The 112,889-nt window shown below is 62.7% G+C and carries 103 protein-coding genes and 4 pseudogenes (1 of these 107 running past the window's edge); 54 read left to right on the top strand and 53 right to left on the bottom strand.

What is annotated here, in order from left to right; all coding sequences use genetic code 11:
• Both AC0L28_RS13830 and AC0L28_RS13825 read right to left on the bottom strand, forming a co-directional pair.
• Window positions 1-1,360, bottom strand: the start of a protein-coding gene (locus tag AC0L28_RS13830; protein ID WP_287342806.1) for an AAA family ATPase. Its footprint begins 2,048 nt before the window's first position; only the first 1,360 of its 3,408 coding nucleotides appear in the window; its start codon is at window positions 1,358-1,360; the stop codon falls past the left edge of the window.
• Window positions 1,361-1,759: 399 nt separating this feature from the next.
• The gene (locus tag AC0L28_RS13825; protein ID WP_287285307.1) at window positions 1,760-2,332 is read right to left on the bottom strand and encodes a DUF4893 domain-containing protein; all 573 of its coding nucleotides are present in this window, start codon (window positions 2,330-2,332) and stop codon (window positions 1,760-1,762) included.
• Window positions 2,333-2,455: 123 nt separating this feature from the next.
• Between AC0L28_RS13825 and AC0L28_RS13820 the strand changes: the two genes are divergently transcribed.
• Window positions 2,456-3,379: an NAD-dependent epimerase/dehydratase family protein gene (locus AC0L28_RS13820; protein ID WP_287247282.1), complete on the top strand. Its 924-nt coding sequence runs from the start codon at window positions 2,456-2,458 to the stop codon at window positions 3,377-3,379.
• A 4-nt stretch (window positions 3,380-3,383) separates the two neighbouring features.
• Here AC0L28_RS13820 and AC0L28_RS13815 read toward each other — a convergent pair whose 3' ends face one another.
• Entirely contained in the window at window positions 3,384-4,013 is a 630-nt protein-coding gene (locus AC0L28_RS13815; RefSeq protein ID WP_287291045.1) for a DUF1638 domain-containing protein, read from the bottom strand.
• A 64-nt stretch (window positions 4,014-4,077) separates the two neighbouring features.
• Between AC0L28_RS13815 and AC0L28_RS13810 the strand changes: the two genes are divergently transcribed.
• Both AC0L28_RS13810 and AC0L28_RS13805 read left to right on the top strand, forming a co-directional pair.
• Window positions 4,078-4,218: an entericidin A/B family lipoprotein gene (locus AC0L28_RS13810; protein WP_036263015.1), complete on the top strand. Its 141-nt coding sequence runs from the start codon at window positions 4,078-4,080 to the stop codon at window positions 4,216-4,218.
• Window positions 4,219-4,492: 274 nt separating this feature from the next.
• Window positions 4,493-4,702 carry a hypothetical protein gene (locus AC0L28_RS13805; RefSeq protein WP_287285310.1) on the top strand — a complete coding sequence of 70 codons (210 nt, stop codon included), beginning with the start codon at window positions 4,493-4,495 and terminating at the stop codon, window positions 4,700-4,702.
• A gap of 129 nt (window positions 4,703-4,831) precedes the next feature.
• On the opposite strand, the gene AC0L28_RS13800 is transcribed toward AC0L28_RS13805, so the two are convergent.
• Window positions 4,832-5,530, bottom strand: a complete 699-nt coding sequence (locus tag AC0L28_RS13800; RefSeq protein WP_095494578.1) for a corrinoid protein — start codon at window positions 5,528-5,530, stop codon at window positions 4,832-4,834.
• Window positions 5,531-5,801: 271 nt separating this feature from the next.
• Between AC0L28_RS13800 and AC0L28_RS13795 the strand changes: the two genes are divergently transcribed.
• The 4 genes from AC0L28_RS13795 to AC0L28_RS13780 all read left to right on the top strand — a co-directional run bounded on the left by AC0L28_RS13795 (window position 5,802) and on the right by AC0L28_RS13780 (window position 10,980).
• Window positions 5,802-7,376: a trimethylamine methyltransferase family protein gene (locus AC0L28_RS13795; protein WP_473478055.1), complete on the top strand. Its 1,575-nt coding sequence runs from the start codon at window positions 5,802-5,804 to the stop codon at window positions 7,374-7,376.
• A gap of 107 nt (window positions 7,377-7,483) precedes the next feature.
• Window positions 7,484-8,155 carry a 4Fe-4S dicluster domain-containing protein gene (locus AC0L28_RS13790; RefSeq protein WP_287180786.1) on the top strand — a complete coding sequence of 224 codons (672 nt, stop codon included), beginning with the start codon at window positions 7,484-7,486 and terminating at the stop codon, window positions 8,153-8,155.
• Window positions 8,156-8,272: 117 nt separating this feature from the next.
• Entirely contained in the window at window positions 8,273-8,833 is a 561-nt protein-coding gene (locus AC0L28_RS13785; RefSeq protein WP_473478054.1) for an RNA polymerase sigma factor, read from the top strand.
• Between the two features lie 2 nt (window positions 8,834-8,835).
• A complete protein-coding gene (locus tag AC0L28_RS13780) occupies window positions 8,836-10,980 on the top strand; it encodes a vWA domain-containing protein (RefSeq protein ID WP_473478052.1) in 2,145 nt (714 codons plus the stop codon).
• Between the two features lie 108 nt (window positions 10,981-11,088).
• On the opposite strand, the gene bmt is transcribed toward AC0L28_RS13780, so the two are convergent.
• Window positions 11,089-12,105: a betaine--homocysteine S-methyltransferase gene (gene bmt / locus AC0L28_RS13775; RefSeq protein WP_473478050.1), complete on the bottom strand. Its 1,017-nt coding sequence runs from the start codon at window positions 12,103-12,105 to the stop codon at window positions 11,089-11,091.
• Between the two features lie 83 nt (window positions 12,106-12,188).
• Entirely contained in the window at window positions 12,189-13,031 is an 843-nt protein-coding gene (locus AC0L28_RS13770; protein ID WP_027154489.1) for a helix-turn-helix domain-containing protein, read from the bottom strand.
• Between the two features lie 228 nt (window positions 13,032-13,259).
• Here AC0L28_RS13770 and AC0L28_RS13765 point away from each other — a divergent pair, with 228 nt between their 5' ends.
• Window positions 13,260-14,270 carry a fatty acid desaturase gene (locus tag AC0L28_RS13765; RefSeq protein ID WP_473478049.1) on the top strand — a complete coding sequence of 337 codons (1,011 nt, stop codon included), beginning with the start codon at window positions 13,260-13,262 and terminating at the stop codon, window positions 14,268-14,270.
• Window positions 14,271-14,355: 85 nt separating this feature from the next.
• Window positions 14,356-15,156: a phosphate/phosphite/phosphonate ABC transporter substrate-binding protein gene (locus tag AC0L28_RS13760; protein WP_473478248.1), complete on the top strand. Its 801-nt coding sequence runs from the start codon at window positions 14,356-14,358 to the stop codon at window positions 15,154-15,156.
• Between the two features lie 3 nt (window positions 15,157-15,159).
• On the opposite strand, the gene AC0L28_RS13755 is transcribed toward AC0L28_RS13760, so the two are convergent.
• The 4 genes from AC0L28_RS13755 to AC0L28_RS13740 form a co-directional block, all read right to left on the bottom strand.
• The gene (locus tag AC0L28_RS13755; protein WP_473478047.1) at window positions 15,160-16,527 is read right to left on the bottom strand and encodes a M24 family metallopeptidase; all 1,368 of its coding nucleotides are present in this window, start codon (window positions 16,525-16,527) and stop codon (window positions 15,160-15,162) included.
• A gap of 69 nt (window positions 16,528-16,596) precedes the next feature.
• Entirely contained in the window at window positions 16,597-19,182 is a 2,586-nt protein-coding gene (locus AC0L28_RS13750) for a GcvT family protein (RefSeq protein ID WP_287230228.1), read from the bottom strand.
• Complete coding sequence (locus tag AC0L28_RS13745; protein WP_473478044.1) at window positions 19,179-19,664, bottom strand: endonuclease domain-containing protein; 486 nt, start codon at window positions 19,662-19,664, stop codon at window positions 19,179-19,181. The genes AC0L28_RS13750 and AC0L28_RS13745 overlap by 4 nt, the downstream gene beginning before the upstream one ends.
• Before the next feature lie 140 nt (window positions 19,665-19,804).
• Window positions 19,805-21,382: a trimethylamine methyltransferase family protein gene (locus AC0L28_RS13740; RefSeq protein ID WP_473478042.1), complete on the bottom strand. Its 1,578-nt coding sequence runs from the start codon at window positions 21,380-21,382 to the stop codon at window positions 19,805-19,807.
• A gap of 228 nt (window positions 21,383-21,610) precedes the next feature.
• Here AC0L28_RS13740 and AC0L28_RS13735 point away from each other — a divergent pair, with 228 nt between their 5' ends.
• Both AC0L28_RS13735 and AC0L28_RS13730 read left to right on the top strand, forming a co-directional pair.
• Window positions 21,611-23,479, top strand: a complete 1,869-nt coding sequence (locus AC0L28_RS13735) for a phospholipase D-like domain-containing protein (RefSeq protein ID WP_128173836.1) — start codon at window positions 21,611-21,613, stop codon at window positions 23,477-23,479.
• Between the two features lie 124 nt (window positions 23,480-23,603).
• Window positions 23,604-24,764 carry an MFS transporter gene (locus AC0L28_RS13730; protein WP_128173835.1) on the top strand — a complete coding sequence of 387 codons (1,161 nt, stop codon included), beginning with the start codon at window positions 23,604-23,606 and terminating at the stop codon, window positions 24,762-24,764.
• On the opposite strand, the gene AC0L28_RS13725 is transcribed toward AC0L28_RS13730, so the two are convergent.
• A complete protein-coding gene (locus tag AC0L28_RS13725; RefSeq protein ID WP_128173834.1) occupies window positions 24,761-25,318 on the bottom strand; it encodes a hypothetical protein in 558 nt (185 codons plus the stop codon). The two genes, AC0L28_RS13730 and AC0L28_RS13725, sit on opposite strands and share 4 nt — an antisense overlap.
• Before the next feature lie 140 nt (window positions 25,319-25,458).
• Here AC0L28_RS13725 and AC0L28_RS13720 point away from each other — a divergent pair, with 140 nt between their 5' ends.
• The 3 genes from AC0L28_RS13720 (at window position 25,459) to AC0L28_RS13710 (ending at window position 29,145) form a co-directional block, all read left to right on the top strand.
• Window positions 25,459-27,528 carry a prolyl oligopeptidase family serine peptidase gene (locus AC0L28_RS13720; protein ID WP_287175810.1) on the top strand — a complete coding sequence of 690 codons (2,070 nt, stop codon included), beginning with the start codon at window positions 25,459-25,461 and terminating at the stop codon, window positions 27,526-27,528.
• A gap of 54 nt (window positions 27,529-27,582) precedes the next feature.
• A complete protein-coding gene (locus AC0L28_RS13715; RefSeq protein WP_287066439.1) occupies window positions 27,583-27,696 on the top strand; it encodes a capsid protein in 114 nt (37 codons plus the stop codon).
• 69 nt (window positions 27,697-27,765) lie between these two features.
• The gene (locus AC0L28_RS13710; RefSeq protein WP_128173832.1) at window positions 27,766-29,145 is read left to right on the top strand and encodes an aspartate aminotransferase family protein; all 1,380 of its coding nucleotides are present in this window, start codon (window positions 27,766-27,768) and stop codon (window positions 29,143-29,145) included.
• Between the two features lie 107 nt (window positions 29,146-29,252).
• On the opposite strand, the gene AC0L28_RS13705 is transcribed toward AC0L28_RS13710, so the two are convergent.
• Window positions 29,253-31,277 carry an ABC transporter ATP-binding protein/permease gene (locus AC0L28_RS13705; RefSeq protein ID WP_128173907.1) on the bottom strand — a complete coding sequence of 675 codons (2,025 nt, stop codon included), beginning with the start codon at window positions 31,275-31,277 and terminating at the stop codon, window positions 29,253-29,255.
• Window positions 31,278-31,624: 347 nt separating this feature from the next.
• On the opposite strand from AC0L28_RS13705, the gene AC0L28_RS13700 reads away from it, so the two are divergent.
• Window positions 31,625-32,500: an SMP-30/gluconolactonase/LRE family protein gene (locus AC0L28_RS13700; protein WP_473478037.1), complete on the top strand. Its 876-nt coding sequence runs from the start codon at window positions 31,625-31,627 to the stop codon at window positions 32,498-32,500.
• Window positions 32,501-32,914: 414 nt separating this feature from the next.
• On the opposite strand, the gene mmsB is transcribed toward AC0L28_RS13700, so the two are convergent.
• Both mmsB and AC0L28_RS13690 read right to left on the bottom strand, forming a co-directional pair.
• Entirely contained in the window at window positions 32,915-33,799 is an 885-nt protein-coding gene (mmsB, locus tag AC0L28_RS13695) for a 3-hydroxyisobutyrate dehydrogenase (protein WP_128173830.1), read from the bottom strand.
• A 279-nt stretch (window positions 33,800-34,078) separates the two neighbouring features.
• The gene (locus tag AC0L28_RS13690) at window positions 34,079-35,248 is read right to left on the bottom strand and encodes an isobutyryl-CoA dehydrogenase (protein ID WP_128176808.1); all 1,170 of its coding nucleotides are present in this window, start codon (window positions 35,246-35,248) and stop codon (window positions 34,079-34,081) included.
• A gap of 151 nt (window positions 35,249-35,399) precedes the next feature.
• Between AC0L28_RS13690 and AC0L28_RS13685 the strand changes: the two genes are divergently transcribed.
• A complete protein-coding gene (locus AC0L28_RS13685; RefSeq protein ID WP_473478035.1) occupies window positions 35,400-36,014 on the top strand; it encodes a dimethylsulfonioproprionate lyase family protein in 615 nt (204 codons plus the stop codon).
• On the top strand, window positions 36,014-37,486 hold the full coding sequence (locus AC0L28_RS13680; RefSeq protein ID WP_128176804.1) for a cobyric acid synthase: 1,473 nt from the start codon (window positions 36,014-36,016) through the stop codon (window positions 37,484-37,486). Before AC0L28_RS13685 ends, AC0L28_RS13680 begins: the two co-directional genes overlap by 1 nt.
• Here AC0L28_RS13680 and AC0L28_RS13675 read toward each other — a convergent pair.
• From AC0L28_RS13675 to AC0L28_RS13665, 3 genes are all read right to left on the bottom strand, one after another.
• On the bottom strand, window positions 37,483-37,905 hold the full coding sequence (locus AC0L28_RS13675) for a VOC family protein (protein ID WP_473478032.1): 423 nt from the start codon (window positions 37,903-37,905) through the stop codon (window positions 37,483-37,485). The two genes, AC0L28_RS13680 and AC0L28_RS13675, sit on opposite strands and share 4 nt — an antisense overlap.
• Window positions 37,906-37,989: 84 nt before the next feature.
• Window positions 37,990-38,823, bottom strand: coding sequence for a helix-turn-helix domain-containing protein (locus AC0L28_RS13670; RefSeq protein ID WP_473478030.1), 834 nt, complete (start codon window positions 38,821-38,823; stop codon window positions 37,990-37,992).
• A gap of 100 nt (window positions 38,824-38,923) precedes the next feature.
• Window positions 38,924-39,094, bottom strand: a complete 171-nt coding sequence (locus AC0L28_RS13665; protein ID WP_023798964.1) for a hypothetical protein — start codon at window positions 39,092-39,094, stop codon at window positions 38,924-38,926.
• Window positions 39,095-39,510: 416 nt separating this feature from the next.
• Between AC0L28_RS13665 and AC0L28_RS13660 the strand changes: the two genes are divergently transcribed.
• Window positions 39,511-39,942 (top strand): TerB family tellurite resistance protein, encoded by a 432-nt coding sequence (locus tag AC0L28_RS13660; protein ID WP_473478027.1) that lies wholly within the window; start codon window positions 39,511-39,513, stop codon window positions 39,940-39,942.
• A gap of 22 nt (window positions 39,943-39,964) precedes the next feature.
• On the opposite strand, the gene AC0L28_RS13655 is transcribed toward AC0L28_RS13660, so the two are convergent.
• From AC0L28_RS13655 to AC0L28_RS13635, 5 genes are all read right to left on the bottom strand, one after another.
• Window positions 39,965-41,650: an ABC transporter ATP-binding protein gene (locus AC0L28_RS13655; RefSeq protein ID WP_473478024.1), complete on the bottom strand. Its 1,686-nt coding sequence runs from the start codon at window positions 41,648-41,650 to the stop codon at window positions 39,965-39,967.
• Complete coding sequence (locus AC0L28_RS13650) at window positions 41,647-42,516, bottom strand: ABC transporter permease (protein WP_473478023.1); 870 nt, start codon at window positions 42,514-42,516, stop codon at window positions 41,647-41,649. Before AC0L28_RS13650 ends, AC0L28_RS13655 begins: the two co-directional genes overlap by 4 nt.
• Window positions 42,513-43,460, bottom strand: coding sequence for an ABC transporter permease (locus AC0L28_RS13645; RefSeq protein ID WP_473478021.1), 948 nt, complete (start codon window positions 43,458-43,460; stop codon window positions 42,513-42,515). The genes AC0L28_RS13650 and AC0L28_RS13645 overlap by 4 nt, the downstream gene beginning before the upstream one ends.
• Before the next feature lie 436 nt (window positions 43,461-43,896).
• Window positions 43,897-45,375: an ABC transporter substrate-binding protein gene (locus AC0L28_RS13640; RefSeq protein ID WP_473478019.1), complete on the bottom strand. Its 1,479-nt coding sequence runs from the start codon at window positions 45,373-45,375 to the stop codon at window positions 43,897-43,899.
• A 130-nt stretch (window positions 45,376-45,505) separates the two neighbouring features.
• The gene (locus AC0L28_RS13635) at window positions 45,506-46,786 is read right to left on the bottom strand and encodes an acetylornithine deacetylase/succinyl-diaminopimelate desuccinylase family protein (protein WP_473478017.1); all 1,281 of its coding nucleotides are present in this window, start codon (window positions 46,784-46,786) and stop codon (window positions 45,506-45,508) included.
• Window positions 46,787-47,015: 229 nt separating this feature from the next.
• Between AC0L28_RS13635 and AC0L28_RS13630 the strand changes: the two genes are divergently transcribed.
• Window positions 47,016-47,444: a L,D-transpeptidase gene (locus AC0L28_RS13630; RefSeq protein WP_023802989.1), complete on the top strand. Its 429-nt coding sequence runs from the start codon at window positions 47,016-47,018 to the stop codon at window positions 47,442-47,444.
• Here the strand turns inward: AC0L28_RS13630 and AC0L28_RS13625 are convergent.
• Together AC0L28_RS13625 and AC0L28_RS13620 are read right to left on the bottom strand one after the other, a co-directional pair.
• The gene (locus AC0L28_RS13625; RefSeq protein WP_353842760.1) at window positions 47,441-47,923 is read right to left on the bottom strand and encodes a hypothetical protein; all 483 of its coding nucleotides are present in this window, start codon (window positions 47,921-47,923) and stop codon (window positions 47,441-47,443) included. The genes AC0L28_RS13630 and AC0L28_RS13625 overlap by 4 nt on opposite strands.
• A gap of 183 nt (window positions 47,924-48,106) precedes the next feature.
• Window positions 48,107-49,510: a selenium-binding protein SBP56-related protein gene (locus AC0L28_RS13620; RefSeq protein WP_128176814.1), complete on the bottom strand. Its 1,404-nt coding sequence runs from the start codon at window positions 49,508-49,510 to the stop codon at window positions 48,107-48,109.
• Between the two features lie 246 nt (window positions 49,511-49,756).
• Between AC0L28_RS13620 and AC0L28_RS13615 the strand changes: the two genes are divergently transcribed.
• From AC0L28_RS13615 to AC0L28_RS13605, 3 genes are all read left to right on the top strand, one after another.
• Window positions 49,757-50,839, top strand: a complete 1,083-nt coding sequence (locus AC0L28_RS13615; protein WP_023802986.1) for a substrate-binding domain-containing protein — start codon at window positions 49,757-49,759, stop codon at window positions 50,837-50,839.
• A gap of 83 nt (window positions 50,840-50,922) precedes the next feature.
• Complete coding sequence (locus AC0L28_RS13610) at window positions 50,923-53,178, top strand: ABC transporter permease (protein ID WP_473478015.1); 2,256 nt, start codon at window positions 50,923-50,925, stop codon at window positions 53,176-53,178.
• Entirely contained in the window at window positions 53,171-53,953 is a 783-nt protein-coding gene (locus AC0L28_RS13605; protein WP_023802984.1) for an ATP-binding cassette domain-containing protein, read from the top strand. The genes AC0L28_RS13610 and AC0L28_RS13605 overlap by 8 nt, the downstream gene beginning before the upstream one ends.
• A gap of 147 nt (window positions 53,954-54,100) precedes the next feature.
• Here the strand turns inward: AC0L28_RS13605 and AC0L28_RS13600 are convergent, their stop codons facing one another.
• Together AC0L28_RS13600 and AC0L28_RS13595 are read right to left on the bottom strand one after the other, a co-directional pair.
• On the bottom strand, window positions 54,101-54,298 hold the full coding sequence (locus AC0L28_RS13600) for a LysR substrate-binding domain-containing protein (protein WP_287257832.1): 198 nt from the start codon (window positions 54,296-54,298) through the stop codon (window positions 54,101-54,103).
• Between the two features lie 103 nt (window positions 54,299-54,401).
• A pseudogene (locus AC0L28_RS13595) lies at window positions 54,402-55,250 on the bottom strand (MFS transporter); the annotation flags it as partial.
• Between the two features lie 2 nt (window positions 55,251-55,252).
• On the opposite strand from AC0L28_RS13595, the pseudogene AC0L28_RS13590 reads away from it, so the two are divergent.
• Window positions 55,253-55,477, top strand: a pseudogene (locus AC0L28_RS13590) (LysR substrate-binding domain-containing protein); the annotation flags it as partial.
• A 154-nt stretch (window positions 55,478-55,631) separates the two neighbouring features.
• Here the strand turns inward: AC0L28_RS13590 and AC0L28_RS13585 are convergent.
• Entirely contained in the window at window positions 55,632-56,234 is a 603-nt protein-coding gene (locus AC0L28_RS13585) for an SDR family NAD(P)-dependent oxidoreductase (RefSeq protein ID WP_473478013.1), read from the bottom strand.
• A 120-nt stretch (window positions 56,235-56,354) separates the two neighbouring features.
• On the opposite strand from AC0L28_RS13585, the gene AC0L28_RS13580 reads away from it, so the two are divergent.
• On the top strand, window positions 56,355-56,978 hold the full coding sequence (locus AC0L28_RS13580; protein WP_236377152.1) for a TetR/AcrR family transcriptional regulator: 624 nt from the start codon (window positions 56,355-56,357) through the stop codon (window positions 56,976-56,978).
• Window positions 56,979-57,107: 129 nt separating this feature from the next.
• Here the strand turns inward: AC0L28_RS13580 and AC0L28_RS13575 are convergent, their stop codons facing one another.
• The 5 genes from AC0L28_RS13575 to AC0L28_RS13555 are packed head-to-tail and all read right to left on the bottom strand — an operon-like array spanning window position 57,108 to window position 62,019.
• Window positions 57,108-58,103 carry a lipid A biosynthesis lauroyl acyltransferase gene (locus AC0L28_RS13575; RefSeq protein WP_473478010.1) on the bottom strand — a complete coding sequence of 332 codons (996 nt, stop codon included), beginning with the start codon at window positions 58,101-58,103 and terminating at the stop codon, window positions 57,108-57,110.
• 38 nt (window positions 58,104-58,141) lie between these two features.
• Window positions 58,142-59,170 carry a zinc-binding dehydrogenase gene (locus tag AC0L28_RS13570; protein WP_287257840.1) on the bottom strand — a complete coding sequence of 343 codons (1,029 nt, stop codon included), beginning with the start codon at window positions 59,168-59,170 and terminating at the stop codon, window positions 58,142-58,144.
• Between the two features lie 35 nt (window positions 59,171-59,205).
• Entirely contained in the window at window positions 59,206-60,477 is a 1,272-nt protein-coding gene (locus AC0L28_RS13565) for a beta-ketoacyl-ACP synthase (protein WP_287257841.1), read from the bottom strand.
• Between the two features lie 19 nt (window positions 60,478-60,496).
• A complete protein-coding gene (locus AC0L28_RS13560) occupies window positions 60,497-61,684 on the bottom strand; it encodes a beta-ketoacyl-ACP synthase (protein WP_287257842.1) in 1,188 nt (395 codons plus the stop codon).
• Window positions 61,685-61,737: 53 nt separating this feature from the next.
• Window positions 61,738-62,019 (bottom strand): acyl carrier protein, encoded by a 282-nt coding sequence (locus AC0L28_RS13555; RefSeq protein WP_023802974.1) that lies wholly within the window; start codon window positions 62,017-62,019, stop codon window positions 61,738-61,740.
• 216 nt (window positions 62,020-62,235) lie between these two features.
• On the opposite strand from AC0L28_RS13555, the gene AC0L28_RS13550 reads away from it, so the two are divergent.
• Entirely contained in the window at window positions 62,236-62,505 is a 270-nt protein-coding gene (locus AC0L28_RS13550) for a hypothetical protein (protein ID WP_287257844.1), read from the top strand.
• Window positions 62,489-62,932 (top strand): hypothetical protein, encoded by a 444-nt coding sequence (locus AC0L28_RS13545; RefSeq protein ID WP_287257845.1) that lies wholly within the window; start codon window positions 62,489-62,491, stop codon window positions 62,930-62,932. Before AC0L28_RS13550 ends, AC0L28_RS13545 begins: the two co-directional genes overlap by 17 nt.
• Window positions 62,933-62,981: 49 nt before the next feature.
• Here AC0L28_RS13545 and AC0L28_RS13540 read toward each other — a convergent pair whose 3' ends face one another.
• Entirely contained in the window at window positions 62,982-63,167 is a 186-nt protein-coding gene (locus AC0L28_RS13540) for a class I SAM-dependent methyltransferase (RefSeq protein WP_473478007.1), read from the bottom strand.
• A 125-nt stretch (window positions 63,168-63,292) separates the two neighbouring features.
• The gene (locus AC0L28_RS13535; RefSeq protein WP_287257846.1) at window positions 63,293-64,273 is read right to left on the bottom strand and encodes an asparaginase; all 981 of its coding nucleotides are present in this window, start codon (window positions 64,271-64,273) and stop codon (window positions 63,293-63,295) included.
• Window positions 64,274-64,700: 427 nt separating this feature from the next.
• Here AC0L28_RS13535 and AC0L28_RS13530 point away from each other — a divergent pair, with 427 nt between their 5' ends.
• The 3 genes from AC0L28_RS13530 (at window position 64,701) to AC0L28_RS13520 (ending at window position 66,891) form a co-directional block, all read left to right on the top strand.
• Window positions 64,701-65,351, top strand: a complete 651-nt coding sequence (locus tag AC0L28_RS13530) for a pyridoxamine 5'-phosphate oxidase family protein (protein WP_287257848.1) — start codon at window positions 64,701-64,703, stop codon at window positions 65,349-65,351.
• A 65-nt stretch (window positions 65,352-65,416) separates the two neighbouring features.
• Complete coding sequence (locus AC0L28_RS13525; RefSeq protein ID WP_473478005.1) at window positions 65,417-65,722, top strand: cupin domain-containing protein; 306 nt, start codon at window positions 65,417-65,419, stop codon at window positions 65,720-65,722.
• A 194-nt stretch (window positions 65,723-65,916) separates the two neighbouring features.
• Window positions 65,917-66,891, top strand: coding sequence for a DUF2332 domain-containing protein (locus tag AC0L28_RS13520; RefSeq protein ID WP_287257851.1), 975 nt, complete (start codon window positions 65,917-65,919; stop codon window positions 66,889-66,891).
• A 358-nt stretch (window positions 66,892-67,249) separates the two neighbouring features.
• On the opposite strand, the gene AC0L28_RS13515 is transcribed toward AC0L28_RS13520, so the two are convergent.
• Window positions 67,250-67,798: a histidine phosphatase family protein gene (locus tag AC0L28_RS13515; protein WP_023802971.1), complete on the bottom strand. Its 549-nt coding sequence runs from the start codon at window positions 67,796-67,798 to the stop codon at window positions 67,250-67,252.
• Between the two features lie 167 nt (window positions 67,799-67,965).
• Between AC0L28_RS13515 and AC0L28_RS13510 the strand changes: the two genes are divergently transcribed.
• From AC0L28_RS13510 to AC0L28_RS13475, 8 genes are all read left to right on the top strand, one after another.
• Complete coding sequence (locus tag AC0L28_RS13510) at window positions 67,966-68,913, top strand: AEC family transporter (protein ID WP_287257853.1); 948 nt, start codon at window positions 67,966-67,968, stop codon at window positions 68,911-68,913.
• 318 nt (window positions 68,914-69,231) lie between these two features.
• Complete coding sequence (locus AC0L28_RS13505; RefSeq protein WP_128246872.1) at window positions 69,232-70,689, top strand: NAD-dependent succinate-semialdehyde dehydrogenase; 1,458 nt, start codon at window positions 69,232-69,234, stop codon at window positions 70,687-70,689.
• Window positions 70,690-70,769: 80 nt separating this feature from the next.
• Window positions 70,770-71,801: an aldose epimerase family protein gene (locus AC0L28_RS13500; protein WP_473478002.1), complete on the top strand. Its 1,032-nt coding sequence runs from the start codon at window positions 70,770-70,772 to the stop codon at window positions 71,799-71,801.
• Between the two features lie 190 nt (window positions 71,802-71,991).
• Window positions 71,992-73,092 (top strand): branched-chain amino acid ABC transporter substrate-binding protein, encoded by a 1,101-nt coding sequence (locus tag AC0L28_RS13495; protein WP_287175315.1) that lies wholly within the window; start codon window positions 71,992-71,994, stop codon window positions 73,090-73,092.
• Window positions 73,093-73,175: 83 nt separating this feature from the next.
• The gene (locus AC0L28_RS13490) at window positions 73,176-75,644 is read left to right on the top strand and encodes an adenylate/guanylate cyclase domain-containing protein (protein ID WP_473478000.1); all 2,469 of its coding nucleotides are present in this window, start codon (window positions 73,176-73,178) and stop codon (window positions 75,642-75,644) included.
• Window positions 75,583-76,008: an aldose epimerase family protein gene (locus tag AC0L28_RS13485; protein ID WP_287257856.1), complete on the top strand. Its 426-nt coding sequence runs from the start codon at window positions 75,583-75,585 to the stop codon at window positions 76,006-76,008. Before AC0L28_RS13490 ends, AC0L28_RS13485 begins: the two co-directional genes overlap by 62 nt.
• Before the next feature lie 116 nt (window positions 76,009-76,124).
• A complete protein-coding gene (locus tag AC0L28_RS13480) occupies window positions 76,125-76,697 on the top strand; it encodes a histidine phosphatase family protein (protein ID WP_091598202.1) in 573 nt (190 codons plus the stop codon).
• Window positions 76,698-76,806: 109 nt separating this feature from the next.
• The gene (locus AC0L28_RS13475; protein WP_023803562.1) at window positions 76,807-77,577 is read left to right on the top strand and encodes an inositol monophosphatase family protein; all 771 of its coding nucleotides are present in this window, start codon (window positions 76,807-76,809) and stop codon (window positions 77,575-77,577) included.
• Here AC0L28_RS13475 and AC0L28_RS13470 read toward each other — a convergent pair.
• Genes AC0L28_RS13470 through AC0L28_RS13460 form a run of 3 tightly spaced genes read right to left on the bottom strand, consistent with a single transcriptional unit; the run spans window position 77,567 to window position 81,914 of the window.
• On the bottom strand, window positions 77,567-78,643 hold the full coding sequence (locus AC0L28_RS13470) for an ABC transporter ATP-binding protein (protein WP_287257857.1): 1,077 nt from the start codon (window positions 78,641-78,643) through the stop codon (window positions 77,567-77,569). The two genes, AC0L28_RS13475 and AC0L28_RS13470, sit on opposite strands and share 11 nt — an antisense overlap.
• Window positions 78,643-80,925 carry an ABC transporter permease gene (locus tag AC0L28_RS13465; protein ID WP_287257859.1) on the bottom strand — a complete coding sequence of 761 codons (2,283 nt, stop codon included), beginning with the start codon at window positions 80,923-80,925 and terminating at the stop codon, window positions 78,643-78,645. The genes AC0L28_RS13470 and AC0L28_RS13465 overlap by 1 nt, the downstream gene beginning before the upstream one ends.
• 2 nt (window positions 80,926-80,927) lie before the next feature.
• Complete coding sequence (locus AC0L28_RS13460) at window positions 80,928-81,914, bottom strand: ABC transporter substrate-binding protein (protein WP_441338737.1); 987 nt, start codon at window positions 81,912-81,914, stop codon at window positions 80,928-80,930.
• A 480-nt stretch (window positions 81,915-82,394) separates the two neighbouring features.
• Between AC0L28_RS13460 and AC0L28_RS13455 the strand changes: the two genes are divergently transcribed.
• Window positions 82,395-83,183 (top strand): DUF899 domain-containing protein, encoded by a 789-nt coding sequence (locus AC0L28_RS13455; RefSeq protein WP_287257862.1) that lies wholly within the window; start codon window positions 82,395-82,397, stop codon window positions 83,181-83,183.
• Window positions 83,184-83,355: 172 nt separating this feature from the next.
• Here the strand turns inward: AC0L28_RS13455 and AC0L28_RS13450 are convergent, their stop codons facing one another.
• The 7 genes from AC0L28_RS13450 to AC0L28_RS13420 form a co-directional block, all read right to left on the bottom strand.
• A complete protein-coding gene (locus tag AC0L28_RS13450) occupies window positions 83,356-84,000 on the bottom strand; it encodes an SCO family protein (protein ID WP_287257864.1) in 645 nt (214 codons plus the stop codon).
• Window positions 83,997-84,542 (bottom strand): TlpA family protein disulfide reductase, encoded by a 546-nt coding sequence (locus AC0L28_RS13445; RefSeq protein ID WP_287257866.1) that lies wholly within the window; start codon window positions 84,540-84,542, stop codon window positions 83,997-83,999. The genes AC0L28_RS13450 and AC0L28_RS13445 overlap by 4 nt, the downstream gene beginning before the upstream one ends.
• Window positions 84,539-84,988, bottom strand: coding sequence for a c-type cytochrome (locus tag AC0L28_RS13440; protein ID WP_023803570.1), 450 nt, complete (start codon window positions 84,986-84,988; stop codon window positions 84,539-84,541). Before AC0L28_RS13440 ends, AC0L28_RS13445 begins: the two co-directional genes overlap by 4 nt.
• Complete coding sequence (locus AC0L28_RS13435) at window positions 84,985-85,119, bottom strand: hypothetical protein (RefSeq protein WP_023803571.1); 135 nt, start codon at window positions 85,117-85,119, stop codon at window positions 84,985-84,987. The genes AC0L28_RS13440 and AC0L28_RS13435 overlap by 4 nt, the downstream gene beginning before the upstream one ends.
• Window positions 85,120-85,154: 35 nt before the next feature.
• A complete protein-coding gene (locus AC0L28_RS13430) occupies window positions 85,155-85,595 on the bottom strand; it encodes a DUF411 domain-containing protein (RefSeq protein WP_023803572.1) in 441 nt (146 codons plus the stop codon).
• 25 nt (window positions 85,596-85,620) lie between these two features.
• Window positions 85,621-87,102, bottom strand: coding sequence for a multicopper oxidase family protein (locus AC0L28_RS13425; protein ID WP_128166791.1), 1,482 nt, complete (start codon window positions 87,100-87,102; stop codon window positions 85,621-85,623).
• Between the two features lie 90 nt (window positions 87,103-87,192).
• A complete protein-coding gene (locus AC0L28_RS13420; RefSeq protein ID WP_473477993.1) occupies window positions 87,193-87,528 on the bottom strand; it encodes a hypothetical protein in 336 nt (111 codons plus the stop codon).
• A 270-nt stretch (window positions 87,529-87,798) separates the two neighbouring features.
• Between AC0L28_RS13420 and AC0L28_RS13415 the strand changes: the two genes are divergently transcribed.
• From AC0L28_RS13415 to AC0L28_RS13405, 3 genes and pseudogenes are all read left to right on the top strand, one after another.
• The gene (locus AC0L28_RS13415) at window positions 87,799-87,969 is read left to right on the top strand and encodes a hypothetical protein (protein ID WP_473477990.1); all 171 of its coding nucleotides are present in this window, start codon (window positions 87,799-87,801) and stop codon (window positions 87,967-87,969) included.
• Window positions 87,970-88,270: 301 nt separating this feature from the next.
• Window positions 88,271-88,573, top strand: coding sequence for a hypothetical protein (locus AC0L28_RS13410; protein WP_473478245.1), 303 nt, complete (start codon window positions 88,271-88,273; stop codon window positions 88,571-88,573).
• A gap of 331 nt (window positions 88,574-88,904) precedes the next feature.
• A pseudogene (locus tag AC0L28_RS13405) lies at window positions 88,905-89,060 on the top strand (DUF899 domain-containing protein); the annotation flags it as partial.
• Window positions 89,061-89,132: 72 nt separating this feature from the next.
• On the opposite strand, the gene AC0L28_RS13400 reads toward AC0L28_RS13405, so the two are convergent.
• The gene (locus AC0L28_RS13400) at window positions 89,133-91,154 is read right to left on the bottom strand and encodes a putative bifunctional diguanylate cyclase/phosphodiesterase (RefSeq protein WP_128167248.1); all 2,022 of its coding nucleotides are present in this window, start codon (window positions 91,152-91,154) and stop codon (window positions 89,133-89,135) included.
• A 286-nt stretch (window positions 91,155-91,440) separates the two neighbouring features.
• Here AC0L28_RS13400 and AC0L28_RS13395 point away from each other — a divergent pair, with 286 nt between their 5' ends.
• Window positions 91,441-92,475 (top strand): class I SAM-dependent methyltransferase, encoded by a 1,035-nt coding sequence (locus AC0L28_RS13395; RefSeq protein WP_473477987.1) that lies wholly within the window; start codon window positions 91,441-91,443, stop codon window positions 92,473-92,475.
• A gap of 39 nt (window positions 92,476-92,514) precedes the next feature.
• On the opposite strand, the gene AC0L28_RS13390 is transcribed toward AC0L28_RS13395, so the two are convergent.
• Window positions 92,515-93,435: a sugar kinase gene (locus tag AC0L28_RS13390; RefSeq protein WP_473477985.1), complete on the bottom strand. Its 921-nt coding sequence runs from the start codon at window positions 93,433-93,435 to the stop codon at window positions 92,515-92,517.
• Window positions 93,436-93,645: 210 nt separating this feature from the next.
• Between AC0L28_RS13390 and AC0L28_RS13385 the strand changes: the two genes are divergently transcribed.
• The 3 genes from AC0L28_RS13385 (at window position 93,646) to AC0L28_RS13375 (ending at window position 96,187) form a co-directional block, all read left to right on the top strand.
• Entirely contained in the window at window positions 93,646-94,095 is a 450-nt protein-coding gene (locus AC0L28_RS13385; protein ID WP_023803581.1) for a FixH family protein, read from the top strand.
• Window positions 94,096-94,108: 13 nt separating this feature from the next.
• A complete protein-coding gene (locus AC0L28_RS13380; protein WP_473477984.1) occupies window positions 94,109-95,311 on the top strand; it encodes a cytochrome-c peroxidase in 1,203 nt (400 codons plus the stop codon).
• A gap of 144 nt (window positions 95,312-95,455) precedes the next feature.
• Window positions 95,456-96,187, top strand: a complete 732-nt coding sequence (locus tag AC0L28_RS13375; RefSeq protein ID WP_473477982.1) for a cysteine hydrolase family protein — start codon at window positions 95,456-95,458, stop codon at window positions 96,185-96,187.
• A 21-nt stretch (window positions 96,188-96,208) separates the two neighbouring features.
• Here AC0L28_RS13375 and AC0L28_RS13370 read toward each other — a convergent pair whose 3' ends face one another.
• On the bottom strand, window positions 96,209-96,661 hold the full coding sequence (locus AC0L28_RS13370) for an Lrp/AsnC family transcriptional regulator (protein ID WP_473477980.1): 453 nt from the start codon (window positions 96,659-96,661) through the stop codon (window positions 96,209-96,211).
• A 162-nt stretch (window positions 96,662-96,823) separates the two neighbouring features.
• Between AC0L28_RS13370 and putA the strand changes: the two genes are divergently transcribed.
• A complete protein-coding gene (putA, locus tag AC0L28_RS13365; RefSeq protein WP_473477977.1) occupies window positions 96,824-100,435 on the top strand; it encodes a bifunctional proline dehydrogenase/L-glutamate gamma-semialdehyde dehydrogenase PutA in 3,612 nt (1,203 codons plus the stop codon).
• A gap of 290 nt (window positions 100,436-100,725) precedes the next feature.
• Here putA and hmuQ read toward each other — a convergent pair whose 3' ends face one another.
• From hmuQ to AC0L28_RS13345, 4 genes are all read right to left on the bottom strand, one after another.
• Window positions 100,726-101,040, bottom strand: coding sequence for a heme-degrading protein HmuQ (gene hmuQ / locus AC0L28_RS13360; RefSeq protein ID WP_023803585.1), 315 nt, complete (start codon window positions 101,038-101,040; stop codon window positions 100,726-100,728).
• Window positions 101,041-101,108: 68 nt separating this feature from the next.
• Complete coding sequence (locus AC0L28_RS13355; RefSeq protein ID WP_473477975.1) at window positions 101,109-102,140, bottom strand: energy transducer TonB family protein; 1,032 nt, start codon at window positions 102,138-102,140, stop codon at window positions 101,109-101,111.
• Window positions 102,141-102,191: 51 nt separating this feature from the next.
• A complete protein-coding gene (locus tag AC0L28_RS13350; RefSeq protein WP_287213083.1) occupies window positions 102,192-102,635 on the bottom strand; it encodes a hypothetical protein in 444 nt (147 codons plus the stop codon).
• 5 nt (window positions 102,636-102,640) lie between these two features.
• A complete protein-coding gene (locus tag AC0L28_RS13345) occupies window positions 102,641-104,881 on the bottom strand; it encodes a TonB-dependent hemoglobin/transferrin/lactoferrin family receptor (RefSeq protein WP_473477972.1) in 2,241 nt (746 codons plus the stop codon).
• Between the two features lie 206 nt (window positions 104,882-105,087).
• On the opposite strand from AC0L28_RS13345, the gene hemP reads away from it, so the two are divergent.
• From hemP to AC0L28_RS13320, 5 genes and pseudogenes are all read left to right on the top strand, one after another.
• On the top strand, window positions 105,088-105,324 hold the full coding sequence (gene hemP, locus AC0L28_RS13340) for a hemin uptake protein HemP (RefSeq protein ID WP_473477969.1): 237 nt from the start codon (window positions 105,088-105,090) through the stop codon (window positions 105,322-105,324).
• An 11-nt stretch (window positions 105,325-105,335) separates the two neighbouring features.
• Window positions 105,336-106,415, top strand: a complete 1,080-nt coding sequence (locus AC0L28_RS13335; RefSeq protein ID WP_473477966.1) for a hemin-degrading factor — start codon at window positions 105,336-105,338, stop codon at window positions 106,413-106,415.
• Window positions 106,416-106,462: 47 nt separating this feature from the next.
• Window positions 106,463-107,328, top strand: a pseudogene (locus AC0L28_RS13330) (heme/hemin ABC transporter substrate-binding protein).
• A gap of 11 nt (window positions 107,329-107,339) precedes the next feature.
• Window positions 107,340-108,440 carry a FecCD family ABC transporter permease gene (locus AC0L28_RS13325; RefSeq protein WP_473477963.1) on the top strand — a complete coding sequence of 367 codons (1,101 nt, stop codon included), beginning with the start codon at window positions 107,340-107,342 and terminating at the stop codon, window positions 108,438-108,440.
• 60 nt (window positions 108,441-108,500) lie between these two features.
• Window positions 108,501-109,289, top strand: a complete 789-nt coding sequence (locus AC0L28_RS13320; protein WP_473477960.1) for a heme ABC transporter ATP-binding protein — start codon at window positions 108,501-108,503, stop codon at window positions 109,287-109,289.
• A gap of 264 nt (window positions 109,290-109,553) precedes the next feature.
• Here AC0L28_RS13320 and rirA read toward each other — a convergent pair whose 3' ends face one another.
• Entirely contained in the window at window positions 109,554-110,015 is a 462-nt protein-coding gene (rirA, locus tag AC0L28_RS13315; RefSeq protein WP_023803595.1) for an iron-responsive transcriptional regulator RirA, read from the bottom strand.
• A gap of 198 nt (window positions 110,016-110,213) precedes the next feature.
• Between rirA and AC0L28_RS13310 the strand changes: the two genes are divergently transcribed.
• The 3 genes from AC0L28_RS13310 to AC0L28_RS13300 all read left to right on the top strand — a co-directional run bounded on the left by AC0L28_RS13310 (window position 110,214) and on the right by AC0L28_RS13300 (window position 112,764).
• Window positions 110,214-111,509, top strand: coding sequence for a DUF445 domain-containing protein (locus AC0L28_RS13310; protein ID WP_473477957.1), 1,296 nt, complete (start codon window positions 110,214-110,216; stop codon window positions 111,507-111,509).
• 95 nt (window positions 111,510-111,604) lie between these two features.
• Complete coding sequence (locus AC0L28_RS13305) at window positions 111,605-112,033, top strand: phasin family protein (protein ID WP_023803597.1); 429 nt, start codon at window positions 111,605-111,607, stop codon at window positions 112,031-112,033.
• A gap of 230 nt (window positions 112,034-112,263) precedes the next feature.
• Window positions 112,264-112,764 (top strand): MaoC family dehydratase, encoded by a 501-nt coding sequence (locus tag AC0L28_RS13300; protein ID WP_027156157.1) that lies wholly within the window; start codon window positions 112,264-112,266, stop codon window positions 112,762-112,764.
• Window positions 112,765-112,889 lie beyond the last annotated feature (125 nt).

Raw genomic sequence — 112,889 nt, 5'->3', positions numbered from 1 at the left:
CGATCCAATGCACATCCTCGTATACGGCCAACACAGGCTTCTGCCTGGCTAGGCCGGCGAGCTGCTCGACCAAGATTTCCAGCGTGCGTTGCTTGATGCGCTGTGGCGGCAGATCGATTGGCGGGTAGCGTGTTTCGGTTGGGATCGCAAGCAGAGCGGCCAATACTTGCGCCGCCTCCCGGTCCTGCTCGCCGCCCCGAGCGAGCAGAGTTTCAAGTTTATCGAGCTTCATCTCGGCGGTGTCATCACGGTCGAAATGCGCCGCCCGCTCCAAAAGTCCGACCACCGGATAAAGCGCACTGTTGGTGTGGTACGGCGAGCAGTAATTGCTGAGCGGGATGTACGATTCGTTGGCCAAGTGCTCGCGCAAGGCGCGCACAATGCGCGACTTGCCAATCCCCGGCTCCCCGGAGAGGAGGATCACCTGTCCTTCACCTTCCTCCGCCCGCGACCAGCGTTCCAGAAGCAGAGCCAGCTCCTGCTCGCGGCCAACGAGCTTCGTCAGCGCGCCGGTGTGGAATGCCTCGAAGCGGCTTTCGGCCCGGCCCTCGCCTCTGACGGAATAGGCTTTCAAGGCCGTCTCGAAGCCCTTCAGAACCTGTGGTCCCAGATCCTCCAACTCGAACAGATCGCCCAGCAGATGTCTTGTGCTCTCGGCGACAATTACGCTGCCCGGCCGGGCCAAGTCCTGCAGTCGCGAGGCCAAGGTCGGCGTCTCGCCGACCACCGCCCGCTCGCGCGCTTCCTTGTCGCCGACAAGCTCACCGACCACCACGAGACCCGTCGCGATCCCCACCCGGCCCGCAAGCGGCTTGCCATCCGGCGCCCGCAGTTGCGCCACTGAACTGGCAACCGCCAAGCCTGCGCGCACCGCCCGCTCGGCATCATCTTCATGCGCTCGTGGCCAGCCGAAATATGCCAGCACACCATCGCCCATGAATTTCGCAATGTGTCCCTCGAAGCGGGTAATCTCGCCTGCGCAACAATTCTGGTAGCCTCGGATGATCTCACTCATCTCCTCGGGATCGACCCGAGCCGAAATCGCGGTGGAGCCGACCAGATCAGCGAACATCACGGTCAGTTGCCGCCGCTCGGCACCGGTTGGGGACGCCGGTGCCGACGCAAGTTCGGCGACTTGAGTCAAGGCTTTGACACCTTCAGCTGAGATTGCAGAGGAACTTTCCCGCAGCTCGGCAATAGCCTCCAGAAGCTTCCGGCGGTGCCCTACCGAACTGACGCCGATGTCCTTGAGATCCTCGGCCGTCAGCCGCAGGAGCACTTCGGCCTCGACGTTGTTCTCACGAAAGGCCGTGCCGTATTGCTGCAGCCCTAAGCTGCGCAGCCACTCCTCAATGTCCATGTCCCACTTCCGCGGTGGAGACGCCGGAGGGCTCCTTCGGCAACAGTCCGGCAGTCTTACACAACTGGGGTCCTATGCAACGTCATGGAAGTTGTGGCCGACGGGCTTCTAGCGGCCGGCGTGTTAGCGAGGTAGGCGGATCAACCGTCCGGTCTTTGAACCCTGCCGAATTTCAGATCGCTGGAACGAACGGCAGATCCCCACAGCTGTCCTTAAACCACGCCCGCGCCAAGGTCGCGAAAGGGTCACGACGTTCCCTTGACCTCTCATCAGGGATGGTCCGCAAGGGGTCGTCTCGCGTCCTTCTACGTGTGTACCAAGCGTCAGGACTTCACCACTAGCGCGTGGGTTCGCTTGGACCGCCGGGTTAACCCTGTGATCGGCCTCAGGACAGCGGGCTCAGCGCCTGAGCTCAAGGATGTCGAGCTTCGATTCGTGATAGGGGGCCGGGAACTCGATGCGCCATTCGTTGGCGCTGTTGCGAAAGGCATAGCCGACCTGGTCGCTTTGCGGGCCGCTGCCATAGGGTTTTGCGGGATCGTTGTTGACAAAGAAGGAGCCGAGATAGATCGCGCGCTTTTCGCCGTCGTCGAAGAAACGGCCCTTGGTGCGTTGCGAACCGGTGCGTTTTTCCAGCATCCAGCCCGAACCATCGTCGCTCACCTTGCACTTGAACCAGCCATAGATGACGAGCGGGCTCAGTCCGCCGGCCTTGATGGTGCGGCACTGCCAGCTGCCGGCCAGGTCCTTGCCGGAAAACGCGACCAGCGGCTTTGCCAGCAAGGCGTCGAGCTGCTTGACCTCGGCGTCGTCGCCGGCCCTGGCTTCATCAAGGGCTGCCTTGCGCGTCTCGTCATATTTGTCGAGCCGCACCTTGTCGGCGGGCGTGATCAGCTTCTGCACCTCGCCATCGGCGAGCGCGGGCAGGGCGAAGCAGAAAACGCCTGCGGCAATCAGGAGGCGAGCGATCATCGGTGCGTTTCCCGGTCGACGGCTGGAACAGCGTGTTTTCTCGTTTGGCATCCAACTTACCGGTTCGCGGCGGCCTGTCATCCGTGCTTAACAGCGGTCAGCTTAAAACTCGTGGTTTTGCCGATGCGGATCTTGCTTACGGGGTCGTCAGGCTGGCTGGGCAGCGCGCTCGCGCCGCGCCTGCGGGCCCTTGGCCATGACGTCATCGGGCTGGATCCGGTCCCGTCGGCGCAAACGCAAATGATCGGCTCGGTCGCCGACCGTGATCTGGTGATGCGGACGGTCGGGGAAAACCGCATCGAGGCGATCGTCCACAGCGGCGCGCTGCACAAGCCTGACATCGAACACCAACGTAATGAGGATTTCATCGAGACGAATGTGCGCGGCACCCTGAACCTGCTCGACGCGGCGGTGTTATCAGGCGTTCAGCGCTTCGTCTTCACGTCGACGACCTCGCTGATGATCTCGAAAGCCATACGCGCCGGCCTCACCGGCGGTGCGCGCAAGGCCGCCTGGCTGACGGAAGACATGGCGCCCGAGCCGCGCAACATCTACGGCGTAACCAAGCTTTCGGCCGAACATCTTTGCCGCCTCTATCACATCCAGTCCGGACTGCCGGTGATCGTGCTGCGCACCGCCCGGTTCTTTCCCGAGGCAGACGACATGGCGCATGCGATCGAGCAGTCGGACGCCAACACCAAGGCCAATGAGCTGTTGTTCCGCCGACTGACCGTGGAAGATGCGGCCGAGGCCCATGTCGCGGCGCTGGAGAAGGCGCCGCGACTGGGCTTCGATATCTTCATCGTCTCGGCGCCCACGCCGTTCCGGCCTGATGATTGCGAGGCATTGATCGCTGACGCGCCGCCCGTCGTCGCCCGCTATTTTCCGGAATTTCCGGCGCTCTACGCGCGAAAGGGCTGGACGATGTTTCCCTCGATCGACCGTGTCTATGACGCCTCGCGGGCGCGGGACAGGCTGGGCTTCGTCTGCAAGACGAGCTTTGCCGCTGTGCTCGCCGGGCTAGCAGCGGAAGAAGGAGCGGCCTGAACGGTCAGCCGTGTCCGGCGGCGCTGGCCAGCTCCTTCGTCAGGTCGCCATAGCCGGTCGAGCGGCGCTCATAGGCGAGGCCGAGCATTTCCGCGGCCTTCTCCGCTACCTTGTCGAGTTCCGGATCGTCAGTCTGGGCGATGTAGACCAGCTTCTGGTAATTGCCGAAATAGTCCTTGATGAGCTCCGGATGCCGATCGAGGCCGAGCGGCTTCATGAAGAAGGCATCGAACTGCCGGCACAGGAAATCGGTCATGTAGAACGACATCATGTCGTCGTCGGCGATTTTCGCATAGGCTTCCATGCCCTGGTAGAAGGCAAAGCAATGCGGACCGGCCATGCGCTCGACCCCATGCTTCTCGCAGACGCGGTCGAGCAGGCCGCCGGTGCCGCAATCGGCATAGCCGACGAAAATATTGGTGTAGCCGTCCGCCTTGGCCTTCTCGATTGCCTTGTCCATGGCCGGCGCGATGCGGTCCGGGTAGAAATGGAACTCCGCCGGCAGGCAGGTCAGGTCGAGATGGTCGAGCCCCAGCTGCTCCTTAACGGCCAGAACTTCGCGCGCAATCATCCCGCAGGCGATGACAAGCAGCCTGTCACCTTGATCGGGTTGTAGTTTTCGCGCAATGCTCATGGAACCAGTCTAACCGATTTTCGTTGCTATCCCACGAATCTATCTGTTGAGGGAGATACCATTCATGAAACCGCTACGCATTGCGCCGATCGCCATCCTCGCTTGCGCCCTGGCTCTTTCGGCCTGCGCCAACACCGTCCGCGGTGTCGGCAGGGATGTCAAATCGACAGCCAACGCGGTCGAGGATACGGTCCAAAATCCCTGATCCCGCGGATATCAACAAGGCGCACCGCTGTCGAGGAACTTCAAGCGATGCGCGTTAAGCCCTTGTAATATATGGGAGCAACAAAGCCGCGCCGCAAGGCGTGGTTCGTTCTGTTGTCCATGCGAGTTCGCGGAGATGGGCCGAAGCGCAGGCTTGGGTGTCCACCTCTCCGCAATTCCCTATCGTCACGGCAGGCACAAAAAGTTGACTTTTCCAATGCGGGACATGCCGGTAGTCTTTCCCTGTACCTCAACAACGAAGCTAGGAGCATAGAATGAAGACCGCTCTCTTGGTTGTCGCCGCTCTGGGCCTATCGGTATCCGGCGCCGCAGCGGAATGTGTCGGCCACAACAAAACGACGGCTTCCGTAGATCAGCAAACCAAAGCTGCAAGCGTAGATCAGCAAACCACAGTCGCAAGCGTCGCGAATACAACCGCCGACACGCCGATCCTGAAAAAGGAAGAGGCGAAAGAGTCTGAATAGGCACTTCAAGCCGTTACGCGGGTCGCTGTTGCTTGTTGAAGTCTTGACATGCCGGCGCTACGCGGCGCCTCGTCTGCAAGAGCATAAGTACGGGCTTCGTACTTATGCTCTTGTGTTCTCCTCGTCAGTTCAGGCCGAAGCGCGGACGTTGTGCTTGCGCTTCATAAAATCCTTGGCGGTCTCGACTGCCACGGCTGCGTCGCGGCAATAGGCGTCGGCGCCGACGGCCTTGCCGAATTCCTCGTTGAGCGGGGCACCGCCGACCAGCACGACGTAGTCGTCGCGGATGCCCTTTTCCTTCATCGTGTCGATCACGACCTTCATGTAGGGCATGGTCGTCGTCAGCAGCGCCGACATGCCGATGATGTCGGGCTGGTGCTGTTCGATGGCGTCGAGATATTTTTCCACCGCATTGTTGATGCCGAGGTCGATGACGTCGAAGCCGGCGCCCTCCATCATCATGCCGACAAGGTTCTTGCCGATGTCGTGGATGTCGCCCTTGACGGTGCCGATCACCATCTTGCCCTGCTTCGGCGCGCCGGTGGCGACAAGCAGCGGACGCAGGATGAACATGCCCGCCTTCATCGCGTTGGCCGACAACAGCACTTCCGGCACGAACAGGATGCCGTCGCGGAAATCCTCGCCGACGATGCGCATGCCTTCGACCAGTGCCTCGGTCAGCACCTTGTAAGGCGCCCAGCCGCGCTCGAGCAGGATGTTGGTGCCTTCCTCGATCTCTTCCTTCAGCCCGTCATAAAGGTCATCGTGCATCTGCTGGACGAGTTCGTCGTCGGAAAGCTCGGAAAGGATGATCTCGTCGTCGGCCATTTTTAATCCAGCTCCTTGCCGCACAGATGCAATTGCGGGGCCTCAAATATCACGTCAATACCTAACCCGCTACAGGCTTGCGTCCATAGCTGATTTGCGACTTCCCGCAAAAGGAAAGCGACTGCAAATCTATTGGAATTCTTGTCGATTTTGCGACAGGCGTTGGCGCTGGCGGGCCGTTTCGAATAGGGTGCATGATTACGATCCGGCCAGAAGCCGCGATATGCGGCCATAATAATTGTGCCAGAACAAAAGTCAGGGAAGAACGATCATGAGTGAGAACGCGCCGGTCGACCAGGAAGCGTCAAACGCGCGGCGCGGGCGCGCCGCCAGTGGTGGTGCCGCTGCCCGGCGGGCGGCGCGGTCGGGTGGCGGCCCCGGCACCCAACTCACCTACATCAAGCGCAAGATCAACGTCTATGAGGTGCTGGACGAGGAAGGGCTGACGCTGATCGAGAAGAACACCGACACGGTGCTCGAAGAGATCGGCATCATCTTTCGCGACGACGCCGAGGCGCTGCAGCTGTGGAAAGAGGCCGGCGCCGACGTCAAAGGCGAGCGCGTGCACTTTCCCAAGGGGCTCTGCCGCTCACTTCTGAAGACGGCGCCGTCCGTCTATACCCAGCATGCCCGCAACGCCGAACGTTCGGTGCAGATCGGCGGCAACGCCACGGTCTTCGCACCGGTCTACGGCCCGCCCTTCGTGCGCGACCTCGACGGCGTCAGGCGCTATGCGACGATCGAGGATTTCCGGAATTTCGTGAAGCTCGCCTATATGGCGCCGTCGATCCACCATTCGGGCGGCACGGTGTGCGAGCCGGTCGACGTGCCGGTCAACAAGCGCCATCTCGACATGATCTACAGCCACATCAAATATTCGGACAAGCCGTTCATGGGCTCGGTCACCGCGCCGGAGCGCGCCGAAGACACGGTGGCGATGGCCAAGATCGTGTTCGGCGACGATTTCGTCGAGAACAACACGGTGCTGACCAGCCTGATCAACGCCAATTCGCCGATGGTGTTCGACGAGACCATGCTGGGGGCGCTGAAAGTCTATTCGCGCCACAACCAGGCCTGTATCGTCACGCCGTTCATCCTCGCCGGCGCGATGAGCCCGGTGACGGTCGCCGGCACGCTGACCCAGGTCCTGGCCGAAGTGCTGGCTGGCGCGTCGTTCACGCAGCTGATCCGGCCGGGCGCACCGGTGCTGTTCGGCACCTTCGCCTCGTCGATCTCGATGCAGTCGGGCGCGCCGACCTTCGGCACGCCGGAGCCGTCACTGGTTTCCTATGGCGCAGCGCAGCTCGCGCGCCGGCTTGGCCTGCCGTTCCGCACCGGCGGCTCGCTGTGCGCCTCGAAAATCCCGGACGCGCAGGCGGCCTATGAGAGCGCCAACACGCTGAACTCGACGATCCTCGCCGGCACCAATTTCGTGCTGCATTCGGCCGGCTGGCTCGAGGGCGGGCTCGCTTCCTGCTACGAAAAATTCATGATGGACATCGACCAGCTCGGCATGACGCAGAAGTTCTCCGAAGGCGTCGACCTGTCGGAGAACGGCCAGGCGATGGATGCCATCCGCCAGGTCGGCCCGGGCAGCCACTATCTCGGCTGTGACCACACCCAGGCCAATTTCCAGACGGCATTCTACCGTTCCAGCATCGCCGACAACAATTCCTACGAGCAGTGGCTGGCCGAAGGCGAAAAGTCGGCACCGCAGCGCGCCAACGAACTCGCTCGCCGCTGGCTGGAAAGCTACGAGGCGCCGCATCTCGATCAGGGCATCGACGATGGGCTGAAGGACTTCATCGGCAGCAAGAAGGCGTCGATGGCCGACGCCTTCACCTGAAAGGAGCCCGAGTCAGGCGGGGCTAAAGTCGCCAACATCATCCACAAGGAAGTCTGGCGGAGCGCCTTCTCCGAGCCGGACAGCAAGGGATGATCCTTGAGCGCAGCATGGTCGAAGATATAGCGGCGGCGCTTTCCGCCCACGGCCTCATCCTGCGCGGCGGCTTCAATTTTGCAGGCGGTGAGGAAACACCCTCCGGTCTCTCCGGCGCTGCCGCCAGATCCGTCCTGCTGGTGGGGCAGGCGGGCGCCGCGCCGTGGCCGCATTTTCTGCGCTGGCGGGAAGGCCAATCGCAAACTGTTGCGGATCCGCTCGATGCATGGTCGCGCGAAGTGATCGGCGCAGTGGCGAAGAAATTCGGCGCGCGCGCCGTGTCGCCGTCCGACACGCCTTATCTGCCGTTCCAGCAATGGGCGATGCAGGCGGAGGGTCTGAAACCGTCGCCCCTCGGCATTCTCATGCATCCGCAATACGGGCTCTGGCACGCCTATCGCGGCGCGCTGCTGTTCGAGGACGCGATTGCGTTTGGGGAAACTCGCGAAGTGGTTCACCTTTGCGATGCATGTGTCGACAAACCTTGCCTGAAATCCTGTCCGGTCGATGCCTATTCTGCGGATGGTTTTGCGCACAAGACCTGTCTGGCGCATGTGCGTGGGCACAACGGCGCGCCATGCCGAACCGGCGGTTGTCTCGACCGCAACGCCTGTCCTTACGGCGCGGCCTATCGCTATCCGCCACAGGTTCAAGCCTTCCACATGGCCGCGTTCGCGGGCCTGTAGCATCGCCAAATGCCGCACGAAACTTGAACACCGTAATTGCGACCCCGACCGCCCTGCAAAAAAATCATTCCATCATCCCCAAGGAATCGCCATTAGCCTTCGTCCAACAGGCAAATGATGGCGATGATGCTGGATGAAAGCGAAGCCTCCGACGCCGAACTGATCGGTCGTGCGAAGGGCGGTGACAGGGGGGCTTTCGGCACATTGCTCGAAAGGCACTATGACTTCGTCTATCGCGCCGCCTATCGCTGGTGCGGGAAAAAGGCCGATGCCGAGGATATCGCCCAGGAAGTCTGCGTCCGGCTCGGCCGGGCGATCCGCGACTATCATGGCAGCGGCGCGTTCACCACCTGGCTCTACACGATGACGCTGAACGCGGCACGCGACATGATGCGCAAGACCGTCCGCGAGGCGATCAAGACCGAAGCCTACGGGGCTTACGAGCTGATCTCGGGAGAGGCCCCGGCCGAGCCCGAAGATCCAGCCGAGGCGCTTTGGGCGGCGGTGCGGATGCTGCCGGACAAGCAGCGCGACGCGGTGCTGCTCGTCTATGGCGAAGGGCTGAGCCACGCACTCGCTTCCGAGGCGATGGGCATCTCGGAGACGACGGTTTCCTGGCACATCCATGAAGCGAAGAAACGGTTGAAGGCGTTGATGCTTTCAGCCGGGGAAGTGTGATCATGGTCGACGACAACGAACTCACCAGGCTGCGCGACATCGCAGCACCGGCACCCGGTACCGCGGCGAAGGCGCGTGCCTTCGAGGCCGCCATGCGGGCTTACGACCTGGACGAAAAAACTTCACCTGCCGCCCAAGGAACGGCGAAAGGGCTTCGTCTCACAGAGCGAGCACAAAAGCTCTGGAGCGAAATCATGCAAAAGAAACTCTTCGCCACCCCGGCCATTGCCGGGCTCGTCGCCCTGCCGATCGCCGGATACGCCACGATCTATATGCTGCAGGAGCAGCCGTTCTATTCCGGTGGGGACGAGAAGATCGCTGAAACGCTGGCCGATAAACCAGCGGCCAAAGCGCCGGCTCCGGTGAGGCCGCTCACCGTAGCCGAGGCCGACAAGCGGATGAAAGCCGATGCCGACGCCGAAAACCGCGTCGCAGCCGAGGCGCTTGTCGCGCCGGCATCGCCGCCGAAGCCACAATCGGCTGCCGGCGGCCTGGCGCAGCAGGACGCTCTGGCCCGCAATGCGGCGCCCGAGCCGGCACCTGCGACGAAAGGCGAGTTCGCAAGGGATGGTGGAACTGCGCCGTCTGGCAGAGTGATGATGTCCATGTCTCCTCCGAAAGCCGACGGAGCCACGCAGGCTGGCCGCATGCCAGGCGCCGAATCCAAGCTGATGGTACAGCCGCAGGCCATGCCGGCCGACCAGATGCTGCCGGAGCAAAACCGCGACCGCATCGAGGATTTCAAGAGCAATCCGGTGCGTGCAGCACTTGAGGACCCGGTCTCGACCTTCTCGATGGATGTCGACACGGCCTCCTATTCCTTCGTGCGGCGTTCGCTCAGGGACGGTGTCGTGCCGCAGGCCGACACGGTCCGCGTCGAGGAGATGATCAACTACTTCCCCTATGACTGGAAAGGACCGGACGTTGCCTCGACGCCGTTCAACTCGACGGTCAGCGTCATGCCGACGCCGTGGAACCAGCACACCAGGCTGATGCATGTCGCCATCAAGGGTTTCGACGCCAAGCCAGCCGAGCAGCCCAAGGCCAATCTGGTCTTCCTGATCGACGTGTCGGGCTCGATGAACGAGCAGGACAAGCTGCCGCTCCTGCAGTCCGCCTTCCGGCTTCTGGTCAACAAATTGAAGCCCGACGACACCGTCTCGATCGTCACCTATGCGGGCGATGCCGGCACCGTCCTGGAGCCGACGAAGGTTTCGGAGAAGGATAAGATCCTCAATGCCATCGACACGTTGGCGCCCGGCGGCAGCACGGCCGGCGAGGCGGGTATCAGGCAAGCTTATCGGCTGGCGCAGAAATCCTTCGTCAACGACGGCATCAATCGCGTGATGCTGGCGACGGACGGCGACTTCAATGTCGGCCAGACCGACGACGACGATCTGAAGCGGTTGATCGAAAAGGAGCGCGAGACCGGGGTGTTCCTGTCGGTGTTCGGTTTCGGCCGCGGCAACCTGAACGATCAGATGATGCAGGCCATCGCCCAGAACGGCAACGGCACCGCCGCCTATATCGACACTTTGGCCGAGGCCGAGAAGGTGCTGGTCGAGGATGCGTCCTCGACGCTGTTCACCATCGCCAAGGACGTGAAGATCCAGGTCGAGTTCAACCCGCAAAAAGTCTCGGAATACCGGCTGATTGGCTATGAGACCCGCGCATTGAACCGCGAGGATTTCAACAACGACCGTGTCGATGCCGGCGAGATCGGTTCGGGGCATTCGGTTACCGCGATCTACGAGATCACGCCGAAGGACAGTGGCGGCGAGAAGATCGATCCGCTGCGCTACGGCCAGGCTGCAGTGAACAATGGCGGCGTCGCCAATGCCGACGAATATGCCTTCGTCAAGATCCGCTACAAGTTGCCGAACGAGGATGCCTCGAAGCTGATCACCACGCCGGTGACATCGGCCAACGAAGTGGCTGGTTTCGACCAGGCCAGCATCGACCAGCGATTCTCCGTTGCCGTCGCAGCTTTTGGCCAGAAGCTGCGCGACGAGGATGCGACCGCGAAGTTCGGCTACGACAAGATCATCGAGATTGCCACTGCCGCCCGTGGAGCCGACCCGTTCGGGTACCGGTCCGAGTTCCTCTCGCTGGTGCGCCTTGCCTCGGCGCTCGGCGGTAACCGGTAGTGGGTGTGACGGCCGGTTTTCCTCAGATGGGATCGTTCTGATACGGAAAACCACCGATGGGCGGTGAGGGAGGCCGGCAGGGAAACCTTGCCGGCCTTTTCAATTGCGTCAGGCGCGGCTGCGCCGGCGCTCGCGGCGGGCTTCGCTGGTCTCGACGGTGTTGACCGTCGCCTGCTTGTTGCGCATCGGGCCGATGCGCTCGACGATTTTTTCGACGGTCGGGCGACCCGACCTTGTGTGCGCATCGAGTGCCTTGCGCATGGCGGCGAGGTGGGCGAACGAGGTGCCGCAGCAGCCGCCGACGATCTTTGCGCCGGCATCGACGGCCAGCCTGACATAGTCGGCCATCAGCTCGGGCGTGCCGGAATAGTGGATTTCGGCGCCGCGAAATTCCGGAATGCCGCAATTGCCCTTGACGATCACCGTCGCCTCCGGCTTCGCCTCGGTCATGTCGAGCAGTGAAGCGAGGATGTCGGAGGCGCCGACGCCGCAATTGGCGCCGACACCGAGCGGCGCCTGCGACAAGCCATCGGCGACGCCGTGGATGTCCTTCGGCAACAGCCCCATCATTGTGCGGCCGGCGGTGTCGAAGGAGCCGGTATAGGTATAGGGCAGGCCGACGCGGATCGCGGCTTCGGCTGCGGCACGGATTTCGTCCGGCGCCGACATGGTCTCGATCCAGGCGACTTCGGCGCCGCCGGCCTTCAGGCCCTCTATCTGTTCGGCAAAGGCGTCGACCGCCTCGTCATAGGTCATGGAGCCGAGCGGCACCAGCAGCTCGCCGGTCGGGCCGACCGAGCCGGCGACGATGACCTTGCGGCCGGCCTTATCGGCGACGGCGCGGGCGATCTCGGCGGCGCGCTTGTTCAGCGCGTAAACCCGGTCCTGCGCATGGTGCAGCTTCAGCCGGTGGCGGGTGCCGCCGAAGGAGTTGGTCAGGATGATGTCGGCGCCGGCATCGACGAAGTTCTGGTGCAGACTGGTGATGGTGTCCGGCGCCGTCTCGTTCAGCAACTCTGGAGCCTCGCCGGCCTCCAGCCCCATGGCGAACAGATTGGTGCCGGTGGCGCCATCGGCGAGCAGAACGCCCTTTTCGGCAAGCAAAGCGTCGATTGGATTGGTCATTGGAAATCACGCCTTCCGGGATTCTTTGTCGGGATATAAAGAAATCTTTATATGACGTCAATGTCGGTGCAGGAAGCAAGCCGTCAAAATCGCATTTCCGCCAGCCTTTGGGTGAAGCTGGCTGCTTCGTGCGCATTGATGTCGGCGGCGCGGATCAGATTGTCGAAATGGCTGGTCAGCTTGCGGACCGGCTGGGTCGCGTTCAGCACCAGATACATGTCGCCGACATAGATGGCGGCGCGATAAGGCCCGAAGATGGTGTAGGGGATCGAATACCGCATCCGTCCGTCATAGAGAAACAGGCGGAAGGTGGGATAAAGGTCGTCGAGCAGCGTCGCCATATGAAGAAGCTGCTGGTGGCGGGCGGCCTCAGGGAAACGGTCCCAGACGCCCAGGCCGCGCGCAAAGATCTCCAGCGTATGGCGCGGCATGCAGACTTCCATGTCGGTTTCCGGCCGCCGGTTGTAGTCGATGCGGTACTGCGTCTCGCCGGCCTGGGCCTCACGGCTCTTGTTGGCGATACCGGCCTCGTAGTCGACGAGCGCTTCGGTGCGCAGAAGATCGGGAATGCCGGCCGGCACGTAACGGATTTTCGTGCCCGCGGCCTCGGCATGCCATCTGGCCAGCAGCGTGCGGTCGAAGCCGTCAGGCGCTTCCTCGATCTCCAGGCTCTCGCGGATTTCACCGGTGAGGCCTTCGTCCTGGCTTAGGCCGAGCAGCCAGTCGAGCGACACTTTGAATTCGGCGGCGATGTTGAGCAGCGTTTCGGCGCGGGGAAGGCGTGTCGAGGCGCCGGACAGCAGCTGCGAAAGCGCCGAGCGGTCGATGCCCACCGCAGTCGCGAAAGCGGACTGGTTCAGATCGGATCGTGTCAGGAGCATTTTCAGGCGCTCCCGAAACACCGTTGACAGGTCGCGTTTGTCCATATCGTCATTCCGGCCATTGGGAGAAAAAAAATTCGCCGAACCCGCCGACCTGGCACTTTGGGCGTAAATGAATCCTCAAGCCTGTTTACAATAGATAACACATGCAGCTGAAAATGCGCAATCGCAACATCTTGTGCGCTTTGTCGCGTTGCAGCATCACGACGCTCCTGACACAATGCTGTCAGGAATCAAAACGGTTCCGGCGACTGGAAGGGCAGTGGTCGATCCATGACAAGCAGGAATAACAGGCGGCGCAATGCACCGGCCATCGAATGGCCGACGGTCTTCCTCGCGTTTTTCTGCTACGGCACCTGGCTTGCAGCCGGCCTGTTCCTGTGGCCGTCCTATCCGCTGCTGGCGCTCGTCGTCCTGGCCTTGATGGCGGCGCTGCAATCCTCGCTGGCGCATGAAGTCCTGCACGGCCATCCGACCCGCAATGCGCAGATCAACGAAGCTTTCGTCTTCCTGCCGATTGGTCTCGTCTGGCCGTTCCGGCGGTTCAAGACCATTCATCTGCGCCATCATGCCGACGAACGGCTGACCGATCCGCTTGACGATCCTGAAAGCTACTACAAGGCGCTATGGCACCATAACGAATTGCCGCCGACGATGAAGTTCCTGCTGACGATCAACAACACCATGATCGGCCGGCTCATTCTCGGCCCGTGGCTGTCGTGCACCGGCTTCTTCATCGACGATGCCAGGCAGATGCTTGCCGGCGACAAGGTGATCCGCAAGGCATGGCTGCTGCACGCCATCGGCCTCGCCGTGGTGCTGTCGGTCGTGCAGTTGGGCTTCGGCATCCCGCTATGGCTCTACATCCTGGTGCCGGTGTGGCTGGGCCAGTCGCTGATCTCGATCCGCACCTTCGCCGAGCATCAGTGGTCGGAGCATCCGGAAGGCCGTACGGTGATCGTCGAGCGTTCGCCGCTGTCGTTCCTGTTCCTCAACAACAATCTGCATTTCGTTCATCACAAGAGCCCGACGGTGGCCTGGTACCGGCTGCCGAAGCTGTTTCGCGAGCGCCGTGACGAGTGGCTGCGAATGAACAATGGCTATGCCTATCCGAACTATTTCGCGCTGCTCAGGGCATATGCCTTCAAGGCCAAGGAGCCGATCGTCCACCCGGTGCTGCGGCGCACGCCGGAACCGGGCCGGGCGTTCAAGCCGCGCGTCAGGGCGCGCAGCCTCAATGGGCTTGGCAGTGCGCCGGTACCGGCCGAGCCGCCGAAAGAATGAATTTTTGGGTATTGCCGGCAGCGATGCTCAGGTGCGCGTCAATGGCCTCGTCAATTTTTCTCAGCGTAACGATCAAAGTCCCGGCATGAGCGATTTCGTTGCCGGCTTGCCGATGTACGACTGGTCTGAAATGCGGAGCGAGGTCGACGCCCAATGGGCGCGGCTGCGCGATGCCTTCCGGCAAAAAGGCATTGACGCGCCGCAGACCGTCGCTCGCGTCAATGCCGATCTGCGGCCTGTGGAAGGCGGCATCCGCGACGCCGCCGGAAAGGTCATGGCGCCCGATCCGGCGACGCTGCCGCCGGACGAGTTGGATTTTTTCGGCCTCTGGCTGCATCCGGCGCTGCTGTTCGCACAGACCTGCTGGGGCCCGATGGAACTCGGGCTGGCGACGCATGTTCAACTGGTCGGCCAGCCGCGTTACGACGCGTTCGAGGGCGGGCAGGGTGAATTTTATTCGAGCGCGCTGGTGATGCGTGCAGGTGAAGCGCCAACGGTTGGCTCACCGTCCGACGGCAGCCCGCTCATCCCGCTCGATGTCCTGCGTGGCAAGCATTTTACCTTCAACAGCCTCGATTCCATGTCGGGCATTATCGCGCCGACGCGTGACCTGGAGGCGCTGGGCGAAAGCCTGGACATCTTCTCCGAGCGCAGCGAAAGCGGTGGCCACCGCGCCTCGATCGTCGCCATTGCCGAGGGCAAGGCCGATGTCGCGGCCATCGACTGCCAGAGCTGGGCCAATGCGCGGCGCTTCGAGCCGGCAGCGGAAGCGGTCACAGTCGTCGGCTGGACAAGGCGGCGCAAGGGCCTGCCGTTCATCACTGCCAGAACGACACCGGAAAAGATCGTGGAGGCGCTGCGCGAGGCGGTCGCGGCGACCGCATAAAAATCAGTCGCCGAGCAGCCGCTCGTCGAGCGGATAGGTCGAAAGCTGCTCGTTGCCGGTTTCGGTGATCAGGATCTGCTCTTCGATCTTGACGCCCTCGCGTCCGCCAAGCCGGCCGATATAGCTCTCGACGCAAAGCACCATGCCCGACACAAGCACGCCGTCGGGCGTGTCTTCGGTCCAGTCGATGGAATGCGGCAGCGTCGGGTATTCGTCGGCCAGGCCGACACCGTGATAGAGCACGCCGTAACGCGTCGGGAAACAATCTCCGGGCGGCACCGCCGAGCGTTCGACAAGATCGCGGAACGATGTGCCCGGCTGCATCAGGCCGATGTTGTGGGCGATCTGGTCGGCGGCGATGCGAAACAGCTCGCGTTGCTCGTTGGACGGCTCGGTGTCGCCGCAGAGCCAGGTGCGCGACAGGTCGGCGCAGAAACCGTAAGGGCCGATCAAATCGGTATCGAAAGCGACGAGGTCGCCGGCTGCGATCGTTCGCGACGAGCATTCCTGGAACCAGGGATTGGTGCGCGGGCCGGACGTCAAGAGCCGGGTTTCGACCCATTCGCCGCCACGCGCAATGTTGCCGCGATGGAGTTCGGCCCACAATTCGTTTTCGGAAATCCCTGGCCTCAAAGCTGCTTCCATCTCGCCCATCGCCGCCTCGCAGGCGACGATCGACCGGCGCATGGCCAGGATTTCGTCGGGCGATTTGATCAGGCGTGCGTTTTCCATCAGCGCTTCGCCATTGGCGATCGAGATGCCGAGGCGGGCGAGCGCTTCGACGCCCTCGGGATTGATGTGATCGACGGCGATGCGACTGACACCGCCGCCATGCTGCTTGACCAGATCGGCAATCCCGGCGGCCCAGCGGCGGACTTTTTGCTCGGTGAGGTCGCCGCTGTAGAGATACATCCACGACACTGCCGGCCGAACCTCGTCGACGACGCCGGAGTGGTCGGAAAGGTGCTCGCAGGAAAAATAGTCGAACAGCACCACCGGACCTTCGGTGGCAACGAAACAATGTCTTGTCGGATTGTGCGCGACCCAGAGCTGCATATTGGTCGAGTCGGTCGCATAGCGGATGTTGATCGGATCGTAGAGCAAGGCTCCCGCATAGCCGCGGCGCTTCAGCTCGGCGCGGATGCGGTCGAGCCGGTATTGGCGCATGGCGGGCAGGTCGGGAGCAGCAATGCCGGCGGCGTGCCACTCGGCTTCCGCCAGTGCGCCGTAGCCGAGCACATGCTGGTTGAGTTCAGCGGCCTTCTGCCGCGACTTCAGGCGCAACGCATCGATCGAGCCTGCTTCGCCCGGCTCGAACGGCGCGATCCTGCGATGACGACCGAACCGTCGCTCGACGCTCGGATCGCTCATTTTCCCATCCTCCCGATATCAATCGGCCGCGCGGGTCAGGCCCGAGGGCGGGCCTTGGGTCCAATGCTTTCAGGCTCGCATCTTCTCGCCGCTCGGGTCGAAAGGCGGCTCGACATTGATGCGGGCTGGTCGTCGGCTTCCGAGGATCTCGATCTCGAACAGTCCGGCGCTCTCGTCCGCGGCCAAGGCCGCTGGTACATAGCCTTGCGCCATCGATTTCTTGATATAATGGGCATAGCCGCCGGAGGTGACCCAGCCGACCACGCGCCAGTCGCCGTCGACGATGCCGCGCACGGCCGAAGCGCCTTCAGCGGCCCTCGAGCCGCGCACTTCCTTGCCGTCCGCGTCGAAGCGCGGCGCGCCATAGCCGTGCGGCTTTTCCACCGTGCCGTAGTCCTTGCCGCCGACCTTGGCCCAGATTGGTTCGTCGCCCATCACGTCGGCGTCCGCGACATCGACGATGAAGGAGACACGGCGCAGTTTTGGCCCTTCTGCCTGCTCCCTGGCTGCCGCGTCGCGTCCGATGAAGTCGTTCTTCTCCAGCTTGACGAAGCGGTCCATCGCTCCCTCGAACGGCCCGTAGATCGGGCGCAGTTCGCGGAACCAGGTCGGAAAATTCTTTTCCAGGCGCATCGAGAGCAGGGCGCGCATGCCGAAATCGACCAGGCCAAACTCTTCGCCGGCATCCTTGATCGCCTTGTAGACCAGACGCTGGTAGGCCGGCGCCATCCAGATTTCGTAGCCGAGGTCACCGGTATAGGTAATGCGATTGACCATGCAGGGCGCGCCACCGACCGCCATCTCGCGGAAATCCATGAAGCGGAAGGCCTTGGTCGAGATGTCGACATCAACCAGTTTCTGCAGAAGGTCGCGTGATTTCGGCCCGGCGATCGACAAGCCGACCAGCGTCTGGTCGAAGCGGTGAATGCGGACCTGTGACGTCCCTGGACCATCCTTCGGCAGGTGGTTCTCGAACCAGCGCATATGATACTTCTGCGCCGCCGACGAGCTCCAGATCATGAAGCGCTCTTCGCCCGCCTTGGCGATGGTGAAATCGCCGATCAACCTGCCGAACTCGTTCAGCATCGGCGTCAGCACAATGCGGCCGGTCTTCGGCATGCGGTTGGTCATCAGCCGGTTGAGGAAATCTTCCGATCCCGGCCCGGAGACTTCGTATTTGGCGAAGTTGGCGATCTCGGTAACGCCGACCTTCTCGCGGGTGGCGCGCACTTCCTCGCCGATCGGCCCGAAATCGTTGGAGCGATGGAAGGAAACGATGTCCTTCGGCTCGGTGCCTTTCGGTGCGAACCAGAGTGGGGTTTCGAGGCCCCAGCTATCGCCCATGACGGCGTTGTTGGCCAGCATCGTGTCGTAAAGCGGGGTTGTCTGGGCCGGGCGTGCCGCCGGCAGTTCCTCGTTGGGAAAGCGGATGGAAAAACGGCGCGAATAGTTTTCGCGCACCTTGGCATTGGTATAGCGCAGCGTCGCCCATTCGCCGAAGCGCGCGACGTCCATGCCCCAGACGTCGAAGCCGGGATCGCCATGGACCATCCAGTTCGACAGCGCCAGCCCGACGCCGCCGCCCTGCGAGAAACCGGCCATGACGGCGCAGGCGCACCAGAAATTGGTCAGGCCCTGCACCGGGCCGACGAGCGGATTGCCGTCGAGCGCGAAGGTGAAGGGACCGTTGATGATCTGCTTGATGCCGGCCTTCTCGATGCCGGGAAAATGCTTGAAGCCGATTTCCAGCGACGGCGCGATGCGGTCGATGTCGGGCTGCAGCAGCTCATGGCCGAAATCCCACGGCGTGTTGACCGGAGACCACGGCTTGCAGGCTTTTTCATAGGTGCCGAGCAGGATGCCGTTGCGTTCCTGGCGGGTGTAGATCTCGCCCTTGAAGTCCATAACGCCGATCATCTCGCGGCCGGTCGACTTGTTGAATTCCTCGACCTCCGGCATCGGCTCGGTCAAAAGGTACATATGCTCCATGGCCAGCAGCGGCAGCTCGACGCCGACCATGCGGCCGATCTCGCGCGCCCACAGGCCGCCGCAGTTGACGACGTGCTCGGCCTTGACCGTGCCTTGCTCGGTAACGACGTTCCAGGTGCCGTCGACCTCCTGCGTCAGCTCGACGACGCGGTTGCGCAGCACGATCTCGGCGCCGAGCTTCCTGGCGGCCTTGGCGTAGGCGTGGGTGGTGCCGGAAGGATCGAGATGGCCTTCGACCGGATCCCACATGGCGCCGACGAAATTGGTCTCGTCCATCAGCGGGAACATCGCCTTGGCCTCTGACGGCGTGATCAGCTCGGTGTCCATGCCGAGATAGCGGCCTTTGGCGTGGGCAAGGCGCAGGAAGTCCATGCGCTCGGGCGTGTCGGCCATCATCACGCCGCCGGTCAGGTGCAGCGAGCAGGACTGGCCTGAAAGCTCTTCGATCTCCCTGTAGAGCTGCACCGTATAGGCCTGCAGCTTGGCGACATTGGGATCGCCATTGAGCGTATGGAAGCCGCCCGCCGCATGCCAGGACGAACCGGAGGTGAGCTCCGAACGCTCGATCAGCATGATGTCGGTCCAGCCCGCCTTGGCCAGATGGTAAAGCACCGAGCAGCCGACGACGCCGCCACCGATGACAACCGCTTTTGCATGAGATTTCATGAAGATAGTTCCGTTTTTGAAGAGATTGAATCGAGTGGGCGGGGCGTGAAAACAAAGCGGAGGTCGGATACAGCGATGTTCTCGGCCAGCCTGCCATCAAGCGCGGCAAGGATGGTTTCACAGACGGAAGTACGATGTTTCAGGACGTCATGGTTCCAAAGACGCAGAATCGAATAGCCTTGGGCGCGCATGAATTCGTCGCGGCGGCGGTCATAGGAACTGCCGGCGTGTTGGTGTCCATCGACTTCAACGACAAGCCATTTCTCGCGGCAAACGAAGTCTGCAAAAAAGGAGCCGATGGAAAACTGACGCGTAAAGCGATAGCCGCCAAGCTTGCGCGCCTTTAGTTCAAGCCAAAGCAATGCTTCCGCCTGATTGCCTGCTTGCCTGAGTTTTCGTGCTCGCTGGGTTGTACCTGTTTTGCGGCGACTGCGGGTCTTGGCAATGGCGTCCCCCACTCCGTCGCTGCTTCGCAGCGCCACCTCTCCCCCCTCCGGAGGGAGAGGAAGGGCGTCATCTGGAACAATCTCGCGCCATTCCTCTACCCCGTCGATCGGGGGAGAGGTGTCGAGCGGAGCTCGACGGAGTGGGAGTCGCCTGTTCATCAAATCAATGCAGATGATCAAAAATCAGTCGGCGCGCCGCCTTCGGACCGACGTTTGTCGACGAAGGCGTCGAGCTCCTCGCGGATAGCCGGGTCCATGTAGGGCTCTTCATAGGAGGCCAGCCGCTCCTTCCACACCCGATTGGCTTTTTCGATAGCTGTCGGCGATCCGGCTTCTGCCCAGGTCTCGAAATTGCGCCAGTCGGAGATGATAGGCGAATAGAAGGCGGTCTTGTAGCGGTCCTGGGTATGCTGGGTGCCGAAGAAATGGCCGCCGGGACCGACATCGCGGATGGCGTCGATAGCCAGTGCTTCCTCCGAAAGGTCGAGCGGGGTCAAAAATTCGGCCACCATCTGCAGCAGATCGATGTCCAGGATGGTCTTCTCGTAGGAGCAGCGCAGGCCGCCTTCCAGCCAGCCGGCCGCATGCATCATCAGATTGCCGCCGCCCTGGATGGCGCCCCACAGCGAGAACACGCTTTCATAGGCGGCCTGTGCGTCGACCGTGTTGGCGGCGCAGGTGTTGGAAGTGCGGTAGGGGATGTTGTAGCGGCGGGCGAGTTGACCGCCGACCAATTGCGCCTTCATGTATTCCGGCGTGCCGAAGGCCGGCGCGCCGGACTTCATGTCGACGTTGGAGGTGAAGCCGCCATAGCCGACGGGCGCGCCCTTGCGCACCATCTGAGCGAAGGCAATGCCGGACAGCGCTTCGGCATTCTGCTGCACCAGCGCGCCGGCGATGGTCACCGGCGCCATGGCGCCCGACAGGGTGAACGGCGTCACGATGACGACCTGGCCCTTGCTCGACATCTGGATGATGCCTTCCATCATCGGCACGTCGAGCTTGAGCGGCGAATTGGTGTTGATGATGGTGAACACCGACGGCTGTTCGAGAAGCTGTTCGTCGCTGATGCCGCGCGCGATCCTGGTGATCTCGATGCCGTCAACATTGCGCTCCTTGCCGAGCGAGTAGATGTGGAACACCTTGTCGGTGAGCACGCTCAGATCGCGGATGCATTCGAGGTGGCGGACGGAGGGATGGATATCGATCGGCTCGACCGGATAGCCGCCGGTGCAGTTCAGGATGTTGTGCATCTGCGCAAGCTTGAGGAAGTTGCGGTAGTCCTGCTGGTTGCCGGGGCGGCGGCCGCGGTCGATGTCGGAACAATTGGGCGCCGACGCCGTCATCGAGATGATCAGGTTGTCGCTGCCGAAGCGGACATTGTGCGCCGGATTGCGGGCATGGATGGTGAATTCCGACGGGCAGTGCGAAACCAGCTCGAGGATCATGTCGCTGTCGAAGCGCACCCGCTCACTGCCTTCGCGGACATCCGCGCCATGCGCCTTCATGATGCGCCTTGCCTCGTCGTGCAGCACGTCGACGCCGATTTCCCTGAGAACGCGCAGCGAGGCGAGGTGGATCGATTCCAGTTCGTCGTCGGAGACCAGCCTGGTCGGCGTCAGCGGGATTTTCAGCTGACGGAAAGGCGGCTGCTCGAATGCCGCCGCTGCGCCGGCGCGCTTGCCCGCGCGGCCGCCGCGACGGGCGCGGTCGTTTGTCAATGCCGGTTCGGCGGGATGAAGGGCGGCGGTCATGATAGTCCTCGTACGCTGCGACGGTGCGGCGGCATAATGGACCGACCGCCGTCCCGCCATTGCGGAGGCGGCGACCACTAGGACGAGGGAAGCGACATGGACGTTCGCCAGCCGGACGCACCAGGGCGAATCCAGATCTGTGCCCGAACTGTGAAACATGTCACGTTGCGATCACGTCATATTGAGCAAGTACATTGAATACAAACCGTCCTGAGGGAGACTATTTCTGTGTCGGATGTTGTCAGTGTGCGTGCAGCGACCAACAACGAAGTCGCTTTCATTGCCTGGGATATTGACGGAATGATCGACGGCTGTCTCGGCTTCGAGATCGTCCGTATCTATCCCGGCACCGGCGAGGAACGCTGTCTGGCGTCCTGGGTGCCTTTCCGGGGGCAACGCAACAAGGACTGGATTCCGCAGGATACCGGCGTCTGGCCGGTGCAGAAGACATTCTGGCGCGATCTTACGGTGCGGCGGCGCCGCGACAGCGTCGAAATCAGGCCGGATGGCGAATTGGTCGCCTACCGGGTGCGTCCGGTCGGCGACATGCGGCCCGGCCTCGATCCAGTGCCGGTGCGCCCCGAGAAAGCCTATAGCGGAGCGGCTCGGCCGCTCGGCTATCTCGGACAAGGCGCCGTCAGCCCGACCATCTTCCTGGGATCGATGTTCGGCAAGGCGCGGCTCGCCTTCACCAACGGTGTGCTCTCGACGCAATGGCTGTCGCGCGCGCTGGAAGACGCCGGCATCAAGGTCGGGCAGCGCGACAAGATCAGGGCCGAGCTTCAGCGTCCCGGCAGCAAGATCCGCGCCTATCTTCATGGCGAGGTTCCGGATGTGCTCACCAGCCTGATGAAACGGGCCAAGGCCGAGGGCGGCACTGTCAGGCTTGCCCTCTACGAGCTTGGCGATGACGAGTTGTGCGACGCGATCATCGACGCCAAGGATGTCGTCGACGTCATTCTTTCGAATTCGGGCAGGGATGAACAAACGAAGGCGTGGGACGCGGGCAACGCGCCCTTCAGAAAGCGGCTGCGCGACGCCGGCGTCGTGCTGACCGATCGTCTGTTCAACAACAACCATATCGGCCATAACAAGTTTGCCGTCTACCGCGACGCCCAGGGCAATCCGCAAGCGGTCATGACCGGCAGCACCAATTGGACGTCGACGGGCATTTGCGGACAGTCCAACAACGCCTTCATCCGCGACGACCCTGCCATAGCCGAAGTGTTCGATGCCTATTGGGAACGGATGAAGGCCGACGTGTTCCCGCCGCCGGCGAGCGATAGCGCCGCCGGACGTGTTGCGCAGAAGCAAGGCAGGCCGTTTCGCCTGAAGAACCGCACACCGAACCATGTCGATGGGACGACCATCTGGTTCTCGCCAAACGATCCCGACCGCAGCAAAAAGGACATCTCGGTGCGGCCTGTCGATCTCGAAGATGTTTTCGCACGAATCAAGGCGGCGAAGCAGGCGGTGCTCTTTCTCGTGTTCAATCCGTCGCGGCTTGGCAACAATTCGGTCATCGATCAGGCGGTCGCGGCGGCGACGGCGAATCCAAAGCTGATTGTGCAAGGCGCAATCAGCGATCACACCGCCATGCCCAACTATATTGCTCCGACCCGGGATCCAGTCACCAACAAATCGAACAAGGACGGCAAATCGCCATTCGTCTTTCCGGAGAAGGTCTGGGAGGCGCCGAACGTCTCCATCGTCAGGGCGGCCAACCTGACCGGGGCCTCCGTTGCGCGGGATTTCCAGGCGGAAGTGCTGACCGTCGGCCATGCGATCGTGCACGACAAGATCGTGATCATCGATCCGATGGCCGACAATGCGACCGTCATCGCCGGCAGCCACAACCTTGGCTACAAGGCGTCCTATGAAAACGACGAGAACATGGTGATCGTCGAAGGCGACAAGACGTTCGCTGCGGCCTTTGCGGTGCATATGCTCGACGTGTTCGACCACTACAAGTTCCGCGCCTGGCGTAGAACGATTGGAGAAGGACCGTCGGACAATGACGGGCTCTCCATCGACGACAAGTGGCTGAAGCCTTACGCGGAGGGCAAGAAGGGGGCGATTGCCCGGTATTTTCCGTAGTGGCCTGAATGGCGCCGCGGAGTCCTTAACAAGGCATGCTCTGGCTGGCGCAAGCGGTTCCTGCCGCCGGTGCTTCCCGGCACGCCGCCGAAACGCTAATCGTGCAGGTTTCGTGGTGCGGATCATGGACCGGGCGGAACAGAACAGCGACGAGACAATGCAGTGGGCGGCGATCACCGGCGTGATCGCCACCGTTTCGGTGTTCGCTATCGCGCAAGGGCTGAGCTACCCGCTGCTGAGCTTCATCCTGCAGCGCCAGGGCGTCTCGCCGGCCATGATCGGCCTGTCGGCGGCAATGACGCCGGTCGGCTTTATCGTCTCGTCGCCGCTCATCCCGGCGCTGGCGCGCCGGTTCGGGGCAGGGCGCACGGCGCTGACCTGCGCGGCCCTTTCCGCCATCATGCTGGCGCTGATCGGCTGGACGCAAAATGTCTATCTCTGGTTTCCACTGCGCTTCCTGATCGGCGTGGTGACCAATCCGCTCTATGTGCTGAGCGAGATCTGGGTGATCGCGCTGGCGCCTCCGGCGCGCCGTGGTCGCGTGATGGGAATCTATTCCACAGTCATTTCGGCCGGTTTCGCGGCCGGCCCGCTGTGCCTGCTTGCCGTCGGCACCGAAGGATGGCCGCCGTTTCTCGTTGGCATCGCCGCATTCGTCTTTTGCGGCGCCTGCCTGGCGCTGGTGCTGGGACGGCTGCCAAAGGTCGATGAAGCCGGGCACCAGGTTTCGGTGATGGGGTTCATGCCGATGGCATGGCTGCTGCTGTCGGCGGTGGTGGTGGCCGCCGGTTTCGAACAGGGGGTGTTGGCACTGCTGCCGGTCTACGGAGCGCATTATGGCATCGCGGAGGCGCGCATGTCGGCGCTGCTGTCGATGATGATCGCCGGCAACATCGCCATGCAGGTGCCGCTCGGCCTGCTGGCGGAACGGCTGACGGCGCGTCTGGTGCGATTTATCTGTGTATCGCTAACGGTGCTTGGATGCGTGCTGTTGCCGGTTCTCATCGAGACGCCGCTGATCTGGCCGTGCGTGTTTGTCTGGGGTGCGGTTTCCTACGGCATCTACACGATGTCGATCATCGAGCTTGGCGAGCGGTTCACCGGCTCGGCACTGGTCGCCGGCAACGCCGCCTTCTCGCTAATGTGGGGCGTCGGCGGCATCGCCGTGCCGCCGCTGGCGGGCGGCGCCATGGATATTCTCGGCGCGGACGGCCTGCCGATCACGCTTGGCGCCATTTGTCTGGCGTTGGCGGTCACAACCGTATTGCGGGGGCGAGCGGTCTAATACAATGGCGGGATGCCTTCATTTCCTTGCCATCTGGAAATCGCCCATAAATCACATTCGGCATGGTGTTCAGAGGGATGCATCCTGCGTAGAAGGTCTCGAATTTCAACGGCACGATCAAAATCGGGTATCAATCCAACATCGGACAGTTCCGTGTTTGCAAACACGTCAGGAAATCCTCCGCAGTTGGTCAGAGCGCTTATGGAGACGTCTTGATCCAACAAGTCGTAGCCCAGGAAGGTAAATCCGTTCCAGTCGAGTGAACGCACGTCAAGCGATGGTCTTCGGATCACATTAAGGACATTCAAGTCGCCCGGATCGGCCAACTCCGAAAGGAGGAAGTCCAGATCCACAAAGAAATCGAGCATGTAGTCCTCGTTAACAATATGGGGCCAGTAGCTGTCCTTTACCTGTCCCAGCGCGACCGGCCCGAGCATTCCATCGAGTGAGACGACCTCGCTTAATTGGGTGAGGCCGGACCAGTTTATGTACATAGTCCACGCAGTGCCGCTGAAGGGACCGAACTTCTCTTTGGCAATGTACAGATGTTGCATGGATTCCCTCGTGGCCTGCGGGCGGCAGGCGGCCCCATCTTAGGAGGCCAACAGCGCAATGGCTCCTTTTGCGTTCCAAGTTGAATACCGATAGTGGCAAGACGACGTTGCCGAGCCTTGACGAATTTATCGGAGACCACATGACCAGTTCGAACACAAAGACGCGTCCCAATTCGGCGACTGAGGATCCCTTTCTCTGGCTGGAGGACAGAACGGGCAAGGAAACGCTCGACTGGGTTCACCGTCAGAACGAGATCACGGTCGCCGAGTTGCAGGGCGATCCATCCTACCAGACCTGCTTCCAAACCGCACTGGACCTGATGACGGCCGAAGACAACATTGCCGTCGGGTCTGCGCTCAACGGCCACGTCTATAATTTCTGGCAGGACAAGACCAACGTGCTCGGCCTCTGGCGGCGCACTCCGGTCGCTTCCTACAAGACCGAGAAGCCGGAATGGGACACGATCATCGACTTCGACAGTCTGTCAGCCAAAGAGGGTGTGAAATGGGTGTTCAGCGGCGCCAGCCGGCTTTACCCCGATTTCAGCCGCTGCCTGCTCAGCCTGTCGCCGGATGGCGGCGACGCCAGCGAAATGCGCGAATTCGACATCGACAGCAAGTCCTTTGTCGAGGGCGGCTTTCGTGCTCCTGCATCGAAGTCGGGCTTCAACTGGCTGGACAAGGACACGGTCATCGTCTCGGCTGCTTTCGAAGAAGACGAAAAAACCCAGTCCGGTTATCCGCGCGTGGTCAAGCTTTGGCAGCGCGGCACCAGGCTGGAGGATGCGACGCCGATTTTCGAGGCGCAGAAGCAGGATCTCGCCGCCGGCGGTTCCCTCGAATTCGACGGCGACAAGCGTCATCTTCTGCTGACCCGGACGCTCGATTTTTTTGCCTCGCACAGTTTTCTGCGTCTGCCCTCCGGTGAAAACAGGCGCATCCCGTTGCCGGACGACGTGACCGACGCGGTGCTGTTCAGGGATCAGTTCGTCTTTGGAGTGCGCAGCCCGTGGACGGCGCCGGACGGCACGCTGTGCAAGCCTGATGGCCTCTATTCGCTGGACTTCGCGCGCTGGATCGAGACCAATGTGCTCGGACCTGTCGAGACCGTGCACGAGCCGGCGGATCGTGTCTCGATTGCCGGGATTGCCCGCACGCGGAACCGGTTGTTCATCAATCTGATGGACAATGTGCGCGGCAAGGTCGTCGCCTGCGATCGCAGCGGCAACGGCTGGTCGCTGCAGCCGGTGGCGCTGCCCGAAAACGGCAGTGTCGGCATCAGCCACGCCGAGCGGTTCGGCTCCAGCGTGTCCTTCTCCTTCACCGATTTCCTGACGCCGAGCTCGATCATCTGGTCGGACGACAATGCAGCGATGCTGACAACCGTGAAATCGCAGCCGGCGCGTTTCGATGCATCGTCCCTGGTCTCGGAACAGTTCGAGGCACGCTCGAAGGACGGCACCAAAATCCCTTATTTCGTCGTCAGGCGGCGCGACCAGGACGGGCCGGTGCCGACGCTGCTTTACGGCTATGGCGGCTTCGAAGTGCCGCTGCTGCCCGGCTATGCCGGCGTGCGCGGCCGGCTGTGGCTGGAAAAGGGCAATGCCTATGTGCAGGCCAATATACGCGGCGGTGGCGAGTTCGGTCCGAACTGGCATCAGGCCGCGCTCAAGGCCAATCGCCAGAACGCCTTCGACGATTTCGCCGCGGTCGCGCAAGACCTGGTGGAACGAGGCATCGCCACGCCGGCGACGCTTGGCATCCAGGGCGGCTCGAATGGCGGCTTGCTGACCGGCGTTTCGCTGACCCAGCATCCCGAGCTTTTCGGTGCGGTGATCATCGATGTGCCGCTGCTCGACATGCTGCGCTACACCGAGCTGCCGCCCGGCGCATCCTGGATGGCCGAGTATGGCGATCCGGCGAAGCCGGAAGAGGCCGCGTCGCTGGCGGCTTACTCGCCTTATCAGCATGTCGAGCCCGATGCCGCCTATCCGCCGGTGCTGCTGACGACATCGACGGCCGACGACCGCGTCCATCCCGGCCATGCGCGCAAGATGGCGGCGCGGCTGCAGGCTGCCGGCCACGCGAAGACGCTGTTTTTCGAGGAGACCGAGGGCGGCCATGGCGGGCGCGGCGATCGCCGGCCGCAAGCGGCACAGGCGGCGATGAAGTATGTCTTCCTGCAACGGGCGCTGGCCGGAACGGCTTGAACGGAACGGCTTGAACTGAGCGCATCAGACCGCCTAAGATGCTGCATGGGTCGGATGAAGGCATCATGCGCGTTTGGGGTGGCGGTGACGCCGTCGCCGCGCACGCTTCGCGCCGAGCTTTTGCGGCTTTGCGCCCGCATCGGCTATTCGCCGCCCGCCTTCCTCTGACGAATCCGCCCCCGCTGCAATTGCCGGATTGTCTGCAATTGCCGGATTGGTTCAAGAGGAAGATCAGACATGACCTATCAGAATTATTCGCTGAAGCAGCTTCAGCAGATCGATGCTGCGCATCACCTTCATCCGTTTACCGACCACAAGGAGATGCGCGAGGCCGGCTCACGCATCATCACCCACGCCAACGGGCCGTTCATCTACGATTCCGAAGGCACGGAAATCCTCGACGGCATGGCTGGGCTGTGGTGCGTCAACATCGGTTATGGCCGCGATGAGCTGGCCGACGCCGCTTACGCCCAGATGAAGGAACTGCCCTACTACAATTCCTTCTTCAAATGCTCGACCCCGACACCGGTGCTGCTGGCCAAAAAGCTGGCGGAACTGGCGCCGAAGCACGTCAACCAGGTGTTCTTCGGCTCGTCCGGTTCGGAGGCCAACGACACGGCGCTGCGCCTCGTGCGCCACTATTGGGCATTGGAAGGCAAGCCGGAGAAGAACCGCATCATCTCGCGCAAGAGCGCCTATCACGGCTCGACCATCGCCGGCACGTCGCTGGGCGGCATGGAGCCGATGCACAAGCAGCTCAACGGCGCGGTTCCCAACATCGTCCATGTGATGATGCCTTATGCCTATGAGCTGGCTCTGCCCGGCGAAAGCGACCATGATTTCGGCCTGCGCGCGGCCAAGGCCGTCGAGGATGCCATTCTCGAAGCCGGCGCCGACAAGGTCGCCGCCTTCATCGGCGAGCCGGTGATGGGAGCAGGCGGCGTGAAGATACCGCCGATGAGCTATTGGCCGGAAGTGCAGCGCATCTGCCGCAAATACGATATCCTGCTGATGCTGGACGAGGTCATCACCGGCTATGGCCGCACCGGCGAGTGGTTCGCAGCTCAGACCTTCGACATCGAGCCCGATACCATCACCACCGCCAAGGCGCTGACCTCCGGTTATCAGCCGCTGTCGGCACTGCTGGTCGGTGACCGCATCGCCGCGACGCTGGTCGAGAAGGGCGGCGAGTTCAATCACGGCTATACTTATGCCGGCCACCCCGTGGCCTGCGCCGTGGCGCTGAAGAACCTCGAGATCATCGAGCGGGAAGGTTTGGTCGATCGGGTCAAGAACGACACCGGACCCTATTTCGCCAAGGCGCTGCAGGAGCGCGTCGGCGGGCACAATCTGGTCGGCGAGGTGCGCTCGATCGGGCTGATGGCGGCGATCGAGATCGTCAGCGACAAGGCGACCAAGGAGCGCTTCCTGCCGGCCGGGAGCGCGGCCGTGACCGTCCGCGACCACGCAGTTGCCCAGGGCATGATGCTGCGCGCCACCGGCGATACGATGATCTTGTCGCCGCCGCTGATCTGGACGCGCGAGACGATCGACATGGCCTGCGGCCGCATCGCCAAGGCGCTTGACCTGGCGCAGGCGGATTTACGCAAGCGGTGAGATAAAACGGCGCCGGGCGTTCTGCAACCGGACGCCCGGCGTTTGAATGCCGGACTCTGCCAGCCGGAAAAGCCGCTCACCAAGAGCCGAGGCCCGATCGGCGGATTTCACTTTTTTGTCTCGGGCAGCGCCGCTTTGCTCAAGGCAGTGCTGCGCTTCGGTACGGCGCGCCGGCGCCGCATAAATCGATCAAGCAAGTTCCGTCTTCTCTTGCGCTGGACAAGATCGATATCGCTGACAAGCTTTGCGCCGCCCTCGCGCCGCTCCAATGTGATCTTGCGGCTATGAAAGGCTTCCAGCTCGGCGCGATGCGCTACGCTTACGATGGTGACCTTCGGCAATTCGTGAACGATCATCTCCATCATCTTGTCCTGGCTCTTTTCATCGAGTGCTGACGTTGCTTCATCCAGCACGATGATATCGGGGCTGTGCAGCAGAAGACGCGCGAAGGCGAGCCGCTGCTTTTCGCCACCCGACAAGGTCTGGTCCCATGGCGCGTCGTCCTCGATCTTGTCATTCAGATAATCGAGCCCGACCTTGTCGAGGGCAGCCTTGATCTCGTCCAGCGTCCAGCGATCGGCGGCGCCTGGATAGGCGACTGCGCGGCGAAGCGTCCCGGTGGGGACATAGGGCCGTTGCGGCAACATGAACAGCCGTCTGTCGGCGTGGATGTTGACGCTGCCGCCGCCCCACGGCCACAGACCTGCGACGGCCCGCACCAGCGTACTCTTGCCTGAGCCGGATTCGCCGGCGACGAGCACCCGCTCGCCTGATTCGATCACGACCTTGGTTTCCTTGACCACGGCGGTGCCGTCGTCGAGCGACACGGAGAGATTGTTCAGGCTGAGCATCGCATCGCCTGCAGCTTCGCCGCGCTTTATACGTCCGAGCGTGTTGCTCTGCTCCGCGCGCTCGAGCCCGTCGAGCGACATCATCAGCGAGGCGATGCGCCGTGCACAGGCGTTCCAATTGGCGAGACGGGGGTAGTTGTCGACCAGCCATCCGAACGCGCCCTGCACAATGGCAAAGGCAGAGGCAGCCTGCATGACCTGTCCGAGTGTCATGCCGCCTTCGAGAAACTTTGGAGCGCAAAGCAAAACCGGCACGACAGGCGCAAACAGACTCGCCCCCTGCGATACCAGCGCTGTGCGCATGTGCTGACCTGTAAGGAGCGCCCATTGCCTGAGCACATAGGCGAACGTCTTGTCGATGCCGCTACGCTCTTCCTCCTCGCCGCCGAGCAATGCGATACTCTCGCCGTTTTCCCGCACGCGGGTCAGCGTGTAGCGGAATTCGGCTTCCGCCTGATTTTTTTCCTCGGAGAGGTGGACGAAATGGCGGCCAATGACCGCCATCGAGGTGGATGTGATCGCGGCATAGAGCACCGCGGTGATGACGAGAAAGCCGGGAATGGTCACTGTCGAACCTGCGATCGTCAGAGTCAGGGCCCCGCCGATCGTCCAGAGCACCACGATGAAGGTCGAGGCCGACAGAAACGCGTTGATGACACCGGCGATGAAGTCGACCGGCGATTCGGTGGCAATCCGCAAATCCTCCGTGATGCGTGCTTCAGGGTTCTGGTGGTCGCCGCCGACGAGGTTCAACTGAAAGTAGCGGCCGCTTGCAAGCCACCGCGCGATGACCGCGTTGGTGAGCCAGGAACGCCAGCGGCGCTGCATCGTCATGCGAAGGAAGACCTGTGCAACGACAAGGCTTCCGCTGCCGAGCACGAGCGGCACGAAAACGGCGCTCAGGACATAGACGGTGCGCGCATTGCGTTGCTCAAGGGCATCGAAAATTGCGCGATTCCAGACATTGATCCCATACTGGAAGCCGACATTGATGACGATCAGGAGCAATAACCCGATCGTGTACGGCCAAGCCCGCCTATCGCCTCCGCGGCCCCAGTAACCGCGCGCGCTGATCCAGAAACGCCTCAGCAAGTATCTCTTGCGCGCCTGCTCGGCCTCCTCAGGGGTCAGCTCCGGATCGGGTTCGACGAACTCCAGCGGCGGCGGGGCCGCGCCGGCGATCTCAGACGCGGCTTCGACAGTCGATTGCTTCTCCTGGCGCGACTTCTCGCCATCGCGCGATTTGGAGACGGATTTCGGCTTGGATTTAGCCCCGGACATACCGGCGATAACGGCTTGGAAATCAGAAGGTTTCAATGATGTCCGCTCAAGCCGCTTGATCTCCACGTCGGCGCGGATGCGGTCGGCTTCGTTTCCTGGCGTCTTCCTTGATCTGCTGCCGCTTCGCGAGCGTGTCGACAATCTTTCGTCCGCAGTGCGGCTTCCAACGACAGTGGTGTTGGAACTGCCATTCATCTGGGGAATTGTATTGCTGGCTAAGCATAAGCCGCTTGGCACATAGGCTTGTCAGAGCAATCGAAGCGTCAACTGTAAGTTTTGTAAGATCGACAACGCAATTTGTAGTTGCGTTTTACATAAACGCGTCAAAATAACATAGGGAGGCTATCATGATTAGGCTGCAGACAGTTCTATTTTCTATTCTGCTACTAGGAGTGACAGGGTTGCCGGCGACGGCGGAGGAGGTCTGGTCGCTTGACGGCTTCAAGGCCCCAGAGAGCGTCCTCTTCGATGCAAAGCGGAACGTCTTCTACGTCTCCAACATTGTCGGCGAGCCCGCCGGCAAGGATGGGGTTGGATACCTTTCGAAAGTTTCGCCTGACGGAAAATTGCAGGCAGCCGAATGGGTGACCGGCTTTAATGCGCCCAAGGGATTGGTGATAAAAGGCGATACGCTTTTCGTCACCGACATCGATCGGCTCATGGCTGTCGACGTCGAGAGCGGTCAGATCACTGGAACGTGGCCTGCAGAAGGCGCTCAATTCCTCAATGATCCCGCTGTCGACGAGGCGGGTCGGGTCTTTGCTTCCGACATGCTGGCGAACAGGATTTATGTTCTGGACAATGATGCTCTCTCCGTCTGGCTCGAGAGCGAGGATCTCCTGCATCCGAATGGTCTGCGCGTCGAAGACGGTCGCCTCCTCGTCGCCGGTTGGGGTCGCGACATCCAGCCGGATTTTTCGTCCAAGACACCCGGCCATCTGATCGCGATCGACCTGAAGACGAAGGCCATCTCTGACATCGGGTCCGGCGAGCCTGTTGGAAATCTGGATGGTCTAGAATCAGACGGGGCAGGGAATTGGCTGGTTACGGATTGGGTCGCAGGGGCGCTCTTTCGCATTCATCCGGATGGAAAAGTCGAGCAGCTGATGGACCTCAATCAAGGCAGCGCCGATCTGGAATTCCTGGAAGAAAAGAAGCTGGCAATCATCCCCATGATGATGGACGGCAAGCTGGTCGCAACTCGATTGGATGGAGCAACTTGAGAAGAGGCTCGCATAGCCCTCTTCCCTTGGCCGCACGGGGTCGTGACTTGCACCACCGAGGGCCGCATCTGCCGCCCTTTTCACATCGGTGCCCGCTCTTGTGCGCGGTCCCGGCCCATTAATGCAAAAACCGCGCTCCATCGGGAACGCGGCTTTGCCAGATACGCATGGCGCTTCGCTGACTGAACACTTGGCGAAACTTACGGGCTCCGGGACGCGAGACCTGATCCGGAGCGCCGGGCGGTTGCGATAGGCCGCCTCGCACTCCGTTCTACAGGGACATCGTTACCGGGTGGTTATCGATAGTTTAAGCAAATCTAAATTTCCGATGTTTCTTGCCGGAAACCGAAAGCCCCTCGAGTTCGAGGCTGAAAGCGCGTCGCGCCTGAAGGGCAGGCTTTTGGGCGACATGCGTTACGCCGGGGTGCCGCGCAGGAAATTTATGATGCCGGAGAAGTCGGCAGCGGCATGCCCCTGGGCGTTGAACAGCGCATAAAGCTGGGCGGCCTCGGCGCCGAGCGGCGTCACCGCACCGGCGCTTTGCGCGGCTTCCTGCGACAGTTTCAGGTCTTTCAGCATCAGTGCAGCGGCAAACCCCGGCCTGTAGCCATTGTTGGCCGGCGATGTCGGCACCGGACCAGGGACCGGGCAGTAGGTGGTCAGCGACCAGCACTGGCCCGACGAGTTCGAGGCGACGTCGAACAGCGCCTGGTGCGACAGGCCGAGCTTTTCCGCCAGAACGAAGGCTTCGGCGACGCCGATCATCGAAATGCCCAAGATCATGTTGTTGCAGATCTTTGCCGCCTGTCCGGCGCCGTCATCACCGCAATGGACGATACGGCCGGCCATCGGCTTGAGGATTGGTTCGGCCTTGGCAAAAGCTTCCTTCGAGCCGCCGGCCATGAAGGTCAGCGTGCCGGCGGTGGCGCCGCCGGTGCCGCCGGAAACCGGCGCGTCGATCGACAGCAGCTTGTGTCTGGCGGCAATTGCGTGGGCTTTTCGTGCCGATTCGACGTCGATGGTCGAGGAATCGATGAACAGCGCGCCTTTTTTCGCCTTTGGCACGATGTCTTCATAGACCGACAGAACGTGTTTGCCGGCCGGCAGCATGGTGATGACCACGTCGGCCTCCTTCACCGCGGCAACGGCATTGGCCATGACGACGACCCCATGCTCCTTGGCGTTGGCGAGATTTTCCGGGATCAGGTCGAATCCGTGAACGGCATATCCAGCCTTGACGAGATTGGCTGCCATCGGATTGCCCATATTGCCGAGGCCGATGAAGGCGATGGTGGTCATGATGGCACTCCGTGGTTTGGGTAAGGCAGCAGTTAGGCAGTAGGGCAGTAGGGCAGTAGGGCAGTAGGGCAGTAGGGCAGTAGGGCAGTAGGGCAGTAGGGCAGTAGGGCAGCCTATTCGGGCGCTAGTTGCTTATAAGTTGCGAAGCATTTTCCTATGCCTAGGTCGCATCTGATAAAGCTTGATCATGCGCCAGATATCTCCCCTGCTGCCATACAATAAGGTCCTTGTAAGAATTGATCCTGCCGGTCACTACTACTGCCCTACTGCCCTACTGCCCTACTGCCGCCCGATCAGCGCGCGTGCGATGATGACGCGCATGATCTCGTTGGTGCCTTCGAGAATCTGGTGAACGCGCAAATCCCGCACCAGCTTCTCGATGCCGTAATCGTGCAGATAGCCATAGCCGCCATGCAGTTGCAGCGCGTCGTTGGCAACGTTGAAGCCGACGTCGGTGACGAAGCGCTTCGCCATCGCCGACCATTTCGAGGCGCCCGGGGCCTTGCGGTCGAGCTTCGAGGCAGCGGCGTAAAGGAATATCCGTGCTGCCTGCAACTCGGTCTCCATGTCGGCCAGCTTGAATTGCAGCGCCTGGAACTGGTTGATCTTGGCTCCGAAGGCCTTGCGTTCGGCGGTGTAGGACAGCGCCTTGTCGAGCGCCGATTGCGCCCCGCCCAGCGAACAGGCGGCGATGTTGAGCCGGCCGCCGTCGAGCCCGGCCATGGCGATGCCGAAGCCGGCGCCTTCGTCCGAGAGCAGGTTTTCAACCGGCACCTTGCAGTCCTCGAAGACGACCTGGCGGGTCGACTGCATGTGCCAGCCCATCTTGTGCTCGTTGGCGCCGAAAGACAGGCCGGCCGCATCTTTCGGCACGACAAAGGTCGAAATGCCCTTCGGACCGTCAGCGCCGGTGCGCGCCATGACGATGTAAAGGTCGCTGTCGCCGGCGCCCGAAATGAACTGCTTGACGCCGTTCAGCACATAGTCGCCGCCGCTCCTTACCGCACGCGTCTTCAGCGCCGCAGCATCCGATCCCGAACCCGGCTCGGTCAGGCAATAGCTCGCCAGCCATTCCATCGAGGTCAGCTTCGGCAGGAAGTGCTGGCGCTGCTCGTCGCTGCCGAAGCGGTCGATCATCGAAGCCGCCATATTGTGGATCGAGATGAAGGAGGAGAAGGCCGGATCGGCGCGCGAAAGCGCCTCGAAGATCAGCACCGCGTCTAGCCGGCCGAGCGCTGAGCCGCCGACATCGTCACTGACATAGATGCCGCCAAGGCCGAGCGGGCCAGTCTCGCGGATCACGTCTGCCGGAAAATGCTTGTTGCGGTCCCAGTCGAGCGCGTTCGGCGCAACGCGATCGGCAGCGAAGGCCTCGGCCATCTGCTGGATGGCGCGCTGGTCCTCGTTGAGTTCGAACTGGCTGGTGCCCGCATCGACAGCGGCGTCCATGGCGTGCTCCGTGATGTCTTCGGCCTGCTGGCCTGTCGTTTTTGGCTTTGCGCGCCGCCCAATCTAGACCAATGATGCCGCCACGCAAGCCGACTAGCTCCATCCAACGATCTGGGGGCGGCTGTATGAGAATGCGCGTGCGGAGCAAGGCGTGACGATAAATTTCGATGAACTGCTCGAGCGTTTCCACGCCACTCTCGCAACATTCGATGATGCGCTGGTGCGCAATGCGGTGGCCCGGATCGGCTGGGCCATGCCGGCACGACCGCTCGATCCGCGTCCGCTTGCCTGCCTGCGCCAGCTCGATCGTATCGTCGAGCTCGCTTCGGCCAACGCCCAGCCGCTGGCGCGGCTGCTTGCGGAGCGTCGCGGCCAATTGCGCTGGGGGCAGACCTACAGCGAGGCGGATTTCGGCAAGACGTTCATCGACAATTACGGCTGGCTGGAGGTCTTCGGCACGCGCGGCCATTTCGTCAACGACGAGGTCGCAGCCGGTCTGCTGATCCTCGGACCTGAAATCGTCTATCCCGACCACCATCATGTCGCCGAGGAGATCTACATTCCGCTGACCGGCGGCACCGAATGGCGCATGGGCGAAGGCGACTTTGGCAGGCGCGAGGCGGGTGAGGTGATCCACCATGCCTCTGATGTCAGCCACGCCATGCGCACCGGCAAGGAGCCGCTGCTGGCGCTCTACCTCTGGCGCGGCGGACCACTGGCCGCGAAATCCACGATCACCGGCAGCGTTTCACAGGGCAGGAATTGATGGCGGCCAAGGCGATCATGCTGCAGGGCACAGGCTCCGATGTCGGCAAGACGGTGCTGGTCGCGGGCCTCTGCCGCGTGGCGAAGAAGCGTGGGCTGAAGGTGCGGCCGTTCAAGCCGCAGAACATGTCGAACAACGCCGCCGTCGCCGATATTCCGGGCGACAAACTCGGCGGCGAGATCGGCCGCGCCCAATGGCTGCAGGCGATCGCCTGCGGCGTTGTGCCCACCGTCCATATGAACCCGGTGCTGCTCAAGCCGCAGACCGATATCGGCGCCCAAGTGGTGGTGCAGGGCAAGGTGTTCGGCGAGGCGCGGGCGCGAGACTACCAGGCGCTGAAGGGCCGGCTGATGGATGCCGTGCTGGACTCCTGGGCCGAGGTCGCCGAGGGTGCCGACCTCGTCATCGTCGAAGGCGCCGGCTCGCCGGCCGAGATCAATCTCAGGAGCCGCGACATCGCCAATATGGGCTTTGCGACGCGCGCCGACGTGCCGGTGATCCTCGTCGGCGACATCGATCGCGGCGGCGTCATCGCCTCGGTCGCCGGCACCCATCTGATCCTGCCGGAAGAGGACCGGCGCATGATCGTCGGCTATCTCATCAACAAGTTCCGCGGCGATGTCTCGCTGTTCGATAACGGCATCAAGGCGATCGAGAGCTTCACCGGCTGGCGCTGTTTTGGCGTCGTGCCATGGCTGAAGGCGGCGGCGCGGCTGCCCTCGGAAGATTCCGTGGTGCTCGAACGCCTGGCGTCCGGAGAGAAGCGCGCGCTGAAGGTGGCCGTGCCGATGCTTTCGCGCATCGCCAATTTCGACGACCTCGACCCGCTCAAGGCCGAGCCGCAGGTCGAGGTCGTCTTCGTGCCGCCCGGCCAGCATTTGCCGGACGACGCTGGGCTGGTGATCATTCCCGGCTCCAAGTCGACGATCGGCGACCTGCTAAGGTTCCGTGAAAATGGCTGGGACCGCGATCTGCTTGCCCATCGCAAGCGCGGCGGCCACGTCGTCGGCATCTGCGGCGGCTTCCAGATGCTCGGCCGTGTCGTGCGCGATCCCGACGGCATCGAGGGCAGCGTTACCGAGACCGACGGGCTCGGCCTGCTCGACGTCGAAACGGTGATGCAACCGGAAAAGACGGTGCGCAATGTCAGCGCGCGCTCGGTCCAGTTCGACCTGCCGCTCGAGGGCTACGAGATCCATCTCGGCCGCACCACCGGTCCCGACACGCTGCGGCCGTCCGCCGTCATCAACGGCGCCGATGACGGCGCCGTCTCCGCCGACGGCAAGGTGTCGGGGACCTATCTGCACGGGCTGTTTTCCGCCGACGCTTTTCGGGCGAAATTCCTGGAAAATCTCGGCGTCAAAGGCGGCGGCATCGATCATCGCGCCGAGGTCGAACGGGCATTGGACGAGGTCGCAGCCGAACTGGAAACCCACCTCGACTGCGACGCCATCTTTGGTCTGGCGCGTTAGCTGGCGGGCTCACCGGCCTTTGGCCAATAGGTGCCGAACGACCAGACATTGCCTTCCGGATCGCGGCAGATGAATTCGCGGCTGCCATAGTCGCGGTCGGTGAGCTCTTCCAGTATTTCGGCGCCGGCCTTCTTGGCTCTGGCATAAGCGGCATCGGCATCGTCGACGGCAACATAGATCGATCTGCCGCCACCCGGGCCCGGTGCGCCGATCATCTGGCCAAACTTGTCGTTGCGTGCGGTGCCCAGCATGATCATCGAGGAGCCGAAAGTCAGTTCGGCGTGTTGGACGATGTCGCCTTCGCCGTAGCGGGCATGAACGGCAAAGCCGAAGGCTTCACCCAGCCAGTCGATCATTTTCGCGGCGTTGCGGTAGCGCAAGGTCGGATAGAGCCTGGGCGGTTCGACTGACATGGTCATGACGATCTCCTTCAATTGGATTGGACGATAATCCAGTCTGGGCGAAGGCTTTTCCCACGTCTTGAAGAAATGTTACCGGTGCCTCTATGCCTGGGCGGCCAGCGCCGTCGGCGTTTCGCCGGCAAGGTCGCGGAATTCGCGTACCAGATGCGCCTGGTCGGCATAGCCGCAATCGGCGGCGATATCAGCCCAATCGGATTTGCCCTGCCTTGACAGGCCGAGCGCCCGGTTGAAGCGGACGATGCGCGACAGCGTCTTGGGGCCGACGCCGATCGCGTTGGAGAATTTTCCCGCGAGATGCTTGCGGCTCCAGCCCAGCCTGTCGGCGAGCGATGCGACGCGAATGCGGCCACCCGAGACGATGATCCGGTCATAGGCCCAGGCGATTTCGGCCTGCATTTCGCGGGCGTCGGTCAGCCGCGCGGCGACGAACGTCTCGACGATGGCAAAACGTGCGCTCCAGCCGTGCGCATTGCCAAGTCTTTCGCGCAGCGCGATGCCTTCGATCCCGAGCACATCGTCGAGGCCGACCATGCGGTCGGTCAGTTCGCTCATCGCAAGGCCGAAGAAGCGTCGGGCGCCGAGCGGGGTGAAATTGACCTGGATGCAGCAGGCGCCGCCGCGGGATTCGATCACCACCGGACCGGCATAGAGGCCGGCGGCGAAACTGGCGAAGCGGTCGTTGTCGCCCGGCTCCTTGCCGAGCCCGATGGCGAAGGGTTCGGCAAAGCTGATGACCAGCGGCACGGTCAGCGATGCGTATTCGACGTTGCGGAAACGGCCGGGCATGGTTTCGCGGTAGCCGCAGATGTCAGTGACTGAACCCTGGAGCCAAGGGCCAGGCGCACGCCGAACCATCTCGAACCGGTCGAGGCCAGGACTGTGCTGGTTGCTGCCGTCTTCGCTCTGGGCAGACATGAGCTTTCCTCCGCCCGCGGATGGTAGCAGACCAACCCTCAGAATCAAAAGCGCCCGGCTTGTGGCCGGGCGCTCCGAGTTGCCTGAGAGATCTGGGGGCTTAAGCGCCGCGAACCAGGCAGCCGCCGGCAAGCACGACATAAGCGATGAGGACGATCCACACCGCGGCCAGGGGAATGAACGCAAAAACGCCGAGAGCGGCGAGAAGACCGATGATGGCGATAACAAGGGATATGATGAAAATAAGCTGCGTAGGCGCACTGAGATTCATGTGTGGCTCCTCCGACATGATTCGTACAACCGCATCCTATCAGGCGCCCCGTTCACACACCAATCAGCGTGCGCAGCGGCGGAGATCACCAATTGTCGATCTTGGCGCCGCCCCTCATCGCCCTGCCAGCCTCTTCTCCCCGTATAGGGACGGGGAGAAGAGGCTGGCCGCAACGCCGGCACCGCTTCTTCGAAACGCTGGTGATTGGCGAAACCGTAGATGACAGCGCCCCTCTCCTCGTCACTATACGGGGAGAGGATGCCGGCAGGCAGGTGAGGGGCAGCGCCAATGGCCGGAAAAGGGCGAGGAGCCGAATTCAAAACCTGAAAGCGATTGCCCTGTCGAACCACAGCCGACCATTTGCGCAAGGCCGATTCCGCGCTACCTATTTGCAACGAATCGGAAAGGGGTCGCTGATGGCATTCGCATTGCTGGAGCAGATACGCTCGATCTTCGACGGCGACCCCGGCGTGCGCAAGGTCGCGGACGATCCAGTGCTGTCGGCGGAACTGCTGATGCTGTTTCGCATGATTTTGGCCGACGGCACGGTCAACGAGAGCGAAATGGCCGCCCTCAGGCGCATCTGCCGGGAAGCCTTCGGCATTCCGGAAGCCAGCATCGACAGCGTCATCGAATATCTCAACGAGTTCGGCTACGAGACCAACGGCTCGCAAGCCATCGCGCAGTTCCGTGACCTCGACGTCGAGAGGCGCAGCCTGCTTGCCCGCCATATGGCCGAGATCGCCAAGGCCGATTCGCAACTTGCCGGGACAGAGATGCAGCTCTTGCGCCGCACCCTCGACTTGCTCGACATCAGCCCGGCCGATGTGGTGAAGGCCGAAGAGTAAGCCTCTCCCGACGGTCGGCTGTTCACCCCTGTTCCTGTAACCGCCGGGCAATCGCGCGGTGCAGGTCCGGGGCCGCAGCGACCAGCGCCTTGGCGGCTTCGGACTGCGGATGGTCGAGAACGTCGCTCGTCCTGCCGCGCTCGACGATCTTGCCGGCATGCATGATCATCACCTGGTCGGTAATGGCGCGGGCAACGGTCAGATCGTGGGTGATGAACAGATAGGCAACGCCGAGCTTCTGGTTGAGCTCGGCGAACAGGTCGAGAATCTGGGCGCGGATCGAGACGTCGAGCGCCGAGACCGGCTCGTCGGCGACGACCAGCTTGGGGCGGGTGATGATGGCGCGGGCGATCGACAGGCGCTGGCGCTGGCCGCCTGAAAATTCGTGCGGGTATTTGTCCATGTCGCGTGGACCAAGGCCGACCTCGTGCAAGGCCTTTGCCACCATCTCGCGCCGCTCTGCATTGGTCGGCCTTTTCTCCAGGACATGCAGTGGCTCGGCGACCAGTTTTTCCACCTTCTGGCGCGGATCGAAGGAGCCGTAAGGGTCCTGGAACACCACCTGCATGTCGCGGCGCGCCGGCTTGAGCTCAGCCTCGCTCTTGCCGGTGATGACTTCGCCGCGAAACCGGATCGTTCCCGATGTCGGCCCGTCCAGCGCCAGGACCATGCGGGCAAGCGTGGACTTGCCGCAACCGGAACGCCCGACCAGCGCCACAGACTGCCCAGGATCGATCGAGAACGAGACATCGTCGACGGCGCGGGTCGGAACCGCGCGCTGCAGCAGCGATTTGCGCCGTCCCGGATAGTCCCGCGTCACGCTCTCTACCTGAAGAAGAGGTCTGGCTCCCTGAAGAAGAGGCTTGGCTCCTTGAAGAAGAGGTTTGGCAGCCTGGAGCTGGGGGTTGTCTTGGCCGACCTCGTGCGTCCTGGCACGCGCCGGCACATGCATCGAGGCCTGCGCCAGTTGTCTTGTGTAGGGATGAAGCTGCTCGGACAGGGTGCGCGCCGTGTCGCCGGCCTCCATCACTTCGCCGTGGCGCAGGATGGTGATGCGCTCCGCCATTTCGGTCACCACCGCTAGGTCATGCGAGATCAACAGCAGGCCCATGCGGTTTTCTGCGACCAGGTCGCGCAACAGGTCGAGGATCTGCGCCTGCAGCACGACGTCGAGCGCCGTCGTCGGCTCGTCGGCGATCAGCAGTTTTGGTTTCAGCGCGCAGGCAATGGCGATGACGACACGCTGGCGCTGGCCGCCGGAAAGCTCGTGCGGATAGCGCGACAGCGGAAATTGCGCTGAGGGCAGGCCGACCCGGTCGAGCATTTTTCGGGCGCGGTCCTCGGCGTCGGCGCGGCTTGCCCTGGTGTGCCAGCGTATGCCTTCGGCAACCTGCTCGCCAATCGTCTTGACCGGGTTCAGCGCCGTCATCGGCTCCTGGAAAACCATGCCGATATCATCGCCGCGCAGCGCGCACATCTGGTCTTCGCTGGCCGCGAGGATGTCGATGCCGTCGAAGACGACGCGCCCGCTGGCGCGCGCCGCCCAGGGCAGAAGCCGCATCACCGTCAATGCCGCGATCGACTTGCCCGAGCCGGATTCGCCGACCAGCCCCATCACCTCGCCGGGCGCGACGGCGAGCTCGACATCCCTCAGGATCGGCGTGTCGCCGATCGTCAGCGACAATTTCTCGATTTCGAGCAGGCTCATCGCTGCCGCCGCGATTTTGGGTCGAGGATGTCGGCAATACCGTCGCCGAGCAGGTTCAGTCCAAGCACGGTGACGACGATCGCCATGCCTGGAAAGATCGCCATCCACGGCGCCATCCCCATGCGCGTCTGGGCGTCGAACAGCATCCGCCCCCAGCTCGGCATCGGCGGCTGTGTGCCGAGCCCGACATAGGAAAGCCCGGCTTCAGCCAGGATGCCGAGCGCGAACTGAATGGTGCCTTGCACCAGGAGCAAAGTAACGATGTTGGGCAGCACGTGTTCGATGGTGATCAGTGCTTTGCCTTTTCCGGCGGCACGCGCGGCGAGGATGAATTCGCGCGGCCAGATCGCCAGCGCGCCGGCCCGGGCGACGCGGGCGAAGACCGGGATGTTGAAAATGCCGATGGCGATGATGGCGTTGAGCGCGCCCGGGCCGTAGATGGCGGTGATCATGATCGCCGACAGCAGGGCAGGGAAGGCGAAGACGAGATCGTTCAGCCGCATCACCGCCTCGTCGACGACGCCGCCGCGCGCCGCGGCAAGGGCGCCGAGCGGCACGCCAACGCCCATGCCGATACCGACCGCCACCAGCGCCACGGCGATCGAATTGCGGGCCCCGACCATGATCATGGAAAAAATGTCACGGCCGAAATGATCGGTGCCGAACCAGTGCGCCGGCGAGGGTGCCTGGGTCTTGTCGGCGATGATCAGCCTGGTGACGTCAAAAGGCGTCCAGAAGAACGAGACGATGGCGACCGCCGCCACAAGTGCAGTGATGACGAAGCCGGTGAGGAACGAGCGGTTGGTGAAAGCCTTGACGAGGATGTCGGCAAAATTTTCCTCCGGGATGTCGAAGCGCAGCGTCATTGGCGGCTTCTCAGCCGCGGATCGACGACCGCATAGGAGAGATCGACAAGCAGGTTGACGGCGATGACGGCGGCGACCAGCAGCATGACGACGCTTTCGACGACGATCAGGTCGCGCTGGGTGATCGCCTGGAACACCAGCCGGCCGAGGCCGGGGAGATAAAAGACGTTCTCGATGATGATGGTGCCGGCGAGCAGGAAGGCGAACTGCAGGCCGAGAATGGTCAGCACCGGGATCATTGCGTTGCGCAGCGCGTGCCGCCACAGCACCGCGCGATAGGGCAGACCCTTGGCGCGGGCAGTGCGGATATAGTCCTCGTTCAGCACTTCGATCAGCGCCGAGCGGGTGACGCGGGCGAGGATCGCCGCCTGCGGCAGAGCGAGCGCGATCGCCGGCAGGACCAGCGATTTCAGCGCCGGCCAGACGCCGGCGCTCCATCCCGGAAAGCCGCCGGCCGGCACCAGCCGCAGCCAGACGGCAAACAGGTAGATCAGCATCAGCGCAAACCAGAAGTTCGGCACGGCAACACCAAGCTGGGCGGCGCCCATCGCGATCGTGTCGCCGGCCCGTCCGTGCCGGCCGGCGGAAAACAGCCCGACCGGAATGGCGATGATGGTGGACAGCGCCAGCGCGATCAGGGCCAGCGGCAGCGAGACCACCATGCGCTCGCGGACCAGGTCGATGACCGGCACCGAATAGGTGTAGGAACGACCGAAATCGAGGCTCAGCAAGCCGCCGGCCCAGTGCAGATAGCGCACGGCAAGCGGCGCGTTGAGGCCCATCTGGTTGCGCAGCAACTCGACCTGGTCGGCGCTGGCGTTCATGCCCAGCATCAGCCGCGCCGGGTCGCCGGGAATGATTTCCAGCACGGCGAAGACCACCATCGAGGCCAGGACCAGCGTGATGAGGGCGATGGCAAGACGCTTGAGGAGATAGGCGGTCATGGGGGGAGGACCGCAGCGCTGCCTGCAAAGATCGGGCGACAGTGCTCTTTCACGTCCCCGTCTGTCCTGCCGGACGCGCCGGTCCGAGCCACGGGCCTCGGCAGGACAGTTGCTACAGACAAAAGATAGCGCTCGACCGGCCAATTGTTCATGCCGGCGCCGCCCCTCATCCGCCTGCCGGCACCTTCTCCCCGTATAGCGACGGGGAGAAGGGGGCTGGCCGCAACCTTGGCACCCCTTCTGCAACGCTGGAGATCGGCGAAATCCTTTGCGAAGGCGTCCTTCTCCCCGTCACTATACGGGGAGAAGTGCCCGGCAGGGCGATGAGGGGCAGCGCAGAACTGAAGCGATTGCGCTGCGGCTCGGGCCAGGTATCCCGGCAGGACAGAGGGGAGTGCCACCGGCTGCAAGCTTCGCCCCTTTGGCCAGCAGCCCCTCACTCCGTCCACTTCACCTTGGTCAAATCATTGGCCTGGATCGGCGCATTTGCCCAAAAACCCTCGAGCTTGGCGTCCCAGACGCCGACTTTCGGCAGTTCGTAGAGGAAGCCGACCACGGCATCGTCGGCCAGTATCTTCTGCGCCTCGCCGAGCAGCGTCATGCGCTTGGCCTCATCGGAGGTGAGGTTCAGATCGGCGATGATCTTGTCGAAGGTCGGGTTGTCGTAGTTGAAGTAATAATCCTTGCGCGAATAGATATCGATGTCGTTGGGCTCGGTGTGGGAAACGATGGTCAGGTCGTAGTCCTTCTTGGTGAAGACCTGGTCCAGCCACTGCGCCCATTCCACCGGCACGATCTGCAGATCGATTCCGACGTCGCGAAGCTGCGACGCGATGATCTCGCCGCCAAGTCGCGCATAGGGGGGTGGCGGCAGTTTCAGCGTCGCCTTGAAGCCGTTCTCCAGGCCGGCTTCCTTCAGCAGTTCCCTGGCCTTCTCGACATTGTGCGGATAGAGACCGGTGAGGTCGACATAGACCTTGTTGGCGGGCGACATGTGCGAGCCGATCGGCACGCCAAGGCCGGCCGAGGCGCCGTCGATGATCGCCTTGCGGTCGAGCGCAAACGAAATCGCCTGCCTGACCTGCAGCCGGTCGAAAGGCGGCTTCTTGTTGTTCATCGAAAGGATGGTCTCACCCTCGGTCGCGCCGATCACCACCTTGAAGCGCGGGTCGCCCTGGATCTGGGCGACGCTGTCGGGATCGAAGAACGGGAAGGCCTGAACATCGCCGGAAAGCAGCGCCGGAACGGCGGCTGCGGCATCCGTGACGATGCGGAACTCGGCCTTGTCGAGGGACACCGGGGCACCCCAGTAGGCGTCGGACTTGATCAGCGTGATTGACGAGCCCTTGGCCCAGGTCTGGAACTTGAACGGGCCGGTGCCGACAGGCGTTTCCTTGTTGGTGTCGGCTGTCTCCGGCGCGACGATGACCGCGTCGCCCCAGCCCATATTGTAGAGGAACGAACTTTGCGGGTTCTTCAGCGTGATCCTGACCGTCGCCGGATCGACCATTTCGACCGTATCGATGGCGGCGAACAGGCCCTTTTGTGCGTTGACGGAGTTGTCGGCACGGGCGCGATCGAGCGAGAATTTGACGTCGTCGGCATTGAAGTCGGTGCCGTCATGGAATTTCACACCGCTATGCAGCTTGAAGGTGTAGACCTTGCCGTCGTCGGAAACGGTCCAGTTTTCGGCGAGAGCCGGCAGCACCTCGCCGTTCGGGCCGATGCGGGTCAGCCCCTCGAACACATTGGCGTAAAGCACCTCGTCGATCGCCGCTGCAGCACCTGCGGTCGGATCGAGATGCGGAGGTTCGAGCGTGATGCCGATGACCAGATCGGTCCGCGTGGCAAGCGCCGAAGCGCCGTTGGCCAGCACCAGGGCCGCAGCGGTGAGAATGGTTTTCCATAATTTCATCGTGCAACTCCCGATATGCTCAAAAACATGCTCGAAACCCGGTGGATAGAAGCGTGATTTCACCGAGGAGTAAATTGCGTTTCGTGCTTTCCGGCGGCGCCGGCAGGAATGTTTTTCCGCCCATCACCGGCTACCGAGCGCCCGCGCCCCTCAGCAGCACGTTGAGCCCGATCGCCATCACCTTGGCCGATTCGACCATGTCTGATATCCCCACCCATTCGTCGGGCCTGTGGGCGAGGTCGAGAATGCCCGGGCCATAGGCGATGCAGTCGTAGATGTGGCCGATGCGGGCAATGTGCTTCTGGTCGTAGGTGCCGGGCGAGATCACGTAGGCGGGCTCGCGGTCGAATATCTCCATGATGCCCCGTGCCACCGCCTTGACCACCGGCGCGTCGCGCTCGGTCATCAGCGGCAGCACCTCCATGAGATCGCGGATCTCGTAGTCGAATTTCTTGCGCTCGCGCTTCAGCCGGTCGAGGATATCGGTCACCTCGCGCTTGACCGTGCCAAGATCCTCTTCGAGCAGGAAACGGCGGTCGATGGTCAGCCGGCAGGAATCGGGGACATTGGGCGAGGGCAGGCTGGGCCGGAAATCCTCGGTCTGGCCGCCATGGATCGAGTTGATGTTCATGGTCGAGCGCTTTGCCCCGTCGGGCACGACCGGCATGCGCGTGACCTTGCGGTCGAGCGCCGGGAACAGCTCGTCCTCGAAAGCCCTTAGCACGGCGCCCATATGGCGCACCGCATTGTCGCCGAGGAACGGCATCGAGCCGTGCGCGATCTCGCCCTTGGTCTCGATCTCCGCCCACCAGACGCCGCGATGGCCAAGGCAGATGCGATCCTTGTTCAACGGCTCGGGGATGATGACGTGGTCGACCTTCGGCTTGGAGAAATAGCCGAGCCTGGCCAGATGGGCGACGCCGCCGAAGCCGCCGGACTCCTCGTCGACCGTGCCCGAAATCTCGATGGCGCCGGGAAAGTCGGGGAACAGCTCCATGAAGGCTTCGGCGGCGATGATCGAGGAGGCCAGGCCGCCCTTCATGTCGCAGGCGCCGCGGCCATAGACCTTGCCATCCCTGACGATGCCGGCGAAGGGATCGAGGCTCCAGCCGTCGCCGGCTTCGACCACGTCGATATGCGAGTTGAAATGCACGCAGGCGCCGGGCGAGCGGCCATCGAAGCGGGCGACGACGTTGACGCGCGGGTAGCGGTCGGTGTCGCCGGGCGTGCCTTCGGCGCGGATGAATTCGACTTCGAAACCGCGCTTTTTCAGCCGCGCTCCGACGTATTCGGCGCATGGCCGATAGGCCTCGCCGGGCGGGTTGATGGTCGGAAAGCGGATCAGGTCCGCGGTCAGCGCGACCAAGTCGTCGACCCGATCATCGACCGCTTTCAGCAGGAGTTCGTTCATTCGACGAATTGAGCAGCCAACGGGGCGTTTTGGCAAGCCTGTTGGCGGGCCGCGCCCTACTTATGTGGTTACATGTCGCCACGGCAACTATCGCGGGAAATCGTTCAAATTCGCTGCTTTGGATTGGTGAATTCGTCAGAGGTGTGTGGTTACCTCATTCACTTGCGATTAAAGGATGAAGAATAGCGTTAAGGCAGGCAGGCAAGGGCAATCAAAGGGGTTTGATCGCATGAAAAAGACTGTTCTCATGGCAGCGGCACTGGCAACGATGCTGTTCGGTTCTTCGGTCGAGGGCTGGGCAGCCAAGCTGGTTGCAAGGATCGACGTGTCATCGCAGACAATGACTGTAAGATACGGCCGGGCGGTCTACCGATGGCGCGTATCCACGGCGCGCAAAGGCTATATCACGCCGCGCGGCAGCTACCGGCCGCAACGAACGGCACGGATGTGGTATTCGCGCAAATACGACATGTCGCCGATGCCTCATTCGGTGTTCTACCGCGGCGGCTATGCCATCCATGGCACCGGCGCAGTAAAATCTCTCGGGCGCCCAGCGTCGCATGGCTGCGTGCGACTGCACCCGTCCAATGCCGCCGCCTTCTATTCGATGGTGCGGCAAGCCGGCTTCCGCAACACGCGGATCGTGGTGACCAACTAGAGCGCGGAAAACACGCCGATCGCCCCGACCAGAACTAGACTTAGCGCCCAGATCACATCTAGATCAAACCAGCTTTTCGAAAGAAACCTTAATCCCAGCCACCGATAGACGCCGAAGGCCAAAGCGCCGCCCGCAGTGATCATCGCGCCGGTGTGGACCGCTGCCACGCCGATCGAGAGCGCTGCAGTTCGTGCAATGAGGGCGGTCGCGGCACGGTGCCCGGCATCCGTTTCAACGACGCCGCACAGGCCGAGGTAGATCGGCACCAGCATCAGGCCGGCGCCATGCGCGACGGCGACGAGAAAGGACCAGAGCGCCAGTCGCGACGGCGGCACGCGCGCCAGAAATCTAGGATGCCGCCGGTTGAAGAGCAGCCAGACTCCGAGCGCGACGACAATTAGACCTGCGCCAACGCGGATCTCGGTTTGCCAATCAACCAGCATGGTCATCAGCGCGAAGGGCAAGAGGACCACCGTCATGGCGACAAGATGCCCGAACGCCAGCGCCAGAAGTGCGCCCGGCAGCGCATAGGCTCGCCGTTCCATCAGGGCGGCCGAAACAGCAAGCGGCCAGCCCATACCCGGGTTTACGCCATGGTAAATCCCGCTGGCGACCACAGCAAACCAGAGGCCGGCTGTGGTCGAAAGGAGTTCGGGCGACACCTAGGCCGATGGGTAGCAGAAACTGTCGGTAGAGCAGTCGCCGCCTTCAAGTCGGATCTGGTGCGTTCGATAGCCTTTGGGGAACTCGACGAAGAAGTTGGTGTCGAGCGTCAGGCCACCATTGGCGCCAACATCGGCCTTCACCATCGCCCCGCCGCGCTCACCGGGATAGAACTGATCGTCCCAGGTCGAATAGAGCGAATTGGTCCAATAGACACGCTTGCCGTCGCGGCTAATCTCGACCATCTGTGGCCCATAGCCGAAGACCTTGCCACAGGGGTGCTTGGTCTTCTTGACGATCCCACCCAGTTCGACCTTGCCCGCCAGAACCGGCTTCATCGGGTCGCTGACATCGTATTGATGCATTTCACCCGTACCCCAACAAGCCACATAGAGATATTTGTCGTCGAGGCTGAGGTCGATGTCGGTGACCAGCGGGGGCACCGCCGAGAAACCCTTCAAAAGATCCGGCAGATCGTCGGCATTGGCCGGTTGAGGCGGGATGACCGCCGTCTTCTTGGCCTGGAACTTGCCATCCGCGTCGCGCCACCAAGTCCAGATCGAGCCTTCGAGATTGGTGGTATCGACTACAACGCCGCAGAAGCCGTATTGCTGGACTGGATCATGCGCCGGGCGGATTTCAAGCGCCATTTGGTGATTGGCCCCCAGATCGATCGTCTGAATGTTCTTACGCGCACGCAGATCCCAGAAATGCATGCGGTGGCCGTACTTGTTGGACAGTAGATCCTCAGGGACGATGCCGTTTTCGAACTGCGGCGGCAGGGCCCATTCGGAACTGACCATGTAGTCGCGCGGCAGGTTCCACCAGAAATCGTAGTGCTTGTCCTGGGCGCCACGATCTATCTCATAGCGGCCAATGACATCGAAGGTCTGGCAATCCATGATGAAAATGCCCGGAGGACCGTCGGTACCGTCCTTGCCGCCGCCGCCGAGGGTCGAGACATAAATGCCCTCGGGTCCGCAGTGGATCGTATGCGGGCGGGAATAGCCCGTCTTGGCAAACACTTCTGCGGGTTCGATGATCTTGTGAATCTTGGCGGCTGTCGGCCCGCCCTTCACATCAATTATGTAGATGCGCGACGAACGAATGCCCGGAATGATCAGATAACGACGCTCCAAAAAGGCGTGGCCAGTCAGTGGTGATAGCGCCGAAGAACACGCATTCCAGCCGAAGTGATGAAACTCATCGCCCTTGTTTGGCATGATCACAGTGTGGACGATCTTGCCGAAATCCGGCGAATTTGGATCGACATTCACCACAGCCAAACCGTCGGGTTGCGAGAAGTCCGGGCTAAGCATCAACGTGTAGGCCAGAGTTTCCGGCGGCCCTTCCATAGCCAGCCTAGGTGACGGATAGAATGTGGGGTCTGGTCGCAGATTCATCGCGGTATCCTCCCTACGCGTTTGTGAAACTTTTTTTGGTGCTCTCCGTGTCGCTCCCTTTTGAAATGCGGCCCAGGTAGGGATCACAATACACCAAGTCTCCTCGTCTGTCTGACACCGCGTCGCGCTAGCACTATTTACGTGGGCAGACTTTGGGCAGAATATACGGGGTGGGAGGGAGCATTCGGAATCCTGAATAAATGCGCCCGAACGGCTTCCGACCGTTGGTTGCAAGGGAGGATAATCATGAAACGTATTTTCTCGCTCGCGGCATGTGCCGCGGCGTTATCGCTCGGCGTATCGAACGCCTACGCACAATCGGGCGGCGTCGACAAGGCGGTCGGCGGCTACAGCTTCGAAGAAGCCGCAAAGGAGGCTCCCGGTACCAAGGACTTCCATTCGGCCGATGGTCACCTCACATTCGCTATCGTGACACACACTGCCGGCAATGGCTTCTTCGATCCGGTCTACGTCGGCGCGACCGTCGCCGGCAACCTGATCGGCGCCAAGGTCCTGCTGCTCGGCTCGGAATCGCCGACTGACGACCCTGCCCGCGAGATCGAAATCCTGAACCAGATCGTGCAGGATCCGACGATCGACGGGCTGATCATGACAACGCCCCAGGTCGGCGCCTATAACGACATCGTCAAGGCCGCCGAGGCGAAGGGCATACCGGTCGCTACGACAAATTCCTTTGACGGCACGATCCTCAACCGCAGCGGCATCGGCCACACCGGCCAGGACGCCTCCGCTGCCGCAATCGCCGGCGAGGCGCTCGTCAAGTGCCTCGCGGACAAGGGTATAGAGAAGGGTTCGATCGTCCTGCCGTCGTCGACCGCAATGGGCAACATCGAGGTGAACAACCGCGTCACTTCGGCTTTCAACGCCATCGTCAAGGGCTTGAAGGATGCCGGCAAGCTTGATGCCTTCAAGGTCGACGCGGGTCCGGAGAACACCGGTATAGACACCAATCCGAATGACCCGGTGAACGGCATCGTGACGCTGTTCGAATCGCGCGGCGATGTCGTAGGCGCGTTCGCCGGCAACAACGTGTTCACGCCGGCGCTTGCCAAGGCCGTCGCTCAGACAGGAATGACCGGCAAGATCTGCGCCTACGGTTTCGACCTCGGCCCGGCCCAGCAGGACGCGATGAAGAGCGGCGATCTGACCGGCGCGCTGGGGCAGCAGCCCTTCTTGCAGGGCTTCTGGCCGGTCATGCAGCTCTATCTGGAGATCGACCGCGGCATCGCGGCGGCCAACCTCGACACACGCGCCCAACTGGTGACGAAGGAGACCGTCGAGGAGGTCGGCAAGCGCTTCGAGAACTGAGTCCACTCGGAACGTCTGAAATCATTGCGGGAGAGTGCAGGCTCTCCCGCAATGCGGCAGCAGGAAATCGACCAGAAGAGACCATGGCGCTTACCGCGACCACATCGCTCGGCCGTGCGCCGTCCCAGATTATCGGCGGCTGGGAGGTGGGGCTCGTTGCCTTGCTTTTGCTGCTCTATCTCGGCGGCGCTCTCGTCAATCCCGCGTTCTTCGGGTCAACAGGAGCGTTTCACTCGCTGCTCCGCGACACCTCGCGGGTTGCCATCATCGCGGTCGGAGTGACCTTCGTCATCGTCAACAAGGACCTCGATCTTTCGGTCGGTTCAACTTACGGCCTAGTCGCCGTCGTCTTTGCCAGGCTGTTCGCGCCGAACTTCCTTGACCTCGGCGTCGTCACGTCGGCGATCCTCTGCCTGCTGCTCGGCACGCTGATCGGGCTGATCAACGGCGTGCTCGTCACCATCCTGAAGGTGCCGGCGTTCATCGCCACGCTGACCATCCTCTTCATCGGCCGCGGCTTCGTGCTGGCGCTCACTCACGGCCAGGCGATCTACTACCCTGCCAAGGCGACCGGCTATCCGGGTTTTTTTCACCTCGGCGAGACCAACCTCCTCGGCTTCAACAACCAGATCGTGATCTTCCTCGTTGTCGCCGTGATCGGCGCCTATGTGCTTGCCAAGACGCGCTGGGGCTACGAGACCTTCGCCACCGGCGGCAACGAGCAGGCGGCGTCCTATGCCGGCATCCCGACCAACTGGGTGCGCATCCGAGCCTTCCTGATCTCCTCGCTCTGCGCGGCGCTGGCCGGCTTGATGTCAGCTGCGCAGGACAAGGGCGTGACGCCGCTCTACGGCGTCAGCGGTGAGCTGACCGTCATTGCCGCCGTGATAATCGGCGGCGCCTCGATCCTCGGCGGCCGCGGCCGGGTCGCCGGATCCTGCCTTGGCGCCCTTCTGGTGGTGCTGCTCGACAAGGTATTGCGCGAGGGCTGGCCGATCACGCGCATCATCAAGATCGGCGACGAGGAGATCACGGTCAACGCAGTTTTCTCGCTACCGGTCGGCGCGGTGCCGGTGTTCCTCGGGCTGCTACTCGTCGTCGCTGTGCTCATCGAGCCCTATCTCATCCGCCGCCAAGTGGCAGGGCGCCTCTGGGCCTGGCTCCGCGGCCGGCCGCCGCCACCGGCCTACGAGATCGGCGGCATCGCGATCGAGGGGGTGCAGACCAAGGGCGCGATGGCGACCGACATGGCGTTGTCGGCCACCGGGTTCGGCAAGTTCCTCGCCCGGCGCGACGCGCTCGCCATCATCCTGACCGCGCTCCTGTGGCTGACCGGCCTCGCGCTCCGGCCGGACTACTGGTGGAACCTGTCCAACAGCTTCGCTATCTTGCTCAACTACACCGAGCTTGCGCTGATCACCATCGGGCTCACCTACGTCATCGCCGCCGGCGATATCGACCTCTCCGTCGGGGCGGTGCTTGCCCTCGCCGGCAGCACAGCCGCCTATTTCCTCAAGGTCCTCGGCGCCGACCCCGTGACCGCCGTGGCGATGGGCCTGCTGGCGGGCATGTGCGCCGGCCTCGTCAACGCGATCGTCACCGTCGGCTTCAAGCTGCCGGCCTTCATCGCCACGCTCGGCATGTTCTACATCGCCCGCGGCCTCGCCGCCTGGTTCGTCGCCGGGCAGCAGCTCACCGGCTGGCCCGAGGGCTACAACCTGCTTGGCCGCAAGGTGAACGACATCCTGCTGCACTACCGCATCTCGCTGCCGGACGGGCTGCTGCGCTCGATCGCCGAGGTGGTGAGCGTCCAGACCATCTGGATGCTGTTGGTCGCCCTCATTGCCGGCGTCGTGCTCGCCTACATGCCGTTCGGGCAGAAGGTCTATGCGACCGGCGGCAACATTCGCGCCGCCGCTTATGCCGGGATCAACACCAACCGGGTGCGGTTCTTCGCGCTCATGCTGGCGGCGCTCTGCGCGACAATGGCCGGGATCATCAACGTCGCCTACTTCCGCAGCTTCAACCCGGTAGCCGGCCAGTTCCGCGAGCTCGACGCCATCGCTTCGGTGATCATCGGCGGCGGTTCGATCTTCGGCGGCTACGGCACCGTGATCGGGGCGCTCGCCGGGGCGGCGGTGATCACCCTGATCCGGGCGCTGCTGCAGCTCAACGTCCAAGGCTTTACCATGCCGCAGCACTGGATCAACGTCTTCATCGGTGGCATCCTGATCGTGGCGGTGCTGATCGACATCTGGGTGCGCCAGGCCAACATCTTCGGCCGCCTGCGGGCGCGCCTCGCGCGGCGCACAAAAACGGCGGAAACCACCCATGCTTGACGCGACCAGGCCTGCACCGATCGTAGAAATGCGGGGCATCGAAAAAGCCTTCGGTGCGGTGCAGGCGCTCCGCAATGTCGACCTCGTGCTCTATCCCGGCGAGATCCTGGGCCTCGTCGGCGACAACTCGGCCGGCAAGTCGACGCTGATGAAGATCCTGACCGGCGCCTACCAGCGCGACTCGGGCGGCGAGATCTTCGTCGCCGGGCAGCCGGTGCACTTCAAGAGCCCGCACGAAAGCCGCGACGCCGGCATCGAGATGATCTACCAGGATTTCGCTCTTTGCGGGAATATGGATGTCGGTCAGAATATCTTTCTTGGCCGTTGGCCGCGCAGGGGCCTTTTCGTCAATCGGCGGAAAATGTACGCGGAAGCCGACAGTGTGCTGAAGCGGCTCAAGGTCGACGTGAACTCCGTCTATCAAAAGGTCGAGAGCCTTTCGGGCGGCCGCCAGCAATCGGTGGCTATTGCCCGCGCTATCTCGTTTCAGCCGCGCGTGGTGATACTCGATGAGCCGACCGCCAATCTCTCGGTGATGGCGACCGAGCGGTTGCTCGAAACCATGCTGGAACTGAAAAAGCAGGGCGTTGCCCAGATCATCATCTCCCACCGCCTCGTTGACATCTTCGCTGTGGGCGACCGCGTGATGGTGCTTAAGCGCGGCGAGAACGTGGGCGATCGCTACATCAAAAACACCGACGAGCATGAGGTCCTGGAGATCATCGTCTCCGGCACGCGAGAGCATGCACTTACGGCCGATGAGGCAATGCTTTGACCGAGTCCTGGCGTCGCAGAAATGCGGCTAAAACCACCCGCTCTAAGTCCATCGAGATTGTGGCCCGAGATGGCGAAGGGACCGGTGTTGGCTGCTTTTTCTCGCCGTTGCGCCGCGATCACCACCCGAAGGTCGCAGTGATTGCGCTCAACGGGCGCCGAACCATTCGATGAGGATGTCAATCAGCGCACGCACCTTTCTGGGCGCAATCCCGCCAGGTGGCCGCACCACATAGATCCCCGCCTCTGGCGAGGGATAATCCGCCATCACTTGTCTCAATGTACCCTCCGCGATCGGCACGTCGGTAAGGAAGTCGGGCAGCGCAGCAATGCCCAGCCCAGCCAAGAATGCGGCGGTTCAGAATAAAAGCGCTCTGTAGTGATCCTTCGCGCCCCCCTCTGTCCGGCAGGACAGAGGGGGGCGCTGTCCGGGCGCTGTCCCTCCGCAATCAAAGGTTCTGCACCGCAGCAGCGCGAGGGCTGGCGGCAGCGGGGAGCAGGGCTGAGCCCGCCAGCAGGGCGGCGGCGAGCAGGAAGGCGCTCCACCAGCCGGCAGTGTCGAACAGCATGCCGCCCGCGGAAGCGCCGCCGGCGATGGCGAACTGGATCAATGCGACCTGCAGCCCGCCTCCAGCTTCAAGATCGTCGGGAATGATCTGAGCCATCCATGTACCCCACGCCGCCGGAATCGGGGTGTTGAACAGCCCCCAAACAACCAGAAGCGAAGCCGTGGCCCAAAGCACCGGTCCCACTGCGATCAGGAGCAGGGAGAGGAGCGCAAGCGCGCTCGGCAGCCCGATCAGCACGGCAGTGAGGTTTCGCCGGAGAACAAAGCCGGCGATGGACAGTCCCGCCAGGCCTCCTAGGCCGAGGCCCAGGAGCACCAGCGACAGGACGTTCACGTCGAGGCCGGTGACACTTTCAAGGAATGGGCGCAGATAGATCGACAGCGAATTCATTCCCATGAATGCGAGTCCAGTTGCTGCCATCCCGATGGTGAATGTCCGATTGCGCAGCAGACGGAACATGCTGGATACCGAAACGGCCTCCATTGGCGGCATCTTCGGCAGAACGGCCAGTTGCCAGACGAGCGCCGCGACGCCGACCGGGACTGTGACGAAGAAGGTGCCCCGCCACCCGATCAATTCGCCGAGGAAGCTGCCGAGCGGTGCGGCGATGACGATCGCCAATGCGGTTCCGCCCTGCAGCAGGGCGATCGCCTTGGGCAGGTCGGAGCCTGAGGCCAGGCGCGCCAAAATGGCCGTGGAGAGCGACCAGAAGCCGCCGATCGCGATCCCCCCTGAACAATATCGCGCCGGCGCTTGACGCGGCCCTCGACGGCATTGGTTTGGTCTATGCACCGAAGGATCTTGTTCAGCCCTATGTTGTGAGTGGTCGGCTCGAGGAAGTCCTTGCCGACTGGTGCCCGACCTTCCAGGGCTATCATCTCTACTACCCCAGCCGGCGCAATCAAACGCCGGCGTTTGCGGCCTTTGTCGCGGCTTTCCGGTACCTGTCTCAATAGACCTTCTGGACCCGCCCCAAGATCGCAGATCAGGATGCGGGCTCGATCGGCACCGGAGCCAAGGTGCGCCGCCACTCTCCCGGCGCCAGCAATCGGGACGAGACCGCCGCACGGACGGCCCGTCCTGGCTCGGGAAACGTGCCCATCGGAGGGCTCACGCGGCCCGTTCGGCCGTAAGGGTGCCCTCGAATTTGTTGAGGTTCGTCGAAGTGAAGCCGGAGCAGGCAGCGTCGGCGCCAGCGCCCTCAAATTCGATGGCGAAGGCGAGCGTCGGCGCATCGAGGGCAGTCTCCGAGGGGCTGTAAACAGGGCCGAACAATGCGCGCTGTGGACTGGACGGGTCGACGCTGGCGATGCGTGCCGCCGGCGCTTCACCAAGCAGCCGCAACATCGCCTGCGTAACGGCGACGACGCCGAACACGTTGGTCTCGAACACTGCGCGTCCCTCGTCGAGGGACGCCGCATGCGAGATGCCCTGCTTTCCCGCATCGGAAGTGCCTGCATTGTTCACCAGGACGTCGAGGCGACCGAACTCGTTACGGATGCGCTTTGCCGCGGCGGCAATCGAGGCCTGTTTCGTGACATCGAGTTGGACGGCGCGGGCATCCGCGCCGATGCTCTTTGCAGCCGTCTCCGCATGCTCGAGCTTGCGCGACCCTACGAGCACGGTGAGGCCGTGCGTCGCCAGATCCCTGGCGATCTGGAGGCCGATTCCCTTGTTGGCCGCAGTGACCAGGGCAATAGGTTTGACCCGCATGGTGATCTCCTCTTTTTGCATTGACGTGTAGGCAACGGCGCCATGCTGTGCTAATTTTCCCAATCGGAACTGCATTCCGTTTTATACGGAACATCGTTCCGTTTATCAAGTGGAAAAATCATGGACGACAAATCGGAGGAGCGGGGTGGTGGCTTGGAGCCCGTAAACTCGACGGATCGGCGCGTGCGTGCGGACGCGCAACGCAACTCCAAGGCGCTGCTCGAAGCAGCAATGGCAGTGTTTGCGGCTTCGGGGGTCGATGCTCCGGTGCGAGAGATCGCCGATAAGGCCGGCGTTGGCGTGGGTACGCTTTATCGGCATTTTCCTCAGCGTTCGGACCTGATCGTGGCGGTCTTCCGTAACGAAGTTGATGCCTGCGCAAATGCTGCATCTGCCATTGCCGCCGAATATGAACCCGGCGAAGCGCTCGCCCGATGGATGCAGCGTTACGTGGACTTTATCGCTGCCAAGCGTGGACTCGCCGCGGCCTTCTCCTCCGGCGATCCGGCATATGAGTCCTTGCCGCTGTATTTTCTTGAGAAACTTCGGCCCGCGCTGCAGACCTTGCTGGATGCCGCGACCGAAGCGGGCGACGTTCGCTCGGACGTTGATGCGAAAGAACTATTATTCGCGATTGCCAGGCTCTGCTCACCAGACCGCTATGGCGGAGGCCCCGACCAGGCACGACGGATGGTTGGCTTGCTGGTGGATGGGCTTCGCTATGGCGCCCCTTCGGTTGGCTGATTGGACTTGCCAGGACAGGCCACCGAGCGATCGGTGACTAAACAAAAACCCGCCTCGGCAACCGGGCGGGGTCGGTGGCGCAATTAGAACATTGCCAACAATAGCATAATTGCTGTCACTCACTTCTACTCAGGCGGCTTCGCCGCGGTTCCTCGCCCGCTTGTGCTTCCCGCGCGGGCCGCTGATTTCCCATCTTTTGTGGAACCACATCCATTGGCCGGGATCCTCGCGCACCCAGCGCTCGACCACGTCGTTGAGCAGCTGGGTGGTGCCATGGACGTCGACACTGCCGCCGGCGGTGCGCGGCAAGATCAGTTTGTCCTCGATCTCGAGCCGGAAGCGGTTGCCCGGCAGGCGCACGCAGCGCGCCGGATAGACATCGCAGTCATAGTGTCGCGCCAGGGTGCCCAGAACCCGGTTGCTCTCGCATGGGCGGCCGAAAAAAGTCGTTTCGAGCCCGCTCGAGAATTTCTGGTCGACGAGCACGCCGATATTGCCGCCTTTCTCCAGGATGGCCGCCAGCGCGAACGAAGCGCCGGTCGCGGAGGGCAGGAGCGAGCCCATGGTCGAGCGGCGAGTCGAGAGGATGTAGTCGGCAAGGTAGGGGTTGTTGGGCGGACGAAACAGCGCCGTGATGTTCATGCCGAAAGTGGCTGCCGCCACCGGAAGCAGCTCGAAATTGCCGAGATGCCCGGTGAAGATGATATGCGGTTTTTGCTCGCCGGCGATTTGCACGAAGTGCTCGACCCCCTTGACCTCGATGCGGCCCGGTTTTGTCGCGGCGGGATCGTAGTCGAACAGGGCATCGAGAAAGACGTATTCCGCGGCAAGGCGAGCCATGTTGCCCCACATGTCGGAGGCGATGGCCTGGATCTGCTTGTCGCTCTTTTCCGGATAAGCCTTGCGCAGATTGGCGATGGCGACGTTATGGCGCCCCACCCAAGGGCCAATGCGGCGGGCGGCGCGGTCGGCGAAATTGAGCGCGCTGTCGACCGGCAGCAGACGCAATAGCCAAATCATCGTCATCGCGAGGCGCGCCAGCAGCCAGTAGTTGAACTGGCGCAGCCGCCTGCCGTAGCGGAACGCCAAGTCCCGGCGGAGCTTCTTGAAGGCGTTGCCGATCATTCCTAGACCATGGTTTTTTCAGACAGCAGCATCATGGTCTAGCCGACGCGCAGGATGATCTTGCCGAACACGTCGCGGCCTTCCATGCGCTTCAGTGCGGTCTCGATGCCGTCGAAGCCGACTTCGGTGTCGATAACCGGAGAAACCAGCCCCGCCGCCATTTTCTGCATGGCGTCGGCCATGTTTTGCATGCGACAGCCGAACGAGCCGAGCAGCTTCAGCTGCTGCTGGAACAATTGCATCAGGTTGATCTGCGTCGACACGCCCGATGTCGAGCCGCAGGTCACCAGGCGGCCGCCGCGTTTCAGGCACAGCATCGAGGCGGCAAAGGTGTCGGCGCCGACATGCTCGAAGACGACATCGACGCCCTTCTTCTTCGTCAGCTTGCGCACGACGCCTTCGAAACGGTCGTCGCGATAGTTGATGACGTGATCGGCGCCAAGCGCCTTCGCCTTGTCGATCTTGTCGTTCGAGCCAACCGTGGTGATCACGGTGCAGCCCATTTTCTTCGCCAGCTGGATCGCGGCGGAGCCGATTCCCGAGCCGCCGGCATGGATCAGGATGGTTTCGCCGGCCTGCAGCCTGGCATTGTCGAACAGCATGTGCTCGACCGTGCCGAAGGTGACGGGCGCGACGGCGGCGCCGACGTCGGTCACGCCGGGCGGGGCAGGGACCAGCAGGCGCGCCGGCAGGTTTATCTTCTCTTGCGCAAAGCCGTCGAGATGGAAGCCGTGAACGCCCGAGACATGCTCGCAGAGGTTGTCGCGGCCTTCGCGGCAGGCGCGGCAAAGCCCGCAGGTGCGCGCGCCGTAGATCGATACAAGCTGCCCCGGCACAAGGCTGGAGACGCCGGGGCCGACCGCCTCGACCTCGCCCGAGGCTTCGGCGCCGACGACCAGCGGCAGCTTGCGCTTGGCGAAGGCCATGCCGCGCCAGCCCCAGACGTCGATATGATTGAGCGCCACGGCCTTGATGCGCAGCGTCACTTCGCCCAGCGCAGGCTGCGGCGGAAGCGGCAGGTCCACCGTTTCAAGGCGGCGGTCCTCGATAAGTTGCAATGCGCGCATGGAGCCTGTCGGTTCTGTTGGCGAAGAACGGTCGCTTAGACTGGTTCCCGCGCCATGACAAGGCAGGTGTTCTGGCCGCCGAAGCCGAAGGAGTTCGACAGCACCGTGCCGACCTCGGCGTTGCGCTTCTGGTTCGGCACCACGTCGAGCACGATCGCCGGATCGGGATTGTCGTAATTGATGGTCGGCGGGATGACGCTTTCGCGCATGGTCATCAGCGAAAACGCCGCCTCGACGGCGCCGGCGGCCGACAGCGTGTGGCCGATCATCGACTTGTTCGACGAGATCGGCATCGAGCCGATCCGCTCGCCGAACACGGTCGACAGCGACAAATGCTCCATCTTGTCGTTTTCCGGCGTCGAGGTGCCATGGGCATTGACATAATCGATCTCGTCCTCGCCCAAGCCGGCATCGGCGAGCGCGGCGCGAACCGCCGCGATCGCCGGCGAGCCGTCCGGCTTCGAGCGGGTGCGGTGGAAATCGTCGGCCTTCTCGCCGCAGCCGCGCAGGATGCCGAGGATGTTTGCACCACGGGCGAGTGCCGCCTCCAGCGATTCCAATACCAGCGCGCCAGAACCCTCAGCGAGGACAAAACCGTCGCGATCCCTGGAAAACGGTTTTGACGCCTTTTCGGGGATGTCGTTGTGGGTGGAGAGTGCGGAAAGCAGCGAGAAACGGATCAGCGCCTCGGCGGTCGCCGAGCCGTCGGCGCCGATCGACAGTGCCCGGTCGCATTCGCCGCGGCGGATCGCCTCGACGCCGAGCTGGATCGAGGTGGCGCCAGAGGCGCAGGCCGTCGACAGCGTGATCGGCAGGCCGCGCGTGCCAAAACGGTCGGCGAGCCGGTCGGCGATCGAACCGAATTGGGTGGTCTCGAAAACATCGAACCCCTTCAAGCCGCGCGCCACCCGAAGCAGCCGTTCGGCGCCGACGTCGTGCTTGTCGGAATTGTACAGCGAAAAGCGCTCGCTCCAGTCGAGCTCGACCGGCGGCGAGGCGAGGAAAAGCGGCCCGCCGAAATCGCCCGAATCGAGGCCGGCTTCGGCCACGGCTTCCTGCGCGGCTATCTCGGCGAGGTCGTAGGTAAGAAGGGAAGCGCCCTTGGAGCTCGACGGCAGGAAATCGACCGTGCCGGAGATGCGGGTGTTCAGATGGTCGACCGGAAAGCGGGTTATCGGATGGATGCCGGACGTGCCCGCGGTGAGCGCTGCCCAATTGTCGGCCTTGCCGACGCCCAGCGACGTCACCACGCCGATGCCGGTGACGGCAACGATCGGCCTGCCCATGTGGTCGTTCAGATTGGCCATGTTTTTGTCCCAAAACCCTCTAGGCGGCGTTGACCAACGCCATGCCCTCGAATTGGTGATAGCCGATCGCCGTTGCAAGCACGGTCCTGGGAATGCCGTTGAACGGCTTCTCGGTGGCGGCGTCAAAAGCCGGGTAGGCGGCCTTGCGTTCGACAGCCAATGCAGCCAGCGCCACGGCGAAGGGAAACTGCGCTTCCTTCATGTGGCCGGTCAGCGTCGAAAAACCGCGTGCGGCAATCGCCGGATTGGCGTCGAGCGCCGATTTCTCAGCAGCAGTCGCGGCATGGGCTCCCGAAGCGCCTGAAATCGTCAGTAGCTCGCCGTTCGGCAATGCCGCCTGGCTGAGCAGCGCGGCAATCTCGGCATCGAGCTCGCCCTGCCGGCGTATGGCGCGTCCGGATACGACCGGGCCGAGTTCGGCATAGATCTTTCGCCCGCGGCTGATCGCGTGCTCGCGCTGTTCCAGGACGAGAAACGCACCGCCCGATCCAGTCACCACGCCGCCGCCGTCCAGGCCCTGTCTCTGCCAGACCGGCCTCCAGCGGCCGCGATGCAGGTAGCCGGCCAGCTCATAGCCAAGCAGCATGTCGGAATGTTCGGTCTGGAACGCGCCGCCGACCAGGATATGCGTCGATTGGCCGGAGCGGATGCGCGCGGCGGCTGTCTCGACGGCGGCGACGCCGGCACCTTCCTCGCCCATGAAGGTGCGCGACGAGCCGGTCACCTTGTGGACGATCGAGATGTTGCCGGCGAGCAGGTTGGAAAGCTGCGCCAGAAACAGCGTCGGCCGCAATTCGGTGGTCAGTTTCTCGTTGAGCAGCACGTCGCGGTCGTTGCGGCTTTCGGACGCTGCGAGAATGTCGGCGTCGACCGCCTCGTCGCGCTCGCCGCCGCCGGCAGCCACCACCATGTCCATCGTCGTGCAGAGATCGTCATTGCCCTTGATGCCGGCGTCGTCCAGCGCCATGCCGGCGGCATAGGTGCCGAGCCGCTGCCAGGTTTCCATCTGCCGCTGGTCGCCGCGCTTGGCGATCTGCAGGTTCCAGTCGATCTCCGGCAGCGGGTGGACGGTGTAGGGCGAGAAGCGGGCGGCTTCGAGCACCGGCTCCAGGCCGGGCTGGACGAGCTTGCGCCAATGCGCATCCGGGCCTTCTCCCAGCGAAGAGACAAGGCCGATGCCTGATATGACGACGTCGTGGGAGCTCATGAGCGAGGGTTCATGGGGCGGCTGTTGTGGGTCAGGCTAGAAGACAAGCCATTTCAGGCGTTCTTTGCCATGACCAGGGCGTCGATCTTGGCGCACAGGTTCTTCATGACGAAGTAATCGTCGGTCGAGGCCTTGCCGTCATTGACCTCCTGCGTCCACTTTTCCAGCGGCACCTTGATGCCGAATTCCTTGTCGATGGCAAAGACGATGTCGAGGAAGTCGAGGCTGTCGATGCCGAGATCGTCGATGGTGTGGCTTTCAGGGGTGATCGTGTCGATATCGATCTCACTGGTGTCGGCGATGATCTTGGCGACTTTGTCGAACGTGGTGGACAAGGGCTTTTCCTTCGGTTGCGGGCGGAATCTGTCCGCTGGTGTTTGCGCGCTGTCTAATCGGTTTTTCCGGGCAGGAAAAGGCCTGAACGCCGGGCGCAGATGGGATACCCACTCCGTAAACGCAAGAAGAGCCGTTGGCGACCCTCCCGGTGATATGCCGCAACCATCCCATCTCTGGTCATTGCATGTACCAGTGTACCGTGGTACGGAAATCCTATGACCACCATCGAACGCGTGCAGACCGGGGTTCGCCTGGAAAAACGATTGGTGAAGGTGCTCAAGGCCTTGGCCGAGCATCGCGACATGAGCCTGGGTGAACTCATCGAGGGCATCGTGCTGCATGCCTTCGAAGGCCAGACGCCGTTTTCCCCGACGACCCTGGAAACAATCGGCCAATTGAAGCGCATCTACGGAATGGAGCTTGGCGCAGCGGACAGCCACCGTCTGGTGGAAATCGCCGGGGAGGGGGATGACCAACCATCTTGAGCGCAGCCACAGCATCGTGCTTTCGGGGCCGATCGACCGCGTCTTTCCGCTGTTCACGCCGACTGGGGAGACCCTGTGGGTGGACGACTGGGATCCCGAGTTTCTGCATCCACAAGACGGGGAGACGCGCCAAGGCATGGTCTTCAGGACCACTCATGGTGATGAGACCACGCTCTGGGCCTGCACGGACTGGGACCCCGTCGCGCATCGCATCCGCTATGTCCGGGTGACGCCGGACTCGCGTTTTGGATTTGTCGAGGTGGCCTGCCGCTCGACCGCTGACGGAGGCACGGAGGCGTGGATTGCCTACACGTTCACTGCCTTGAGCAGGGCAGGAAGCTCGTATCTGTCCGAGCTGACGGAGGACGCGTTCGCGCAGATGATCGAGGGATGGAAGCTCCGTATCGAAGCGTGGCTGCAAGTGTGAAACATCTAACGCCAGGTGCCTTAAACTAACTGCCGCTAAGGGTGGAACTTTACCCTTCGCTTCGTCTCCCGGAACAGCGCCGCGCCACCATAACGGCAATGTCGAAACCTGCGTCGTCAAAAGGCAACGCCTCCGCCGCTTCCCTAATGGCATCTGCCGCCGGATCGATGCCGCTCACGTCAGCGCCCTCGGCAACAAGCTGCCTTGCAAGGCTGCCGGTACCGCAGCCTTGCAAGAAGCCTAAGCCCGGCGATCGACGATCGCACCGATCTGACAACTGCCAACGGACTGTTTACGAGCTGCATAGCGTGTTTCCTTTCGGGTCCGACGATAAGGAAGAGCCTCTGGCAGGAAGCACATTCACCCACCTATTGCAGCAAGCTCGGGGCGCATTTCCTCTAGGGTCATTCCCATCCCCAACAACACGGAAACCAGGATCCGCAGCTTGGGTCCGGTGAGATCGCCGGCAAAGACTGCCCCGGCTTTCTCTAGATCCTTGCCACCGCCATGGCCATAAATCGGCGAGACGCGACCTTCGCCACATCGCGACGCCACGAATACCGGAACGCCGTCGGCGATGATGTCTCCAACGGCCGCTGCGACGGCGGGCGTCGCGTTTCCCCTGCCGAAGCCTTCGAGCACGATCGCCCGCGAGCCGCTTGCCGCCGCATGGCGGATCACGCGGTCATCGGAGCCAAGCACCATGCGTATGAGATCCACCCTCGGTTCGATCGCGCTCGCCGCAAAAGTTTTCCGAAGGATAGGTCGGCGCGATACGCTTACAGCGGCGCCGTCGATTTCGCCGAGCTTGCCGTGGTTTCGCGAGACAAATGCGTCGACCCGGGACGTATGAGCCTTTGTGACGTCACGCGCGGCGTGGAAGTGTTGTTCCAGGAGCACAACCGCACCGAGAGCCCTCGCCAACGGCGATGCCGCAAGCCGGACGGCGTCGGTGACATTGCGCGGTCCGTCGCTGGCTGAATCATCGGCGCTGCGCTGTGCGCCAGTAAACACCACTGGCTTTTCATTCGCTAAAAGCAAATCCGCGAGGTAGGCGCTTTCCTCCATCGTATCGGTACCGTGTGTGACCACCACGCCGATGCAATCGTCTTCAACAAGGTGCAAGTTGATCCGCTGAGCCAGACCAAACGCCATTGGCAGCGTCATTGCGCAACTGACGATATTCATGAAGTCGTCAACTCTAATGTCGACGCCGGGAGGAATGTCTTGAATCGTGCCCCGAAGTTTTTCGCCGTCGATGGTCGATACGACATGATCTTCAGCATCAACATGCCGCGAAGCTATGGTACCTCCGGTGGTAATTAGCCAGATACACGCCATGCGGCCTGCTTTCGGACGGGGGGTTGATGGTCGGCTAGAACGTAGCTGATTGAATTTCAAATGAACACAGAAGTTCAGGGATATCCTGTTCCCTATTGGGAACATCTCATTGGGTCAGACTTGCCGAAAGTCATCTCAATGGGAAGCGCAAAGAAGGGTCGACCTGAGCTCTTGCGCGAAGGGCAGCTTTTGAGAAGCGCCACAGATGTCAGCAAATGGCGCGTCCCGTGGTTCAAATACCTGAGCCGCAGAACGCCCGAGATGAGCGTCGAACGACTGGCTGGGGTGGTGAGCCGACTTTCAGTCGCACGGCTGAACGGCTCAATGCCAGAACGCGACGCCGGCACGGAATGGCTCGTCAATGGAGTTGCGCACGCGCGATTCTTTGCGTCATACTGCGTAGGCACGCGGAGAAGGGGCCGGCATCATGCAAGACGACGAGAGCAGTCCTCGGCGCCGTTTCCGCGATGTCATCACGAGCGAAGAGCAATTGCGAGCGGTTTTGGGGGTCCCCACAGACCGAGCAGTTGCCAAGGTCGTTCGAGTAATTGACGAACATGCTCGCCGCTTCATTGCTCATGCGCCTTTTGTGTTCGTAGCGTCCGCCGGCGCCGATGGCATGCTCGACGTCTCGCCAAAGGGTGATCCCGCCGGCTTCGTCAAGGTGCTGGACGAGAGAACTCTCGCCATTCCAGACCGCCCCGGCAATCGTCGACTCGATACTTTCCGTAACGTCCTGAGCAACCCGAATGTCGGCCTGATTTTCGTAATCCCCGGTGTGACCTACACCCTTCGCGTGGCCGGCAAGGCGCTCATCGTCCGCGATGCGGAGCTGCGTGAGGCCATGGCTGTCAACCGTAAGCTCCCTGAGCACATACTCGTCATCGAGATCTCGCACGTACTTTCTCATTGCCCGAAGTGCATGGTCCGCTCGGGCTTGTGGCAGCCGGATGCGTGGCCGGATACCAGCAACCTTCCCTCGTTTGCGGAGATGTTGGTCGCCCACGGCAAACTCGCGGAGACGGTTGAGGAGATGCAAACGATTATCGACACGGGTAATCGCGACCGGCTCTACTAACTCGATGAACCACGGTTGCCGGCTTCATGCTGACGCGGCGTGCTACTCTGCCAACAGAGGGGATCATGCAGATTATCGATCATAACCTTCAGCCGACAGAAGAGTGGCGTCCCGGCGTGTCGACCAGAATGCGCGTTTCTGCGGTCACCGAGGCAGCCACGCTGTGCATATTCGAACAGTGGGTCGCACCAGGAAGTGGCACACGTACTCACACCCATCCCGTCGAGGAAGTCTTGACCGTGCTGGAAGGCCAAGCCGAGCTGTGGTTGGATGATGAACGAGAAACAGTATCGACGGGACAATCAGTCATCGTGCCGGCCGGCCGCTGGCATGGCTTTCGCAATACCGGAAGCGCGACATTGCACATGTAGGCCATACTGGCCGCGCCAACCTTCGAGGCCTCTTTCGAGGGGCAGCCGGAAGTGACGAGGCATTGGGCTACCGCAAAAGCGTAACACCCGCCATCTTGACGACGGGACCCGCGCCTGGCTCCAATCTGATCCGTGGATCGTGTACTGCGACGAGACGTCGGGATCGGGGATCAGCGGACATGGGCGAGGAGGGCTTGGCAGAGATCTCAACCCGGTATCTTCGCTTCGCCGACACGGAAGCTCGCAGTCGCTCACCGCTCTATGAGGAGTTGGCTCGTGCTGTCGCAGGGGACCGCGAGACACTCGGCTTCCTGTCGACCCTCCCGGACGTGAAGCGGCAACCGAATCTTCTGCTTGCCGTGGTGCGTCACCTGTTCGGCACACCGACAGGGTGGACCGAGTTTCGCCAGGCGCTTCTGGCGCACCCCGAGCTTGTCCGCTCGCTCATGCTCGAGCGCTCGACGCAAACCAACGAGCCGGGAAGGTGCGCCACACTGCTGCCCGTCCTGGCGCGCCTGCCGCAGCCGCTGGCCCTCCTGGAGGTCGGGACTTCCGCAGGGCTCTGCCTTATGCCCGACCTCTACAGCTACGACTACGGGCGCATGGTGCTCCGCACACCCGTCACGGCCTCGGAACCGCCTGTCTTCCGATGCTCAGCCAGCGAGACAACGCCATTGCCGACGGCCCCGCCGCATGTCGTCTGGCGAGCGGGATTGGACCTGAGCCCGATCGATGCTTCAAACCCCTCGCAAGTCGCATGGCTTGAGACGCTGGTCTGGCCGGAGCAGACGGCGCGGCTTGCCAATCTGCGGGCGGCCCTAATGATCGCTGCCACAGTCAAGCCTCGGGTGGTGACGGGCGACCTGCGCGGGAGCGACCTCGTGCGGCTCTGCAGCGAAGCGCCAAAGGACGCTACCCTCGTTGTCTTTCACACAGCCGTCCTCGACTATGTCTCCGATCCGGCAGACAGAGAGGCCTTCGCAGAACAGGTGATGCGTCTTTCTCCGTATTGGGTATCGAACGAGTTCCCTCGCGTATTCCCGTCCATCGCCACACGCGCCGGAAAAAGCTGGCCGCCAGGCCGCTTCCTCCTATCTGTGAACGGCTCCCCTGTCGCTTGGACCGACCCGCATGGCGCCTCGCTCGAATGGATCGCGGACGAGGCGTAGGCGGCTGGCAATGACAACGTCTTCAAACCGCTCGCCCAAGGTCAGCTATAGGTCCGACTCGAGCCGTTGCGCGAAGGCAGCTTTGAGGAAGCGCCATGACGGTCAGCCTTATGGCGCAAACACGATTTCCAGGATAGTCTGCTATTGGGCAACAGTAGAGATCACCTCGACGGCTGACATCGGCGCTAAGCCGAGATCTCTGATGGGTGTCGCAAACGTCCGCATTGGGTCATCTGCGTAAATTCGGCCGAGGCCGAACGAACGAGCTTCCGCTAGGGGGGTCGGAACCGGTATTCCGTTTAGGGACCAAGCGTTAGATTTCACCACTGGCGAACGCTTCAACTGGCTCCAGCGCAGATTAGAAAGTGACGCGGCCGAGCACGCGCAGGCCGTCGCCTTGCGGCTCGACGATCACGGCTTCGCCTTCGCGCGGCGAGATGCCGGTGAGCGCCATGATATTCTCCAGATGGGTGACCATGACCACATTGTCGGAGCCGGAATAGGCGCTGATCTCGTTCATGATCGCCTCGAGCTGGGCGGCTTTCTCGCTCGCGTCGGTCTTCAGCAGGTCAAGCGGAGCGAAGGGTTCGGGCTCTTCTCTGAAAGCGGTGCGAGCCGTGTCGAGGGCGCGGCAATAGCGGCTGGACAGCACGCGCTCGACCGGCGCCGCGCGGGCGTCGAAAAGCGCGCCGATCTTGCGTGCCTGCTGCTTGCCGCGCACCGAGAGATTGACCTGGGTGGCGCATTTCTCGATGTCGAAATTCGCCGGATCGGTAGTGCCGGTGACCATGGCATGGCGAAGCAGCACGACATGTCCGCCGTCGCGCAACAGCGCCCAGCCGGCTTCGGTCGCGTGGGCCGCGGCGGGAATGACGAGCAGCAATAGAGCCAGCACAGATCGAAGCATCAGGCGTCCTTTTCCGGTCACCGGAGGTGGCTTCCGGTGACCGCATATAGGGACGGCAAAGCCGGCTGAAAAACAAGGCATCACCTATCCCGGCTGTTTGCGAGAACGGACCGCTTTGCAAGGCGGGGCGGTTGCGCTCAAATCCCGGCTCGCCTATCAGGGGAAAAATGTCCCCACTCATCGAAACCGTCCTTTTTGTCTTCGGCCTTGTCGCGCTCGGCTATCTGGCCGGGCTCACCGGCTATCTGAAGGCCGAGGCGGGTGGGGCCATCGCCGAATTCGCCGTCGGGGTGGCAATGCCGCTGCTTCTGTTCCGCACCATGGTCAATGCCGATTTCCATGGCGCCGCACCCTGGTTGTTCTGGGGCGCCTATTTTACGGCTGCCGCAGTGACGTGGGCCGCAGGCCACCTGGTCATCACCCGGGTGTTCGGGCGCGACGCGCGTGCCGGGGTCGTCGGCGGCGTGTCGTCGGCTTTTTCCAACCTCGTCCTGCTCGGCATCCCGTTCTTCCTCGGCACATTCGGGCCAAGTGGATTCGAAGTGCTGTCGCTGCTGATTTCCGTGCATCTGCCGACGATGATCATGGCATCGATCATCCTGTTTGAGATCTTTGGCCGCGGCGACGAGCATGTGCATCCGCTGCGCATCATCCGGCGCTTCTTTCGAAAGTTGCTCTCCAATCCGCTGATCATCGGCATCCTGGCCGGATGGGTGTGGCGTATCACCGGCCTGCCATTGCCGGCGCTGGCCGTCCGGCTGGTCGACGCGCTGGCCAACATCGCCGGACCGGTCGCGCTGTTTGCCATGGGGCTGGGCCTGTGCCGTTTCGGCATCTCCGGCAATGTGCGGCCGGCGCTGGCGCTGTCGGCGCTGAAGCTGATGCTGATGCCGGCCGTCGCGCTCGGCCTGGTCTGGCTGCTTGGCCTGCCGCCGCTCTCGGCGAAAGTCGCGGTCGTGGCGGCCGCGCTGCCATCCGGGGTGAATTCCTACCTGATTGCGACGCAGTTCAACACCGGCCAGGCGCTGGCATCGAACCAGATGACCATCGCCACCGCCTGCGCGGTCGTCACCACGGCCTTTTGGCTGACGGTGGTGGTCCACGTGTTTGGATAGGTATGATCGATATTGATGCCTGCGAAGGGCGGTTTCCTGGTGCTTCCGGTACTCATATACCCAAACGTTACGCTCCGTTCCGGTTCTCGGGAGCCACCAGTCCGGTCGTTTCCTCACACATCCTCAAGCAACAACGGGAGCGCAAATCGGCCTCGCCTTGTGCTGGCCCAAACCCTATATGCCATCTTGCGATTGATTGCGGGGCTTGCCCTAGGTAAAGAGCAGTGGCTCCAGGCGTGCCGGCATCGATGCCAGTGCGCACGCCCGTCAAGGAAATCCAGATAGCGGCCCGTCAGCGCGCCGAACGGAGGCTAGACCATGCTTCAGAAAACCAGCCATTTCATGCGCCAGGCCAATCTCATCAACGGCGAGTGGGTGCAGGCCGACAGCGGCCAGACGGTCGACGTCAACAATCCGGCCACCGGCCTCAAGATCGGCACCGTGCCGAAGTCGGGCAAGGTCGAGACGCGCCGCGCCATCGAAGCTGCCGACGCCGCCTTCCAGACATGGCGCAAGACCACCGCGCTCGAGCGCTCGAAGCTGTTGCGCAAGCTGCATGACGCCATGATGGACAACCAGGATGTGCTGGCCGAGCTGCTGACCATCGAGCAGGGCAAGTCGCTGTTCGAATCGAAGGGTGAGATCGGTTCGGCGGCCTCGTACATATTGTGGTTCGCCGAAGAAGGCCGCCGCACCTATGGCGATGTCGTGCCGTCGCCTTGGGCGGACCGCCGCATCCTGGTGACCAAGGAGCCGGTCGGCGTCATCGCCGCCATCACGCCGTGGAATTTCCCGTCCTCGATGCTGGCCCGCAAGCTCGGTCCAGCACTTGCCGCCGGCTGCACGGCGGTGGTCAAACCGGCGTCGCAGACGCCTTATTCCGGCCTCGCCTGGGGCGCGCTCGCCGAGGAGGTCGGCTTCCCCAAAGGCGTCATCAACATCCTGACCGGCGCTGCCGGCGAGATCGGCGACGAGATCTGCGCCAACCCTCTGGTCAAGAAGATCACCTTCACCGGCTCGACCGAGGTCGGCAAGATCCTGATCCAGAAGTCGTCCGTCACCGTCAAGAAGGTGTCGATGGAACTTGGTGGCAACGCGCCATTCCTGGTCTTCGACGACGCCGATATCGAGCGCGCCGTCGCCGGCGCGATCACCGCCAAATACCGCAATTCCGGCCAGACCTGCGTCTGCACCAATCGCTTCCTGGTCCAGGCTGGTGTCTACGACAAGTTCGTCGAAAAGCTCGCCGCCGCCAGCGACGGGCTGAAGGTCGGTTCCGGCCTCGATGACGGCGTGCAGCAGGGGCCGCTGATCGACGAGAAGGCAGTCGAGAAGGTCGAGGAACTGATCGCCGACGCCACCGCCAAGGGCGGCAAGGTCGTCGCTGGCGGCAAGCGCCATGCGCTCGGCGGTTCGTTCTTCCAGCCGACGGTGATCGCCGACGCCACGCCGAAGATGCGCTTCATGAAGGAAGAGATCTTTGGCCCGGTAGCACCCGTGTTCAAGTTCGAAACCGAAGAGGAGGCGATCGCACTCGCCAACGACACCGAGTTCGGCCTCGCCTGCTATTTCTACACCGGCGATCTCGGCCGCGCCTTCCGGGTCATGGAAGGGCTGAAATACGGCATGGTCGGCGTCAATGAAGGGCTGATCACCACGCCCGAGGCGCCGTTCGGCGGCGTCAAGGAATCGGGCCTCGGCAAGGAAGGCGGACATCAGGGCATCGAGGATTATCTCGACACCAAATATGTCTGCATCGGCGGCCTCGGCCTCTGATCGGGCAGGGCCTGTCGAACGTCAACAGACCAAGCCGGCCCACGCGGCGAGCCGGGATCGATCAACCAAGCGTTTCGGGCATGGCGATGAAGGACGGCGAGGTTTTCGGCACGACGCAGGCGGGCGAGGCCATCCGCCGCTTCAGCATCCGCGGCGGCGGCCTCACCGCCAACATCATTGGGCTTGGCGCCATCATCCAGGACCTGCGCCTGGCCGGCCACGATGCGCCGCTTGTGCTCGGCTATAGCAGTTTCAAGCCCTATGAAACGGATACGGCCTTCTTCGGCGCCGTCGCCGGACGCTATGCCAACCGTATCCGCGATGGCCGCTTCACCATCGCCGGCCAGCGCTACCAGACCGAGCGCAACTTCCTCGACAAGCACACGCTGCATGGCGGCTCGCAAGGTTTTTCGCACCGGCCATGGGAGGTTTCGCTGCATGGCAGGGATTTTGTCACCCTGACGCTGCATGATCCCGACGGCACGATGGGCTTTCCCGGCGCGCTCGACGTGACCTGCACCTACAGGCTGAAGATCCCCGGCACGCTCAGCGTCGAGCTGACCGCCACCTGCGAGGAGCCGACGCTGTGCAACCTTACCCAGCATTCCTATTTCAACCTGGATGACGGCGGCGCCGGCGATGTCCTCGATCACCGGCTGATGCTGAACGCCGGCGCCTATCTTCCGGTCGATGGCGACCTGATCCCGACCGGCGTCGTGAAGCCGGTCGACGGCACGCCGTTCGACTTCCGTCAGGCGCGGCCGCTGCGCATGGAGAGCGAGGGCAAGCAGCTCCCCTACGACCAGAATTTCTGCCTTGCCTCGACGCGCGGGTCGCTCAAGCTGGCATCATGGGCGCAAGGCGCGAATTCCGGCGTCGAGATGGAGCTGTGGACCACGGAACCGGGCGTCCAGCTCTATACCGGCCAGTATCTGGCGCCAGATTCGCCGGGGCTCGGGGGAGTTCATTACAAGGCTTATTCGGGCTTCTGCCTGGAGCCGCAGGTCTGGCCGGATGCGCCGAACCGGCCGTATTTCCCGCAGGCCACGCTATGGCCGGGCCAGATCTACCATCATGTGACGGAATACCGGTTCAGGCTGCCTGGCGCCTGACGCCCGGAGGTACCGGCCTTTGCTGCGCTGGCCTTCGGTCCGGAAAGGATCATGCGCAAAGTTCAAAGAGCGTCCTTTGCGCTTCCATTGGACGCGCGACGCTCTCGGATCGGAACCCAATCCACGCTCGCGGAAAAGGACTGTCGGCGCTGACGGGATTGGCGTAAGCTACTGCCTTTGGGGTGCATCCATGCACCGTATCACCACCGTAGCTATTGTCGCGCTCGCGGCCGCCGCGCTTAGCTGTCCTGCGCGGGCGGAGGTGCTGATCGGGGTCGCAGGCCCGATGACCGGAAAGCTCGAATGGACTGGCACGCAATTGAAGCGCGGCGCAGAGGTGGCTGTGGCCGACATCAATACGGCGGGCGGCGTCCTCGGCGAGCCGGTGCGGCTCATCACGGTCGACGACTTCTGCGATCCCAAGCAAGCGGTGGCTGCTGCCCAAAAGCTGGTGGCTGACGGTGTAGTGTTCGTCGTCGGGCACTACTGCTCTGGAGCCTCGATTCCGGCATCGGAGGTGTACGAGGCGGCGGGAATTCTGCAGATTTCGCCGTCCTCGACCAATCCGATGTTGACCGAACAAGGCCGCGCCAACGTTTTCCGCGTCTGCAGTCGCGACGATGCGCAGGGCTTCGAGGCCGGCAACTACTTGGCAGATCATTGGAGCGACAAGAAGATCGCGATCCTTCACGACAATACGACCTATGGGAAGGGTCTCGCCGATGAGACAAGAAAGCAGTTGAACAAGCGGGGCGTGACCGAATCAATCTATGAAGGCTACACTCCCGGGAAAGACGACTACTCGGCCGAGATCAGCACGTTACAGGGGGCGGATATCGCCGTGCTGTACATGGGCGGGTATCATACCGAGGCCGCGCTTATGGTCCGTGCGGCGCGCGACCGGGGCTACTCGGTTCAGCTGATCTCGGGTGACGATACGGCGACCGAGGCATTCGGGCTAATTGCCGGCCCTGCCGCCGAGGGCACGCTCTTCACCTTTGTCCCCGACCCGCGTCGAAACGCCGAAGCGGCCACAGTCGTCGAACGATTCCGAGCCGAGAACTTCGAACCCGATTCCTGGACGCTGCACAGTTACGGCGCCGCCCAGACCTGGGCGCAGGCGGTCGAGAAGTCAGGCTCACTAGAACTCCAAGCCGTGATTGCATCACTGCGCGGCAATCAATTTGACACTGTGTTGGGCCGTATGGACTTTGATAATAAGGGCGACCTCACTGTTCAGAGTTGGGTATGGTATGTCTGGAAGGGTGGCGAATACGTGCCGTTGGAGTAATGGACCACCGATCCGGCGAATCGCCTTGAGCCAATCTGTGCAGACCCTCTCGGCCGCGCCAGCTGAATCAATGCGTCGCCGCGATGCTTAAGCGTCTCGGCATACGCGGCCGTCTGTTGCTCGCTTTTTTCGGTATCAGCACCTTCGCGGTGCTCGCGACAACAGCCGCTCTTTATGCCTTCCTCGAGGTGGGGGAGGTCGTCAACCACATCACCAAGGAGCGTGTGCCGTCGGCGCTCGCGTCCCTCCAGCTGTCGCGCCAGGCTGAGCGGGTCGCCGCCACTGCGCCCGCCGCACTTGCTTCGACCAGCAAGGCTCAGCATAACGAGGTCTCGACTGCGATCGCGGCAGAGATGACGCGCCTCGAGGAACTGCTTGCCGCTCTCAAAGGCGCCAAGCCTAGCACGGCGGTAGTGGCTGAGATCGAGGCTGCGGTGCTTGGTCTGCGGCGCAATCTCAACGCCCTCGACGACCTTGTCGCCGCCCGCCTCACCGTGGTGGCGCGCAAAGAGGAACTGTTACGTCGCCTGTCGGCTACGACAAATGCAAGCCAGCGCCTTGTGGCGCCCGGCATGCTCGTGATGAATTCCAAACTCCAGCAATGGCGGGCGGTCACGGCCGACACGCCGCTCGCGTCCAATCGAGGCGCGGAGGCGACGGCCGACCTGGTCCAGTCGATAGCGGCCTACATCCCGCAGCAGAAGGCGCAGCAGGAGATCTCGGCGGTCAATGACGCGCTGGTCAACACGGCGGACGCGCCGACGCCAGGCGATCTGGCGTTGATCCTGTTTCCGCTGCGCCGGTCACTCGCCGTTCTGGATACGATTTCCAACGAGATCGACGATAGGCTGCGGACCCGTTTCCAGCAGCGGGTCAACGAGTTCAAGGCACTGATCGACGGCGGAAACAGCATCCCGAAGGCGCGGCAGGACGAGTTCGCCGTCCTGGCGCAGGGCGAAGAGCTTCTGGCCGAAAACAATCAGCTGTTGCGCAGTCTTACCGCTGCCGTCGATCGCCTGGTCGCTGCGGCAGACCGCGAGATCACCGCATCTGGTCTCGAAGCCGCGGTCGTCCAGCGCTACGGGACCGGAGTTGTCCTTGGCTCCGCCTTTCTCAGCCTCTTGAGTTCCGTTCTGGTTGTTTGGCTCTATGTCGACCGCAGCCTCCTCGCCCGCCTGGGAGGGGTGAGCCAAAGCATGCTCGCAATCGCCGGCGGCAATCTTCGTGCGCCATTGCCTGCCGCGGGCCACGACGAAATCGGCCGCATGGCCGAGGCGCTCAGGCTCTTCCGGGACACTGCAGTCGAGGTCGAGGAAAAGAACCTGCGCGAGGTCGCCGAAGCGCGCCAGCGGCTCATCGATGCCATTGAGAGCATCTCCGAGGGATTCGCTCTCTACGACGGCGAGGACCGGCTCATCCTTAGCAATAGCCGCTACCGCGAACTGCTCTACAGCGACCTTGCGATCGAACTGACGCCCGGTACGACATTCGAGCACATCATCCGCCGATCCGCTGAGCGCGGCTACATCAGGGATGCCGAGGGACGATTCGAGGAATGGGTCGCCGAGCGGCTCTCCCGGCACCGCAACCCTGGCGAACCGTGGGAGCAGCTGCGAGGCGACGGAAGATGGATCATGATAAGCGAGCGGCGGATCACCGGCGGCGGCACAGTCGCGGTCTACTCGGACATCACCGAGCTGAAGCTACGGGAGGAGAACCTCGCCGAGAAATCCGCGGTTCTCGAGGCGCTTTCCAGCAAGCTGGCGAAATACCTGGCGCCCCAGGTGTACAACTCGATATTCACCGGCCGTCAGGAGGTCAGGATCGCCAGCCAGCGGAAGAAGCTGACGATATGCTTCTCGGATATCGCCGGCTTTACCGAGACCACTGACAAAATGCAGTCCGAGGTTCTCACCCAGCTCCTCAATCACTATCTGACGGAAATGTCGAAAATTGCTTCGGATCATGGCGCGACGATCGACAAGTATGTCGGCGACGCGATTCTGATGTTTTTCGGCGATCCGGAAACTCGCGGCGTCAAGGAGGACGCGCTCGCCGGCGTGCAGATGGCGCTCGCCATGCAGAAGCGGATGAGCGAACTTGCCGAAGTCTGGCGCGACATTGGAATTGAAACACCACTGCGCTGCCGCATCGGCATCCACACCGACTACTGCACTGTCGGCAACTTCGGCAGCGAGGACCGGATGGACTACACGATAATCGGCGGCGCCGTGAATCTCGCCTCACGTCTTGAGCAGGAGGCGCAGCCAGGGACCGTGCTCATTTCTTATGAGACGTTTGCGCAAGTGAAGGACACGATTGACTGCGACGAGCTGGGGCGCATCCACGTCAAAGGGATCGCCTATCCGGTCGCCACGTATCGCGTCATCGATGCGAAGGCCAATCTTGTCGCTGCCCGTCGCGCCGTTCGAACCGAACTGCCGCATCTCAGACTGGAAGCCGAGCCCGAGCTGATGTCTGCTGACGAGCGTGACCAAGCCGCAACTGCGCTTCGAGACGTGCTCGATCGACTTTGTCACAAGCCCGGGTAGGAGGGATCGTCGGCATCGGCTCTGTGGACAAGTCCCCATTCTGAAACACGCAGGACGGCAAAGCCGTCGATCTCTACACGCTCATCAACGACAGAGGCGCGTCCATAAGTTCATCGCCTATGGCGGTATAATCACGGCGATCAATGTGCCCGACCGCTGGGGCAAGCTCGACAACGTCGTGCTCGGCTTCAAGGAACTCGCCGACTACGAATCCTTGACCCCCTATTTCGGCGCCTTGATCGGGCGCTACGCCAATCGCAGACCGGTGCGCGGAATGAACTGCGACGAGTTTGGAGACAATGTAGCGGTTTTGATGGCCGGAGGTCCGCTCATGGCAGCGCGATACAGACGTTCCTGTTTCTGATATCCATTGAGGCTGTGAAAAGTGCCCGTGCAATGACGTGGTTGGTGTGTGTTGATACTTCCTGCGCTTGATCAGCTCTGTTAGGCGTCGGAAGGATTTTATCGGAGCGCAACGGCATGCCGACGGCCTTCTTTATCACTCATCCGGAAGTTTCCGTTGATCCCGCCACGCCAGTTCCAGCTTGGCGGCTTTCGGACCGCGGCGTCACCCGGATGAGGGCTTTCGCGGGCTGTGCGGTGCTGTCCGGCCTGACGTCCATCTGGTCGAGCTCCGAGGCCAAGGCTATTGAAGCGGCTGGCCTGCTGGCGGCAGGGTTTGGTTTGCCCGTCCAAGTGGATGAGCACCTTGGCGAGAACGACCGCTCCGCGACCGGTTTCCTTCCACCCGTCGATTTCGAACGAGTTGCTGACGCCTTCTTCGCCAATCCACATGAGAGCGTTTGCGGATGGGAGCGCGCGCTCGATGCCCAGGATCGCGTCGCGCGGGCCGTGTTTCGCATTCTTGCGACCCATCACGACGGCGACATTGCTTTCGTCTCGCATGGCGGCGTTGGCACGCTGCTGCTTTGCAAGCTGCTGAATGCGCCGGTTTCGCGCAGTCGGGATCAACCGTTCCAAGGTCATTTCTTCGCTTTCTGCTTGCCAGGTTGCAAGATCATCCACGAATGGCAGCCTATCGCCGAGCGTTAACCTCAACTTTTCCCTGCAGAATTGGGCCTTGAGTACAAAGAGCCGGGGAACGAATGGAAGCAGAAACAATGACGGAATTGACTGCGTGAATGGTGACGATAACGATCGGATGCTGTTTGCGACTGCGCTGGCGCGGCGCGGCGGCGAACTCGGCCTGCAATATTTCCGACAACTGGAGACACTCACAATCGAGAGCAAGGGTCATCAGGACCTGGTCTCCGAGGCCGACCGGAATGTCGAGACGTTCATCCGCCGGGAGCTTGCGGCGCAATATCCTGAAGACGGTGTTATCGGAGAGGAACACGCCGCACTCGCCGGCGGATCGGGTTACACATGGGTGATAGATCCAATCGACGGCACTGCCAACTTTCTGCGCGGCATCCCGGCCTGGACCGTCGTCATCGCCTGCGTCAAGGAGGGTGTGGCGGTCGTGGGCGTTATCCATGAACCCTCTACCGGCGAGACATTTTATGGACGCCGCGGCGGTGGCGCTTTCCTCAACGGCCGGCCCATCAAGACAAGCCCGACGACGAGCCTGACGCAAGGCTCGGTCGGAACCGGCTTCTCCAATCGTCGTGAAGCGCGCACCGTCGCCAAGCTGATCGATCTCCTGCTTCAGGAGGGCGGCGTGTTTTTCCGCAATGCATCCGGTGCGCTTATGCTTGCCTACGTCGCCTCGGGCAGGCTGCTCGCCTATGTCGAGGAGCATATGAATGCTTGGGACTGCCTCGCCGGCATGCTTCTGGTCGAAGAGGCTGGCGGGTCGGTCGTCACGCCCGACCCGAAAACGGTTCTCGAGGAAGGAACACTGGTCATCGCGGGCGGCAAGGGCGTGTTCGACAAGGTCCACGCGCTCTGCAAAGAGGCGTTCAGTCTGTGATCAGCACGGGTCCGCGTTCGGGAAAGCCGATGCTCACCGGCTGCCCCGCTCGAAACGCGCTATCGACATCCGGCGAGACCACGAAGACTTCGCCGAATTGCGTGGCAATTACGAACTCGAGGTGGCTGCCGACATAGGTCACTTTTTCAAGCGTCCCGGGCAAGGCGCCAGGCGCATTCGGCTCGCCAATCTCAAGGCGGCTCGGTCGCGCCGCCAGCATGGCCGGCCCCAGTTTGCGGCCGCGAGCCGGCAGCTTCAGCACCGCAGGTCCCAGATGCACGGTGGCGCTGTCGCCCTCGACCGACACGACCTCGCATTGGAACATGTTGGCTTCGCCGATGAAGTCGGCCACGAAAGCATTCGCGGGCTGCTCGTAGAGGTCGCGTGGCGTGCCGTCTTGGGCAATCACCGCATTGTTCATGACAATGATGCGATCGGAGACGGCGAGCGCTTCCTCCTGGTCGTGGGTGACATAGACGACCGTCAGGCCGAGTTTCTGCTGAATCTCGCGGATTTCCTCGCGCACGCGCCGGCGGAGCTTCGCATCCAGGTTCGACAAAGGCTCGTCGAAGAGCAGCACCTGCGGCTCCAGGACCAGCGCCCGCGCCACCGCGACACGCTGTTGCTGTCCGCCCGAAAGCTGGCTCGGCAGGCGCTCGCCGAAATTGGAGAGGCCGACCAGTTCAAGCCCGGCTCTGGCCCTCTCGGCCTTCTCCTTCCTGCCGAATCCGGAAAAGCCCAGGCCGTATTCGACGTTCTGGGTCACGGTCATGTGCGGGAAAAGCGCGTAGGATTGAAACACCATGGAGACATCACGATCGGTAGCCGGCAGCCGGGTGACGTCGGCGCCCCCGATCAGGATCTGGCCGCTCGTTACCATTTCCAGTCCGGCTATCATGCGCAAGGTGGTCGTCTTGCCGCAGCCCGACGGTCCAAGCAGGGTGACCAGCTTCCCGGCCTCGATGAACAGCGAGATGTCGTTGACGGCGGGCGCCTTGCTCTTGCCGTAGATCTTGGTGACATTCCTGAATTCGACTGAGGCGGCATTGCCGCGAATTTCGGCCATCATCCGCCTCCCGAGATCGCCGGCTGTGGACGCGCCACGACCGCCTGGCTGACATTGGTGCGCGACTGCGCCAGATCGCCGTCGAGACCGCGCCGGCCGATCATGCGGCTGCCAACGGCAAGCTGCATCAGACCGATCACCGCCAGCATGACGCCGATAAGGACGGCGGAATAAGCGATGGCGACGCCATATTCGTTATTCTCGACGCGGCCGACGATATAGCTGGTCGACATGTCATACTGGGCGCTGACCAAGAAGATGATGGCGCTGATGGCGGTCATGGCGCGAACGAAGGAATAGACCAGCGCGGCAAGGATGGCCGGCCGCAGCAGCGGCAGCACCACTTTGCGGAAGGTCTGCCAGGAGTTGGCTCCCAGAGTGAGGGACGACTCGTCGAGGCTGCGGTCGATCTGCGACATCGACGCGACACCGGCGCGGACCCCAACCGGCATGTTGCGGAAGATGAAGGAGAGCACCAGGATAATGCCCGTGCCGGTGAGCTCGATCGGCGGCACATTGAACGCAATCACGTAGGAGACGCCGATCACGGTGCCGGGAATGGCGAAGGACAGCATCGTCGCGAATTCGAAGGTGTCCTTGCCGGCAAAATTCTGGCGGACCAGCAAATAGGCGGTCAAGAGTCCGATGGCCGCGGTCAGCGGCGCGGAGATCATCGCTATTTCCATGGTCGTCCAAAAAGAACTCCAGGCCGAGCCGCGCCAGTGGATGCCGAACTCGTTCCAGCCGATGGAGAACGCCGTCACGTAGTGTTCAAAAGTCAGAGAGAAATCCACCCCCCACAGCTTGACGAAGCTGCCGTAGAAGATCGTCACGTAAATCAGCAAGGTAAACAGCGTCCAGACGGCGGCGACCGCGAAGACGACGTTGCGCAATTTTGCCGGCAGATGCGAGTGAACGCCGGCGTCGCCTTTGCCGGAGACGGTCGTGTAAGACTTCTTCCCAAGCCAGAATCGCTGGGCGTAGAATGCCCCGAGCGTGAAGAACAGGAGCACGAGCGCGAGGATCGCCGCCTGCGCCTGGTCGTATTGCGCGCCGACGATGGCGAAGAAGATCTCGGTGGACAGCACATCGAAAGTGCCGCCGAGCACCAGCGGATTGCCGAAATCAGCCATGCTCTCGATAAAGCCGAGCAGAAAGGCATTGGCCAGACCCGGTCGCATCAACGGCAGGGAGACGGTGATGAATGTCTGCCAGCGATTGGCGCGCAGGGTCTGCGCGGCCTCCTCCATGGATGGGCTGACACCCTCGACCACACCGATCATCACCAGAAAAGCGATCGGCGTGAAAGCGAGCACCTGGGCGATCAGCAGGCCAGGCAGGCCGTAGACCCATCGCGTCGGTTGGACGCCGATCAGCTCGGCGAAACCCAGATTGATGGCGCCCGAGAGGCCGAACAGAAGGATGATGGCGAGGCCGATGACGAAGGGTGGTGTGATGATCGGCAGCACGGTCAGCGCGCGCAACAGCGCGCCGTAACGAAAGCCGGTACGGGTCACCACCAGGGCAAAGACAAGGCCGAGCGCGGTGGTCGTTACGCCGACGAGCACGGCGAGAAGGAGCGAATTCCAGGCGACGCCGCAGCGCGGGCCACCGGTGAGGCAGCCGAGGCTCCAGAGCCGGTCGCTGGAGAGTTTCGCGAGAAAGACGGGAAGCGAATAGTCGCCCTCCTGTGTGAGCAGCGCGCTCCCCAGCATTTGACCGATCGGCATGAAGATAAAGATGGCGACCATGGAGACGACGAAGCCGATCGAGCCGACGACGAATTCGTCGCCGGCCACCGCGCCGCGCGCCGCAAGCCCCAGGGTGAACAGGAACAGGAACGCGCCGCTTACCAGCAGTGCTCCCCAGCCCATGCCAAACTGGCGGTCGTCAAGCTCGCCAAAGAGCAAGGTCAGCCATTGCCACTGGAAGCCGCGCAGACCAATGCCGAATCCTTGAAGCAGGAAGTAGGCGACGCCGGTCGCGCCGACGGCGATCAGCAAATAGCCAAAGAAAGGATCGGACTTCCGGCGCCCCCATAGCAGGAGCGGCGCGACAAGCAGCGGCCCGAGGGGGGCGAGCCAGAGTTTCTCGCCTTGCAGCACAAGGAAAAGCGCCGGCGCGACGTCATCGTCAAGCGGATAGCCGTCCAACAGCCAGGACAAGGTGAAGAGGTTGCTTTCCAACCCGTACCAAGGCAGCAGCGCATAGCCGAGCAAGCCGACCGCCGTCCACAGGACGACGGTCGGGTGAAGCGCGCTCGTGGCAGTGCGGACGCGCATGATCACTGCGGCAGAGTCGAGACCTCCGTATCCCACTTCTGCAGCAGGCGCTTGCGCTCGGCGCTCGATCCATACTTCTTGAAATCGTAGTCGATGAGCTTGATGGTCGACAGGTCGGGCGACAATTCGGACGCGGTGGCGTTTTTGTTCGACGGCAACTGGAACGACTTCACGTCCTTGGCCTTCGACTGCATCTCGGCGGTCAGCGCCCAGTCGTAGAACTGCTTCGCCGCTTCCGGGTTGCGGGCGCCCTTGATCAGCGACATCGAGCCGATCTCATAGCCGGTGCCTTCGCAAGGCGCCACCGTGACGATCGGGAAGCCGGCTGCCGTCTGCGCCACCGCATCATGCATGAAAACGATGCCGATGGTCGTTTCGCCGAGACCCGCGGCCTTAATCGGAGCGGAGCCGGACTTGGTGTACTGGTTGATGTTGGCGTGGAGCGCCTTCAGGTACTCAAAACCCTTGTCCTCGCCCATCAGCTGAACCATCGTCGCGAGCATTGTATAGGCGGTGCCCGATGAGTTCGGGTTGGCCATCTGGATGTGGCCCTTGTATTCCGGCTTGGTCAGATCAGCCCAGCATTTCGGCTCCGGCAGGTTGCCCTTGGCCAACAGATCCTTGTTGTAGCCGAAGCCGAGCGCACCGGAGTAAACGCCGATCGTCTTGTTGTTGGCGGCTTCCGCCTGCTTGATCGCCCAATCGTGCAGTTCGCCGCGCATCGGGGACATATACTCCTCGGTCAGTCCTTCCTCGGCGGCCTGAAGATGAGGATCGCCGGTGCCGCCCCACCAAACGTCGCCCTTTGGGTTTCCGGCCTCGGCACGCACCTGGGCGTATGTCTCGCCTGAGCTCTTGCGGGTCATATCGACAGTGATGCCGGTCTTTTCCTCGAAGCTAGTCTTGATTTGCTGGCACCAGGCCTCGTCGGCGGAGCAATAGAGGGTGAGGCTGTCGGCGTAAGCCGAACTGGCGGCACAGACGAGCATTACTGCCGTTGCCGCCAGACGGACACAGGTGTTTTTCATGTGCGAATTTCCTCCCATTGTTTCGCCGTCTAACAAGTATCAAGCATTGCTGCGGCGGCGACCAGATTGGGAGCTTTTGCGCCGATTTGCAAATCGAGTCGGCGGCGGCTGGAACAGCGGATCCTACGCGTGGCGAAGGGGGAAACCGATCAGGCAAGTTGCGGCAGTTCCGTTCCCCTCCAACACGACCAACCGCTTCATCTTGCCGAAAGGCCGGCCGATGAAGGCATGAGCGGAAAGATGGCAGCAGTCACCGAAGCATGGGAAGGGCGCGCCTTGTCGGCGAGAGTCGCAAACGGCGGCGCCCGGAATAGCGTCACACTTGTTACTCTCACTGGTCGTTTTCCGGTGCCAAACTATTTTAGGCCCAACAACCAGCGATGAGCAGCGAATGACCCGTGCTTCAGCGACGCGCGAATTCGCCCAGATCAGGAGGAAGCCATGACTTCAGCAGCCAAGAGCGAACGGAAAAGCGGACAGACTGCCATGCGCACACCACCGGTGGTGTCGCCGCAGGAGTGGGAAGCGGCCCACGAGCAGCTGCTCGTGAAGGAAAAGGCCCAGACCCGCGCCCGTGACGCGCTGGCCGCCGAGCGGCGACGGATGCCGTGGATGGCGGTGGAGAAGAATTATGCGTTCGAGGGGCCCGACGGGAAGGTGACCCTGCTCGACCTGTTCGACGGTCGGCGTCAGCTGATCGTCTACCGCGCCTTCTTCGAGCCGGGAGTGTTCGGCTGGCCCGACCATGCCTGCCGCGGCTGCTCCATGGTGGCCGACCAGGTCGCCCACCTCGCCCATCTGAACGCCCGTGACACCACTCTCGTCTTTGTCTCGCGTGCGCCGCAGGCGGATATCGCGCGGTTGAAGGCGCGGATGGGCTGGGAGATACCATGGTTCACCCTCACCGACAGCTTCGACGCGGATTTCGGCGTCGACGAGTGGCACGGCCACAACGTGTTCATCCGCGACGGCGACCGCGTGTTCCGCACCTACTTCATCAACAACCGCGGCGACGAGCAGATGGGCGGCACCTGGAACTATCTCGACATCACGCCGCTGGGCCGGCAGGAGGTCTGGGAGGACTCGCCCGAAGGCTATCCCCAGACCCCAGCCTACAAATGGTGGAACTGGCACGACAGCTACGCCGCGGATCCGGCAGCCGACAAGAGGTGGGCCGAGGTGTCGGAGGCCGGAGAGGCGGCGTTCCGGGAGGCGAGCACGAAGCAATGAGCCAGACCTGATCCGCTGAGATCGACGGCGGCGGCGTCGAAACGCAGGAATCCTGTTCCCAGCGGCGCTGGCGCGGCGGCTCATGAGCGATCCCTGCGCTGTTGCCGTGTTGTTCCCCCAACCGGACAACCTCGGAGGGCGTCCGGCGGTAGTGCTGGATCAAGTCAATTGATCACGGCCGATTCACGCTGTTCGTCAGCCCATTGACGTACATGACCAGGTTCAGCGGATCGAACCTGAGGCCGTGGAACTTGGCCGCGAAGCGCCCGCCGCGGTCGATCGCGTGCGTCACCAAGCCATGCATCTGCTGGCCGCCTTCGAGCGGATCGAAACGGACGTTGTATTGCTCGGACAGCTTGCGCGTCGCATCCTCCGCCTGCCCTTCGCGGGTGGTCAGGAAGGTCCAGTTGCGCGGGTCGAGCCCGTGCGCTTCGCCGTATCCCTTCATGACCTCGGGCGTGTCTGACTTCGGGTCTGTCGTCACCGTCAGGAACTGCACCACGTCCTTCATGGGCGTTTCGTTGACCATCGCCTGGACGCGGGCGATCAGGTCGGAGTGCAGCGGGCAGACGTCGGTGCAACTCGCGAACACGAAATTGAGTACAACGACCTTGTCGGCGAAATCCGAGAGGCGGACCGGATTGCCTTCGTCGTCGGCCAGATCGAACCCCGGCGCTGCGGGAGCGTCGATCGCCTGGAAATATTTCTCCTCGCTGCCCATAAGCCTGTCGAGATCGGCGCCCGGATGATGGGCAAATGCGGGAAGCGCGAGGACAGACGTGACGGCCATCGCGGCGAGAAGTGTTTTTCTGTTCATCTCCGTTCTCCGGTTTGGTCGAGTTCTCGTACGATGATCCCTTCGAAGAAGGAAACCATCTCGGGGGTGTCCCATTCGGCGGGTCCGGCGAGTCGCGCGAGCTCGTTTCCGTCGGGGCCGATCAGAAGCGTGGCTGGCAGGCCGAACAGTCCCAACGCGCGGATCGCAGTCACGTCCTGGTCGATGAAGACGGGGAGTTTGACCCCGATCTCGTCGAAGAACTTCCGGACTGCGCCGGCTCCCGCTCGGTCCACCGAAAGGGCGACGACATCGAATCCCTCGCCGCCGAGCCGCCCCTGAAGGCGGTTGAGCGTGGGCATTTCGGCCCGGCAGGGCGCACACCAGGTCGCCCAGACGTTGAGCAGCACCATCTTGCCGCGCCAATCTTCGAGAGATTGCGGCTCTCCCGCCTCGTCGGCGAGGATGAGCTCGGGCAAGGGCTGCGGCTCCTCGTGCAGCGGCATCACTGTCGGTTCCTGCGCGTGCGCGTTGCCCACGGCCACAACGACGGCAAGTATCAGCGCCGACAGGATCGTCTTCACTGCGTCTTCTCCTGCTCGCGGCGGCTCATCTCCGACTGGTAGGCGCGCTCCCGCTCCGGCCATGTGCTCTTGATGAAGGCGAGAACGGCGCGGATCTCCTCGTCGCTCAAAATGTCCTCGAATCCCGGCATGTCGCTAGCGTACCCGTTGCCCACCACGGCGGCTGGACCCTCTTTGGTGATCCGGAACAGCACCCCGTCCGGGTGGTGCCAGGTGTGCCCGGACGCATCGTGCGGCGGGGCGGGCATGCGTCCCGAGGGAAGCTGCCTCTTCCAGTCAGGCTGGCCTTCGAGGCTGGCCCCGTGGCAGGAGGCGCAGTTCGCGGAATAGAGCTGCCGTCCCCGCGCAATTGCCGCGGCCTCGCTTGCTCCGAACGACCAGATCAAGGCGAGGGCGGCAACTCCCAAGAGCGCCGCGAAGCCGAGGATAACAGCCTGCCTGCTCATTTGCGGCCGCTGAAGAACAGGTACTTCACCAAGGTCGCGACCGCGAGAACGAGCGCAACTGCGAGCAGGAGCCAGCCCACACCCATGCCCAGCATCATGCCGCCCATGCCTTCCATCATTCCGCCGTCCATCGTTGTCGGCTCCTTTTCCGCGTCTCGTTGCAGGCCTATTCCCGCGCGTATACGCCGCCCACGCTGCCAGACTTGGTGATCTCCAGCATCTCGAACGGCGCTTCCTTGGTGCCGCTCATTCCCGGCGAGCCCATTGGCATGCCGGGCAGCGTCACGCCCTTGATGTCGGGCCGCTCCGTGAGCAGCTTCTTGACCGTGCCGACGGGGACGTGGCCGCTGACGACGTAGCCGTCCACGAATGACAGGTGGCAGCCCTGGAATTCGTCTGCGATGCCTGCCTCGCGGCTCATCTCGGCGAGGTCGTGGGTGGCCTTGCTGGTGACGGTGAAGCCGTTCTCCCGCAGGTACTCGGCATAGCCTTCGCAGCAGCCGCACTGCGGGTTCTTGTAGAGGGTGACGTCCTTCTCGCCCGCGAGCGCCGGGACGGCAGCCCAGACGAAGGAAGCGAGGGCGACGGCATTCAGGATAGTACGCATTTTCGGTTCTCCTTTCGAGAATTGGTCAGGCGACGCGGAAGACGCCCATCATCCCGGCGGCCTGGTGTTCAAGGATGTGGCAGTGGAGCATCCAGTCGCCGGGATTGTCGGCGACGAAGGCGATCTCCACCCGCTCGCGCGGCGACATGAGCACCGTGTCCTGCCACTCGCGGTGACGGGTCGACTTGCCGTTCCGGGAAATCACCCGGAAGGAATGGCCGTGCAGGTGGATCGGGTGATGCCAGGCTGTCGCGTTGGTCATCGCGATCACATGGCTCTTGTCCCGAGCCAGCGTCAGCATGGGATCCATGATGTGCCCTTCGGCGGCGACTCCGTTGATGAACCAGATGCCGCCGGAATGCATCATGTTCATCATGCCGCCCATGTTGCCCATCATGCCGCCCATCGCGCCGGAGGAATCCTCGCCGGTGTCGCCCATGCTGCCGCCCATTTCCTGCATGACCATGGCGCCCATCATGCCGCCGTTGAACGTCACCTTGTGACGGACGGCCGTCGCGAGGTCCGGCTCCGGCAGCGGGTTCGGCGGCAGGACGACGGGCCAGTCCGGAGCCTTGTCCCTGAGCGGTTCATCGCCGTAGGCGAGATCGACCAGGCGGTATTCGAGGCCCTCGTAGAAGCGGTCGATCACGGAAACCCGGCTTCCGGCGTCAGCCGTCATGTCGAGGATGATGTCGGCGCGCATCGCAGGCCCCAGCACGACGAGCCCGCCCTCCAACGCATGCGGCTCGACGGGCTGCCCGTCCAGCGCAATGACGGCAGGCTGATGGTTCCCGAAGTCGAGGCCGAAAATGCGGGCGTTGGCGGCGTTGATCAGCCGCAGCCGGATGCGTTCTCCCTTTCGCACTTGAAAGACATCGGGCACGCGGCCATTGATCGTGACCGTGTTTCCGACCCGGCCGTTGTGCATCATGTCATGGCGGTTGCCGAAGTCTTCCCGCATCTCGGCGGTTTTGGTCAGCCGCCAGTCGGACAGCACCCATGTGACTTCGCGGTCGACCCGGATGGGATCGGCTTCCTCCACGATCAGCGAGCCGTAGAGGCCTCTGCCGACCTGCTCGAAACTGCGATGGTGCGGATGGTACCAGAAGGTGCCTGCGTCGACGGCATCGAACTCGTAGGCAAAGGTCTCGCCGGGCCAGATCGGCGCCTGCGTGAGGTGCGGCACGCCGTCCATCGCGTTCGGGACTCGCAAACCGTGCCAGTGCACCGTCGTCTCTTCGTTGAGTTTGTTCTCGACCGCCACCCGCAGGCGTTCTCCCTGGCGGATGCGAATTTCCGGACCGGGCAGGCTGCCGTCATAGCACCAGATGGGGGTATCGCCATGCGGCTCTGGCGCGATCTGGGCGCGTCCCGGTCCGGCGCGGATCCGGAACTCGCGAAGGCCTGCGGCGTCGGATCGCGGTGGAAGCACCACGCCCGCCGAAACGGCGGCGGCCGATGCGAGGAAGATTCGACGCGTCAGCGCCGGCACACGTGGATAGGGCATTGGATCAACCATTCCGGAATAGGCTTTTTTGACGCGCGGACGTAGCCGGGCGCGTCGACGGGTCGGTCGCGAGCGGATGCCGCGGCCGTGTCAGCTCAGGAAGGTGGTTCGGGGAGGATAGGGCTCAGGCGGACCGGTGCGGCCGTCGGACGGTTCTCCGGGAGGCAAGGATACGATACCGGCGAAATGCGGCAGCTCGGCCGCGGCAGGCGTGCAGATCGCGACAAGCGAGGTAACGCAGAACTGGTCGCATGCCGACGTCTGGCCGTCATCGCCGGGACAGTCCTGGCAGTCGGGCATGTCGCCGTCCATCTCAGCCATCGACATCTTCAGGGACATGTCCGTCAAAGCCGCGGCATGCGCCGCCGTGCCGAGGGCGAAGGCCGTGAGGAAGACGACTGCGAGGATGCGGACGAACCTGCTCATTGGGTAGACAGTAGTCCTGGCTCTGCGCCGTGTCCAGATTCGGTCGCAGGTGAACCATGACCGCCGCAAACGGATGCCGACGCGAGGCGATTTGTTGCAGGCTGCCTTGGAATGTCTGACTAGGTTCCGGAAATGGTCTGGCGTGAGATTATAACCGCCTTTGGTGCCATTGCGCTGGCTTCTGGACCGCGGCGGCATTAAGCGGTTCCGAGTAGCCTAAGACGCGAAGTCCGCTAGTTATGATTCTAGAGTGGCCGGCCGGCGCGGATCATGGAGCGTGCAATTGCGAGCTGCGCCTCGACCTCGGCGTTTCCTTTTGCGGGAGCCGCGCCGCCTTCACTGAGTTGGAAGCGGCTGTGGAAGGGCCTCCAGCATGCCGGCGAGGCGCCCAAGGAGATGAAGAAGCGGCCGACGATGCAGTGGGTTAAGCCGGGTTACTAGCGTCACGCACCGCTGTCACGGCAAGAGCAATTCGCACTCCGAGTTCCTCGTGTCGTCAGGCAGTTATCCATCCGGCCCTAGGCTCAAAACCCAACGGAAGATCAGTTGACTTTGGGCCGCAACGGCTCATCCTTGACTTGTTGGCCTACCTTTCCGACCAACTTTTGATAGGGAGGAAGCAATGGAAGCCGTCAATCGTAGATCCACATTTGCACTCGGTCTTACAGTAGCCGCGACGCCACTGATCGCGTAGGCGACCCCAGCAGCCGCACAGACTTACGGCCCCGATGAGGGCAAGGAGATCGGCCCCGGTGTCAGAGTTGTAGCGCTTGGTGAGCGGGCTTCGGTCATACCAGCTTATAAAACGGTCATGCTACGCGACGTTGTTATCCAACCCGGGGCGAAGACGCCGGACAACATGATGACGAACGACATGCTCTGCCACATGACTGAGGGAGAACTTTCGGTCGTTCACAATAAAGAAAAGTTCACAGTCAAGAAGGGCGATGTTTGGGCCTGCGCTAAAGGCGCTACTACAGAAGGCACCCAGAACACGAGCACTGCGGTCGCGATCATGCGGGTCATCGATTTGATGCCCGCATGAGGTAAGCGATGGGTGGAAGTGCGGCTATGGCTGCCCTAAAGAGATGCCGGAGCGCGTATCTGTCGTGGTGGGGAACGTCCAACGACGGGCCGCCTTCCATCCCGGTCATTGTCGATCACCGGCTGATTGAGTTTTGACCCTAGTCCCTCGACAGCTGCTTGATCTGTTTTCTGATTTCCTTGGTATCGCCGCGCGAACCGATGGCGATGATCGCCAGTTGTTCGGCCAGTTCGCGGCGGCGGCGCAGCGGGCGAACAGCAGATCTCCCCGCGTCAAGCCGGCCCCGAGCATGCAGTCGACGACCGCCTGAAAGCCAGGCTCCATCGCCTCCTGGGAGGACTCGCCCGAGGGCTATCCCCAGACCCCGGCCTACAAATGGTGGAACTGGCACGACAGCTACGCCGCGGATCCGGCAGCCGACAAGAAGTGGGCCGAGGTGTCGGAGGCCGGAGAGGCGGCGTTCCGGAAGGCGAGCACGAAGCAATGAGCCAGACCTGTTCGGGTGCGATCGACGGGCGGCGACGGTTGGCCTGAGAGGCTCAGATCGCGCCGCCGCTACTCATGCGGACTTGACGATCGACAATGTGCGTTTGTAAGCGGCCGGTTTCGTGCGGAAATTGGCGGCGGGAGCAGGTCGGCCGACGTGAAAGCCCTGGATCTTATCGATGTCGAATTCGCGGATCAGGGCCAGCTGCTCGTCGGTTTCCACCCCTTCGACCAGGATTTTATGGCCGCGATTTCGCACCAGGGCAATGATGTCTTGCAGCATCGCCTTGCCCCTTGGGGTGCCGCAGTCATGCAGGAACGAGCGGTCGATCTTCACCATATCGAAATCGATGAGACGAAGCCATGAGAGGCCCGCGAAGCCCGTCCCGAAGTCGTCAAGCCATACCCTGACCCCCAGCAGCTTCAGGTCGCTGATGCAGCGCAGAACGTCGGAGTGCATCTCCATCTCCAGCCCTTCGGTGATTTCGAGGGCCAGCCTGCTGCCGGCGACGCCGGTCTCGCTCAAAATCGTCGCAACCGAAGCTGCGAAGCCGGGCGTCTTGAGCTGAATTGGAGAGACGTTGACGCTGACGACACGGACGTGATCGTCCGCCAAGAGCTCGGTGCACACTGTCCTTATGGCCCAGCGCCCGAGCTCCAGGACCGCGCCGGTTCGTTCCGCAACAGGAATGAACAGGCTCGGCGGAACCGATGTACCGTCCAGCATTTTGAGGCGCATCAGAGCCTCGACGGCTTCAACCCGGCCAGACGCCACGTTCTGGATCGGCTGGTAGACGAGTGAAACGAGATCCTGGCCGATCGCGATCTTCAGCAAAGCCGCAATGTTCTCGCTCTCGTCGCTGCTCTGGGGATCGTTTGGATCGAACAGCCAGGTACAATTGCGACCGCCTGCTTTCGCCAGATAGAGCGCACGATCGGCCTCGTGGACGATCTTCTCCAGCTTGGCGCCAGTCTGCGCCCTGGTGAAGGCAGCGCCGACGCTCACCGTCACCACCGAGGTGCCGTCTCTGCGCTGCTGGTGGGGAAGCGCGAGGTTCTCCACCGTGCTTCGAATGGCTTCGGCAAGACCTGCGACCTGTTCCCTTTTCTCCATGCGAGCCAGGACAATGAATTCTTCCCCGCCGTAGCGGCCGATTGAGCCATTGTGCTGCTTGATCATTTCGGCAAGGGCATTGGCGACAAGTATCAGGCAGCGATCGCCTTCCTGATGTCCGTAGTAGTCGTTGAACCTTTTGAAGAAGTCCACGTCGATGAGGATCGCCACAAAACCGCTGCCATGCCTTTGCCAGTCGCTCCAGTAGTCGCGCAGCTTCTCGTCGATCGCACGCCGATTCTCCAGACCGGTAAGCGGATCGGTTCTCGACAGATTCAAGAGCGCCTGTCCGCGCTCGGTGGCCTCCTTGTGCTGGATTTTAGCTTCCAAGGCGTTCAGGAAGACGTTGTAACGTTCCTCGTTTAACCTCCAGTTTACATACGACGTGAATATGAAGCACGAAATATAAAAAATTCCTAGTACTATTTTGTATGTTAGCGTAGAAGGTACGAAATAGTTCACGGTGTATAGTACACACAAAATTATAGCAGAAGTTACGATGGATAGATTAAACCTGAATGTGAAGAAAAGATTGGCGCCCATCATGAAGATAGTACCGAAGACCATATAATAAGAGACGCTTTCCTTGTCCGCGGCCATAACCGCTGGGGACAACCAACCGATATAGCCAAAGATGATGGCTGCGGCGCAAGTCACGTCAATCCATTCCGTTCCGACCCCCCGGCGAAGTTGTGCTTCCAGGGTCAACAGCGCAGTCACTCCGACCGCGAAGCGCGCCGTGATCGTATAGAGTGCCACATCCGGAATCAGCAGCAGATCCGTTGCCGAAAACATGAGATAGATGGCGACGGCGATCCAAAGCCCCGGCCTGGCGTCCATCCTTCGCTTCGCCTGGCCTTCCTCCCAGTAGAGGCTGCGGAGTTCGTCGGACCGTCGCTCGTAGCGCCGCTCAAGCGGTTCCGCATGGGCCATATCGGCCAATGCGGATGACGCGTATTCGTTCGTCACCCTAAGCCCCATTTGAACGGGGCTTTGTATGCCGAACTCATTTCTAGCTTCTACCCCCACGCCGGCCGACTCCTCAGGCGCGACAGCGAATTGCGGCGCCTCGCAAGCAATATGCAGTCGCGCATATAGGTTTGGGTTAACTCGTATCTGGAATCCGACCCGCAAGGCGTCCAAAAAACCAGCATGGTTGGCGGGAATTTAACGACACCGCTAAAATGCCTGACATGTGTCTTGGCAAAGATAAAATTTTACGCAATATGTAACGATATCTAGTTAAATGTGATTATGGAGTTCTGCGGTGGCAACCATCCTCGATGGCAAAAGTTTGATTACTGCCCAGATGATCGCCGCCAGTCTCCCTCAAAAAAAGCTCGAGCCTCATAGCGAAGCGTTCGAAACCGCTCGCGTCGAGCTTGCGCTCATTCTCCACACCACACACCAGCAAATCGAGCAACGAAAGGACCCCGCCGAGATCATTCGTCGTGTGACGTCGTACCTCAGCGCGACGCGTTCCAAGGTTCATCCCGACGTCTGGCAGGCATTGATACCGGTGGTGCAGAACCACCCGGTCCTGGAGTACTTTCTTGAGGATCCGCTCACGCGGTGGTCCCATGACAAGCCCAGAGGTTATTCCGGCGACGCGCAGTTGCTCGACTACATCTATTGCGATCCGCACGTGGCGGAGAGCGTGGCAAACGCCTCGGAGATCGGCAAGGCGCTCTACATGCATACCAAGGATGTGCCGTCGTCCATCGCGGCACGGGAACGGCGTGATCTTTTGACCCGCTATGTCGATAAGATTGCGACCAGGAATGGACCGCAAACCGAGGTCCTGGCGATTGCGGCCGGCCATTTAAGGGAGGCCAATCGCTCGGCCGCATTACAGGAGGGCCGTCTCAAACGCTGGGTTGCACTCGATCAGGACCCTCAGAGCGTTGGATTGATCACGCGCGACTTCCAGGGCACTGCGGTAGAGGCCATCGACGGCTCGGTGCGAACCGTGCTCACGCGGGGCCACAAGCTTGGCAAGTTCGACTTCATCTACGCCTCCGGCCTTTACGACTACCTTGCGCACAACGTCGCCGTGAAGCTCACGAAAACCTGCCTGCAGATGTTGAAGCCGAACGGGACCTTCCTGTTTGCGAACTACGCAGAAGGCAACCCTGACGCCGGGTATTGGGAGACGTTCATGAACTGGGTGTTGCTGCTGCGGTCGGAGGCCGATATGTGGAACATCATCAATGCCAGCGTCGATCGAAACACCGTCGAGGCGCAGGTGTTCTTTGGCGAGAACCGCAACGTCCTGTACGGCGTCATCGAAAAGCGCGGATAGCGAGCGCCTGGGCTGCGAGCTTGTCGGCGGTTGTCGGTTCTAATCCCCGAACGCTGCCCTTAACGTCTCGAATGGCGCCAGCGCGCCACGCACCTGGACGACGGCGGCGGCGACGCGATGCGCGCGCAACACGGCCTCGGTTGGAGCATCGCCGGCAAGCCGGGCGGCGAGATAGGCGCCATTGAAGGAATCGCCGGCGCCGGTCGTATCGACGGGGGCGGCGACATGCACGGCCGGAACCGGTTGCAGGGTGCCGTCTGCGGCGATCAGCGCCGGCTCCTCGCCGTTCTTGACAACGACTTCGCCGACCAGCTTTCGCAGCCTTTCCGCGGTTTTCTGCGGCGCTGCGTCGCCGAACAGCATCTGCTCGTCGGGAAAGGTCGGCAGCGCGATGTCAGAGACTGCCAGCGCATCGAGGATCGCGGTCTGTGCTTCCTCGCGCCGGCGCCACAGCCGCGGCCGATAATTGGGATCGAAGGCGACAAGCGTTCCGGCGGCGCGCGCCTTGGCCACCGCCGCCAAAAGTGTCTTGCGCGCGGCGTCGTCCAGAATTGCCAAAGTGATTCCGGAAAAGTAAACAAGCGCCTGATTTTCAAGATTTTTCGCCAAAGCGACCGCGTCGGATGCAAGCTGTCTCGCGGCTGCGTCGCCGCGCCAGTAGGTGAAGGAGCGTTCGGCGCCGGTCAGCGTGATTGCATAGAGGCCAGGCCGGGCGCCTGGTATAATCGGGCTGGCGCCGATGCCGATGCCGTTTTGCGCGAAGAAATCGCTCTGGTCGCGCGAGAACGGGTCGTCGCCGAACGCCGACACATAGGTCGCTGGCCGGTCACCGCTCAGCGCATGCAGCGCCCACAGCGTATTGAACGTGTCGCCGGCAAAGCCCATGCGCCAGTTCGGCCCGGCTTGGCCTGAAAGCTCGAGCATGCATTCACCGATCGAAGCGACGCCGTTTCCTGCCATGTACTCTCTCTCCTGGTGCATGTCGCCCACAGCCTGCGCGGCGGTTTTGGGATCACGACATGCACAAACCAAAGACCCGGTGCTGTAGCTTTTTGCGAGCGGCAGCGCCATGCTTGGCGGCAGAGGATTTTTGCGCCAGCGGCGTTTTCTCAACTAAGCGGCGGGACGCAAATCTACCCAGCGGGCGTTATATCCGGAAGAGGAAACGGTTTGGCATCGTTATGGCGCAACGTTCTGGCAGGTGTTGGTCTGGCTGCCTTGCTGGCCGGCATTCTCGCCGCCGTCTATGTGACCGCGCCGCAAGCGCCTCGGCTCGCCGGCTCCGAGATTGCCCGTTCGAAAGAGACGGCGAACGGCCTGTTCGTAGCCAGTTTCGAGCCGGAGCGGGGCGTTGTCCGTCAAGGCGAGCTGCAATCCTGGCTGCTGACCCTGAAGACAAATGCGGGCACCCCGGTGGAGGGCGCTGCGATCTCGATATCCGGCGGCATGCCGCAGCACAGGCACGGTCTGCCAACCAGCCCGCATGCGACCGATTATCTGGGCGATGGCCGCTATCGCATCGGCGGGGTGAAATTCACAATGAGCGGATTGTGGCAACTGCATTTCGCCATTTCCGCGGCGGCCGGATCCGACACGGTGGTCTTCAATGTGTTGCTCTGAGTGCTGGAGCAAGATGAACCGCTTTCCGCGACTTTTCGCGCTGCTGGCGATGGCTGTGCTTGCCGGCTGCGGCAAGCCTGAGTTTTCCGATGCCGAAAAGAAGACCATCGCCTCGCTGGCGCTGTCAGCCCTGCCGCCGCTGAAAACCGACACCACCAACCGCTTCGTCGACGTGCCGGCTGCCGCCGCGCTCGGCGCGACGCTGTTTTTCGACCCCGGGATGAGCGGCGACGGCAAGGTTTCCTGCTCGACCTGCCACAAGATCGACCGGCAGTTCCAGGACGATCTGCCGCGAGCGGTCGGTGTCGGCCGCACCAACCGGCGCACCATGCCGCTGGCCGGCGTTGCACATGACGCATGGTTCTTCTGGGACGGGCGGCGCGACAGTCTCTGGGCGCAGGCGCTGGCGCCGCTGGAAAATCCGCTGGAGCAGGCCGGCAACCGCGCCGCCTACGCGCATTATATCAAGGCGCGATTCGGCGAGCGCTACGAGCGCATCTTCGGGCCGCTGCCAGATCTTTCAAATGTGCCGGCCAATGCCAGTCCGCTCGGCGGCGATGCCGAGAAGGCTGCCTGGAATGCCATGTCCGATGCGCAAGCCGAGGACGTCAACCGCGTCTTCGCCAATATCGGCAAGGCGATCGCCGCCTTCGAGCGATCGATCGCGCCACCGCAGACGCGCTTCGACCGGTTCGCCGCCGCTTTGGATACCGGTATACAGGCGCCGCAAGGCGGCGATGCCTTGTCGCCCGAAGAAATCCTCGGGCTAAAGCTGTTCATCGGCAGGGCCAATTGCGTGACCTGCCATAACGGGCCGCGTTTTACGGACGGCGGTTTTCACAACACCGGCGTGCCGTCGGTGGCGAACCTGCCGCCGGATCGCGGCCGCATAGACGCGGTACGCCAAGTCGAGGCCGATCCGTTCAACTGTTTCGGCGCGTTTCGCGATGGTGGCGCCAGCGCCTGCGGCGAGCTGCGCTTCATGGTCAAGGCCGGGCCGGAACTCGTCCGCGCCTACAAGACGCCGTCGCTGCGCGGCGCCGCCACCCGTGCGCCCTACATGCATGCCGGGCAGTTTTCCTCGCTCGAGGAGGTTGTGGCGCATTATTCGAAGGCGCCTGCCAGTGTCGAGGGTTTATCCGAGATCCACCCGCTGCAGCTTTCGGACGGCGAGCGCGCGGCGCTGGTGGCGTTCTTGAAGACGCTGGCGGAGTGAAGCCGGGTTTGTTTTCGACAAGAGCGGACCACTGTCTTGGGCCGCCAAGCACCGATGTAGCCCCCTTTGTTGACACGATGTAGGGTCGCTGATCATGATAACCAAGGCGCAAAGTGCGATACCTCAGGCTGTGGGAGGATAAATATGCAGCCACTTGTCATCGACGCAAAGCTTCAACCTGTTTCAATTGACCCCGCCAAGACTGCGGTTCTGGTCGTGGACATGCAGAATGACTTCGGCTCGAAAGGCGGGATGTTCGACAGAGCCGGCATCGATATCTCCGGGATTCAACGGGCTGTCGGCCCTACTGCAAGCGTAATAGCGGCCGCTCGCAAATTGAGACTGCCCGTCATTTATCTGAAGATGGGGTATCATTCCGACCTTTCGGATCTCGGGACATCGGATGCCCCCAATCGTCTCCGACATCTCCAGATCTTTGGGGTCGGTGAGAACATGACAGCGCCGGATGGCAGCGAGAGCCGGATTCTGATCCGCGACACCTGGGGAACGGATATCGTCAGCGGCCTAAAGCCGGAGGCGGGGGATGTTGTCCTCTACAAAACCCGGTTCAGCGGCTTCTACGAGACCGAACTCGATGCTGTTCTGAAGACCGCAGGCATCAAACAGCTCATCGTGACAGGATGCACGACCAGCGTGTGTGTGGAATCGACAATTCGGGACGCCTTTTTCAGGGACTATCACTGCATCCTGCTGACGGATTGCACGAGCGAGCCCATCGCGTTGGACTCCCCAAGGAGCAACCATGACGCCTCGATTACGCTCATGCAGATACTCTTTGGATGGACATCGACGTCCGACGATTTCCTGAGGGCAATCGAGGGGCAAATTCAGGAGCGTCTTGAACGAGCCGGATGAACTGACGAGTTCATTGAACGCCTACCGGTCCTTGACCGTCTCCATCGCCACGAAGGTCGAGGTCTGGGCGACGTGGGGCAGAGCGGAGATGCGCTCGCCAAGCACGCGGCGGTAGGCGGCGATGTCGGTGGTGCGGACCTTCAGCAGATAGTCGAAGCTCGACGCCATCATGTGGCATTGCTCGATCTCCGGCACCGCCTGCACGGCGCGGTTGAAGGCGTCGAGCGCGGCCGAGCGGGTGTCCGACAGTTTCACCTGGACGAAGGCGACATGGCCTTCTCCCATCCGCTCACGGTCGACGATCGCCTGGTAGCCTCGGATGATGCCGTCCTTTTCCAGCCGCTTGACCCGCGCCTGCACCGGCGTCTTCGACAGGCCGACCTTTGCCGCGAGTTTCGACATCGAAAGCCGGCCGTCGCTGCCCAGCGCCGAAAGGATGTTCCTGTTGATGCGGTCCAATTGGTCTTCTGTCATCAAATATCTGGTCAAATTGGAGGAAATCCGCCCGAATGATAGATCAATCGACCTCTCCTGTCGACTTCTTTGGACCGACCGAAACCACGCTTTGTGCTAGCTTGCGTCATTCGGTCCGGTGACCGCCGGACCGCTCATTGATGCTCGCTCCACAGGACCGTCATGCCAGCGCTCGAAGCCATCCGCCAGCAGATCCGTGCCAATTACTTGCCTGACGAAGACGAGGCCGTGAAGCGGTTGGCCGAGGCGACGGGCCTTTCGACGAAAGAGCGCAAGGCAATCTCGGCCCGCGCCGCCGATCTGGTGCGGGCGGTGCGCGGCTCGTCCGATCCGCGGCTGATGGAAGTGTTTTTGTCCGCTTACGGCCTGTCCACCAAGGAGGGCGTCGCGCTGATGTGCCTGGCCGAAGCGCTGCTGCGCGTGCCGGACACCGAGACGATGGACGACCTCATCGCCGACAAGATCGCGCCGCATGACTGGTCGGCGCATTCGGGCGGCTCGAGCTCGATCTTCGTCAATGCGTCGACCTGGGCGCTGATGCTGACCGGCCGGGTGCTCGACGAAGGCGAGGACGGCATCGAAGGCACGCTGCGCGCCATGGTGCGCCGGCTGGGCGAGCCGGTCATCCGCAGGGCGGTCGCCGCCGCCATGCGCGAAATGGGCGAGCAGTTCGTGCTCGGCCGCACCATTGCCGAGGCCGTCAAGCGCGGCCGGCCGATGACCCAGAAAGGCTATCTCTATTCCTTCGACATGCTGGGCGAAGCAGCTCGCACCGAGGCCGACGCACTGCGCTATCTCAAGGCCTATGCCGACGCCATCTCGTCGCTCGACGCCGGCGCCAACGGCCCCGACATCCGCCAGAATCACGGCATCTCGGTCAAGCTGTCGGCGCTGCATCCGCGCTACGAGGCGACGCAGAAGGAAAAGATGCTGCCTGTGATGGCCGAGCGGCTTTTGTCGCTGGCGCTGGCGGCGCGCCATTCGCGCATGGGTCTCAACATCGACGCCGAGGAGGCCGACCGCCTCGACCTGTCGCTCGAAATCATCGAGCGAGTGCTGGCCGAGCCGGAGCTCGCCGGCTGGAACGGCTTTGGCGTCGTCGTCCAGGCCTATGGTCCACGCGCCGCCTTCGTCATCGACTGGCTCTATGCGCTGGCGAAGAAGCACGACCGCACCATCATGGTGCGGCTGGTCAAGGGCGCCTATTGGGACACCGAGATCAAGCGGGCGCAGGCGCTCGGCCTCGACGGTTATCCGGTGTTCACCCGCAAGGCCAACACCGATGTGTCCTACCTGGCCTGCGCGAAAAAACTGCTGTCGATGACCGACCGCATCTATCCGCAATTCGCCACCCACAACGCCCACACCGTCGCCGCCGTTCTGTCGATGGCCGGCGATCGCGACTCCTTCGAGTTCCAGCGCCTGCACGGCATGGGCGAGGCGCTGCACGAGACGGTGCGGCGGGCCGAGGGCACGCGCTGCCGCATCTATGCGCCGGTCGGCGCGCATTCCGACCTGCTTGCCTATCTGGTCCGCCGGCTGCTCGAAAACGGCGCCAACTCCTCCTTCGTCCACCAACTCACCGACGAGGAGGTCGAGCCGGAGGATATTGCCCGCGACCCGCTCGAAACCGTCGAGAAACAGGGTCCGGCCGCCAATCCGGCGATTCCCAGCCCGTCGGCGATCTTCGGTGCTGCCCGCCGCAATTCGAAGGGGTTCGACATCACCGATCCGGTGACGCTGGCCGCGATCGACAAGGCCAGGGCTGAATTCGCCGGGCCGGACCGCTGGCACGCCAGGCCGATCACCCGTGCCGCCGGCTACGGGAATCAGGGTCCGGTGGTCAATCCGGCAAAGCCCGAGGAAGTGGTCGGCACGGTCAGCGAGGCTACCGCCAAACAGGTTGCGACCGCCATGCGCATCGCCATGGAGGCGCAACCGGCCTGGGCGAAGCGCGCCGTCGCCGAGCGCGCCGCCATCCTCAACCGCGCGGCCGACCTCTATGAGGCCAACGCCATCGAATTCTTCGCGCTCGCCACACGCGAGGCCGGCAAATCCCTGGCCGACGGCGTCGCTGAGGTGCGCGAGGCGGTCGATTTCCTGCGCTATTACGCGACCGAGGCGGCCAATGCCGAAACGGGAACCGAGGCGCGCGGCGTGATCGCGTGCATCTCGCCATGGAATTTTCCGCTCGCCATCTTCACCGGCCAGATTGCGGCAGCACTCGTCACCGGCAATTCGGTCATCGCCAAGCCGGCCGAGCAAACGCCGCTGATTGCCTTCCGCGCGGTCGAATTGCTGCGCGAAGCCGGCGTGCCGGAAGACGTCATCCAGCTTCTGCCCGGCGACGGCCCCTCGGTCGGCGGCCCGCTGACCGCCGATCCGCGCATTGCCGGCGTCTGCTTCACCGGCTCGACCGACGTCGCCAAGCTGATCGAAAAGCAGCTGGCCGAGACTGCCGCGCCCGACGCCATGCTGATCGCCGAGACCGGCGGGTTGAATGCGATGATCGTCGATTCCACTGCGCTGCCCGAGCAGGCGGTGCGCGACATCCTGGCCTCGGCCTTCCAGAGCGCCGGCCAGCGCTGCTCGGCGCTGCGCGTGCTCTATGTGCAGAAGGACGTCGAGAAGAAGATGCTGGACATGCTGAAAGGCGCCATGGAAGCGCTCAGCCTCGGCGATCCCTGGCGGATCTCGACCGATGTCGGGCCAGTCATCGACGATGAGGCACAAAAATCGATCCGCGACTATTGCACTGAGATGGGCCTGCAGGGCCGGCTGATCGCCAAGCTCGAAGCGCCGAAGGATGGCCGCTTCGTGGCGCCGCATGTGTTTAGGGTCAAGGGCATCGAGGACATCGAGCGCGAGGTGTTCGGGCCGGTGCTGCATGTCGCCAGCTTCGACGCCGACGATATCGACGGGGTCATCGCCGCGATCAACCGCAAGGGTTATGGCCTGACCTTCGGCCTGCACACCCGCATCGAAGGCCGCGCCCAGCATTTCGTCGACGGCATCCATGCCGGCAACATCTATGTCAACCGCAACCAGATCGGCGCCGTGGTCGGCTCGCAGCCGTTCGGCGGCGAAGGACTTTCCGGCACCGGGCCGAAGGCCGGCGGGCCGCACTATCTCAGGCGGTTCCGCAAGGGGCCGCAGGCGGGCACGCCTGTTCTTGACGGCCGCAAGGTGACGGCGACCGAACTTGCCGACAATCTGCCGGACCCGACGCTTGGCGGCTGGTCGACGCGGGCGGACCGGGTGGCAGTGCTGAGGAAGCATTTGCGCGGCAAGGGTGCCGCGGCCATCGGTGCTGCCGCAAGCATCGATTTCGGCCAGGTCGATTTGCCCGGGCCGACCGGCGAGGCCAACACGCTGTCGCTGTCGCCGCGCGGCCGCGTGCTCTGCCTCGGACCGGACGCTGACACGCTGCTTGCCCAGACCATCCAGGCGCTCGCCGCCGGCAATGCGGTGCTGGCCGTTGCGCCGGGTGCGCCGGCAGCACTGTCATCACTGACCGGCAAAGGCCTGCCGCTGGCGGCCATTGACGGCCGGCCCGACCCGGTCGAGGCACGCGCGCTGCGTGTCGACGTCGTTGCCTTTTCCGGCACGCCCGAGGCCGCTCGCATCGTGCGCAAGGTGATCGCCGACCGCGCCGGCGCGATCGTGCCGCTGGTCAGCGAAGTGCTCAATCCGGCCGCCTACGCGCATGAGCGCGCCGTCTGCGTCGACACCACGGCTGCCGGCGGCAATGCCAGCCTGCTGGCCGCGGCGTAGGATTCCGCTATACTTTTCGTTGCTCTTAGGCATCGTGGCAATCACCTCAGGTCGGCGCTGCCCCTCACCCTTACCCTCTCCCCGTGAAGGACGGGGAGAGGGGGGCGCCAGCGTTGCGTCCAAGCCCCTTCTCCCCGTTCTTCACGGGGAGAAGGTCCCGGCAGGGGGTTGAGGGGCGGCGCCGAGATCCGCAATTGGCTTGACGCGATTGACGGCGCGGAAGCTTCACGTTCTTCGGGCACGCAGCCGAATTTCATCAGCGCACCGGGTCGGCTGCGGGCGAGGCCTTGTCACGCGCCCTCGACGACCGAAAAGCCCTCGAACTGCGGATGGCCGAGATAGTGCACCTTGGTGGAGCCGGCGTTGCGGTGCGCGGCGCGGAAGTTCTCGGATTTGGTCCAGGCGACGAAATCCTCATGGCTCGCCCACACGGTGTGCGAGGCAAACAGCGTGTAGCCTTCGGCCTCGTTGACCGGACCGCGCAGCAGATGAAATTCTTTAAAGCCTTTCATCTCCGAAAGACTTGAATCACGGTTCTTCCAGACGTCCTCGAAGGCCTCCTCGGAGCCATTCTGGACCTTGAAGCGATTCATGGCGATGTACATTGGCCGTCCTTTCGTGACTGCAGATCATGATGCGTGTTGGAATGCCTGAAACGATGAGGCGCAGGCTGTTAAAATGGACCAATCCGCGCTTTAAACACCCAGCTTGACTTGCCGGTTTCGGTTGGAATGGGAGGGAAAGGCGCTTGCTTGCGCACCAGTGTCAAAGCGAATTGATCAAGCTCCGCAGAACCTGAGCTTTCGGCAAGCTGTATATCGCTGATGCTGCCGTCGGCCATGACAACGAAAACGACCCTGGCATTGTTGCGAGCGCTCGCCTGTATCGCTTTCGAAACATGACGGTTGGCGCGGGCAAGCTTCTTCTGGACTTCACCGCTGTAGCCGGATTCGATCGCGTTGCCTGCCGCTGCCTGCTCCTTGCCCTTGCTGGCAGCCACCGCGTCGCGTTCCTCGCCATCCGCGGCGCCGCGGGCCTCGTTCGTTTCGCCGGCTCCGACAGGACCTGGTGTAGCGCTCGGCCTTGGCGTCGGGATCGGCGGCTGTCCGACATCGGCAGGAGGCGCCTCGGTGCTTTGCGCCGGAGCAGCCGGCTCTGCCGGCGTTTCGATCTTCGGAGCCACGCTCTGGTCGTCCAGGCTTGGGGTGTCGGCCATCATGTCTGGCGGGGCCGTGGATTGCTCGACAATCTGCGGCAAGGGCGCGGGGGGTTGCGCGGCCATTTCCCTGATCGGCCGGTCCCCGGTGGGCCGGTCGGCAGGCGGCTCTGGCTTGATCTGGGGCTTGACCTCAGGCTTGGCCGGCCGCGGGTCGGGCACCAGGGTGACGTTCATCGCGCCCGGCACCTTACCATTCAAGGCGCTGCCGACCACGTCGGCGCCGGTTCGATCGGCGCCTTCCATCTCGATTGCGTCCCCGGCATCAAACGTGCCTGCAGGTGCGATGAGAAAAGCGGCCGCCACCGCCGCATGAAACAGGCAGGAGGCGACGATCGCCGCCGTCCAATTGCGGCTCAAGGCTGACGGTCGGGCCGGCGCAAGCGATCCGGTCGGCACAATCGCCAGTTCGCCATCGGCGTCGGGGAGGGGACTGATGTTCTGCATGGCTCGCGGCGAGACCTGCCGCAACCGGCGCGGACTTGTCAAATCAACATCATTTGCCCTGGCGGCAACAGGCCGGCCAGCGCGGTCTGCCTTCTAGACCCCGAAGGCGATGCCGGTCTTGGTCTCGGTCTTCAGGCCACGCATGCAAGCGTCCGGCTGGATGCCGGTGCCGGCGCATTCGGTCGAGCTGTTGATCAGCACGCGGCTGACCTTGGCGCAGTCGGCGCCGGCAAGGTCAAAACGCGTCACCTTGGTCTTGCCCGCCGGCAGGTCCTTGAAGTCGAGCACGGTCAGCCGGTCGACGACGCCGGCCTCGTTGAACAGCGCGATCTCGAACGCCGCTTTCGAGAGATCGGCGCCGAGCGTGTTGTTGACCACGAACGTCAGACGGCAGCCCTTGTCGGAGGGTTGCGCGCCATTGAGTTCAAGCGTGAGAGCAGGGGCAGGCGCAGACTGTTGCGCCCACGCCGGACCCATCGCAAGCGGCATGGCCAGCACCGAGGTCAGCAGGCGAAGCGATGCCGTCAAGCTTGTCATTGTCGTCAGCCTCCAAATCGCATTGTCGCCGCCAGCTTGAGCGTGACGCCAGGCTCGTAAACTACAACAGTGGCTGGTGCATTCAACGGGTTGGTGTATTTGACGTCGAACAAATTGCCGGCGCGGAAGTCGACCTTGAGATTGTCGGTCGCCTGGTAGCTGACGAAGGCGTTGACCAGCGTGTAGTCCTTGGCCACCGAGTTGCCCTTCGGCTTGCCATTATACTGCACCTCGCCGCCGACGGTCAGCTTGTCCTCCAGAAAGCGGAAGCCGAGTTGCCCGGTGACCTGCGAAGAGGGGACGGTGACGAGGTCTGCCCGCTCGCCATCGTAGGAAATCGTGTGACCATCGATGATCGAAGCTGAGAGCCCGGCATAGCCCCATCCGGCATCATAGACACCTTCCATCTCGAAGCCGTTGATCTTGGCCTTGGCGAAATTCTGGTATTGGACGCAGATCGGGATGCCGGGGCCGAACGGGCAGCCGCTGGTCGGGTCGAATGCCGATAGCGTTACATCTGCTATGTAGTCTTCGACGTCGTTGTTGAAGTAGGCGGCCTTGAAACGAAACGCGTCGCCAGCTTCGAGGATGTCATCGCGCTTGTAGTTGATACCGAATTCGACGGTCTTGCCGGTTTCAGGCTTCAGATCGGGATTGGGGAGGAAGGGAAAGCTGACGCCTGCCGGATGGTTGCCGCTGATGAGGGTTTCAGACAGCGACGGAGAGCGATATCCCTCGGCATAGGTGCCGTAGAATTGCAGTCCCGCAAGGCTGGCGGTTTCGAACGGCGAGACGCCGACGGTGATGCGCGGCGACAGCCGGTCGCCGGAGGTTTCGCCGACATCGCTTTCGAGCTTGTAACTGTCGTAACGCAGCCCGGCGATGATTTCGAGCCAGTCCCAGGTGAACTTGTCCTCGATGTAGGCGCCGGAAACATTTCGCTTGCCCCAAGGGGTATAGAAACTGGCGCCGCCTGCGGCGCCACCGGTCTCGACCTCGTCGCCAACCCAGTCGCCGCCATAGGTCAGTTCGTGCGCAATGCCGGCGGTCTCGAACCGCGAGGTGTTCCAGATGTCGATGCCCGAAGTGCCGACATCGAAGGTCGACATCGAGCCCGCCGGCAGGACGATGGGAAGACCGGTGACTGGATCAAAGCGGTTTTGCGGAACCAGGCTCGTCATCTCCATGTTGGTCTTGTTGTAGGACGCGTTGACGTGGAGATCGAGCCAGCTCTTGTCTTCATCGGTGATGTTGTAGCGCGCCGTGAAGGTATTCGCCTCCAGGTCGACGTCATTCACCGGCGTGCCGCCGCTGACCTCGTTCCAGCCGTCGCTCGTGCCATTCCAGCCCAGCTTCAGTTCGCTGTTTTCGTTGGGGCGGATGGTTGTCTTCAGCAGGCCGCTCAAAACGTCGAAGCCGGTGCCGTCGACCGTATCGCCGCCGCCATCCTTGTAGTCGTCGTAGTCGCGATAGACGATGTTGCCGAGGACATCCCAGTTTTCGTTGAAACGGTAGGCGCCGGCAGCGCTGGTCGTCCAGCCTTCGCCGTTGCTCTCATAGCGCCCGGTCGCGGACGCCGCCCACGTCTCGCCGTTGCGAAGATAGTCGTCCGCGTCCTTGGTCTCGAACAGGACGACGCCGCCAATGGCGCCCGAGCCGTAGGTGTTGGCGACCGGGCCGCGAATGACGTCGACGGATTTGATGAGTTCCGGGTCGATATAGAAGGTCGATTGCGGGCCGTGGTCGGAGCGCTGGAAATTCTGCCGCGCACCGTCGACGATGACCGCGACGCGGCCGAAATCCTGCAAGCCACGGATGTTGATGCTGGAGGAGACGCGCCTTGCGTCGGCCTGGACCGCTACACCCGGCACACCCAACAGCATGTCGTAGGGCGTCGTCGCCATGCGGCGTTGCAATTGCTCCTGATCGACATGGCTGACCGAAGCCAGGGAATCGATCGCCGTCTCGCCGGTGCGGCTGACGACCAGGATCTGGTCGAGCAGCGTTGCGCCTGCCGCGGCCGTCACAGCCTGTTTAGGCGTCTGCGCCTGTTCGGCCTGCTGCCGATCTGTTGCAGTTTGGGCGGCCTGTTGGGCATTGGCCGACTGAGCATGGGCCGACGGGGTGAGCAGCGCGATCGCCGCAGCGCCCGCCAGCAATGCCGCCATGCGCTTTGCCATCGATCGATGCCTCGGATCTGGGCTGCTATTGGCCAGACCCAGCCGTCCCCAATTCCCCAACCCCATGCCCCAACTCCAAAAATCCTGGTTCGATGCTGGCCGGCTTGACGCGCCGGCATTTTTCGTCGTGTCCGGCTTCTTAAATCTTGACTCATCTAGTCCGGTATTGCACTGACTAGTAAACCTGAGTATTAAAATCAAGAAATGAATCGGCATTTCACGCAGCGCCGCGCCAGCCGACCAGGCCCGGCCCAGGAAAGGGATCGAACCAGATGAACACGCACAATCCCAAAGACTTTCGGCCCAATGACTTTCGGCCCAGTGACTTTCGCGATCGCGTCCTCCGTTCCGACGACAATTCGGCTCGTTTCGACCGGGTTCCGTTGACGGTGAGGACCCTGTCCAGCAACGCGCTGTTCCAGGGCGAGCACGAGATCGGCATCGAGCATCACGGAGCGCTCTACCGGCTAAAAATCACCCGCCAGGGCAAGCTCATCCTCAACAAGTAGGTAATAAAAATATGGACCAGCGCGTAAGGCCCGCGCCGCACGAGATCCGGCGGGCGCGGGCAGACAATCCGAAGACGCGCGAGCGCGATCTCGCCGCCCAGCTTGGCATTTCGGAGGCCGAGCTGGTCGCCGCGCATTGCGGCGACGGCGTCCTCCGCGTCGAGCCGCGCGTCAACGATCTTTTGACCGGCCTCGAGGCCGTCGGCGAGGTCATGGCGCTGACGCGCAATGAAAGCGCCGTGCACGAGAAGATCGGCGTCTACGACAAGGTCGTGACCGGCAACCACAATGCCATGGTGCTCGGCGAGAACATTGACCTGCGCATCTTCCCGAAAGCCTGGGCGCACGGCTTTGCCGTCGAAAAGCGCGACGGCGGCGATATCAGGCGCAGCCTGCAGTTCTTCGATGCGGCAGGCGAGGCGGTGCACAAGGTGCATCTGCGGCCGGCGTCGAACCTCTATGCCTATCAGAAGCTGGTGGCCGAGCTGGAATCGCCGAACCAGGAGTCGAGCGTCGCGATTTCAGAGGAAGGGTCGATCTCAGAAGGCGGGCCTGAAAGCGAGGCCGAGGCTTCCGCCGCTTCCGCTGACGTCGACGATCTGCGCGACCGCTGGAGCCGTCTGACCGACGTGCATCAGTTCTTCGGCATGCTGAAGACGCTGAAGCTCGACCGCCGCCAGGCGCTGCGCATGGTTGGCCAGGATTACGCCTGGCTGCTCGACCACGATGCCGTCAGCGCCATGTTCCATCATGCCGCCGAGGGCGAGATGCCGATCATGTGCTTTGTTGGCAATCGCGGCTGCATCCAGATCCATTCGGGCCCGATCAAGTCGATCAAGCCGATGGGGCCGTGGATCAACGTGCTGGACGAGACCTTCCACCTGCATCTGCGGACCGACCACATCCAAGAGGTCTGGGCCGTGCGCAAGTCGACCAAGGATGGCCATGTCACGTCTCTCGAAGCCTATGGCGCCGACGGCAAGATGATCATCCAGTTCTTCGGCAAGCGCCACGAAGGCGAAAGCGAGCGCGAGGACTGGCGGTTTCTGGCAGAGAACCTGCCGCGCATTCCAAGCCCGACCGCAGCCTGAGGACAACGACAATGGCTGCTTTGCTTGAACGGGCGCGTGTTTTTAGAATGGCGTTTGGGGCCACGATGTGCCTTTGCGCGGCCTTTGCGCTGCCGGCCCGCGCTGCCGAAGGCACGGAGGTTTCTCGGACCCGTCGAAGATAGCGGCCATTGGCGGTTCGATCACCGAGATCGTCTTTGCGCTCGGCGAGCAGGACCGGCTGGTCGCTCGCGATTCGACCAGCCGATATCCCGAGGCGGCGCTCAAGCTGCCTGACGTCGGTTACATGCGCCAGCTGTCGCCAGAAGGCGTGCTGTCGGTCAATCCGTCGGGCATCCTGGCGCTGCACGGCAGCGGGCCGAAGCAAACCGTCGACGTGCTGAAGAAGACGAGCATCCCGTTCATCGAGGTGCCCGAGCGCTACGACCACGAAGGCATTCTCGAAAAGATCCGCATCGTCGGCAAGGCGCTTGGCGCCGACGCCAAGGCCGCTGCGCTGGCAGCCGAGATCGATGTCAAGCTGAAGGCCGCCGAAAAGCAGACCGCCTCGATCAAGGACCGCAAGCGCGTCCTGTTCGTGCTGTCGATGCGGGGCGGCAAGATCCTCGCTTCCGGCAGCAACAGCGCCGCCGACGGCATCATCAGACTTTCTGGCGGCGTCAACGCGGTCGACGGCTATTCCGGCTACAAGCAAATGTCCGACGAGGCTGTCATCACCGCCAGGCCCGACGTGATCCTGATGATGAACAATGCCGGTCCCGGCGTATCGGACGACGAATTGTTCGCGAACCCGTCCATCCGGTCGACACCGGCGGGTGCGGCGCGCAAGGTGGTCCGCATGGATGGCGGTTATCTGCTCGGCTTCGGGCCGCGCACCGCCGACGTCATCCGCGACCTTGCCGCCTCGCTTTATGGCGGGCAGGCCGCGGACTGAGCGGGCGCCCGATGGTGGATCAATCGATCGCTGGTTCGAGCACTATGGCGACAGCATCCGACGGCGACCGCTCTGGGCGCGCGCGCATCGTCATCCTGGCTTTGTGCCTCGGACTTGCCGTTGCCGTCCTGTTGTCGCTGACCTCAGGCGCATCCGATGCCTCGGCCGTCAGCGTCGTCGGCGACTGGCTGTTGGGTGCAGCACCCGGCAACGAGGCGCTGAGCGCGCGCGACCGCCTGATCGTCTACGATATCCGCCTGCCGCGCGTCACGCTCGGTGTGCTGATCGGCGCAGCACTGGCCGTCTCCGGCGCGGTGATGCAAGGGCTGTTCCGCAACCCGCTGGCAGACCCCGGTCTCATCGGCGTTTCGGCCGGAGTGAGCCTCGGCGCGGTGTCCGTCATCGTGCTTGGCGCCACAGTGCTGGCGCCGATAACTTCGATGCTGGGCACACTCGCTCTGCCGCTGGCGGCGTTCTGCGGCGGGCTGGTGACGACATTGGTGCTTTATCAGGTGGCCACCCGGCACGGCCAAACCTCGGTCGCCACCATGCTGCTCGCCGGCATCGCACTGGCGGCCCTTGCCATGGCGCTGACTGGTATCCTGATCTTCATGGCCGACGACCGGCAGTTGCGCGACCTGACTTTTTGGCAGCTCGGCTCGCTCGCCGGTGCGACCTGGCAGAAAATCGGCTCCGTTGGGCCTGTGATCGTGCTGGCGCTGGCGGCGATGCCGTTCCTGGCGCGCGGCCTCAACGCGCTGGCGCTGGGCGAAGCCACCGCCGGCCATCTCGGCATTCCGGTTCAGCGGCTGAAATACACGGCCATCGTCGGCGTCTCGGCGGCGGTCGGGGCGTCTGTCGCCGTCAGCGGCGGCATCGGCTTTGTCGGCATCGTCGTGCCGCATCTGCTGCGCCTGGCCATCGGCCCGGACAATCGTTATCTGCTGCCGGCCTCGGCCCTGCTTGGCGCTTGCCTGCTGCTGCTGGCCGATGCCGTCGCCCGCACCATCGTGGCGCCGGCGGAACTGCCGATCGGAATCGTCACCGCGATCGCCGGCGCCCCGTTCTTCCTCTGGATCCTGCTGCGCAAGCGTGGCGTCGTTGACCTGTGAAGCGGGGGACCTGTGAAGAGGGGGACCTGTGAGAGGGCTTTTCATGAGCGAAGTGCGGGCATGATCGCAGCGCGGGATGTCTCGGTGGCGATCGGCGGCAAGGGCATCGTCGCCAATGTCGATTTTGACATGCGGCCCGGTGAGATCGCGGCCATCGTCGGTCCCAACGGTTCGGGCAAGACGACCTTCCTGAGGGCGCTGTCCGGCGATCTTGCCTATTCGGGAGAGGTCACCATCAACGGTCGCGACCTGTCGGTGATGAAGCCGGTCGAGGCCGCCATGCTGCGCGCGGTGCTGCCGCAGGCGACGACGCTGTCGTTTCCCTTCACGGTGCGCGAGATCGTCAGGCTTGGCCTGCTCGGCGGGCGCTCGGGCGCGCTGCCCGGCGAGGACGAGCGCCTGCCCGAACGGGCGCTGTCGCGCGTCGATCTCGACGGCTTTGCCGGCCGTTTCTACCAGGAGCTTTCGGGCGGCGAGCAGCAGCGCGTGCAGTTGGCCCGTGTGCTTTGCCAGGTCTGGGCGCCGGTCCTCGACGGCAAACCGCGCTATCTCTTCCTCGACGAGCCGGTTTCCAGCCTCGACATCAAGCACCAATTGATCATCATGAACATCGCCCGAGATTTCGCCAGGCGGGGCGGCGGCGTTGTCGCGATCCTGCATGACCTCAACTTGACGGCGATATATGTCGACAGGATCTTTGTCATGCACCGCGGCAGGCTTGCCGCCACCGGCTCACCGCAGGACGTGCTGAGTGACGATCTGATCGAAAAAGTGTTCGATTGCCGGCTGCGGGTCGGCGTGCTGCCGGCCGGAGACATGCCGTTCGTGCTGCCGCAGTCAGCGGCTTAGGTCGGTCTGATAGTCAGCCGGGCTGCAACCAACGCGTTCCAACTTGCAGGGGTCGGCGCTGCCCCTCATCGCCCTGCCGGGCACTTCTCCCCGTATAGTGACGGGGAGAAGGGGCTGGCCGCAAAGCCGGCGCCCTTTTGCAACGCTGGCGATTGGCGAAATCATTGACGGGAGCCTCCCTCTCCCCGTCACTATACGGGGAGAGGATGCCGGCAGGCAGGTGAGGGGCAGCGCAAGCGCTGTTCGGCTATGGCTCGACCCGGATCAGGCGGCCGGCGCCCTTTGCACCAGCATGTCGATGCCGAGCAGGTGGCGCACGTTCGGGCGCGCTGCCACCATGTCGGCGATCGTATAGCGCTCGAGCACGGCGAAGAAGGCATTGAGCGCCTCGCGCAGCGACGAATTCAGTGCGCAACTGTCGACCAGCGGACATTCGGCAGCGTCGTTCTCGAAGCATTCAGCCATGGCGAAGCTCTCTTCGGTCACGCGCACGACGTCGAACAATGTGATCGATTCGGCCGCGCGGCCGAGCCTGACGCCGCCGTTCCTGCCGCGCACCGTCTCGACCAGACCATGCTCGACCAAAGGCTGCAGGATCTTGAAGAGAAAAAGTTCAGACACCGAGTAGGCCGCCGCAATCTCCGGGATGCGGCTCAGCCGGTCGGTATTCGCGGCGCAATACATCAGGATGCGCATGGCGTAGTTGGTCTGGCGTGTCAGCCGCATTGTGTCCTCACGAAGCAGTAGCTCAACCCTAATATGGCCTATACCTTGGAATAATTCCAGACAAGCACCGCATAATAGTTGAATATTTTTATCAGCTTTGTGTGGGCGGTCGTGCAAACCACGACCCTGATATGGCGCGCATTCGGGTGGGCGGATTACTAAGTTAACTCCGCGACATAGACCAGGAGCAGTTCATCCATGTCACAATCATCACCGGCTTGGGCGTCCGCCCGCTTCGATGCCGACGCGGAGGCCAAACTTTCGGCGCTTCGGCGCACAAAATTCGTCGCCACCGCAGCGCTCGCCCTCTGCGTGCTCATCTTTGCGGTGGCCAAGTCGTTCGAGGGCCACTATCCGTGGCTGGGTTTCGTCGCTGCTTTCGCCGAGGCGGCGACGATCGGCGGGCTGGCCGACTGGTATGCGGTGGTGGCGCTGTTCAGACGGCCGCTCGGCCTGCCGATCCCGCACACCGCGATTATCCCGGAGAACCAGAACCGCATCGCCGACAATCTCGGCCGCTTCATCGAGGCCAATTTCCTGGCGCCCGAGCCGGTGCGCGAAAAGCTTGCCGAGGTCGATTTTTCCGCGCTCGTCGCCGACTGGCTGGCCGACCCCAACCGCGCCGCCGATCTGTCGCATTTCGTCGGCCGGCTGGTGCCGCAGACACTGGCGGCCGTCGAGCAATCCGGCCTGCGCGGCTTCGTCAGCAGCCGCATTCTGGAGCAGATCGAAAAGGTGCCGCTGGCGCCGCTCGCCGCCGAGTTGCTGTCGGCGCTGACCGACGACCGCCGCCACCAAAGGCTGTTCGACGAATTCACCGAGGTCGTCGGCCGTTTCCTGAGCGACGAGCAGGCGCTGGCGACGATGCGCGAGAAGATCCGCGAGGAACTGCCGTCGCTGTTCAACCTGTTTCGCGCCGACGCCTATCTGCTGAAGAAGATCGTCGCCTCCGCCGGTTCGTTGCTCGACGAGGTGCGGGCCGATCCCGATCACCCGATGCGCGCCGAATTCGACCGTTTTGTCCTGAGCTTCGTCGAGCGGCTGAGGACGTCCAAGCAATATGCCAAGCGCGCCGAGAAACTGAAGCGCGATTTCCTCGCCCGGCCGGAGCTGAAGGCGCTGGCCGGCGACATGTGGGAAAGCCTCAGTGTGTTCATCGAGCAGGACGCCAAGGCGCCGAATTCGATGATTCGCGCCCATCTCGCCAGCATGTTCGTCGAGGTCGGCCGCCATCTTGCCGGCGACGCCCAGATCAGGGCCGACATGAACCAGGGGTTTATCGTTGCGCTGTCGTCGTTCGTCGAAAGCCAGAAGAGCGGCGTCTCGAAATTCATCGCCGATCAGGTCAAGCGCTGGGACCTTGCGCAACTGACCAGGCTGATCGAAATGAACATCGGCAGGGACCTGCAATATATCCGCTTCAACGGCATGGTCATCGGCGGCCTGGCCGGCGTCGTGCTCCACACTTTGGAACGGCTGTTCCTCGTCGGCTGAGGCGCGATGTGTGCGCGGCCGAATGGACCGCGAAGCTCCGCTGTTCTATTGTTTCTCTTCAGCTGCCGAATTCGCAGCAACAGAGGAAAACCACCATGGCAAAGCGACCGGAATCCGACACCTTCATCGACATGTTCGGCAGGTTCGGCCGCGACCTGAAGCTGCCGAACGTCGATGTCGAGGCGATCCTCAGCCATCATCGAAAGAACCTCGAAGCACTGGAAAAGTCGGCCAGGGCAAGCGCTGCCGGAGCGTCGTCGCTGCTCTCCAGACAACGCGAGATGCTGCAGGACACGCTGCACGAGATCGCCGACATGGCACAGGACTACAGGGCGCCGGGCGATCCTCGGGAGCTGATGGCCAAGCAAACGGCGTTCGCCAGGAAATCCTTCGAAACCGCATTGAAGAATGCCGGCGAGGTGGCCGAGCTGGCCAGGAAATCCGGCACCGAATCGGTCGAGATCCTGCGCGAGCGCATCAAGGAGGCGATGGAGGAAATCCGCAGCGGCTACGACAAGAAGTAGGCTGTTTCCCAAGCCGCTGGACTTTTCTGTCGTCATCCCGGCTGGCGAAAGCCTTGGTGTTGGTCCCGCCGAGGCGCACAAAGTTCCTCTTGCTCGATAATCCTGTTGCCAGCTCTACACCGGCACTGGCGCGATCCGGCCGAGGATATCGCGGCGGAACACACTGAGCGAATTGACAGAGGCGGCCGGTTCGTGGTCCGGAGGCAGGGCAAGCGATCGGGAAAGCAGGAATGACGCAAATACGGCTGAGGCCGCCGCCGACCTACGAACAGCTCAGGACGATGACAGGGCAGGAGCTTGGCGTGTCGGACTGGACGACGGTCGACCAGAGCCGCATCGACCAGTTCGCCGAATGCACTGGCGACCGCCAATGGATCCATGTCGATCCAGAGCGGGCGAAGCGGCAGAGCCCGTTCCGCGCCACCATCGCGCATGGCTATCTGACGCTGTCGATCATCGGCGCGCTGGCGCTCGACATGGGCATCGTGCCGGAAAACACGCAAGCCGTCTTCAATTATGGTTTTGACAAGGTGCGGTTCCTGGCGCCGGTCAGGGCCGGCGCGCGCATTAGGCTGCGGATCACGCTGTTGTCCATGGAGGACAAGGGCCCCGGCCAGTATCTGATGAAGGCGGCCAACATCGTCGAGATCGAAGGTGAGAAGAAGCCGGCGCTGACCGCCGAAACGCTGGTCATGCTCTATGAGCGGCGGCGCAGGCGGGCGGGGCCGTGAGGGGCGAAGCGCCATCTTGCCTTCTCCCCTTGTGGGAGAAGGTGGATTGGCGCGCAGCGCCGAGACGGTTGAGCAACCGTGCTTCAAACGGAAGCCGGATTCCAGGGTTTGTTGGTGCGCACCAT

The organism is Mesorhizobium sp. WSM4847 (assembly GCF_055811335.1).
Note: the sequence above shows the minus strand (reverse complement) of the source record. Positions and strands in the feature narration are given on the sequence as shown.

Excerpts from the sequence above, each read along its gene's own strand:
- AC0L28_RS13700 (WP_473478037.1), top strand. The coding sequence starts at position 31,625 with ATGATTAGGCTGCAGACAGTTCTATTTTCTATTCTGCTACTAGGAGTG.
- AC0L28_RS13435 (WP_023803571.1), bottom strand. The coding sequence starts at position 85,119 with ATGGACGGCGGAATGATGGAAGGCATGGGCGGCATGATGCTGGGCATG.
- AC0L28_RS13650 (WP_473478023.1), bottom strand. The coding sequence starts at position 42,516 with ATGACGCTGCGCTTCGACATCCCGGAGGAAAATTTTGCCGACATCCTC.
- AC0L28_RS13390 (WP_473477985.1), bottom strand. The coding sequence starts at position 93,435 with ATGGCAGGAAACGGCGTCGCTTCGATCGGTGAATGCATGCTCGAGCTT.
- AC0L28_RS13610 (WP_473478015.1), top strand. The coding sequence starts at position 50,923 with ATGGCGCTTACCGCGACCACATCGCTCGGCCGTGCGCCGTCCCAGATT.
- AC0L28_RS13750 (WP_287230228.1), bottom strand. The coding sequence starts at position 19,182 with ATGAAATCTCATGCAAAAGCGGTTGTCATCGGTGGCGGCGTCGTCGGC.
- AC0L28_RS13825 (WP_287285307.1), bottom strand. The coding sequence starts at position 2,332 with ATGATCGCTCGCCTCCTGATTGCCGCAGGCGTTTTCTGCTTCGCCCTG.
- AC0L28_RS13370 (WP_473477980.1), bottom strand. The coding sequence starts at position 96,661 with ATGACAGAAGACCAATTGGACCGCATCAACAGGAACATCCTTTCGGCG.
- AC0L28_RS13505 (WP_128246872.1), top strand. The coding sequence starts at position 69,232 with ATGCTTCAGAAAACCAGCCATTTCATGCGCCAGGCCAATCTCATCAAC.
- AC0L28_RS13710 (WP_128173832.1), top strand. The coding sequence starts at position 27,766 with ATGACCTATCAGAATTATTCGCTGAAGCAGCTTCAGCAGATCGATGCT.
- AC0L28_RS13680 (WP_128176804.1), top strand. The coding sequence starts at position 36,014 with ATGGCGGCCAAGGCGATCATGCTGCAGGGCACAGGCTCCGATGTCGGC.
- AC0L28_RS13780 (WP_473478052.1), top strand. The coding sequence starts at position 8,836 with ATGGTCGACGACAACGAACTCACCAGGCTGCGCGACATCGCAGCACCG.
- AC0L28_RS13545 (WP_287257845.1), top strand. The coding sequence starts at position 62,489 with ATGACCAACCATCTTGAGCGCAGCCACAGCATCGTGCTTTCGGGGCCG.
- AC0L28_RS13690 (WP_128176808.1), bottom strand. The coding sequence starts at position 35,248 with ATGGACGCCGCTGTCGATGCGGGCACCAGCCAGTTCGAACTCAACGAG.
- AC0L28_RS13465 (WP_287257859.1), bottom strand. The coding sequence starts at position 80,925 with ATGCGCGTCCGCACTGCCACGAGCGCGCTTCACCCGACCGTCGTCCTG.
- AC0L28_RS13400 (WP_128167248.1), bottom strand. The coding sequence starts at position 91,154 with ATGGGGCTTAGGGTGACGAACGAATACGCGTCATCCGCATTGGCCGAT.
- AC0L28_RS13820 (WP_287247282.1), top strand. The coding sequence starts at position 2,456 with ATGCGGATCTTGCTTACGGGGTCGTCAGGCTGGCTGGGCAGCGCGCTC.
- AC0L28_RS13430 (WP_023803572.1), bottom strand. The coding sequence starts at position 85,595 with ATGCGTACTATCCTGAATGCCGTCGCCCTCGCTTCCTTCGTCTGGGCT.
- AC0L28_RS13510 (WP_287257853.1), top strand. The coding sequence starts at position 67,966 with ATGTCCCCACTCATCGAAACCGTCCTTTTTGTCTTCGGCCTTGTCGCG.
- AC0L28_RS13805 (WP_287285310.1), top strand. The coding sequence starts at position 4,493 with ATGAAGACCGCTCTCTTGGTTGTCGCCGCTCTGGGCCTATCGGTATCC.
- AC0L28_RS13460 (WP_441338737.1), bottom strand. The coding sequence starts at position 81,914 with ATGCTCGTCTGTGCCGCCAGTTCGGCTTACGCCGACAGCCTCACCCTC.
- AC0L28_RS13770 (WP_027154489.1), bottom strand. The coding sequence starts at position 13,031 with ATGGACAAACGCGACCTGTCAACGGTGTTTCGGGAGCGCCTGAAAATG.
- AC0L28_RS13375 (WP_473477982.1), top strand. The coding sequence starts at position 95,456 with ATGCAGCCACTTGTCATCGACGCAAAGCTTCAACCTGTTTCAATTGAC.
- AC0L28_RS13765 (WP_473478049.1), top strand. The coding sequence starts at position 13,260 with ATGACAAGCAGGAATAACAGGCGGCGCAATGCACCGGCCATCGAATGG.
- AC0L28_RS13325 (WP_473477963.1), top strand. The coding sequence starts at position 107,340 with ATGGTGGATCAATCGATCGCTGGTTCGAGCACTATGGCGACAGCATCC.
- AC0L28_RS13810 (WP_036263015.1), top strand. The coding sequence starts at position 4,078 with ATGAAACCGCTACGCATTGCGCCGATCGCCATCCTCGCTTGCGCCCTG.
- AC0L28_RS13515 (WP_023802971.1), bottom strand. The coding sequence starts at position 67,798 with ATGCTTCGATCTGTGCTGGCTCTATTGCTGCTCGTCATTCCCGCCGCG.
- AC0L28_RS13795 (WP_473478055.1), top strand. The coding sequence starts at position 5,802 with ATGAGTGAGAACGCGCCGGTCGACCAGGAAGCGTCAAACGCGCGGCGC.
- AC0L28_RS13550 (WP_287257844.1), top strand. The coding sequence starts at position 62,236 with ATGACCACCATCGAACGCGTGCAGACCGGGGTTCGCCTGGAAAAACGA.
- AC0L28_RS13350 (WP_287213083.1), bottom strand. The coding sequence starts at position 102,635 with ATGACAAGCTTGACGGCATCGCTTCGCCTGCTGACCTCGGTGCTGGCC.
- AC0L28_RS13605 (WP_023802984.1), top strand. The coding sequence starts at position 53,171 with ATGCTTGACGCGACCAGGCCTGCACCGATCGTAGAAATGCGGGGCATC.
- AC0L28_RS13730 (WP_128173835.1), top strand. The coding sequence starts at position 23,604 with ATGGACCGGGCGGAACAGAACAGCGACGAGACAATGCAGTGGGCGGCG.
- AC0L28_RS13625 (WP_353842760.1), bottom strand. The coding sequence starts at position 47,923 with ATGACGGTGGTCCTCTTGCCCTTCGCGCTGATGACCATGCTGGTTGAT.
- AC0L28_RS13815 (WP_287291045.1), bottom strand. The coding sequence starts at position 4,013 with ATGAGCATTGCGCGAAAACTACAACCCGATCAAGGTGACAGGCTGCTT.
- AC0L28_RS13575 (WP_473478010.1), bottom strand. The coding sequence starts at position 58,103 with ATGATCGGCAACGCCTTCAAGAAGCTCCGCCGGGACTTGGCGTTCCGC.
- hemP (WP_473477969.1), top strand. The coding sequence starts at position 105,088 with ATGAACACGCACAATCCCAAAGACTTTCGGCCCAATGACTTTCGGCCC.
- AC0L28_RS13665 (WP_023798964.1), bottom strand. The coding sequence starts at position 39,094 with ATGAATCTCAGTGCGCCTACGCAGCTTATTTTCATCATATCCCTTGTT.
- AC0L28_RS13670 (WP_473478030.1), bottom strand. The coding sequence starts at position 38,823 with ATGTCTGCCCAGAGCGAAGACGGCAGCAACCAGCACAGTCCTGGCCTC.
- AC0L28_RS13300 (WP_027156157.1), top strand. The coding sequence starts at position 112,264 with ATGACGCAAATACGGCTGAGGCCGCCGCCGACCTACGAACAGCTCAGG.
- AC0L28_RS13640 (WP_473478019.1), bottom strand. The coding sequence starts at position 45,375 with ATGAAATTATGGAAAACCATTCTCACCGCTGCGGCCCTGGTGCTGGCC.
- AC0L28_RS13580 (WP_236377152.1), top strand. The coding sequence starts at position 56,355 with ATGGACGACAAATCGGAGGAGCGGGGTGGTGGCTTGGAGCCCGTAAAC.
- AC0L28_RS13785 (WP_473478054.1), top strand. The coding sequence starts at position 8,273 with ATGGCGATGATGCTGGATGAAAGCGAAGCCTCCGACGCCGAACTGATC.
- bmt (WP_473478050.1), bottom strand. The coding sequence starts at position 12,105 with ATGACCAATCCAATCGACGCTTTGCTTGCCGAAAAGGGCGTTCTGCTC.
- AC0L28_RS13310 (WP_473477957.1), top strand. The coding sequence starts at position 110,214 with ATGTCACAATCATCACCGGCTTGGGCGTCCGCCCGCTTCGATGCCGAC.
- AC0L28_RS13380 (WP_473477984.1), top strand. The coding sequence starts at position 94,109 with ATGAACCGCTTTCCGCGACTTTTCGCGCTGCTGGCGATGGCTGTGCTT.
- AC0L28_RS13755 (WP_473478047.1), bottom strand. The coding sequence starts at position 16,527 with ATGAGCGATCCGAGCGTCGAGCGACGGTTCGGTCGTCATCGCAGGATC.
- AC0L28_RS13615 (WP_023802986.1), top strand. The coding sequence starts at position 49,757 with ATGAAACGTATTTTCTCGCTCGCGGCATGTGCCGCGGCGTTATCGCTC.
- AC0L28_RS13305 (WP_023803597.1), top strand. The coding sequence starts at position 111,605 with ATGGCAAAGCGACCGGAATCCGACACCTTCATCGACATGTTCGGCAGG.
- AC0L28_RS13420 (WP_473477993.1), bottom strand. The coding sequence starts at position 87,528 with ATGAGCAGGTTCGTCCGCATCCTCGCAGTCGTCTTCCTCACGGCCTTC.
- AC0L28_RS13720 (WP_287175810.1), top strand. The coding sequence starts at position 25,459 with ATGACCAGTTCGAACACAAAGACGCGTCCCAATTCGGCGACTGAGGAT.
- AC0L28_RS13470 (WP_287257857.1), bottom strand. The coding sequence starts at position 78,643 with ATGGCCGAAATTCGCGGCAATGCCGCCTCAGTCGAATTCAGGAATGTC.
- AC0L28_RS13630 (WP_023802989.1), top strand. The coding sequence starts at position 47,016 with ATGAAAAAGACTGTTCTCATGGCAGCGGCACTGGCAACGATGCTGTTC.
- AC0L28_RS13760 (WP_473478248.1), top strand. The coding sequence starts at position 14,356 with ATGAGCGATTTCGTTGCCGGCTTGCCGATGTACGACTGGTCTGAAATG.
- AC0L28_RS13320 (WP_473477960.1), top strand. The coding sequence starts at position 108,501 with ATGATCGCAGCGCGGGATGTCTCGGTGGCGATCGGCGGCAAGGGCATC.
- AC0L28_RS13570 (WP_287257840.1), bottom strand. The coding sequence starts at position 59,170 with ATGCGCGCATTGCAACTTATCGAGGACCGCCGCCTTGAAACGGTGGAC.
- AC0L28_RS13620 (WP_128176814.1), bottom strand. The coding sequence starts at position 49,510 with ATGAATCTGCGACCAGACCCCACATTCTATCCGTCACCTAGGCTGGCT.
- AC0L28_RS13345 (WP_473477972.1), bottom strand. The coding sequence starts at position 104,881 with ATGGGGTTGGGGAATTGGGGACGGCTGGGTCTGGCCAATAGCAGCCCA.
- AC0L28_RS13455 (WP_287257862.1), top strand. The coding sequence starts at position 82,395 with ATGACTTCAGCAGCCAAGAGCGAACGGAAAAGCGGACAGACTGCCATG.
- AC0L28_RS13705 (WP_128173907.1), bottom strand. The coding sequence starts at position 31,277 with ATGTCCGGGGCTAAATCCAAGCCGAAATCCGTCTCCAAATCGCGCGAT.
- AC0L28_RS13490 (WP_473478000.1), top strand. The coding sequence starts at position 73,176 with ATGCTTAAGCGTCTCGGCATACGCGGCCGTCTGTTGCTCGCTTTTTTC.
- AC0L28_RS13715 (WP_287066439.1), top strand. The coding sequence starts at position 27,583 with ATGAAGGCATCATGCGCGTTTGGGGTGGCGGTGACGCCGTCGCCGCGC.
- rirA (WP_023803595.1), bottom strand. The coding sequence starts at position 110,015 with ATGCGGCTGACACGCCAGACCAACTACGCCATGCGCATCCTGATGTAT.
- AC0L28_RS13535 (WP_287257846.1), bottom strand. The coding sequence starts at position 64,273 with ATGGCGTGTATCTGGCTAATTACCACCGGAGGTACCATAGCTTCGCGG.
- AC0L28_RS13440 (WP_023803570.1), bottom strand. The coding sequence starts at position 84,988 with ATGAGCAGGCAGGCTGTTATCCTCGGCTTCGCGGCGCTCTTGGGAGTT.
- AC0L28_RS13660 (WP_473478027.1), top strand. The coding sequence starts at position 39,511 with ATGGCATTCGCATTGCTGGAGCAGATACGCTCGATCTTCGACGGCGAC.
- AC0L28_RS13560 (WP_287257842.1), bottom strand. The coding sequence starts at position 61,684 with ATGAGCTCCCACGACGTCGTCATATCAGGCATCGGCCTTGTCTCTTCG.
- AC0L28_RS13415 (WP_473477990.1), top strand. The coding sequence starts at position 87,799 with ATGGAGCGTGCAATTGCGAGCTGCGCCTCGACCTCGGCGTTTCCTTTT.
- AC0L28_RS13725 (WP_128173834.1), bottom strand. The coding sequence starts at position 25,318 with ATGCAACATCTGTACATTGCCAAAGAGAAGTTCGGTCCCTTCAGCGGC.
- AC0L28_RS13800 (WP_095494578.1), bottom strand. The coding sequence starts at position 5,530 with ATGGCCGACGACGAGATCATCCTTTCCGAGCTTTCCGACGACGAACTC.
- mmsB (WP_128173830.1), bottom strand. The coding sequence starts at position 33,799 with ATGACCACCATCGCCTTCATCGGCCTCGGCAATATGGGCAATCCGATG.
- AC0L28_RS13675 (WP_473478032.1), bottom strand. The coding sequence starts at position 37,905 with ATGACCATGTCAGTCGAACCGCCCAGGCTCTATCCGACCTTGCGCTAC.
- AC0L28_RS13525 (WP_473478005.1), top strand. The coding sequence starts at position 65,417 with ATGCAGATTATCGATCATAACCTTCAGCCGACAGAAGAGTGGCGTCCC.
- AC0L28_RS13335 (WP_473477966.1), top strand. The coding sequence starts at position 105,336 with ATGGACCAGCGCGTAAGGCCCGCGCCGCACGAGATCCGGCGGGCGCGG.
- AC0L28_RS13450 (WP_287257864.1), bottom strand. The coding sequence starts at position 84,000 with ATGAACAGAAAAACACTTCTCGCCGCGATGGCCGTCACGTCTGTCCTC.
- hmuQ (WP_023803585.1), bottom strand. The coding sequence starts at position 101,040 with ATGTACATCGCCATGAATCGCTTCAAGGTCCAGAATGGCTCCGAGGAG.
- AC0L28_RS13645 (WP_473478021.1), bottom strand. The coding sequence starts at position 43,460 with ATGACCGCCTATCTCCTCAAGCGTCTTGCCATCGCCCTCATCACGCTG.
- AC0L28_RS13790 (WP_287180786.1), top strand. The coding sequence starts at position 7,484 with ATGGTCGAAGATATAGCGGCGGCGCTTTCCGCCCACGGCCTCATCCTG.
- AC0L28_RS13500 (WP_473478002.1), top strand. The coding sequence starts at position 70,770 with ATGGCGATGAAGGACGGCGAGGTTTTCGGCACGACGCAGGCGGGCGAG.
- AC0L28_RS13740 (WP_473478042.1), bottom strand. The coding sequence starts at position 21,382 with ATGACCGCCGCCCTTCATCCCGCCGAACCGGCATTGACAAACGACCGC.
- AC0L28_RS13585 (WP_473478013.1), bottom strand. The coding sequence starts at position 56,234 with ATGCGGGTCAAACCTATTGCCCTGGTCACTGCGGCCAACAAGGGAATC.
- AC0L28_RS13530 (WP_287257848.1), top strand. The coding sequence starts at position 64,701 with ATGCAAGACGACGAGAGCAGTCCTCGGCGCCGTTTCCGCGATGTCATC.
- AC0L28_RS13475 (WP_023803562.1), top strand. The coding sequence starts at position 76,807 with ATGCTGTTTGCGACTGCGCTGGCGCGGCGCGGCGGCGAACTCGGCCTG.
- AC0L28_RS13495 (WP_287175315.1), top strand. The coding sequence starts at position 71,992 with ATGCACCGTATCACCACCGTAGCTATTGTCGCGCTCGCGGCCGCCGCG.
- AC0L28_RS13480 (WP_091598202.1), top strand. The coding sequence starts at position 76,125 with ATGCCGACGGCCTTCTTTATCACTCATCCGGAAGTTTCCGTTGATCCC.
- AC0L28_RS13655 (WP_473478024.1), bottom strand. The coding sequence starts at position 41,650 with ATGAGCCTGCTCGAAATCGAGAAATTGTCGCTGACGATCGGCGACACG.
- AC0L28_RS13425 (WP_128166791.1), bottom strand. The coding sequence starts at position 87,102 with ATGCCCTATCCACGTGTGCCGGCGCTGACGCGTCGAATCTTCCTCGCA.
- putA (WP_473477977.1), top strand. The coding sequence starts at position 96,824 with ATGCCAGCGCTCGAAGCCATCCGCCAGCAGATCCGTGCCAATTACTTG.
- AC0L28_RS13635 (WP_473478017.1), bottom strand. The coding sequence starts at position 46,786 with ATGAACGAACTCCTGCTGAAAGCGGTCGATGATCGGGTCGACGACTTG.
- AC0L28_RS13565 (WP_287257841.1), bottom strand. The coding sequence starts at position 60,477 with ATGGCCAATCTGAACGACCACATGGGCAGGCCGATCGTTGCCGTCACC.